The 93,211-nt window shown below is 69.2% G+C and carries 104 protein-coding genes (1 of these 104 running past the window's edge); 61 read left to right on the top strand and 43 right to left on the bottom strand.

Going from position 1 to position 93,211, the window contains the following annotated elements; genetic code table 11:
• Positions 1 to 5 precede the first annotated feature (5 nt).
• Together mmsB and BZG35_RS09355 are read right to left on the bottom strand one after the other, a co-directional pair.
• The gene (mmsB, locus tag BZG35_RS09360) at positions 6 to 914 is read right to left on the bottom strand and encodes a 3-hydroxyisobutyrate dehydrogenase (protein WP_077355409.1); all 909 of its coding nucleotides are present in this window, start codon (positions 912 to 914) and stop codon (positions 6 to 8) included.
• A 64-nt stretch (positions 915 to 978) separates the two neighbouring features.
• The gene (locus tag BZG35_RS09355) at positions 979 to 1,743 is read right to left on the bottom strand and encodes a class I SAM-dependent methyltransferase (RefSeq protein ID WP_077355408.1); all 765 of its coding nucleotides are present in this window, start codon (positions 1,741 to 1,743) and stop codon (positions 979 to 981) included.
• A 111-nt stretch (positions 1,744 to 1,854) separates the two neighbouring features.
• On the opposite strand from BZG35_RS09355, the gene BZG35_RS09350 reads away from it, so the two are divergent.
• The gene (locus tag BZG35_RS09350) at positions 1,855 to 2,163 is read left to right on the top strand and encodes an EthD family reductase (protein ID WP_077357997.1); all 309 of its coding nucleotides are present in this window, start codon (positions 1,855 to 1,857) and stop codon (positions 2,161 to 2,163) included.
• Here the strand turns inward: BZG35_RS09350 and BZG35_RS17950 are convergent.
• From BZG35_RS17950 to BZG35_RS09325, 5 genes are all read right to left on the bottom strand, one after another.
• Entirely contained in the window at positions 2,160 to 2,936 is a 777-nt protein-coding gene (locus BZG35_RS17950; RefSeq protein ID WP_077355407.1) for a class I SAM-dependent methyltransferase, read from the bottom strand. The genes BZG35_RS09350 and BZG35_RS17950 overlap by 4 nt on opposite strands.
• A 63-nt stretch (positions 2,937 to 2,999) precedes the next feature.
• Positions 3,000 to 4,043 (bottom strand): enoyl-CoA hydratase/isomerase family protein, encoded by a 1,044-nt coding sequence (locus BZG35_RS09340; RefSeq protein ID WP_077355406.1) that lies wholly within the window; start codon positions 4,041 to 4,043, stop codon positions 3,000 to 3,002.
• A 9-nt stretch (positions 4,044 to 4,052) separates the two neighbouring features.
• Positions 4,053 to 4,466 carry a type II toxin-antitoxin system VapC family toxin gene (locus BZG35_RS09335; RefSeq protein WP_077355405.1) on the bottom strand — a complete coding sequence of 138 codons (414 nt, stop codon included), beginning with the start codon at positions 4,464 to 4,466 and terminating at the stop codon, positions 4,053 to 4,055.
• Entirely contained in the window at positions 4,447 to 4,725 is a 279-nt protein-coding gene (locus tag BZG35_RS09330) for a type II toxin-antitoxin system Phd/YefM family antitoxin (RefSeq protein ID WP_077355404.1), read from the bottom strand. Before BZG35_RS09330 ends, BZG35_RS09335 begins: the two co-directional genes overlap by 20 nt.
• Positions 4,726 to 4,806: 81 nt before the next feature.
• Positions 4,807 to 5,946, bottom strand: a complete 1,140-nt coding sequence (locus BZG35_RS09325; protein WP_077355403.1) for an acyl-CoA dehydrogenase family protein — start codon at positions 5,944 to 5,946, stop codon at positions 4,807 to 4,809.
• 130 nt (positions 5,947 to 6,076) lie between these two features.
• Between BZG35_RS09325 and hemB the strand changes: the two genes are divergently transcribed.
• The 4 genes from hemB to BZG35_RS09305 all read left to right on the top strand — a co-directional run bounded on the left by hemB (position 6,077) and on the right by BZG35_RS09305 (position 8,268).
• The gene (gene hemB, locus BZG35_RS09320; RefSeq protein ID WP_077355402.1) at positions 6,077 to 7,081 is read left to right on the top strand and encodes a porphobilinogen synthase; all 1,005 of its coding nucleotides are present in this window, start codon (positions 6,077 to 6,079) and stop codon (positions 7,079 to 7,081) included.
• Complete coding sequence (locus BZG35_RS18385; protein ID WP_371454777.1) at positions 7,081 to 7,323, top strand: DUF4160 domain-containing protein; 243 nt, start codon at positions 7,081 to 7,083, stop codon at positions 7,321 to 7,323. Before hemB ends, BZG35_RS18385 begins: the two co-directional genes overlap by 1 nt.
• The gene (locus BZG35_RS09310) at positions 7,301 to 7,570 is read left to right on the top strand and encodes a DUF2442 domain-containing protein (RefSeq protein WP_077355401.1); all 270 of its coding nucleotides are present in this window, start codon (positions 7,301 to 7,303) and stop codon (positions 7,568 to 7,570) included. The genes BZG35_RS18385 and BZG35_RS09310 overlap by 23 nt, the downstream gene beginning before the upstream one ends.
• Before the next feature lie 86 nt (positions 7,571 to 7,656).
• Positions 7,657 to 8,268, top strand: coding sequence for a peptidylprolyl isomerase (locus BZG35_RS09305; protein ID WP_077355400.1), 612 nt, complete (start codon positions 7,657 to 7,659; stop codon positions 8,266 to 8,268).
• On the opposite strand, the gene BZG35_RS09300 is transcribed toward BZG35_RS09305, so the two are convergent.
• Both BZG35_RS09300 and BZG35_RS09295 read right to left on the bottom strand, forming a co-directional pair.
• A complete protein-coding gene (locus tag BZG35_RS09300; RefSeq protein WP_077355399.1) occupies positions 8,265 to 9,122 on the bottom strand; it encodes an NAD(P)-dependent oxidoreductase in 858 nt (285 codons plus the stop codon). The genes BZG35_RS09305 and BZG35_RS09300 overlap by 4 nt on opposite strands.
• A complete protein-coding gene (locus BZG35_RS09295) occupies positions 9,119 to 9,625 on the bottom strand; it encodes a flavin reductase family protein (protein WP_077355398.1) in 507 nt (168 codons plus the stop codon). Before BZG35_RS09295 ends, BZG35_RS09300 begins: the two co-directional genes overlap by 4 nt.
• 96 nt (positions 9,626 to 9,721) lie before the next feature.
• On the opposite strand from BZG35_RS09295, the gene BZG35_RS09290 reads away from it, so the two are divergent.
• The 14 genes from BZG35_RS09290 (at position 9,722) to BZG35_RS09230 (ending at position 19,347) form a co-directional block, all read left to right on the top strand.
• Positions 9,722 to 10,060, top strand: a complete 339-nt coding sequence (locus tag BZG35_RS09290; protein WP_077355397.1) for an MmcQ/YjbR family DNA-binding protein — start codon at positions 9,722 to 9,724, stop codon at positions 10,058 to 10,060.
• Complete coding sequence (locus BZG35_RS09285; protein WP_077355396.1) at positions 10,057 to 10,461, top strand: hypothetical protein; 405 nt, start codon at positions 10,057 to 10,059, stop codon at positions 10,459 to 10,461. Before BZG35_RS09290 ends, BZG35_RS09285 begins: the two co-directional genes overlap by 4 nt.
• Positions 10,462 to 10,551: 90 nt before the next feature.
• A complete protein-coding gene (locus BZG35_RS09280; RefSeq protein WP_077355395.1) occupies positions 10,552 to 11,385 on the top strand; it encodes an aldo/keto reductase in 834 nt (277 codons plus the stop codon).
• Positions 11,386 to 11,425: 40 nt separating this feature from the next.
• The gene (locus BZG35_RS09275; RefSeq protein WP_077355394.1) at positions 11,426 to 11,674 is read left to right on the top strand and encodes a helix-turn-helix domain-containing protein; all 249 of its coding nucleotides are present in this window, start codon (positions 11,426 to 11,428) and stop codon (positions 11,672 to 11,674) included.
• Between the two features lie 9 nt (positions 11,675 to 11,683).
• Positions 11,684 to 12,352, top strand: a complete 669-nt coding sequence (locus tag BZG35_RS09270) for a Pr6Pr family membrane protein (protein WP_150125995.1) — start codon at positions 11,684 to 11,686, stop codon at positions 12,350 to 12,352.
• Between the two features lie 8 nt (positions 12,353 to 12,360).
• On the top strand, positions 12,361 to 13,887 hold the full coding sequence (locus BZG35_RS09265; RefSeq protein WP_077355392.1) for a UbiD family decarboxylase: 1,527 nt from the start codon (positions 12,361 to 12,363) through the stop codon (positions 13,885 to 13,887).
• A 48-nt stretch (positions 13,888 to 13,935) separates the two neighbouring features.
• Positions 13,936 to 14,082: a hypothetical protein gene (locus tag BZG35_RS17945; RefSeq protein WP_171981925.1), complete on the top strand. Its 147-nt coding sequence runs from the start codon at positions 13,936 to 13,938 to the stop codon at positions 14,080 to 14,082.
• Positions 14,083 to 14,144: 62 nt separating this feature from the next.
• Positions 14,145 to 15,968, top strand: coding sequence for a M14 family metallopeptidase (locus BZG35_RS09260; protein ID WP_077355391.1), 1,824 nt, complete (start codon positions 14,145 to 14,147; stop codon positions 15,966 to 15,968).
• Positions 15,969 to 15,970: 2 nt separating this feature from the next.
• Complete coding sequence (locus tag BZG35_RS09255; protein WP_077355390.1) at positions 15,971 to 16,378, top strand: MAPEG family protein; 408 nt, start codon at positions 15,971 to 15,973, stop codon at positions 16,376 to 16,378.
• Between the two features lie 54 nt (positions 16,379 to 16,432).
• Positions 16,433 to 17,779, top strand: a complete 1,347-nt coding sequence (locus BZG35_RS09250; protein ID WP_077355389.1) for a TldD/PmbA family protein — start codon at positions 16,433 to 16,435, stop codon at positions 17,777 to 17,779.
• Complete coding sequence (locus BZG35_RS09245) at positions 17,776 to 18,570, top strand: 3'(2'),5'-bisphosphate nucleotidase CysQ (RefSeq protein ID WP_077355388.1); 795 nt, start codon at positions 17,776 to 17,778, stop codon at positions 18,568 to 18,570. The genes BZG35_RS09250 and BZG35_RS09245 overlap by 4 nt, the downstream gene beginning before the upstream one ends.
• A 30-nt stretch (positions 18,571 to 18,600) precedes the next feature.
• Positions 18,601 to 18,855: a DUF4170 domain-containing protein gene (locus BZG35_RS09240; protein WP_077355387.1), complete on the top strand. Its 255-nt coding sequence runs from the start codon at positions 18,601 to 18,603 to the stop codon at positions 18,853 to 18,855.
• Positions 18,856 to 18,904: 49 nt separating this feature from the next.
• Positions 18,905 to 19,135 carry a hypothetical protein gene (locus BZG35_RS09235; RefSeq protein WP_077355386.1) on the top strand — a complete coding sequence of 77 codons (231 nt, stop codon included), beginning with the start codon at positions 18,905 to 18,907 and terminating at the stop codon, positions 19,133 to 19,135.
• Positions 19,132 to 19,347, top strand: coding sequence for a hypothetical protein (locus BZG35_RS09230; RefSeq protein ID WP_077355385.1), 216 nt, complete (start codon positions 19,132 to 19,134; stop codon positions 19,345 to 19,347). The genes BZG35_RS09235 and BZG35_RS09230 overlap by 4 nt, the downstream gene beginning before the upstream one ends.
• Before the next feature lie 3 nt (positions 19,348 to 19,350).
• Here BZG35_RS09230 and BZG35_RS09225 read toward each other — a convergent pair whose 3' ends face one another.
• Positions 19,351 to 20,016: a beta-lactamase hydrolase domain-containing protein gene (locus tag BZG35_RS09225; protein ID WP_077355384.1), complete on the bottom strand. Its 666-nt coding sequence runs from the start codon at positions 20,014 to 20,016 to the stop codon at positions 19,351 to 19,353.
• Positions 20,017 to 20,138: 122 nt separating this feature from the next.
• Here BZG35_RS09225 and BZG35_RS09220 point away from each other — a divergent pair, with 122 nt between their 5' ends.
• From BZG35_RS09220 to BZG35_RS09195, 5 genes are all read left to right on the top strand, one after another.
• Entirely contained in the window at positions 20,139 to 21,962 is a 1,824-nt protein-coding gene (locus tag BZG35_RS09220) for an ABC transporter ATP-binding protein (protein ID WP_077357993.1), read from the top strand.
• Position 21,963: 1 nt separating this feature from the next.
• Positions 21,964 to 22,650 carry a lysophospholipid acyltransferase family protein gene (locus BZG35_RS09215; protein ID WP_077355383.1) on the top strand — a complete coding sequence of 229 codons (687 nt, stop codon included), beginning with the start codon at positions 21,964 to 21,966 and terminating at the stop codon, positions 22,648 to 22,650.
• On the top strand, positions 22,647 to 23,930 hold the full coding sequence (locus BZG35_RS09210) for a 3-deoxy-D-manno-octulosonic acid transferase (RefSeq protein ID WP_150125993.1): 1,284 nt from the start codon (positions 22,647 to 22,649) through the stop codon (positions 23,928 to 23,930). The genes BZG35_RS09215 and BZG35_RS09210 overlap by 4 nt, the downstream gene beginning before the upstream one ends.
• The gene (gene lpxK, locus BZG35_RS09205) at positions 23,927 to 24,934 is read left to right on the top strand and encodes a tetraacyldisaccharide 4'-kinase (protein WP_077355382.1); all 1,008 of its coding nucleotides are present in this window, start codon (positions 23,927 to 23,929) and stop codon (positions 24,932 to 24,934) included. The genes BZG35_RS09210 and lpxK overlap by 4 nt, the downstream gene beginning before the upstream one ends.
• A gap of 340 nt (positions 24,935 to 25,274) precedes the next feature.
• Positions 25,275 to 25,949, top strand: coding sequence for a murein L,D-transpeptidase catalytic domain-containing protein (locus BZG35_RS09195; RefSeq protein ID WP_077355380.1), 675 nt, complete (start codon positions 25,275 to 25,277; stop codon positions 25,947 to 25,949).
• A gap of 3 nt (positions 25,950 to 25,952) precedes the next feature.
• Here the strand turns inward: BZG35_RS09195 and purD are convergent, their stop codons facing one another.
• Positions 25,953 to 27,230 carry a phosphoribosylamine--glycine ligase gene (gene purD / locus BZG35_RS09190; protein ID WP_077355379.1) on the bottom strand — a complete coding sequence of 426 codons (1,278 nt, stop codon included), beginning with the start codon at positions 27,228 to 27,230 and terminating at the stop codon, positions 25,953 to 25,955.
• Positions 27,231 to 27,277: 47 nt separating this feature from the next.
• The gene (locus tag BZG35_RS17940; RefSeq protein ID WP_171981924.1) at positions 27,278 to 27,418 is read right to left on the bottom strand and encodes a hypothetical protein; all 141 of its coding nucleotides are present in this window, start codon (positions 27,416 to 27,418) and stop codon (positions 27,278 to 27,280) included.
• A gap of 76 nt (positions 27,419 to 27,494) precedes the next feature.
• On the opposite strand from BZG35_RS17940, the gene xseA reads away from it, so the two are divergent.
• From xseA to BZG35_RS09170, 4 genes are all read left to right on the top strand, one after another.
• Positions 27,495 to 29,084 (top strand): exodeoxyribonuclease VII large subunit, encoded by a 1,590-nt coding sequence (gene xseA / locus BZG35_RS09185; RefSeq protein WP_077355378.1) that lies wholly within the window; start codon positions 27,495 to 27,497, stop codon positions 29,082 to 29,084.
• Positions 29,085 to 29,176: 92 nt separating this feature from the next.
• Positions 29,177 to 29,581, top strand: a complete 405-nt coding sequence (locus BZG35_RS09180; protein ID WP_077355377.1) for an RcnB family protein — start codon at positions 29,177 to 29,179, stop codon at positions 29,579 to 29,581.
• Between the two features lie 107 nt (positions 29,582 to 29,688).
• A complete protein-coding gene (locus BZG35_RS09175) occupies positions 29,689 to 29,871 on the top strand; it encodes a hypothetical protein (RefSeq protein WP_150125992.1) in 183 nt (60 codons plus the stop codon).
• Positions 29,868 to 30,092 carry a hypothetical protein gene (locus BZG35_RS09170; RefSeq protein WP_077355375.1) on the top strand — a complete coding sequence of 75 codons (225 nt, stop codon included), beginning with the start codon at positions 29,868 to 29,870 and terminating at the stop codon, positions 30,090 to 30,092. The genes BZG35_RS09175 and BZG35_RS09170 overlap by 4 nt, the downstream gene beginning before the upstream one ends.
• Here the strand turns inward: BZG35_RS09170 and gatB are convergent.
• Positions 30,089 to 31,606: an Asp-tRNA(Asn)/Glu-tRNA(Gln) amidotransferase subunit GatB gene (gatB, locus tag BZG35_RS09165; RefSeq protein WP_077355374.1), complete on the bottom strand. Its 1,518-nt coding sequence runs from the start codon at positions 31,604 to 31,606 to the stop codon at positions 30,089 to 30,091. The two genes, BZG35_RS09170 and gatB, sit on opposite strands and share 4 nt — an antisense overlap.
• A gap of 106 nt (positions 31,607 to 31,712) precedes the next feature.
• Between gatB and BZG35_RS09160 the strand changes: the two genes are divergently transcribed.
• Positions 31,713 to 32,054 (top strand): hypothetical protein, encoded by a 342-nt coding sequence (locus BZG35_RS09160; protein WP_077355373.1) that lies wholly within the window; start codon positions 31,713 to 31,715, stop codon positions 32,052 to 32,054.
• A gap of 43 nt (positions 32,055 to 32,097) precedes the next feature.
• On the opposite strand, the gene gatA is transcribed toward BZG35_RS09160, so the two are convergent.
• From gatA to BZG35_RS09145, 3 genes are all read right to left on the bottom strand, one after another.
• Positions 32,098 to 33,576 (bottom strand): Asp-tRNA(Asn)/Glu-tRNA(Gln) amidotransferase subunit GatA, encoded by a 1,479-nt coding sequence (gatA, locus tag BZG35_RS09155; protein ID WP_077355372.1) that lies wholly within the window; start codon positions 33,574 to 33,576, stop codon positions 32,098 to 32,100.
• The gene (gene gatC, locus BZG35_RS09150; RefSeq protein ID WP_077355371.1) at positions 33,577 to 33,864 is read right to left on the bottom strand and encodes an Asp-tRNA(Asn)/Glu-tRNA(Gln) amidotransferase subunit GatC; all 288 of its coding nucleotides are present in this window, start codon (positions 33,862 to 33,864) and stop codon (positions 33,577 to 33,579) included.
• 72 nt (positions 33,865 to 33,936) lie between these two features.
• Positions 33,937 to 34,458 (bottom strand): hypothetical protein, encoded by a 522-nt coding sequence (locus BZG35_RS09145; RefSeq protein ID WP_077355370.1) that lies wholly within the window; start codon positions 34,456 to 34,458, stop codon positions 33,937 to 33,939.
• Between the two features lie 72 nt (positions 34,459 to 34,530).
• Between BZG35_RS09145 and ruvX the strand changes: the two genes are divergently transcribed.
• From ruvX to pyrC, 4 genes are all read left to right on the top strand, one after another.
• Positions 34,531 to 35,028 (top strand): Holliday junction resolvase RuvX, encoded by a 498-nt coding sequence (gene ruvX / locus BZG35_RS09140; protein ID WP_077355369.1) that lies wholly within the window; start codon positions 34,531 to 34,533, stop codon positions 35,026 to 35,028.
• A gap of 106 nt (positions 35,029 to 35,134) precedes the next feature.
• On the top strand, positions 35,135 to 36,058 hold the full coding sequence (locus tag BZG35_RS09135) for an AEC family transporter (RefSeq protein WP_077355368.1): 924 nt from the start codon (positions 35,135 to 35,137) through the stop codon (positions 36,056 to 36,058).
• A 23-nt stretch (positions 36,059 to 36,081) separates the two neighbouring features.
• On the top strand, positions 36,082 to 37,062 hold the full coding sequence (locus BZG35_RS09130; protein WP_077355367.1) for an aspartate carbamoyltransferase catalytic subunit: 981 nt from the start codon (positions 36,082 to 36,084) through the stop codon (positions 37,060 to 37,062).
• Positions 37,059 to 38,336: a dihydroorotase gene (gene pyrC, locus BZG35_RS09125; RefSeq protein ID WP_077355366.1), complete on the top strand. Its 1,278-nt coding sequence runs from the start codon at positions 37,059 to 37,061 to the stop codon at positions 38,334 to 38,336. The genes BZG35_RS09130 and pyrC overlap by 4 nt, the downstream gene beginning before the upstream one ends.
• Before the next feature lie 220 nt (positions 38,337 to 38,556).
• Here the strand turns inward: pyrC and BZG35_RS09120 are convergent, their stop codons facing one another.
• Positions 38,557 to 39,477, bottom strand: a complete 921-nt coding sequence (locus tag BZG35_RS09120) for a glycerophosphodiester phosphodiesterase family protein (RefSeq protein ID WP_077355365.1) — start codon at positions 39,475 to 39,477, stop codon at positions 38,557 to 38,559.
• Positions 39,478 to 39,608: 131 nt separating this feature from the next.
• On the opposite strand from BZG35_RS09120, the gene plsY reads away from it, so the two are divergent.
• Both plsY and dprA read left to right on the top strand, forming a co-directional pair.
• On the top strand, positions 39,609 to 40,247 hold the full coding sequence (plsY, locus tag BZG35_RS09115; protein ID WP_077355364.1) for a glycerol-3-phosphate 1-O-acyltransferase PlsY: 639 nt from the start codon (positions 39,609 to 39,611) through the stop codon (positions 40,245 to 40,247).
• Positions 40,244 to 41,326 carry a DNA-processing protein DprA gene (dprA, locus tag BZG35_RS09110; RefSeq protein ID WP_077355363.1) on the top strand — a complete coding sequence of 361 codons (1,083 nt, stop codon included), beginning with the start codon at positions 40,244 to 40,246 and terminating at the stop codon, positions 41,324 to 41,326. The genes plsY and dprA overlap by 4 nt, the downstream gene beginning before the upstream one ends.
• On the opposite strand, the gene BZG35_RS17935 is transcribed toward dprA, so the two are convergent.
• Positions 41,323 to 41,463, bottom strand: a complete 141-nt coding sequence (locus tag BZG35_RS17935; RefSeq protein WP_171981923.1) for a hypothetical protein — start codon at positions 41,461 to 41,463, stop codon at positions 41,323 to 41,325. The genes dprA and BZG35_RS17935 overlap by 4 nt on opposite strands.
• Before the next feature lie 198 nt (positions 41,464 to 41,661).
• Here BZG35_RS17935 and topA point away from each other — a divergent pair, with 198 nt between their 5' ends.
• On the top strand, positions 41,662 to 44,295 hold the full coding sequence (gene topA, locus BZG35_RS09100; protein ID WP_077355361.1) for a type I DNA topoisomerase: 2,634 nt from the start codon (positions 41,662 to 41,664) through the stop codon (positions 44,293 to 44,295).
• A gap of 76 nt (positions 44,296 to 44,371) precedes the next feature.
• Here the strand turns inward: topA and BZG35_RS09095 are convergent, their stop codons facing one another.
• Entirely contained in the window at positions 44,372 to 45,262 is an 891-nt protein-coding gene (locus BZG35_RS09095) for a LysR substrate-binding domain-containing protein (RefSeq protein ID WP_077355360.1), read from the bottom strand.
• 153 nt (positions 45,263 to 45,415) lie between these two features.
• Between BZG35_RS09095 and BZG35_RS09090 the strand changes: the two genes are divergently transcribed.
• The 5 genes from BZG35_RS09090 to BZG35_RS09070 all read left to right on the top strand — a co-directional run bounded on the left by BZG35_RS09090 (position 45,416) and on the right by BZG35_RS09070 (position 51,469).
• A complete protein-coding gene (locus BZG35_RS09090; RefSeq protein ID WP_171981922.1) occupies positions 45,416 to 47,884 on the top strand; it encodes a TonB-dependent receptor domain-containing protein in 2,469 nt (822 codons plus the stop codon).
• 72 nt (positions 47,885 to 47,956) lie between these two features.
• Positions 47,957 to 49,114 carry a TIGR03364 family FAD-dependent oxidoreductase gene (locus BZG35_RS09085; protein ID WP_253189133.1) on the top strand — a complete coding sequence of 386 codons (1,158 nt, stop codon included), beginning with the start codon at positions 47,957 to 47,959 and terminating at the stop codon, positions 49,112 to 49,114.
• Complete coding sequence (phnX, locus tag BZG35_RS09080) at positions 49,111 to 49,926, top strand: phosphonoacetaldehyde hydrolase (protein ID WP_077355358.1); 816 nt, start codon at positions 49,111 to 49,113, stop codon at positions 49,924 to 49,926. The genes BZG35_RS09085 and phnX overlap by 4 nt, the downstream gene beginning before the upstream one ends.
• Before the next feature lie 140 nt (positions 49,927 to 50,066).
• Entirely contained in the window at positions 50,067 to 51,152 is a 1,086-nt protein-coding gene (locus tag BZG35_RS09075; protein WP_077355357.1) for a PA0069 family radical SAM protein, read from the top strand.
• 122 nt (positions 51,153 to 51,274) lie between these two features.
• Complete coding sequence (locus BZG35_RS09070; protein ID WP_077355356.1) at positions 51,275 to 51,469, top strand: hypothetical protein; 195 nt, start codon at positions 51,275 to 51,277, stop codon at positions 51,467 to 51,469.
• 42 nt (positions 51,470 to 51,511) lie between these two features.
• Here the strand turns inward: BZG35_RS09070 and BZG35_RS09065 are convergent, their stop codons facing one another.
• Positions 51,512 to 52,429 carry a DMT family transporter gene (locus BZG35_RS09065; protein ID WP_253189132.1) on the bottom strand — a complete coding sequence of 306 codons (918 nt, stop codon included), beginning with the start codon at positions 52,427 to 52,429 and terminating at the stop codon, positions 51,512 to 51,514.
• A gap of 100 nt (positions 52,430 to 52,529) precedes the next feature.
• Positions 52,530 to 53,291 (bottom strand): Coq4 family protein, encoded by a 762-nt coding sequence (locus BZG35_RS09060; protein ID WP_077355355.1) that lies wholly within the window; start codon positions 53,289 to 53,291, stop codon positions 52,530 to 52,532.
• Positions 53,292 to 53,396: 105 nt separating this feature from the next.
• On the opposite strand from BZG35_RS09060, the gene BZG35_RS09055 reads away from it, so the two are divergent.
• Genes BZG35_RS09055 through BZG35_RS09040 form a run of 4 tightly spaced genes read left to right on the top strand, consistent with a single transcriptional unit; the run spans position 53,397 to position 55,945 of the window.
• Positions 53,397 to 54,470, top strand: coding sequence for a type III polyketide synthase (locus BZG35_RS09055; protein ID WP_216351837.1), 1,074 nt, complete (start codon positions 53,397 to 53,399; stop codon positions 54,468 to 54,470).
• Positions 54,467 to 54,964 (top strand): isoprenylcysteine carboxyl methyltransferase family protein, encoded by a 498-nt coding sequence (locus tag BZG35_RS09050; protein ID WP_077355354.1) that lies wholly within the window; start codon positions 54,467 to 54,469, stop codon positions 54,962 to 54,964. The genes BZG35_RS09055 and BZG35_RS09050 overlap by 4 nt, the downstream gene beginning before the upstream one ends.
• Positions 54,964 to 55,188 carry a ribbon-helix-helix domain-containing protein gene (locus BZG35_RS09045; RefSeq protein ID WP_077355353.1) on the top strand — a complete coding sequence of 75 codons (225 nt, stop codon included), beginning with the start codon at positions 54,964 to 54,966 and terminating at the stop codon, positions 55,186 to 55,188. Before BZG35_RS09050 ends, BZG35_RS09045 begins: the two co-directional genes overlap by 1 nt.
• A 40-nt stretch (positions 55,189 to 55,228) precedes the next feature.
• The gene (locus BZG35_RS09040; RefSeq protein ID WP_077355352.1) at positions 55,229 to 55,945 is read left to right on the top strand and encodes an SIMPL domain-containing protein; all 717 of its coding nucleotides are present in this window, start codon (positions 55,229 to 55,231) and stop codon (positions 55,943 to 55,945) included.
• A 38-nt stretch (positions 55,946 to 55,983) separates the two neighbouring features.
• Here BZG35_RS09040 and BZG35_RS18215 read toward each other — a convergent pair whose 3' ends face one another.
• The gene (locus BZG35_RS18215; RefSeq protein WP_253189131.1) at positions 55,984 to 56,280 is read right to left on the bottom strand and encodes a hypothetical protein; all 297 of its coding nucleotides are present in this window, start codon (positions 56,278 to 56,280) and stop codon (positions 55,984 to 55,986) included.
• Positions 56,281 to 56,472 carry a hypothetical protein gene (locus BZG35_RS09030; protein WP_077355351.1) on the bottom strand — a complete coding sequence of 64 codons (192 nt, stop codon included), beginning with the start codon at positions 56,470 to 56,472 and terminating at the stop codon, positions 56,281 to 56,283.
• A 126-nt stretch (positions 56,473 to 56,598) separates the two neighbouring features.
• On the opposite strand from BZG35_RS09030, the gene BZG35_RS09025 reads away from it, so the two are divergent.
• From BZG35_RS09025 to BZG35_RS09000, 6 genes are all read left to right on the top strand, one after another.
• Complete coding sequence (locus tag BZG35_RS09025) at positions 56,599 to 58,956, top strand: UvrD-helicase domain-containing protein (RefSeq protein WP_150125991.1); 2,358 nt, start codon at positions 56,599 to 56,601, stop codon at positions 58,954 to 58,956.
• A gap of 31 nt (positions 58,957 to 58,987) precedes the next feature.
• Positions 58,988 to 59,242, top strand: coding sequence for a hypothetical protein (locus BZG35_RS09020; protein ID WP_077355349.1), 255 nt, complete (start codon positions 58,988 to 58,990; stop codon positions 59,240 to 59,242).
• On the top strand, positions 59,239 to 59,523 hold the full coding sequence (locus BZG35_RS09015) for a type II toxin-antitoxin system RelE/ParE family toxin (protein ID WP_077355348.1): 285 nt from the start codon (positions 59,239 to 59,241) through the stop codon (positions 59,521 to 59,523). Before BZG35_RS09020 ends, BZG35_RS09015 begins: the two co-directional genes overlap by 4 nt.
• 94 nt (positions 59,524 to 59,617) lie before the next feature.
• The gene (locus BZG35_RS09010; protein WP_077355347.1) at positions 59,618 to 60,958 is read left to right on the top strand and encodes a cellulase family glycosylhydrolase; all 1,341 of its coding nucleotides are present in this window, start codon (positions 59,618 to 59,620) and stop codon (positions 60,956 to 60,958) included.
• A gap of 45 nt (positions 60,959 to 61,003) precedes the next feature.
• The gene (locus tag BZG35_RS09005; RefSeq protein WP_253189130.1) at positions 61,004 to 62,353 is read left to right on the top strand and encodes an O-antigen ligase; all 1,350 of its coding nucleotides are present in this window, start codon (positions 61,004 to 61,006) and stop codon (positions 62,351 to 62,353) included.
• Positions 62,319 to 64,388, top strand: coding sequence for a DNA topoisomerase IV subunit B (locus tag BZG35_RS09000; protein WP_077355346.1), 2,070 nt, complete (start codon positions 62,319 to 62,321; stop codon positions 64,386 to 64,388). Before BZG35_RS09005 ends, BZG35_RS09000 begins: the two co-directional genes overlap by 35 nt.
• Here the strand turns inward: BZG35_RS09000 and BZG35_RS08995 are convergent.
• The gene (locus tag BZG35_RS08995; protein WP_253189129.1) at positions 64,385 to 64,732 is read right to left on the bottom strand and encodes a hypothetical protein; all 348 of its coding nucleotides are present in this window, start codon (positions 64,730 to 64,732) and stop codon (positions 64,385 to 64,387) included. The genes BZG35_RS09000 and BZG35_RS08995 overlap by 4 nt on opposite strands.
• Before the next feature lie 272 nt (positions 64,733 to 65,004).
• Between BZG35_RS08995 and BZG35_RS08990 the strand changes: the two genes are divergently transcribed.
• A complete protein-coding gene (locus BZG35_RS08990; protein ID WP_077355344.1) occupies positions 65,005 to 66,606 on the top strand; it encodes a DEAD/DEAH box helicase in 1,602 nt (533 codons plus the stop codon).
• 98 nt (positions 66,607 to 66,704) lie between these two features.
• Positions 66,705 to 67,772, top strand: coding sequence for a GGDEF domain-containing protein (locus BZG35_RS08985; protein ID WP_077355343.1), 1,068 nt, complete (start codon positions 66,705 to 66,707; stop codon positions 67,770 to 67,772).
• Between the two features lie 128 nt (positions 67,773 to 67,900).
• Here the strand turns inward: BZG35_RS08985 and BZG35_RS08980 are convergent, their stop codons facing one another.
• A complete protein-coding gene (locus BZG35_RS08980) occupies positions 67,901 to 71,122 on the bottom strand; it encodes an EAL domain-containing protein (RefSeq protein ID WP_077355342.1) in 3,222 nt (1,073 codons plus the stop codon).
• Positions 71,123 to 71,398: 276 nt separating this feature from the next.
• On the opposite strand from BZG35_RS08980, the gene BZG35_RS08975 reads away from it, so the two are divergent.
• From BZG35_RS08975 to BZG35_RS08965, 3 genes are read left to right on the top strand one after another with little or no spacing between them, the layout of a single operon-like run.
• Positions 71,399 to 71,845: a PleD family two-component system response regulator gene (locus tag BZG35_RS08975; RefSeq protein ID WP_077355341.1), complete on the top strand. Its 447-nt coding sequence runs from the start codon at positions 71,399 to 71,401 to the stop codon at positions 71,843 to 71,845.
• Positions 71,846 to 71,856: 11 nt separating this feature from the next.
• A complete protein-coding gene (locus BZG35_RS08970) occupies positions 71,857 to 73,083 on the top strand; it encodes a TadE/TadG family type IV pilus assembly protein (RefSeq protein ID WP_171981921.1) in 1,227 nt (408 codons plus the stop codon).
• Positions 73,084 to 73,099: 16 nt separating this feature from the next.
• Entirely contained in the window at positions 73,100 to 73,507 is a 408-nt protein-coding gene (locus BZG35_RS08965; protein WP_150125989.1) for a hypothetical protein, read from the top strand.
• Here the strand turns inward: BZG35_RS08965 and BZG35_RS08960 are convergent.
• From BZG35_RS08960 to BZG35_RS08905, 13 genes are all read right to left on the bottom strand, one after another.
• Positions 73,504 to 74,307 (bottom strand): MetQ/NlpA family ABC transporter substrate-binding protein, encoded by an 804-nt coding sequence (locus BZG35_RS08960; RefSeq protein WP_077355338.1) that lies wholly within the window; start codon positions 74,305 to 74,307, stop codon positions 73,504 to 73,506. The genes BZG35_RS08965 and BZG35_RS08960 overlap by 4 nt on opposite strands.
• A gap of 24 nt (positions 74,308 to 74,331) precedes the next feature.
• Positions 74,332 to 74,994 (bottom strand): methionine ABC transporter permease, encoded by a 663-nt coding sequence (locus BZG35_RS08955; RefSeq protein ID WP_077355337.1) that lies wholly within the window; start codon positions 74,992 to 74,994, stop codon positions 74,332 to 74,334.
• A complete protein-coding gene (locus tag BZG35_RS08950) occupies positions 74,994 to 75,989 on the bottom strand; it encodes a methionine ABC transporter ATP-binding protein (protein ID WP_077355336.1) in 996 nt (331 codons plus the stop codon). The genes BZG35_RS08955 and BZG35_RS08950 overlap by 1 nt, the downstream gene beginning before the upstream one ends.
• Positions 75,990 to 76,388, bottom strand: coding sequence for an iron-sulfur cluster assembly accessory protein (locus tag BZG35_RS08945; protein ID WP_077355335.1), 399 nt, complete (start codon positions 76,386 to 76,388; stop codon positions 75,990 to 75,992). It lies immediately after the preceding gene.
• Positions 76,388 to 76,792, bottom strand: a complete 405-nt coding sequence (locus BZG35_RS08940) for an SUF system Fe-S cluster assembly protein (protein WP_371454840.1) — start codon at positions 76,790 to 76,792, stop codon at positions 76,388 to 76,390. Before BZG35_RS08940 ends, BZG35_RS08945 begins: the two co-directional genes overlap by 1 nt.
• A 5-nt stretch (positions 76,793 to 76,797) precedes the next feature.
• The gene (locus tag BZG35_RS08935; RefSeq protein ID WP_077355333.1) at positions 76,798 to 78,039 is read right to left on the bottom strand and encodes an aminotransferase class V-fold PLP-dependent enzyme; all 1,242 of its coding nucleotides are present in this window, start codon (positions 78,037 to 78,039) and stop codon (positions 76,798 to 76,800) included.
• Positions 78,018 to 79,031, bottom strand: a complete 1,014-nt coding sequence (sufD, locus tag BZG35_RS08930; protein WP_077355332.1) for a Fe-S cluster assembly protein SufD — start codon at positions 79,029 to 79,031, stop codon at positions 78,018 to 78,020. Before sufD ends, BZG35_RS08935 begins: the two co-directional genes overlap by 22 nt.
• Positions 79,028 to 79,777 (bottom strand): Fe-S cluster assembly ATPase SufC, encoded by a 750-nt coding sequence (sufC, locus tag BZG35_RS08925; protein WP_077355331.1) that lies wholly within the window; start codon positions 79,775 to 79,777, stop codon positions 79,028 to 79,030. The genes sufD and sufC overlap by 4 nt, the downstream gene beginning before the upstream one ends.
• 5 nt (positions 79,778 to 79,782) lie before the next feature.
• Positions 79,783 to 80,085, bottom strand: coding sequence for a type II toxin-antitoxin system RelE/ParE family toxin (locus BZG35_RS17630; RefSeq protein ID WP_171981920.1), 303 nt, complete (start codon positions 80,083 to 80,085; stop codon positions 79,783 to 79,785).
• Positions 80,082 to 80,552: a hypothetical protein gene (locus BZG35_RS08920; protein ID WP_077355330.1), complete on the bottom strand. Its 471-nt coding sequence runs from the start codon at positions 80,550 to 80,552 to the stop codon at positions 80,082 to 80,084. The genes BZG35_RS17630 and BZG35_RS08920 overlap by 4 nt, the downstream gene beginning before the upstream one ends.
• Before the next feature lie 76 nt (positions 80,553 to 80,628).
• The gene (gene sufB, locus BZG35_RS08915; protein ID WP_077355329.1) at positions 80,629 to 82,095 is read right to left on the bottom strand and encodes a Fe-S cluster assembly protein SufB; all 1,467 of its coding nucleotides are present in this window, start codon (positions 82,093 to 82,095) and stop codon (positions 80,629 to 80,631) included.
• Between the two features lie 3 nt (positions 82,096 to 82,098).
• On the bottom strand, positions 82,099 to 83,238 hold the full coding sequence (locus BZG35_RS08910) for a cysteine desulfurase family protein (protein WP_077355328.1): 1,140 nt from the start codon (positions 83,236 to 83,238) through the stop codon (positions 82,099 to 82,101).
• On the bottom strand, positions 83,235 to 83,714 hold the full coding sequence (locus BZG35_RS08905) for an Rrf2 family transcriptional regulator (protein WP_077355327.1): 480 nt from the start codon (positions 83,712 to 83,714) through the stop codon (positions 83,235 to 83,237). The genes BZG35_RS08910 and BZG35_RS08905 overlap by 4 nt, the downstream gene beginning before the upstream one ends.
• Positions 83,715 to 83,872: 158 nt before the next feature.
• Here BZG35_RS08905 and BZG35_RS08900 point away from each other — a divergent pair, with 158 nt between their 5' ends.
• Positions 83,873 to 84,523: an alpha/beta hydrolase gene (locus BZG35_RS08900; RefSeq protein WP_077355326.1), complete on the top strand. Its 651-nt coding sequence runs from the start codon at positions 83,873 to 83,875 to the stop codon at positions 84,521 to 84,523.
• 37 nt (positions 84,524 to 84,560) lie between these two features.
• Here the strand turns inward: BZG35_RS08900 and BZG35_RS08895 are convergent, their stop codons facing one another.
• The 3 genes from BZG35_RS08895 to BZG35_RS08885 all read right to left on the bottom strand — a co-directional run bounded on the left by BZG35_RS08895 (position 84,561) and on the right by BZG35_RS08885 (position 87,432).
• Positions 84,561 to 85,553: a TerC family protein gene (locus BZG35_RS08895; protein WP_150125987.1), complete on the bottom strand. Its 993-nt coding sequence runs from the start codon at positions 85,551 to 85,553 to the stop codon at positions 84,561 to 84,563.
• A 173-nt stretch (positions 85,554 to 85,726) separates the two neighbouring features.
• Positions 85,727 to 86,926, bottom strand: coding sequence for an exo-beta-N-acetylmuramidase NamZ domain-containing protein (locus BZG35_RS08890; protein WP_077355325.1), 1,200 nt, complete (start codon positions 86,924 to 86,926; stop codon positions 85,727 to 85,729).
• Entirely contained in the window at positions 86,923 to 87,432 is a 510-nt protein-coding gene (locus BZG35_RS08885) for a DOMON-like domain-containing protein (RefSeq protein WP_253189128.1), read from the bottom strand. The genes BZG35_RS08890 and BZG35_RS08885 overlap by 4 nt, the downstream gene beginning before the upstream one ends.
• Before the next feature lie 77 nt (positions 87,433 to 87,509).
• Here BZG35_RS08885 and tyrS point away from each other — a divergent pair, with 77 nt between their 5' ends.
• From tyrS to BZG35_RS08865, 4 genes are all read left to right on the top strand, one after another.
• A complete protein-coding gene (gene tyrS / locus BZG35_RS08880) occupies positions 87,510 to 88,766 on the top strand; it encodes a tyrosine--tRNA ligase (protein ID WP_077355324.1) in 1,257 nt (418 codons plus the stop codon).
• A gap of 14 nt (positions 88,767 to 88,780) precedes the next feature.
• Positions 88,781 to 89,242, top strand: coding sequence for a peroxiredoxin (locus BZG35_RS08875; RefSeq protein WP_077355323.1), 462 nt, complete (start codon positions 88,781 to 88,783; stop codon positions 89,240 to 89,242).
• A gap of 176 nt (positions 89,243 to 89,418) precedes the next feature.
• Positions 89,419 to 90,564: a peptidoglycan DD-metalloendopeptidase family protein gene (locus tag BZG35_RS08870; RefSeq protein ID WP_077355322.1), complete on the top strand. Its 1,146-nt coding sequence runs from the start codon at positions 89,419 to 89,421 to the stop codon at positions 90,562 to 90,564.
• 40 nt (positions 90,565 to 90,604) lie between these two features.
• Complete coding sequence (locus tag BZG35_RS08865) at positions 90,605 to 91,135, top strand: polymer-forming cytoskeletal protein (protein ID WP_150125986.1); 531 nt, start codon at positions 90,605 to 90,607, stop codon at positions 91,133 to 91,135.
• Between the two features lie 40 nt (positions 91,136 to 91,175).
• On the opposite strand, the gene prfB is transcribed toward BZG35_RS08865, so the two are convergent.
• A protein-coding gene (gene prfB / locus BZG35_RS08860; protein WP_150125985.1) for a peptide chain release factor 2 occupies positions 91,176 to 92,298 on the bottom strand; the annotation gives its coding sequence in 2 pieces (ribosomal slippage) (positions 91,176 to 92,228 and positions 92,230 to 92,298; 1,122 coding nt in all).
• A 96-nt stretch (positions 92,299 to 92,394) separates the two neighbouring features.
• On the bottom strand, positions 92,395 to 93,211 hold the final stretch of the coding sequence (locus BZG35_RS08855; RefSeq protein ID WP_253189342.1) for a penicillin-binding protein 1A. The gene runs 1,583 nt beyond the window's last position; the window shows 817 of its 2,400 coding nt (coding positions 1,584-2,400); its start codon lies off the right edge, out of view — the gene reads right to left on this strand; the stop codon is at positions 92,395 to 92,397.

The raw sequence follows: 93,211 nt of genomic DNA, 5'->3' as shown, positions 1-93,211 counted from the left end.
TCGCATCAAGTCTTCGGCAGATCATCGAGCTTGCCGCGCAGCATCTGCAGGATCCCGGAGAAGTCCCGAGCGCCATAGCCCAGCCGATCGAACAGTTGGAACAGGGCCTCGGACTGGGCCCCCAGCGGCGTCGAAGCCCCGGCCTTGGCCGCCGCGTCCTGGGCCAGCTTCAGGTCCTTCAGCATCATGGCCGTCGCGAACCCACCCTCGTAGTTGCGGTTCGACGGCGCGGTCGGAACGGGGCCGGGCCAGGGATAGTAGGTCGTCACCGACCAGCTCTGGCCCGACGACTTGGCGACGATGTCGAACATCTTCACCGGGTCCAGCCCTAGCTTCTCCGCCAGGGCGATCGCCTCGCAGGTCCCCAGCATGGTGATTCCCAGGATCATGTTGTTGCAGATCTTGGCCGCCTGCCCGGCCCCGTGGTCGCCGGCGCGGAAGGTGGCGCGGCTCATGGGTTCCAGCGCCCCCTCAATGCTCGGGAAGTCCGCGTCGTCGCAGCCGACCATGAAGGCCAGGGTCCCCGCCTCCGCCGCCATGGTGCCGCCCGAAACCGGGGCGTCGGCGAAGGCATAGCCCCCCTCGCGCGCCAGCCCGGCCACGGCGCGGGCCGTGTCCACATCGATGGTCGAACAGTCCAGCAGCAGGGCCGAGGACGGGGCCACGCCGATGATCTGCTCGGAATAGACCTTCAGCACATGCGGACCGGCGGGCAGCATGGTGATGACGACCTCGGCGTCGCGCACCGCCTCGGCGACCGAGGCCACCGGCGTGCAGCCCGCCGCCCCGGCCCGCTCCAGCGCCCCGGCAGACAGGTCGAAGGCCGCCACCGCGTGGCCGGCCTTCGCCTGGTTGGCGGCCATAGCGCCGCCCATGTTTCCCAGCCCGATGAAGGCGACCTTGGTGGCGGCCATGACGTCTCTCCCGAAAGCGATTTTTCTTTCGGGTTAGACCCTCGCCCCGGCCCCCGCCAGACCGTCAGGCCGGTTTTCTGAACCGCAGCATGAACTGGTCGGTCTGGCCCCGGATCGCGGGATCGAGCACGTTGGCGGTGTGGGGATCGGCCGGATTGGCCAGGATGGCGCTCTCCGCCTCCAGCACGAAGCCCGCCGCCTCGACCTCGCGCTTGACGTCGGCCACGTCGATTCGGTGCAGGCTGTCTGCCGCCTCCAGCCCGGCCCCCGGCAGGGCCGCGTGGTCGACGATGACATAGAGGCCGCCCGGCTTCAGCGCCGCGAACACCGCCGCATTGACCTTGGACGCCGTATCGGTCGCGAAGGGCTTGAGGTGCAGGTCGTGATAGTTCTGGGCGGTGAAGACCAGGTCCAGGCCCTGCGGGAACGCCGGCGCGCCGATCGGCGAGCGGAGGCCCTCGACGGTGTCCATGGCGTCCGCCGCCGCGATCGCCTCGCCGTAGCTGGCCTGGAAGCCGATGAACTCGGCCGGCTGCCAGGCGACCACCCGGCCCGTTTCGCCCACGGCGCTGGCGAACACCCGGGTGAAATAGCCGCCGCCGATGATCATGTCGCCGACGGTCTGGCCGGGCTCCACCTCGGCGAAGGCCAGGACCTCGGCGGTCTTGCGGGCGGCGTCGCGGGCCCGATCCGTCTCGGGCCGGTCGGGGTCGGTCAGGACGGCGGCATAGGCGGCCGCGTCCTGCGGCGGGGGGGCCATGGCCCCGGTCGAGATCAGAAGGGCGGCCGAGACGGCCCCGGTCAGCAGAAAGGCGAGCGATCGACGCATCGAAACCTCCTTGAACGCCGGGATGGCGCGACCATCTTTTAGCTTGGCCGGACGTGCCTGTCAGGATGACAGGCACACGAAGCCGCGATCAGCTCTGTGAAGGAGGCCCTCTTGGCCCAACTCGTCGTCACCTACGGGACCCCGACCGACCCCGCCGCCTTCGACGCCCACTACCGCGACGTCCACGTGCCGTTGGCGCGCGAGATCCAGGGTCTGCGCCGGTTCGAGCTCAGCGACGGGCCGGTCAACACGCCCGAAGGCCCGTCCGGCGTCCACAGCATCGCCATCCTCACCTTCGACAGCCTGGCCGATCTCCACGCCGCCCTGGCCAGCCCCGAGGGTCAGGCCGCCGCCGCCGACGTGGGGAATTTCGCCACCGGCGGAGCCTCGATGCAGATGTACGAGACGCGCGAGGCCTAGTTTGGCTTTCTAAAGCGATAGACGAACTGGTCGGACCGGCCCCGGATCGCCTCGTCGAACACCGACAGGCTGTGGTCGTCCTCGGGGTTGCGGACGACCCTGGTCTCGCCGTCGAAGACGAACCCGGCCGCCTCGACCTGGGCGCGCAGGGCCGAGCCCTCGATCCGGTGCAGCGTGCCGACGACCGCGGTGCCCGCGCCCGGGGCCGCCTGGTGGTCCAGGATCACATAGATGCCGCCCGGCTTCAGGGCCGCGAACACCGCCGCGTTCATCTTCGCCACGTCGACGCCGAAGCGCGGGATGACGAAGTCGTGGTATTCCTGGCCCATGAAGACCACGTCCAGCGGCTCGGGAAAGGTTAGGTCCTCCAGGGCACCGGTGACCCGCGTCACGTTCGGATAGTCCGTCGCCAGGGTGTCGGCGAAGGCGTTCTCGCGCGCCGCCGTTTGGTTCGGCACGACCGCATAGACCCGGCCCTCCGGCCCCACGGCGCGGGCGAACAGGCGGCTGAAATAGCCCTCCTCCGGCCGCACGTCGGCGATCCGCTCGCCGCCCTGGATCTCGGCGAAGGCCAGCATCTCGGCGGGTTTGCGCAGCGGATCGCGCTCGACCTCCGAGGCCGGTCGAAGCGGGTCGGCGATGGCCAGGGCGTAGTCCTGCACGACCGCCGAGGCGCGTTCGTCAGGATCGGTGACGGCGACCTGGCTAGCGCAGCCCGAGGCCACCCCCAACAGGACCAGGGCGGAGACGGCGAACAGGGTCGATTTCAGCATCGGAGGATCCTCGAACAGCGGTGGCCTACTTACGCGCGACGCCGCGGCGGGATGCAAGCCGGATCAGGCGAGCGGCGTCCAGTCCTCGCCGTCCGGGAGAGGCGCGAACAGGGCCTCGACCGCCGCGTCGTCGACCGTGTCCAGGGTGGCCGGGGACCAGCGCGGGGCATTGTCCTTGTCGACGATCACGGCCCGGACCCCCTCCTGAAAGTCGTGACCGCCGATGATCCGCCCGCCCAGCCGGTATTCCATCGCCAGGGCCTCGGCGAAGTCGCTCATCGCCCGGCCCAGACGCATCTGCCGCAGGGTGACCTTCAGAGAGGTCGGCGACTTGGTCTTCAGGACCGCCTGCTGCGCCAGGGCCCAGTCCGACCCGTCGGCCGCAAGGGCGGCGACGATGGCCTCGACTGTGTCATGGGCGAACAGCCGGTCGATGGCCTCGCGGTGGGGCTCCAGCGGCGCGGGTCCTGCGTCTGTGGCGTGACCCGCCACGGCCTCGGGGCCGTCCGACAGCAGAGCCGCCTTGAGCGCCTCGACTTCCGCCGATGAGACGAAATGCGAATGGATGCCCAGAGCCACCGTATCCGCCGCCTTCAGCCGCGCCCCGGTCAGCGCCAGCCACGTTCCGCTCTCACCCGGCAGGCGCGGCAGGAACCAGCTGCCGCCGACATCGGGGAACAGGCCGATCCCCGTCTCCGGCATCGCATAGGTCGTCCGCTCGGTCGCGATCCGCACCTTGGCCGGTTCGGAGATCCCGACTCCGCCCCCCATAACGATCCCGTCCACGATCGCCGTAACCGGCTTGGGCCAGGTGAACAGCAGATGGTTCAGCCGGTACTCAGTCTGAAAGAAGGCCCGTGCCTCGGCCCCATCGGTGGCTCCGCTCTCGGCGATCATGCGGATGTCGCCCCCGGCGCAGAACCCGCGCTCGCCCGCGTGGTCGATCAGCACCGACCGGACCGCGTCGTCATCGCGCCAGTCCAGAAGCGCCGCCGTCATGAGCTCGCACATTCCCAGGTTCAGTGCGTGCAGGGCCTTGGGCCGGTTCAGGGTGATGCGGCCGACGCCGTTTTCGACGCGGGTCATGACTTCAGGTTCGGAACTCATGGCGCTCGCTTAGTCGCGAAGATCGAACACGTCCACGCCGGCGGCGTGCGCGCGCTCCAACAGCTGCCCGTCACGCGAAGCCAGGGCTGCACCACGCTCCAGACATAGGAAAAGATAGGCCGCGTCGAAAAGGCTCAAGCCCTCCCTCGCCGCGAAGTCCACCAGCCCCAGAACTGACTCGCTATTCCGCGGAGCCGTGACATGGATATCCAGGGCATCGAGATCCTGAAGATAGTTTGCCGCGGCTTGCGCGTTACGCCTCGCGTTGCGGGCCAGCAGATTGCCGATTTCCCACGCGAAGATGTCCGGGGCGATCAGCCGGCGCGGCTGATCATCGACAAGAAAACGGTCCGCCGCCGACGTTCGCTGCATCGGCAAGAGCCAGCTCGCGGCGGCCGATGCGTCAATTGTGACGATCTTCATTTCGCGCGATCCGCTTCAAGACATCCCAGCTCAGCGGTTCCCAGTCGGAGAGTACAGGTCGGGCGTCACGCCTTGCCAGGATGTCCCGAACGACCTCGGCGCGATCACGTGAGGCTGTCTTGGGCGATCGGTCGATGGGTACGATCTTCGCGGCGGCTCGGCCATGGCGCGTCAGAACCACGGCTTCTCCGGTGCGTTCGACATCGGCGACCAGTCCGGACAGCCCCGTCTTGGCCTCCAGGATACCCACTTCGCGCATTTCGAACTCCTGACCATTATGGTCAGAATAGCAGCTTTTGTGATGTCGATCCAGCGGCCGACCCTCGGCCAGCGGGATCCTTCACTGCCGCATCATCTCCCGCGCGGTGATGACGCGCATGATCTCGTTCGTGCCCTCCAGGATCCGGTGCACCCGCAGATCCCGCACGATCCGCTCCAGCGGATAGTCCTTCAGATAGCCGTAGCCGCCGTGCAGTTGCAGCGCCTCGTCGGCGATGTCGAAACAGGCGTCGGTCGCCATCCGCTTGGCCATGGCGCACCATTTGGTGGCCTCGGGATGGCGGGTGTCCAGCGCCCAGGCCCCGCGCAGGACCATGAGCCGGGCCGCCTCCAAGGCGGTCGCCATGTCGGCCAGTTTGAACTGGGTGTTCTGGAACTCGGCCAGGGCCTTGCCGAACTGTTTGCGGCTGGCGACGTAGGCCTGGGCGGTCTCCAGCGCCAGCCGCGCGCCGCCGATCGAACAGGCCGCGATGTTCAGCCGCCCGCCGTCCAGCCCCATCATCGCATACCGAAACCCGTCGCCCTCCATGCCCAGCAGGTTCGCGGCCGGCACGCGGCAGTCGTCGAACTGGACGATGGCGGTGGGCTGGCTGTTCCAGCCCATCTTCTTCTCCTGCGCCCCGAAGCTGAGGCCCGGCGTGTCCTTCTCGACCACAAAGGCCGAAATCCCCTTGGGGCCAGCCTCGCCGGTTCGCGCCATGACGACATAGACGTCCGACGTCCCCGCCCCCGAGATGAAGGCCTTGGAGCCGTTCAGCACCCAGGCGTCGCCGTCGCGCGTCGCCGAGGTCCTCATGGCCGCCGCGTCCGACCCCGAGCCGGGCTCGGTCAGGCAGTAGGAGGCGATCAGTTCCATCGTCGCCAGGCGCGGCACGTATCGCGCGCGCAGGTCGTCGGACCCGAACCGGTCGATCATCCAGGTCGCCATGTTGTGGATCGAGATGAAGGCCGCCGTCGACACGTCGCCGCGCGACAGCTCCTCGAAGATCACCGCCGCCTCGACGCGCCCCAAGGCCATGCCGCCGTGCTCTTCGCCGGTGTAGATGGCGGCGAAGCCCGTCTCGGCGGCCCGGCGCATGACGTCGACCGGGAAGTGCTTGGTCTCGTCCCACTCGGCGCTGTGCGGGGCCAGTTCCACGTCCGCGAAGGCGCGGGCCGCGTCCTGGATGGCACGCTGGTCGTCGGTGAGGGCGAAATCCATGGGGGCTCCCGTTATGGCTTTTTCCGAGGTTCTAGCGGCGGGTCACCCCGGCGTCATCCAAAGCCTGCGGTCGGCGTCGCCGCATGCGCGGACGGATGACGCAAGCGAGGCGGTGCGATAAGCACCCTGCATGACCCTGCCCTTCTCCCCCGCCCCCTATCCTCTCGCCCGCCCGCGCCGGCTGCGCAGCCAGCCGTGGATCCGCCGCCTGGTGGCCGAGACCACCCTGACGCCGTCCGACCTGGTCTGGCCGCTGATCGTCCATGACGGGGCGGATGATCGCGTGCCGGTCGCCTCCATGCCCGGCGTCTTCCGCCTGTCGCCCAGGGCCGCCGCCGCCGCCGCCGTCGAGGCGCGCGACCTGGGCATCCCGATGGTGGCCCTGTTTCCGAACGTGGACGGCGCGATTAAGGACGCGATCGGCACCGGGGCGACCGACCCGGACGGCCTGATCCCCGACTGTATCCGCGCCATCAAGGACGCCGCGCCCGAGATCGGCGTCATGACCGACGTGGCGCTGGACTGCTACACCGACCACGGCCACGACGGGGTCATGGAGGACGGGCGGATCGTCAACGACGCCAGCCTGGAACGCCTGGCCGAACAGGCCTTCATCCACGCCCACGCCGGGGCAGACGTGGTGGCCCCCTCCGACATGATGGACGGCCGGGTCCAGGCCATCCGCGAGGCGCTGGAGGCCAACGGCTTCCACGACACCCTGATCCTGTCCTACGCCGCCAAATTCGCCTCGGCCTTCTATGGCCCCTACCGCGACGCGGTCGGCTCGGCGAAACAGCTGACCGGCGACAAGAAGACCTATCAGATGGACTACGCCAACTCCAACGAGGCCCTGAAAGAGGTGGCCATGGACATCGCCGAGGGGGCCGACATGGTCATGGTCAAGCCCGGCATGCCCTATCTCGACATCGTCCAGCGCGTGTCCGAGACCTTCAAACTGCCGACCTTCGCCTACCAGGTCAGCGGCGAATACGCGATGATGCAGGCCTCGATCGCCAACGGCTGGCTGGACCAGGACCGCGCCATCCTGGAGACCCTGCACGGGTTCAAGCGCGCCGGCTGCGCCGGAGTGCTCAGCTATTTCGCGCCCCAGGCGGCGAGGCTGCTGGGGGACTGATGATGCCGACGTTGCTGAGGAGTGGGCCTTATCGCCTCTATTTCTACAGCAGCGAGCCGAACGAGCCGCCCCATGTGCATATCGACAGGGATGATCGGTCGGCCAAGGTATGGCTGCACGACGTCTCCGTCGCTTCCAACATCGGATTTTCGGCCCGGGAGTTGAACGTGATACAAAGCTTGGTGCGGGAGCATCGGGCGATGCTCCGGAAAGGTTGGCATGACTTCTTTGGCACACAGTGAAACCGCCGACGCCCGCGTCAAGTCGGTGTCGATCGATCATGAGCGACTGGTTGTCGAACTGCGCGACGGGCGCGCCATCGCCGCGCCGATCGTCTGGTACCCGCGCCTCAGCAAGGCCACGCCGGAACAGCGGGCCAACTGGGAGATCTCCGGGGCGGGATACGGCATCCACTGGCCGGACGTGGATGAAGACCTGAGCACCGAGGGTCTGCTGCGAGGGGCACCGGCTCCGGGCTGGAACCGCTGAGACACTGAGACACCGGGTGGGAGCGGGATGCCTGAGGACCGACCAGTCGCTTGTGTCCCCCCAGCGACCGCCCTAGCCTGCTGTCCATGCTGAGACGCACCCTCCTCGCCCTCGCCGCTGTCCTCCTCTGGCCCGTCCTCGCGGCGGCCCAGGACACGCCCGCTGCCCCCCTGCCCCGCGTCCTGCTGGAGACCTCCGCCGGCCGCATTGTCATCGAGGTCGAGACCGAAAAGGCCCCGATCACCGCCGCCAACTTCCTGCGCTATGTGGACGAGCATAGGCTGGACGGCACGACCTTATACCGCGCCATGCAGGCCGGACCCGGCCAGGGCCTGGTCCAGGGCGGCGTCAACAACGACCCCGACCGCGTCCTGCCCCCGATCGCCCACGAGCCCACGACGGTCACCGGCCTCAGCCATGTCGACGGCGCGGTTTCCATGGCTCGCTACGCGCCGGGCACGGCCACGGGCGACTTCTTCGTCTCGGTTGGGCCGACCCCGTCCTATGACGCCGGCCGCCCCTTTTCGGTCGATGCCGACGGCTTTGCCGTGTTCGGCCGGGTGGTGGAAGGCATGGACATCGTGCGGGACATCCTGACCGCTCCCACCTCTCCGACCGAAGGCGACGGATTCATGCGGGGCCAGATGCTGGACCCGAAGATCGTGATCACGACGGCCTTGAGAGTGGCTGCCCCCTAGGGCCCCTGCAGCCGCGCGGCCAGGCTGGAGGTGTCCCAGCGGTTTCCGCCCAAGGCCTGAACCTCGGCATAGAACTGGTCGACCAGGGCCGTCAGGGCCAGACGCGCCCCGTTGTCGCGCGCCTCGTCCAGCACCAGCCCCAGGTCCTTGCGCATCCAGTCGACGGCGAAGCCGAATTCGAACTGGCCCGCCGCCGCCGTCTTCCAGCGGTTGTCCATCTGCCAGGACTGGGCCGCGCCCTTGGAGATGGCGTCATACGCCGCGTCGGTATCCAGCCCCGCCATCTGGGCGAAATGGACCGCCTCGGCCAGGCCCTGGACCACGCCGGCGATGGCGATCTGGTTGACCATCTTGGTCAGCTGGCCGGACCCCGGGGGCCCCATGTGCTGGATCGCCTTGGCATAGGCCATGACCGCCGGCCGCGCCGTGTCCAGCGCCGCCGCCTCGCCGCCCGCCATGACGCTCAGCTGGCCGTTCTCGGCCCCCGCCTGTCCGCCCGACACCGGGGCATCGACGAAGGCCAGGTCGTGGGCAACGCACAGCGCCGCCATCTCGCGCGCGATCCGGGCCGAGGTGGTCGTGTGGTCGACCACGACCGCGCCCTTCGGCAGGGCCTCGACCGCCTCGGTCACGACCTGACGAACGTCGTCGTCCTTGCCGACGCACAGGATCAGCAGGTCCGCCCCCTCGCAGGCTTCGGCCACCGTCGCGGCGAACACGCCGCCGTTCGCCTCGGCCCAGGCCCGGGCCTTGTCAGGCGACCGGTTATAGCCCGCGACCCGATGACCCGCCGCCGCCAGATGCCGCGCCATCGGCCCGCCCATGACGCCCAGGCCCGCGAAGCCGATCTTCATTGGTCTCCCGCCCGACCGTACTGGCCGCGGAAATAGGTCAGGGTCGGTCCGTCCACGGCCTCGAAGCCCTCGACCTCGCCGACGATGATCATGTGATCGCCCATCTGGACCCGGTCGTAGGTGCGGCAGTCGAACCGCGCCACCGCGCCGGACAGCCGGGGCGCCGCGCTCTCGACGCGCTCGTACTCGCCGTCGGACAGCTGACCGACCCCCTTGGCGAACCGGTTCGACAGGGCCTGCGACCCCGCGTCCAGCACATGGATGGCGAACCGGTCGGCGGCCGAGAACGGCGCCCAGCGCTCGGACTTCTCGTCCAGGCACCACAGCACCAGCCGAGGCGTCAGCGAGACGGAGGTGAAGGAGTTGATCGTGATCCCCAGAGGCCCGGCCGGGGTGTCGGCGGTGACCACGCAGACGCCCGTCGCGAACGCCCCCAGGGCCCGCCGGTACGCGGCGGCGTCCGTCGGCCGGACCGGTTCATCGGGAAGGGGTTCTAGGCTCACCGCCCGGACCTAGGCGAGCCCGGCGCGCGAGGCAACCGGCGGTCTCCGACCTCCGGGTACTTTTCGTCGCAGGCCGCGGCGTGCCAGTCTGTCGCCATGACCCCGTCCGAGCTCCACGCCCTGGCCCTGAGCTTCCCGGAGACCGCGGAGGGCACCTCCCACGGCATGCCGTCCTTCAAGGCCAGCGGAAAGTTCTTCGTCCGCCTGCGGCCCGAGGACGACAGCCTGGTCGTCTATGTCGACAGCCTGGATCACCGCGACCTGCTGATGGAGGCCGAGCCCGAGACCTTCCATATCATCGACCACTACCGCGGCTATCCGATCGTCCTGGCCCGACTGGCCACCGTCGATCCGGTCTGGCTGAGGAAGACGCTGGAGGCGCGCTGGCTGACGCTGGTGCCGAAGCGGGTGTCCAAGACCTATGTGCCGCTATGACCCAGAGCGTGGCCGGCAGCTGGACGGGCATCTATTTCTACCCGGACGACCACCCCGACAATCCGGACGACCTGTATCCGCCGACCGCCTTCGTGGCCGAGCTGATCGATCGGGCGGGAGTGATCACCGGCTGGGTTGGCGAGCCGGATACGCTCGGCGGGGGTCCCGACCGGAGGGCCGAGCTCGCAGGCATGCGGACCGGCGACGCGGTGGCCTTCACCAAGACGCCCGCCGATGGCGCGAATCAGATCGAGTATGCGGGGACGCTGATCGACGAAGGCCGGCGCATTGAGGGTCTGTGGCACATTGCGGGGAACTGGTCCGGTCGGTTCCGGATGGATCGATCCGGTCCGCTCCGGCCGGCCGAAACCCTCCGCGTCGGCGAGACGTTGAAGATCTGATCCGCCGGCGAATGGATCGCACCGGCCTGGGTGGCATACCCGGCGATGGCCACCATATGCTTTGCCCCGCCTGTAGGAGCTTCCGAACCGATGTCCGATCAACTCTCCCTGACCGTCGACGGCCTGACCATTCCGCAACTGGGCTTCGGCACCTGGCAGCTGGAGCCCGAGGATGCCCGCCGCATGGTCGCCGAGGCGCTGCGGATCGGATACCGCCACATCGACACCGCCTGGATCTACAAGAACGAGGCCGCCGTCGGCGACGGCATCCGCGACTCGGGCGTGGCCCGCGAGGACATCTGGCTGACGACCAAGATCTGGACCGCCCATTTCGAACGCGACGCCCTGCTGCGCCAGGCCGAGGAATCGGCCGCCAGCCTCGGCTTCACTCCCGACCTGCTGCTGCTGCACTGGCCCAAGGCCAAGCCGGCCATGTCCGAGACCATCGCCGCCCTGAACGAGGCCAAGAATCAGAACCTGACGCGCTCGATCGGCGTGTCCAACTTCCCGTCCGGCCAGTTCCGCGAGGCCCAGCGCCTGTCGCCCGCGCGGCTGGTCACGAACCAGGTCGAATACCACCCCTATCTGTCGCTGAAGACCCTGCGCGACACGGCTGATGCGCTCGGCTCCTCGATCACGGCCTGGTCGCCCCTGGCCCAGGGCAAGATCGCCGACGACACCGTCATCGGCGATATCGCCCAGGCGCGCGGCCGGACCGCCGGCCAGGTCACCCTGCGCTGGCTCGTCCAGCAGGGCGTCATCGCCATCCCGCGCACGGCGCGGATCGAGCGGGCGGCTGAGAATTTCGCCATCTGGGACTTCGAACTGTCCGACGACGAGATGGCGCGCATCCACGCCTTGGCCCGCGCCGACGGTCGTCTGGGCGACTGGCTCGACAAGGACTTCCAGTGGGATCAGGATTGAGCCCAGACGCGCCGATCAAGGCGCGCGTGGAGAAACGCTCATGGGTTCCGTCCTTGGTTTTCCCGGCATCGATCCGAACGACGCGGCGGTCGGCGCCCGCTTGAAACGTTGGCGAGAGGAGCGGGGCGTCGATGTCGAGACCGTCGCCGCCGCCCTCAAGATCTCGCCGGAGGAGGAACGCCGCGCCGAGGCGGGGCGAGCCCATCTGACGACGCTGCAGCTGGCCGCCGCCACCCACCGCCTGCGCCTGCCCATGTGGGCTCTGGTCTCGGACAGCCGCGCCTATTGATGAGGTCGCATGACTGACGCCCGGATGCACGGCGCCGCCCGCGGCTGGCGGATCGCGTTCGCCCTGGTCGGCTGGGCCGCCCTGATCACCCAGTATGTCTTGACCCTGCAGGGCGGGACGCGGTCGGCGTTGGGCTCGACCGTGGTCTTCTTCAGCTATTTCACCATCCTGACCAACATCCTGGTCGCCCTGGCCCTGACCGCCCCGGCCCTGGCCCCCGACAGCCGGCTGGGGCGCTGGACCGCCAGCGAGGGCGTCCGCGCGGCCCTGGCCATGTACATCGCTGTGGTCGGCCTGATCTATCACGCCCTGCTGGCCTCGAGCTGGAACCCGCAGGGCCTGCTGGCCGTGGCCAACCAGGCCCTGCACACCGTCATGCCGATCGCCTTCGTGCTGGACTGGCTGATCTTCGTGCCCAAAGGCCGGCTACGCTGGATCGATCCGGTGAAGTGGCTGGCCTATCCCCTGCTCTACGGCGTCTTCACCGTCATCCACGGCCAGCTGATCGGCTGGTATCCCTACTGGTTCATCGACATCGGCGAGCTCGGCTGGGGGCCGGCCCTGATCAATTTTGGCCTGCTGCTGGTCTTCTTCCTGGTGCTGGGGCTGATCGTTGCGGCACTGGATCGCGGGCTGGCGGCGATGGTCAAGGGTGACAGGTCGCTCACGCCGTCCTAATCCGCCCCATGGCCTACAAATCCCTGCGCGACTTCATGGCCCAGCTGGAGGCCGCCGGCGAATTGGTTAGGGTCCGGGAGCCCGTCTCCACCGTGCTGGAGATGACCGAGATCCAGACCCGCCTGCTCCGCAACGGCGGCCCGGCGGTCCTGTTCGAGAAGCCGGTCATGCCCGACGGCTCGATCAGCCCGATCCCGGCCCTGGCCAATCTGTTCGGCACCGTCAAACGCGTCGCCATGGGCGTGACCCTGGACAAGAAGTCCCGCACCACCGCCGCCGAACTTAGGGAAGTGGGCGAGCTCCTGGCGTTTCTAAAGAACCCCACGCCGCCCAGGGGTCTGTCGGATGCCATGGACATGCTGCCCCTGGCCCAATCCGTCCTGGCCATGCGCCCCAAGGTGGTGAAGTCCGCCCCGGTGCAGGAGATCGTGCTCAAGGGCGACCAGATCGACCTTGGCAAGCTCCCCATCCAGACCTGCTGGCCCGGCGAGCCCGCCCCCCTGATCACCTGGGGTCTGGTGGTGACCAAGGGCCCGTCGGACGACCGCGAGGACGACTTCAACCTCGGCATCTACCGCATGCAGGTGCTGGGCAAGGACAAGGCCATCATGCGCTGGCTGGCCCACCGCGGCGGGGCCCAGCACTATGCCCGCCACAAGAAGAAGAAGACCGGCCCGCTGCCCTGTGCCGTCGTCCTGGGAGCCGACCCCGGCACCATCCTGGCTGCCGTCACCCCGGTGCCCGACACCCTCAGCGAATACCAGTTCGCCGGCCTGATGCGCGGGGCCAAGGCCGAGCTGGTGGCCTGCAAGACCGTGCCCCTGATGGTCCCCGCCCAGGCCGAGATCGTGCTGGAGGGCCACGTCCTACTGGACGAGCACGCGCCCGAAGGCCCTTACGGCGACCACACGGGCTACTACAACTCGGTCGAGACCTTCCCCGTCTTTCAGGTCAGCGCCATCACCATGCGCCGTGACCCCGTCTATCTGACCACCTTCACCGGCCGCCCGCCGGACGAGCCCAGCGTGCTGGGCGAGGCCCTGAACGAGGTCTTCATCCCCCTGCTGCGGGCCCAGTTCCCGGAGATCACCGACTTCTGGTTGCCGCCCGAGGGCTGTTCCTACCGCATCGCCGTGGTGTCGATGAAGAAGGCCTATCCGGGCCATGCCAAGCGGGTGATGCTGGGGGTGTGGAGCTATCTGCGCCAGTTCATGTACACGAAGTGGGTCATCGTCGTGGACGACGACATCGACGCCCGCGACTGGAAACAGGTCATGTGGGCCATGGCCACCAAGATGGACCCGGCCCGGGACATCACCCTGATCGAGAACACCCCGATCGACTATCTGGACTTCGCATCGCCCGAGAGCGGCCTCGGCTCCAAGATCGGCCTCGACGCCACCGACAAATGGCCGCCCGAGACGAAGCGCGAATGGGGCGAGGAGATCCGCATGGACGCAGGCGTCGTTGAGCGGGTGTCGGAGATGTGGGACCGCCTCGGATTGCCGGGTGACGGAACGCCGATATGGAAATAGCCTGACCGCCTGAGCCACGGTGGGGGCTGCGTCCTGCAGGGGCCGGACATGAATGGCGATCGGCCCGTCGTCGCCCGCTTCACCTGGTCCGACATCGGGCCGGCCAGCGCCCGATGGAGCCAGGCCTTCTCCTATGACGATGGCGCGACGTGGGAGACCAACTGGGTCATGGTTTTCTCCAGGGTCGAGGCATGACTCCGGATCGCCGTCGCCCGACGGACTTGCCTCCTGGGGATGGACAGCGGATGAGAAGGCCCATGCGATCCGCCCTCCTCCTCTCCGCCCTCGCGGCCCTGTGTTCGAGCCCCGCCATGTCCCAGTCCGCCCCCAATACCGCCCCCTGGGACCAGCCCTTCCTGCCGCCCGCCCTGGCATGGGACGGCGCTAGCCGCGCCCTGCTGGCGGAGGCCTCCAACCCCTGGATCACCGATTTCGAGCGCGACCCGGCGCATGACTTCAGCCCCGACTACGCCGCCACCCGCGCCTGGTTCGACCGGCTCGACGCCGCCTCCGACCTGATCCGGATCGAGCCGTTCGGCGTCTCGCCCGAGGGCCGTCCGATCTATGCCGTGATCGCCAGCCGCGACGGCGCGACCCTCGACCCGGCCAAGCCCGTCCTGCTGGCCCAGGCCGGCATCCACCCCGGCGAGATCGACGGCAAGGACGCGGGCATGATGCTGCTGCGCGACATCGCCTTCGGCTCGAAGGGGGAGCTGATCGACCAGGCCAACCTCGTACTGATCCCCATCCTGTCGGTCGACGGCCACGAGCGCGCCGGCCCCTACAGCCGGCCCAACCAGCGCGGTCCCCGAATCCAGGGCTGGCGCAACACCGGCACCAACCAGAACCTGAACCGCGACTTCCTCAAGCTGGACCAGCCCGAGATGCGGGCCCTGCGGACCTTCATCAATACGTTGAAGCCCGACCTCTATCTCGACATCCACGTCACCGACGGGATGGACTACCAGTACGACGTCACCTTCGGCTTCAACGGCGAGTTCGACAGCTACAGCCGCTCCCCGGCCTCGTCCGCCTGGCTGGACGACGTGTTCAAGCCCGCCCTCAACGACGCGCTTGAGGCGCAGGGCCATATCCCCGGTCCTCTGGTCTTCGGCATCGACGACCAGAACCCCCGCGCCGGTCTGAACGACGGCGGCCTGGGCGAGCGGTTCTCGAACGGCTGGGGCAGCGCCGCCCACGTGCCGACCGTGCTGATCGAGAACCACAGCCTGAAACCCTACGAACAACGGGTGCTGGGCACCTATGTCTTCATGGAGGCCTCGCTGCGGCTGCTGGCCGATCAGGTGGGGCCCCTGCGCGCCGCCATCACCGCCGACCAGGCCCTGCGCCCCGCCGAGATCCCCGCCAATTTCGAGGCCGACCCCGTCCCGCACCAGACGCGCGCCTTCAAGGGCGTGCTGTACGAAACCTATGACAGCCCCGCCTCCGGCCGTCAGGAGATCCGCTGGCTGGGCCGGCCGGATCCCGAGGTCTGGCAACTGCCCTACTACGGCTCGCGCCCCTCGCTCAGCCTGCGCCGCCCCGCCGCCTACTGGGTCCCCGCCTATCGGACCGAGCTGATCGAGCGGCTGCGCCTGCATGGCCTGACGATGGAAACCCTGGACGCGCCCCGGACGGTGCCCGTCGATCTGCTGCGCCTCAACGACCCGACCCTGGCCCCTCGCGCCAACGAGGGTCACGTCCAGGCCAGCGTCACCGACGTCACGCCGATGAGCCGCGACTGGACCTTCGCCCCCGGCTCCGTCCGCATCCCGACCGACCAGCCGCTGGGCGACATCGCCGTACTGCTGTTGGAGCCGCAGTCGTCCGAGAGCTTCTACGCCTGGGGCCTCTTCCCGGAGATCCTCAGCCGCGTCGAATACATCGAGGGCTACGCCATCGCGCCGCTGGCCGAGGCCATGATGGCCGCCGATCCCGAACTCAAGACCGCGTTCGAGGCGAAGCTCGTCGCCGACCCGGCCTTCGCCGCCAACGGCGACGCGAGATTGTCGTGGTTCTACGAGCGAACTCCGTTCTATGATGACCGCTACCGGCTGTATCCGGTCGCGCGCGAGAACTGACGATGGACATGACCCCGGCCCAGGCTGCCGCCCTCTGGAGCGGGCTGCTGATCCTGCTGATGGTGGTGCTGGCGATCCGGGTCGTCGGCGCGCGACGGGCCAACCGGATCGTGATCGGGGACGGGGGCAATGCGCAGCTGATTCTGGCCACCCGGGTCTTCGGCAACGCCGCCGAATACATCCCGGCCGGCATCGGGGCCCTGGCGATCCTGACCCTGCTCGGCATGCCGGCCTGGCCCCTTCACGCCGTCGGTGGCACCCTGTTTCTGGGTCGTCTGATCCATGCCGCAGGCCTCTCGGAAAAAAAGGCGACCCTCGCACGCGTCGTGGGCATGGCCCTGACCTTCACCGCCCTGATCGCGGCGGCGGGCATGCTGATCGTCCACGCCTTCGTGGGCGGTTCGCACTGAGGCGTCGCTGCCGCCCACCGTTGCGGCAGGGCCTCCGGTCCGCCATATCGGGCCATGCCTGACAGCCTGACGTCCCCCGACATCCTCCATGATCTGGTCGCCGCCGCCCTGCGCGCCGGGGCCGACGCCGCCGAGGCGGTGACCGCCGAACGCGCCTCCCTCTCCGTGGGGGTTCGCAACGGCCGGCTGGAGGACGTCGAGCGCGAGGAAAGCCGCGATCTCGGTCTGCGGGTCTTCGTCGGCCGTCGCCAGGCCTCGGTCTCGGCCTCGGACCTGTCCCCCGCCACGCGGGCCCGCCTGGTCGAACGCGCCGTGGCCATGGCCCGGCTCGCGCCCGAGGACCCCTATGCCGGCCTGATCCCCGCCGAGCGGCAGGCCCGGGGACCCTACCCCGATCTCCAGCTGGAGGACCCGTCCGAACGGTCCGCCGCCGCGCTGGAACAGGTCGCGGTGGAGGCCGAGGCGGCGGCCCTGGCCGTCCCGGGCGTCGCGCGCTCCGAGGGAGGGCATGCCTCCACAGCCTCCAGCCGCTGGCGTCTGGTCACCTCCGAAGGGTTCGACGGCGCCTATGGCGCGACCGGCTTCGGCCTCGGCGCGGGGGTCATCGCCGAGCGGGACGGGGCCATGGAGCGGGGCGGCGAGAGCCGGTCCACCCGCTGGCTGGCCGACCTGCCCGACGCCGCCAGCATCGGCGCCGAGGCCGGTCGCCGCGCCGTCGAACGCCTGTCGCCGCGCAAGATCGCCTCGACCACGGCGGCCGTGATCTTCGACCGCCGCGTGGCGGGTCAGGTCATCTCTCCGCTCCTCGGGGCCATTTCCGGCCCGTCGATCGCCCGGGGCACCTCCTTCCTCAAGGACCGGATGGGCGATCGGGTGCTGCCGCGCGGCGTCAGCCTGGTCGAGGACCCGTTTCGCGTCCGGGGTCTGGGGTCCGCGCCTTTCGACGACGAGGGTTCGCCGGTTCAGGCCCGCAACCTGGTCGATGACGGCGTCCTGACGACCTGGTTGCTGAACGGCTCGGCCGCCGCCCAGCTCGGTCTGCAGAGCACCGGCCACGCCTCGCGCGGCCTCGCCGGCCCGCCCGGCGTCTCGACCCACAACCTGCACCTGACGCCCGGCGACCTCGACCGCGACGGCCTGATGCGTCAGGCCGGCACCGGCCTGATCATCACCTCCATGTTCGGCCCGTCGCTGAACGCGAATACGGGCGACTGGTCGGCGGGCGTCTCGGGCCTGTGGTTCGAGAACGGCGAGATCGCCTGGCCGGTCAGCGAGATCACCGTGGCCGGCAAGCTGACCGACCTGTGGGCCCGGATGGTCCCCGGCGCCGACCTCGAGTTCCGCGGCAGTTTCAACAGCCCGTCGATCCTGATCGACGGCGTCGCCATCGCGGGCAAATGACCGATCTCGGCTCGGACCTGCACCTGATCCGCGCCGCCGCCCTGCGCGCCGGGGCCCTGGCCGAGGCCGAGCGCGAGCGGGGTCTGCGCATCGATCACAAGGTGGGCGGTTCGCCCGTCACCAGCGCCGATTTGGCCGTGGACGCCATGCTGAAGGCCGAACTGCTGGGCGCTCGGCCCGACTATGGCTGGCTGTCGGAAGAAACCGCCGACACCTCCGATCGCCTGACGAAGTCTCGCCTGTTCGTCGTCGATCCGATCGACGGGACCCGGGCCTTCATGAAAGGCCAGCCCTGGTGGTGCGTGCCCATCGCGGTCGTCGAGGACGGCGTCCCGATCGCGGCGGTGATCCACGTCCCGTCCCTGAACGACACCTTTGAAGCGACCCTGGGCGGCGGGGCCCGTCTGAACGGCCGGCCGATCGTCGCCTCGGACGCCGATTCGCTGGACGATGCGGCGGTCCTGGCCGACGCCCGTCTGATGGAAGGGCCCCTCTGGCCCGAGCCCTGGCCGCCGATGCGCTATGAGAAGCGCAACGCCCTGGCCTACCGCATGGCCCTGGTCGCGTCGGGGGCCTTCGACGCGGCCATCGCCCTGACGCCGAAATGGGACTGGGACGTCTGCGCCGGGGCCCTGATCGCCACCGAGGCCGGGGCCCGGGTCAGCGATCACCACGGCCGCGCCTGGCGGTTCAACCGTCCCGACCCGCGCCAGTCCAGCCTGGTCTGCTCCGCGCCGGCCCTGCACCCGTTGATCCTGCGCCGCACAGCGCCTATCCCGCTGGCGACCTGATCTTCTCGCCGTATCCGGAAAACGCCCGACATGACCCCGACCCCCAACGCCGCCGATCCCCAGCTGCTGCACCTCGTCATCGGCGGCGAGCTCCGCCATCTGGACGCCCCGGTGTTCCGGGACCTGTCCAAGGTCGAGTTCGTCGGGGCCTTTCCGAACTACGCCGAGGCCAAGGCCGCTTGGAAGGCCCGGGCCCAGGCCACGGTCGACAACGCCCACATGCGCTATTTCATCCTGCACGCGCACCGGATGATCGATCCGCGCGGCGAGCCCACGGCCGGCTGATCCGCGCCACATTCCGTCTTCAGACTGAGCCGACCGAACGGAGCCTGCCATGACCCCGACCCTGATCGTCCTCGGCCTGCTGATCTTCGGCGTCGCCATCGTCGTCTTCGCCACGCGACAGCGCGGACCGGGCGCGGCTTCGACGCCGGTGGCGCCCGAGACCGGTTGGGATGCGCCCCTGACACCGGCCGATGCCCCGGCCGTCGAGGCACTGGCCACCGGATCCGAGCCGGAAGGCAGCGCAACCGACCCTGCCCCGGCCAGGGAGGCCCGTCCATGACACTGTTCGGAACGTCCCTGGACGGGACCCAGATCGCCAGCATCGTCGCGCTTCTGGCCACCCTGGCGCTCTGGCTGATCGTGCTGGGTCGGGAACGGGGCCATGCCCGCTGGCTCAAGTGGCGGGACTCGCAGCGAAGGGCGCGGCATGAGGCCCAGCAGGAGACGCAATCCCCGCCGCAGGACCGGCCCCGCACGGGCCCGTGGGGCTGAGCCCTACTCCCGCCTGAGCAGACGCTCCGTCAGCAGCGTGCCCCACCAGGACGCGCGGAAGCGTTCCCGCATCGCCTTGGGGTCATAGGCGTCGGACTCGACCCATTCCATGAAGCCGACGCCCGTTGGTTCGACCGCGTCGATATAGGTCTCGAGGAAATGGTCCAGCACGCCGGTCAGGCCCTCACGGCTGTGCAGATAGCGTTTGGACAGCTCGCTGCGCGCGACCGAGATCGGCTCGCCCAGATGGAAATGGCGATAGAAGACCGCCATCAACCCTGCGCGGTCCGCCCCCGACTTGCAGTGGATCAGGGCGGGATACTCGATCGAGGCGAACAGGTCCCGCGCCCGGCGCACCCGGTCCTTGCCCGGCGGATCGCGCGAATCCAGCGGCGCGTCGATCAGCGTCAGCCCCAGCCGCGCGCAGGCCGCCTTCTCGAGCCAGTAATAGCCCTCGTCCCGTTCGCCGCGCAGGTTGATGACGGTCCTGATCCCGCGCCGGGCCCAGCCTTCCAGCTGACGGGGCGAGGGCTGATTCGTCCGCACCAGATCCGGTCCGATCCAGTGGGCATTGGAAAAGGCCAGACGCAGGAAGGCATGATCCTTCCAGAAATAGTCCCGTTCGGCGGCCCGGCGCCCGGTCTCGGTGCTCACATCAAATCGCGACATGGCGCAGACATAGGGGGACCGACCGCCGACGTCACCCGCGCAGGGCCAGGGCCGGCTCGACAGGCGGCGCAGACTGATCCCTTGACTCGCGGGGCCGACCGTCCGACCTCCGCCTTATGACCATGCCCGCCCCGACCGCGCCTCAGGAGGACGCCGCCTCGCGCCCCCTGATGCGGCGCATCTGGCGGGACTACCTGTCGCATCGCAAGCTCCCGCTGGTCCTGTCCCTGGTCTGCGCCGCCGTCGCCGGCCTCAGCGCGGCCACGGTGCTGCAACTGCTGCAGCCCGCGATCGACGGCATGTTCCTCAACCGGCCGGTCACCGTCGCCGGCCTGTTCGTCGTGCCGGCGCAGCAGGCGCTGGTCGTCATCCCGGCCGTGATCGTCGGTGTCGGCCTGGTGTGGACGGGGGCGGCCCTGGGTCAGGCCGCCCTGGTCAACCGGATCGGCCACGGCATCGTCGGCAGCATCCAGGTCCGGCTGTTCGGGTCGATGATCCGCGCCGACCTCGCCCGGCTGCGCAGCCAGCACTCCGGGGCCTTCGTCTCCAGCGTCCTGTTCGACGCCAATCTGGTGCGCGAGGCCTTCACCAACGGGGTCGTCAACTACACCCAGTACGGCCTGACCCTGATCGCGGTGCTGCTCTACATGGCCTGGCTGGACTGGCGGCTGACGCTGATCGTGCTCCTGGGGGCGCCGCTGATCGCCCTGGTCCTGCGCCGGTTCGGCAAGCGGATGCGCAAGGCCACAACCGGGGCCATGGTCGAGACCGAGAACCTGTCCACCACGCTGCTCGAGAACCTGGACGGAGTCCGCCTGATCAAGATCGAGAACCGCGAGGCCGCCGAGGAAGCCCGGGTCAGCGAGGTCGTGGGTCGGCGCCAGCGCCATGTGATCAAGTCGGCCGACAGCCGCGCCTTCGCCGGGCCGATCTCGAACCTGTTCGCCATGATCATCGTCGCGGCCGTCATGGCCTATGCGGGCTGGCAGGCCCGGCAGGGGCAGATGACCATCGGGGCCTTCGCCGCCTATGTCGCCCTGCTGATGAACGCCGGCCAGTCCCTGCGCCAGGTCACCAATCTGCAGACCGTGATGGCCGAAGGGATGACGGCCGCCCGTCGCCTGTTCGCCGCCCTCGACATCGATCCTGAGATCCGCGAGGCCGCTGCGCCAAAGGCCCTTCCCCCCGGACCGGCGACGATCGTCTTCGATCGCGTGTCCTTCAACTACGGCCCCGCCGCCCCGACCATCGCGGACGTATCGTTCGCCGTCGCCCCCGGCGAGACCGTCGCCCTCGTCGGCCCCTCGGGCGGCGGCAAGTCGACCCTGCTCAGCCTCATGCCCCGGTTCTACGACGTCACGGACGGGGCCATCACGATCAACGGCACCGACCTGCGGGCCCTCAGCCTGTCGGACCTGCGGGCCCGGATCGCCCTGGTGACCCAGGAACCCTTCCTGTTCGACGACACGATCGCCGCCAACATCGCCTATGCCCGACCCGGCGCGACGGCGGACCAGATCGCCGAGGCCGCCGGCGCCGCCGCCGCCCACGACTTCATCACCGCCCTGCCGCAGGGCTACGACACCCGCGCCGGCGAGGCCGGCATGCGGCTGAGCGGCGGCCAGCGCCAGCGCATCGCCATCGCCCGCGCCTTCCTGAAGGACGCCCCCATCCTCCTGCTCGACGAGGCCACCTCGGCCCTCGACACCGAGAGCGAGGCCCTGGTCCAGGCGGCGCTGGAGCGGTTGATGGTCGGGCGCGCCACCCTGATGATCGCCCACCGCCTGTCGACCGTCCGGCGCGCCGACCGCATCCTGGTGCTGGAGGCCGGGCGCATCGTCGAGCGCGGCGCGCACGACGCCCTGGTGCGCCAGGGCGGCCTCTACAGCCGCCTGGCCCGGCAACAGTCGCTGGACGACACCCCGCCCGTGGCCACGGTCGCGTGACGTGAGGCCCCTTCGCAATCCGATCGTGCAGACGATCCTGTCCTCGGTGCTCGCCGCATGGATGCGCTTCTGCTTCGCCACCCTGCGCTGGACCTATGAGGGCCGCGAGCATGCCGAGGGCGTGTGGGCGGCCGGCGGCGGGGTGCTCTGCACCTTCTGGCATTCCCGCATAGGCCTCAGCCCCTCCTGCTGGCCGCTCGACCGGGCCCAGCCGGCCAAGGCCCTGATCTCGCTCAGCCCCGACGGGCAGTTCATCGCCAGGGCCGTCGCCCTTCAGGGCTTCCCCGCCGTCCGGGGCTCGTCCGCCAACAAGGACAAGGCCGACGCCGCCAAGGGCGGATCCCAGGCCCTGCGGGACGGGCTGAAGCAGCTGAAGATCGGGGCCCTGGCCGTGACCCCCGACGGCCCGCGCGGCCCGGTCCGCCTCATGGCCGAGGGTCTGCCGCTGATGGCCCGGATGTCGGGGGCCCCGGTCCTGTTCATCGGCATGAGCTGTCATCCGGCCATCCGTCTGAACAGCTGGGACCGCGCGCTTCTGCCCCTGCCGTTCGGCCGGGGGGCCATCGTCTACGACATCGCCCACTATCCCACGGGCGCCGCTTTGGCCGAGGTCACGCCGGGCTGGACAGAGCGGCTGACCGCCGTCGAGGCGCGGGCCGACGCGATCACCGGACTGCCCCGCCTGTGAGCCCCGCCCTGATGGCCTACCGGCTGCTGACCCGGATGCTGGAGCCCCTGACCCCGCGCCTGCTCGATGCGCGCGTCAAACAGGGCAAGGAGGACCCCGTGCGGGTCGACGAGCGGCTCGGCGTCGCCGGCCGGCCGCGCCCGCACGGCGACCTGGTCTGGCTGCACGGCGTCAGCGTCGGCGAGACCCTGTCCCTGCTGTCCCTGATCGAGCGGTTCCGCCGCGATCGCCCGGACCTGACCGTCCTGGTCACCTCGGCCACCGTCACCTCCGCCGAACTTCTGGCCCGCCGCCTGCCGCCCGGCGTCCTCCACCAGTTCGCCCCCGTGGACGGCCCGCGCGCCGTCGCCGCCTTCCTCGATCACTGGCGGCCCAGCCTGGGCCTCTTCGTCGAGAGCGACCTGTGGCCGAACCTGGTTCTGGCGGCCGAAGCCCGGTCGATTCCCCTGGCCCTGGTCAGCGCCCGCATCACCGCGAAGACCGCCGACGGCTGGGCCCGGGTGCCGGCCGCCGCCCGCGCGGTCCTGTCCGCCTTCGCCCTGGTCATGCCCCAGGACGACGTCTCCGCCGCCCGGCTTCAGGCGCTCGGGGCCCGGGTCGACGGCCCCGTCAATCTGAAGCTGTCCGGCGCCGTCCTTCCGCACGACCCCGCGGCCTTCACCGGCCTCAGCGCCGCCATCGGCGACCGGCCCGTGGTGGTCGCCGCCTCGACCCACGAGGGCGAGGAGGCCGCCCTCGTCCGCGCGCTGGACGGGCTGGCGGACCGCCTGTGCCTGATCCTGGTCCCGCGCCACCCGGAGCGGGGCGCGCCGATCGCCGCCGAGCTGACCCGTGCCGGCCACCGGTTCGCCCTGCGCTCGCGGGGCGGCGACCTGACCCAGGCCACGGACATCTACGTGGCCGACACCCTGGGCGAGCTCGGCCTGTTCCTCAGGCTGGCCGATGTGGTCATCATGGGGGGCTCGTTCGGATCGATTCTGCACCGGCCGACGCTGGGCGGGCACAATCCGCTGGAGCCCGCGCGCCTGGGCAAGCCGGTGTTCGCCGGACCCGACGCCTCGAACTGGCAGAAGGTCACCGCCGACCTGGTGGCGGCCGACGCGCTCATGGTCGTCCGCCGGATGGAGGATCTTCCGGCGGTCGTCGCCCCCCTGCTGAGCGATCTCGCCGCCGCGCGGGCCATGGGCGAGCGGGCCCGGCGTGCCGCCGCCGACGCGGGGGCCGGCCTGGACCGGCTGTGGGACACGCTCCAGCCCCTGCTGCCGCCCGTGCGCCGATGAAACTCTCGACCCCCCGCTGGTGGTACGAACGCCATGGCCGCCACGGCCGCGTCGTCCGCACCCTGCTGAAACCCCTGGCCTGGATCTGGTCCGCCGCCACCGCCCGAAGGATCGCCCGCGCGACGCCGGTCGACGTCGGCGTGCCGGTCCTCTCGATCGGCAACCTGACCGTCGGGGGCTCCGGCAAGACCCCGGTCGCGCGCGAGGTCCTGCGCCTGCTGCGGGCGCAGGGCATCGCGGCACACGGTCTGTCGCGCGGCTATGGCGGCCGGTCGGACGGGCCCCTTCGGGTGGATCCGACGCTTCACACGGCCGACGAGGTCGGCGACGAACCCCTGATGCTGGCGGGGGACGCAGCGGTCTGGATCGCGCGGGACCGGGTCGCCGGGGCGCGGGCGGCGGTGGCCGACGGCGCGGCGGCGCTGGTGCTGGACGACGCGCACCAGAACCCGTCCCTGCTCAAGACCCTCAGCCTCCTCGTCGTCGATGGCGAGACCCGCGGCGCGGAATGGCCGTTCGGGGACGGTTCGGTCTTTCCGTCCGGCCCCATGCGCGAACCCCTGGCGGCGGGACTGGCCCGCGCCGATGCGGTCGTTGTCCTGCTGCCGGCCGATGCGCCCGAGGCGGATGCCGAGCTGCTGGCGCTGTTCGCCCCCCTGCCGACCTTCATCGCCCGACTGGAGCCCGCCGGCCCGCCCCCGCATGGGCCGCAGGTCGGCTTCGCCGGCATCGCCAAGCCGTGGAAGGTCGAGCGCGCGCTCGAGGCCGCCGGCTGCGACCTCGTCGATTTCGCCCCCTTCCCTGATCACGCCGCCTACCGCCCTGGCGACCTGGCCTTCCTCGCCGACCGCGCCGCCCTGTTCGACGCCGGCCTGGTCACGACCGAGAAGGACTGGGCCCGCCTGCCGCCCGACTGGCGCACCCGCATCGTCGCCTGGCCGGTCGTGGCCCGGTTCGAGGACGAGCCGGGGTTCGCGGCCCGGCTGGCCCAGGCGGTCCGGTAGACGCATCCGTTGCGGCTGATCGCGGCCCGCCCTCCCGCTGATCACGAGAGTTTTATCGCAACGCACAACGCCGTTGTCCGGCTGCGCCGGAAGCCGCCCGCCTGAACGACTCCGGTCTCTGCGCCCCGGCGCAAAGCCTGTGAGGCGGGCCCCTGCTGCGCCTGCGAAGCGCAGGCCGCGGGCCGCCGGGCGACGGCGGTCGTGGCGACGGACTTCATAAACGCCTCTCTGATAGGACCCTTGACCATGGCACGCCGTCGCTGCGGCCAACCGTCGGGTTGAACCCGGGGTCCACTCTGTGAAACAACCCGTCACTTCGGGAACCTTGGAAGGGCGTCGCATGCGGCTATCGAGACGAGGCTTGATCCTGGGCGGCTCGGCCATGCTCGCCGGTTGTGCCTCCGCCCCCTCGACGGTCATCCCGCTGGTCCTCGCCCAGGCACCGACCGCCTCTCCTCCCGCACCGCTGCCTCAGATCACGCCGCCCCCGCTCGACCCCCAGAACCTCGTCCGGACCGCCCTGATGGCAAGAGCCATGGCGGCGCTCGACGTCCACCACGGCCGCATCCCCCTGCGCGACCGCATGTATCTGGTCGATTTCCAGAAATTCTCGGGCGAGGAACGCTTCTACGAGGTCGACCTGATCGGCGGCCGGGTGTCGGCGTTCCGCACCTGCCACGGCCGGGGCTCGGACCCCGAGCATTCCGGCTATGCCCGGACCTTCTCCAACGAGATGGACAGCCACATGTCATCGATCGGCGCCTTCGCCACGGCCGGCGCCAGCTGGGGCGCGCAACAGGGCCCCAACGTCCTGCTGGACGGGCTGGAATATACCAACAACCTGGCCCGCGAACGCGCCATCATCATCCACGGCGCGGACTATGCGGACCCCGACTATCTCGCGCGAGAGGGCAAGCTGGGGCGCAGCTACGGCTGTTTCTCGACCGCCCACACCGACCTGCCGATGCTGCGCGAGCGCATGGGCACCGGCCGGCTGCTCTTCGCCGCCGCCTGAGCCCTAGACCCGGTCCAGCGCCCGCCAGCCGATGTCGGTCCGGTTGAACCCGCCCGGCCAGTCGATCCGACGCACCGCCGCATAGGCCCGCTCCCGCGCCTCGACGATGTCCTCGCCCTCGGCGCAGACACTCAGCACGCGCCCACCCGACGCCACCAGGGTGCCGTCCTCGCGCCGCCGCGTGCCCGCATGGAAGACCTGCACGTGCGGCCCGAAATCCTGCTCGGCCCCGCGGATGATCGAGCCCTCGATCGGACTGTCCGGATAGCCCTTGGCCGCCATCACCACGCAGATCACCGTCGTCGGCTTGAAGGCGGGCTCCGGCAGGCGCGAAACGTCCCCCTGGGCGCAGGCCAGCAGATAGGGGACCAGATCCCCGGCCATCCGCATCATCAGCACCTGGCATTCCGGATCGCCGAAGCGGGCGTTGAACTCGACGACCCTGGGCCCCGCCTCGGTCGCCATCAGCCCCGCGTAGAGCACGCCGCGATAGGGGGTGCCCTCTTGCGCCATCGCCGTCAGCGTCGGCCGCACGATCCGGTCGTTGGCCGCGGTCACCAGGGCCTCATCGAAGACCGGCGCGGGCGAATAGGCGCCCATGCCGCCCGTGTTGGGGCCCATATCGCCGTCGAAGGCCCGCTTGTGGTCCTGGGCCCCGCCGAACAGGACCGCCCTCTGGCCGTCGCACAGGGCGAACAGCGAGCCTTCCTCGCCGTCCATGAACTCCTCGATCACGACCCGGGCCCCGGCGGCCCCGAAACGCCCGCCCAGCATCCGGTCGATCTCGGCCTCGCCGTCGGGACGGTCCGGGCTGATGGCCACGCCCTTGCCTGCCGCCAGGCCGTCGGCCTTGATCACATAGGGGGGCTGGAAGACCTTCAGCGCGGACTTGGCGTCGGCGGCGCGCTCATAGACGCCGTAATGGGCGGTCGGGATGTCGTGGCGGGCCATGAAGGCCTTGGAAAAGGCCTTCGACGTTTCCAGCTGGGCGGCCTTGGCCGTCGGTCCGAAACACGGAATGCCTGTTGCGATCAACCGGTCGGCCAGACCGGCCTCGAGCGCCACCTCCGGTCCCACCACGACCAGGCCGACGCGCAGCTCGCGCGCCAGGCGGGTCAGGCCCTCGGCGTCATCGGCCCTGTAGTCGGGCAGGCAGGTCGCGACCTTGGCCATGCCCGGATTGCCGGGCGCGCAGTACAGGCGATCGACCAGGGGAGACTGGCTGATTTTCCAGGCCAGGGCGTGCTCGCGCCCCCCCGATCCGACAAGCAGGATATCCATGCCCGCGCAATGACCGCGCCGCGCCGCCCGGTCAAGGGCGGCCGGGCTCACAGGATGGCAGAAGCCACATAGACCACGGCGCCCAGCAGGGCGATGGCCATGACGATCAGCCAGATCGACACCGAGGGGGCGTTGCTGCGGCGGGACAGCTCGGCGTCGGCCGGGTCGTCGGATTCGCGGGGGGGCATGCGATCGTTCATGCCCGCAGTCTATAATCCGAATGCGGCGGTTTGCGCACCCGTCCCGGGCGACTAGACTGGCCCCATGACCGACGACTACGTTTTCGCAGGTGCCGCCGAGGCCGAGCCGGCCCCGCCGCGGGACAACAATCCGCCCCTGTCGATCTCGGAACTGTCGTTCGCCCTCAAGCGCACGCTGGAGGATCGCTTCGGCCACGTCCGGCTGCGGGGCGAGATCTCCAAGGTCAATCGCCACGCCTCGGGTCACATCTATCTGACGCTGAAGGACGACAAGTCCGCCATCGACGGCGTGGTGTGGAAGGGCTCGGTGCGGGGCCTGGGGGTCCAGCCGGAGGCGGGGCTCGAGGTCATCGTCACGGGCAAAATCACCTCCTATCCGGCGCGGTCCAGCTACCAGATCGTGATCGAATCGATGGAGGCGGCCGGGGCCGGGGCCCTGCTGGCCCAGCTGGAGCGGCTGAAGGTCCGGCTGTCGGGCGAGGGCCTCTTCGACCCCGCCCGCAAACGGCCGATCCCGACCTTCCCCGCCACCATCGGCGTGATCACCAGCCCGACCGGGGCGGTGATTCGCGACATCCTGCACCGGATCGCCGAACGCTGGCCCTGCCGGGTGATCGTCTGGCCCGTGGTGGTCCAGGGCGACGCCGCCTGCGGCCAGGTCGGGGCCGCCATCCGCGGCTTCGATGCCCTGAGGCCCGGCGGCCCGATTCCGCGCCCCGACCTGCTGATCGTGGCTCGGGGCGGCGGCTCGGTCGAGGACCTGTGGTGCTTCAACGACGAGGGCCTGGCCCGCACGGTGGCGGCGGCCTCGATCCCGATCATCTCGGCTGTGGGGCATGAGACCGACACGACCCTGATCGACTTCGTCTCCGACCGCCGGGCCCCGACACCCACGGGCGCGGCCGAGATGGCCACGCCGGTGCTGGCCGACCTCCGGGCCGCCGTCGGCGATCTGGACCGGCGTCTGGACCGGGCGGGCGCCCGGCTGCTGGAGGATCGCCGCATCCGGCTGCGCGCCGTCGCCCGGGGCCTTCCCGCGCGCCCGGAGGAACTCGTCGCCGTGGCCCAGCAGCGGCTGGACCACGCCACCAGCCGGCTGGCTTCGGGTCTGGGGCGCAATGTCGACGTGCATCACCGACGGTTGGTCGGCCTCGACGGTCGGTTTTCGCCCCGCCTTCTGGATCGGGCGGTCGAACAGAGAGCGGCGCGGCTGGAGGGGCTGGCCGGCCGGCTCGTGGCGGGTCTGACCTCCAACGCCGCGGTCCACGAACGCCGCCTGCTCCGGGCCGGCGGGCGGCTGACCCCGGCCCCGCTTCGGCACCGGCTCGAGCAGCGCTCGGACCGGCTGCAGGGGACCGTCGCCCGGCTCGAACGCCTGCGCACCCAGGCCCTGTCGCGGCCGACCGACCGGTTGGCGGCCCTGGCCCGCGCCCTTGCCACGCTGGACCCGAAACGGCCCAAGCCCGGCTTCGCCCGCGTCGATGACGAATCGGGACGGATGGTGGCCTCGGCGGCCGCCCTGTCGTCCGGCCAGATGGTCAGCCTGACCTTCGCCGACGGCACCCGGGCCGCGACCATCGACGGCACCGCTGCGGGACCCAAGCCCTCAGGCAAAACGAAGCCGACGAAGGTGGATCAGGGCAGCCTGTTCTGACGCCGGCTTCCTAAACGCCCCATTCAGGTCGGGTTCATCGCCGGCCTGCCAGCCTGTCCTCACAGGTCGGGCCTAGCATTGGAGCAGTTACAGTGAAGAAGATCCTCGTCATCGGTGCGGTGACCCTGGCGACGCTGGCGGCACCCGTGGCCGCGTCCGCCCAGTCCTGGCGCGGCGGCGACCGCGACCGCGACGGCCGCTATGAGCGCTGGGAGCGTCGTTCCGATCACAATCGGTACGACGGCGGCCGCTACACCAACCGCGAACGCTACAACGACTACCGCCGCGGCCAGCGCGATCAATACCGCGATCACCGGCGCTATTATCGCGGGGCGACCCTGCCGTATGAGTACCGGTCGAACTGGTACATCCGCGATTATAACCGCTACGGCTACGGCCACCCGCCGCGCGGCTACGGCTATTACCGGACCGATACCGGCGACGTCGTCCTTGCGGCCCTGGCCACCGGTGTGATCGTCTCGCTCCTCAGCCGCTAGACCTCGTCCACCGTCTGCATGAGCCCGCCCGGAGCGATCCGGGCGGGCTTTTTGCGGGAACCGCTCCGGCCTTCCAACCCTTGATGAGGGGCAAGAAGGAGACCGTCATGACCGATACGAATCCCATTTCGAACGAACCGACCTCGCCGACCGAAGACACGGGCCACGGCGCGTCGCGTCCCGACAAGACCAATGCCCCGCAGCCGGCTCAGTCTCCCTCCAAGCCCGCCACCGGCGGCGAGGGTGCCGCGGGAGCCGGGGGCTCGGACGGCTTCGGGACCGGGTCGTGAGCGAGCGGCTGTTCCGGGTCACGCTGGAGGGTCCTGAGGGGACCCGTGACGTGATTGTCCCCTCCCCCACCGAGGTGCAGGCCGCTGACGCGGCCGCGATCGAGGCGCGGGAGGGCGAGGCCATCGCCGGCATCCAGGAGGTCGACGCCGATGAGAACACGGCCGAAACCCCGCCCCCGCCGACCCAGGCGGAGGAGACGCCCCAGCCCGGGGGCCTCTAGAGCCCCAACCGTGCCTTCAGGATGGCGTTGACGGCGGCGGGGTTGGCCTTGCCCCCCGTCGCCTTCATCACCTGGCCGACGAACCAGCCGATGGCCTGCGGCTTCTCGGCGACCGAGGCGGCCTTGTCCGGATTGGCGGCGATGATCTCGTCGACGGCCTTTTCGATGGCCCCGGTGTCGTTGACCTGCACCAGGCCCCGGGCCTCGACGACCTGACGCGGCGAGCCCTCGCCGGACCAGACGTGGTCGAACACCTCCTTGGCGATCTTGGAGGAGATCACCCCCTCCTCGATCAGGGCCACCAGCTCGGCCACATGGGCCGCCGGCAGCGGGCTCTCGGAGAAGTCCTTGCCGTCGGCCGACAGCCGGGCCGACAGCTCGTTGGTCACCCAGTTGGCCACCAGCTTGGCGTCGCGGCCCTTAGCGGCCTCCTCGAAATAGTCGGCCTTGGCCTGGTCCGAGATCAGCACCACGGCGTCGTACTGCGACAGGCCGTAGTCGGCCATCAGCCGGCGACGCTTGTCGTCCGGCAGCTCCGGAAGGCTGGCCTTGATGCCGTCGATCCAGGCCTGCTCCAGTTCCAGCGGCAGAAGATCCGGGTCCGGGAAGTAGCGGTAATCGTTCGCCTCTTCCTTCGACCGCATCGACCGGGTCTCGCCGGCCGTGGGGTCGTACAGCCGCGTCTCCTGATCGATCTTGCCGCCGTCCTCCAGGATCTCGATCTGGCGCCGGGCCTCGTAGTTGATGGCCTGGGAAATGAAGCGGAACGAGTTCACGTTCTTGATCTCGCAGCGCGTCCCCAGGTGGCTGAAATCGCCGGTAGCCTTGAACTTTTCGTACTGGCCGACGCGGCAGACCGAGACGTTGACGTCAGCCCGCAGGTTGCCCTTCTCCATGTCGCCGTCGCAGGTGCCGAGATAGATCAGGATGGTGCGGATCTTCTTGACGTAGGCGACGGCCTGTTCCGGCGAGCGGATGTCGGGCCGCGAGACGATTTCCATCAGGGCCGTGCCGGCGCGATTCAGGTCGACATAGCTCTCGGTCGGCGACAGGTCGTGGATCAGCTTGCCCGCGTCCTGCTCCAGATGCAGCCGCTCGATGCCGACGTTGAAGAAGGAGCCGTCCTCGGCCTCGACCTCGACCACGCCCTCCCCGACGATCGGGAAATACAGCTGGCTGATCTGATAGCCCTGCGGCAGGTCGGGATAGAAATAGTTCTTCCGGTCGAACTGGCTGCGGCGATTGATCTGGGCGTTGAGGCCCAGGCCGGTGCGGACCGCCTGTTCCACGCAGTGTCTGTTGAGGGTCGGCAGCATGCCGGGGAAGCCGGCGTCGATCAGCGACACCTGCTCGTTCGGCCCCGCGCCGAAGCCCACGGCGGCACCGGAGAACAGCTTGGCCTTGGACGCGACCTGGGCGTGGATCTCCAGCCCCATGACGATCTCCCACGGCCCGGTGCGGCCCTGGATGATGGTGGCGGTATCAGGCGTGGCGGTGGCGAGTGCGTCGGTCATGAAGCCTGATTAGCGCCCTGCGGCCGGATGCGAAAGTTGCTGTCGTGACCGCGTCACGATTCTGGGCCCATCCTGCGGCGCGATTTTCATTCCGAGGAACCCTGACATGCTCAAGACCGTCCTGTTCGCCGCCGCCCTGGTCGGCAGTGCCGCCCCCGCCCTGGCCCAGACCGCCCCGGTCCCTGCCCCGCCCCATGCCCCGGCGCATGCCGACATGGCCACCCATGCCGCCACCCCGACCATCGAGGCCCCGATCAAGGACCTGCTGGCCCACGAAGCCACGGCGGCCGTGCTCGAGAAACACCTGCCCGGCCTGTCCAAGCACCCGATGCTCGAGCAGTTCCAGGACATGACCCTGGGTCAGGTCGCCCCCCTGTCGGGCGGCGCCGTCACCCCGGCGATTATCGAGGCCATCGACACCGACCTGAAGGCCCTGCCGGCTGCGTGATATACGCTCTCCCTCCCCCTGCGGGGGAGGGAGAGCTCTCAGCCTACCACCAGCGCTCGGCCCGGCCGACGCCGCCCGCCGCCTTTTCGAGGGCCGCGCCGACTTGAAACACGGTGGCTTCATCCAGCGCCTTGCCGATCACCTGCAGTCCCAAAGGCAGGCCGTTGGCGTCGAGGCCGGCCGGCACCGAGATGCCCGGCAGGCCGGCGAGGTTCGCCGTTACCGTGAAGACGTCGTTCAGATACATGGTTACCGGGTCGATCTGCTTGTCGCCCAGGGCGAAGGCGGACGACGGCGTGGACGGCGTCAGGATCGCGTCGACCTGGCCCCAGACCTTGTCGAAATCCTCGGCGATGCGGCGACGGACCTTCAGCGCCCGGACGTAATAGGCGTCGTAGAAACCCGCCGACAGCACATAGGCCCCGATCACCAGGCGGCGTTTGACCTCGGCTCCGAAGCCCTCGGCCCGGCTGGTCTCGTAGAGATCCGTCAGCGACGTGGCTTTATCGGCGCGATGGCCGAAGCGCATGCCGTCGTAGCGGGCCAGGTTGGACGAGGCCTCGGCCGGGGCGACGATATAGTAGGTCGGCAGGGCGTATTTGGTGTGCGGCAGGCTGACGTGGACGATCTCGCAGCCCGCGTCCTTCAGCCATTCGATGCCCTGGGCCCAGATCTTCGAGACCTCTTCCGGCATGCCGTCGACGACGTATTCGGCCGGAACCCCGATGCGCAGCCCCTTGACCGACTGTCCGACGGACTGGGTCCAGTCGGGCGTCGGGACGTCGAGGCTGGTCGAATCCTTGACGTCGAAACTGCACATGGAGCGCAGCATCAAGGCCGCGTCCTCGACCGTCCTGGTGATCGGCCCGGCCTGGTCCAGCGAGCTGGCGAAGGCCACCATGCCGAACCGGCTGGCGCGGCCATAGGTGGGCTTGATGCCGACCGTCCCGGTGAAGGCGGCGGGCTGGCGGATCGACCCGCCGGTGTCCGAGGCCGTGGCGGCCAGGCAAAGATCGGCGGCAACCGCCGAGGCCGACCCGCCAGAGCTGCCGCCCGGCGTCAGCTCGGCGTTCGATCCCTTTGATTTCCATGGATTGACTACCGGCCCGAAGGCCGAGGTCTCGTTCGACGAGCCCATGGCGAACTCGTCCATGTTCAGCTTGCCCAGCATCACAGCCCCGTCACGCCACAGGTTGGCGGTGACGGTGGATTCATAGGGCGGGACGAAGCCACGCAGCATGTTGGAGCCCGCGGTGGTCTGCACCCCCTCGGTGCAGAACAGGTCCTTGATGCCCAGGGGAGCCCCTTCCAGCGCCCCGCCCTCGCCCGCGGCGATGCGGGTGTCGGACGCCTTGGCCATGTCGAGCGCCTTGTCGGCGGTGATTTCGACATAGGCGTTCAGCGTCGGGTTGGCGGCCTCGATGTTGGTCAGGAAGGCCTGCGTCAGCTCCTGCGAGCTGAACGTCTTCGCCTTCAGGCCGTCGACGGCCGCCTTGAGCGTGAGGTTCGTCAGGTCGGACATCTATTCCACCACCTTGGGCACGACGTAGAAGCCGTCGGCGGACTGGGGCGCGTTCGACAGCACGGCCTCGACCCGGTCGCCGTCGGTGACGACGTCGTCGCGCAGCCGCAGGGCCTGGGCCACGTTGGACGTCATCGGCTCCACGCCCTCGACATCGACCTCATTGAGCTGGTCGATCCAGGCCATGATGGTATTCAGCTCGCCCGCCAGGGGCTCCAGCCGGTCGTCGGGGGTCTTGATCCGGGCGAGGTGGGCGACCTTGCGCACCGTCGCGGCGTCGATGGCCATGCGGCCCTCCAGTCATAGGCGTTCAAGCGGGCGGGATTAGCGGCCCCCTCCGCCCCGCACAAGCATTCCTGTCTAAGCCCCGGGCGTGACGGTGACGGCCGCGGGCGGGGCACCCTCGGCGCCGGGGGTCCAGGCGACGATCACCTTGCGATGCCGGCTGCCGATCGTGCCCGTGGCAACGTCCAGCAGGCTGTCCTGCAGATCCAGCTCGACCCGCCCCGGCGACGCGGACAGGACGGTGTAGTCGAGGACGTCGCCGATCCGGAAGATCGTCCAGCCCTCGTCCGGCGAGACGAAGAAGGCCAGGTAGGTCTGGAGCCCGTTCATGGCCGGATCGCCGCCGGCCGTTCCGAACAGCTTGGCGTCATCATACGTCAGCCGGTCCACGCGCACCACGCGGGCCGACGCCTGCAGGCTGTCGTCCGCGGGCGCGGGCGCGAGCGTTTGCGTGACGCCGGACGCCGCCAGGGCTGCGACCTTGGCCCGTGCCGGCGTCTCGGCTTCGGGGCTCGGCGTCGCCTCGGAAACCGCATCGCAGGCGGTCAGCAGAATCGCGAAGGCCGATACGGACGCCAGCCTCAATCGGTTCGACATGGATTCATCCTTCGCGATCGATCCGGCACCCTCGCCTTTGACAGGCTGCGAGGCAACGCCTACCGCCCGGGCGTGCCCGTCCTGAACCTGATCGACCTGCCCGCCGCCTGCCCGCCCGACACGGCGTGGATGGGTCTGGATCTGGGCGAGACCACCATCGGCGTGGCCACCTCCGACACCTCGCGCATGATCGCCAGCCCGCTGGAGCTGATCCGCAAATCGAAATTCACGGCCGAGGCCGCAGCCCTGTTCAAGCTGATGGACCACCGCAAGGTCTCGGCCCTGATCATCGGCCTGCCGGTCAACATGGACGGCACCGAGGGGCCGCGGGCCCAGTCGTGCCGCGCCTTCGCGCGCAACCTCGAGCGGTTCCGCCCCGTCAACGTCGCCTTCTGGGACGAGCGGCTGTCGACCAGCGCGGTCGAGCGGTTCCTGATCGATGAGCTGGACCTCAGCCGCAAGCGGCGCGCAGGGGTGGTGGACCGCACGGCCGCCGCCTGGATCCTGCAGGGGGCGCTGGATAGAGTGCGCAACCTGCCTCTCCCTCCCCTTCATGGGGAGGGAGGGTGACGCGCAGCGGCATCCGGGTGGGGCCGTTTGAAGCGTGCGCACGAACGACACGGCCCCACCCTCGCTCGCCGAGGCTCGCGGTCCCTCCCCATAAAGGGGAGGGAAAATGACGGCCCTGCTCGCCGGGATCGTTCCGGTCTTCATCCTGATTGCCATCGGCTATGGCCTGCGCAAGTCCGACTTCCTGCCGGACGCGACCTGGCGGCCGATCGAGAAGCTGTCGATCAACCTGCTGTATCCGGGCTTCCTGATCCCGGCGATCTGGGGCGCCGACCTGTCGGGCGGCAGCGTCGGGGCGGCCGGCGGGTCAGCGGTGACGGCGGTGCTGATCGTCGGCGCCCTGACCCTGGCGGCCAAGCCGTTCCTTCGTATCGACGGGCCAGCCTTCAGCAGCGTGTTCCAGGGCACGATCCGCTGGAACAGTTTCGTCTTCCTGCCGGTGATCCAGTCGGCCTTCGGGGCCGAGGGCCTGGCCCTGGCGGCGGTGATGATCGCCTGCATCATCCCCGTCACGAATATCGCCTGCGTCGCCGTCCTGGCCCGCTGGGGGACCGACCAGCGCGGGGTGCGGCCCCTGGCCCTGACCCGGGCCATGCTGGCCAATCCGATCTTAGTGGCCTGTCTGACGGGCCTCACGCTGAACTTTTTGAAAGTGCCGCCGATCCCGGGCATTTCCGACACCTTGCGGCTGCTCGGCGGGGCCGCCCTGCCGCTGGGGCTGATCGTCGCCGGGGCGGGGCTGAGCTTCGCCGAGGTGGCGCGCAGCCGATGGACGGTCGCGGGCGTCACCGCCGTCAAGCTGGGGGTCATGCCGCCGCTGATGTGGGGCCTGTGCATCCTCTACGGCGGCGACGAGCTGGCCCAGGGCACGGCCCTGCTGTGCGGCGCGGCCCCGGGCGCGGCGGCGGCCTATCTGCTGGCGCGGCAGATGGGCGGGGATGCGCCGCTGATGGCCGGGATCGTCGCCGCCACGACCGTGGGCAGCGCCCTGGGCATCCCCCTGCTGCTGGCCCTGTTCCATCTGGCGTGAGTCGCGGCTATAGCCCGGCTTCCATGACCCACAGCAACCTTGCCGCCGACCTGATCGCCGACCGGCGGGTGCCGTTTCCAAAACCGCATTTCCTGGCCGCGGCGGATCTGAACCCGCCCTTCGTCCTGGCCCTGCTCGACCTGGCCGACGCCTTCGTCGACCTGAACCGCTCCTCGACCAAGGCGCTGGACCTGCTGGGCGGGCGCACGGTGATGAACCTGTTCTTCGAGAACTCGACCCGCACCAGTTCCTCGTTCGAGATCGCGGCCAAGCGGCTGGGGGCCGATGTGGTGACCATGCCGGTCCAGACGTCTTCGGTGAAGAAGGGCGAGACCCTGATCGACACCGCCGTGACCCTGAACGCCATGCGGCCCGACATCCTGGTGGTCCGTCACGGGGCCTCGGGCGCGGCGGCCCTGCTGTCGCAGAAGGTCGGCTGCGCGGTGGTCAATGCGGGCGACGGACGGCACGAGCATCCGACCCAGGCCCTGCTCGATCTGCTGAGCCTGCGCCGCGCCTTCGGGGACGTCGGCGGGCTGACGGTCGCCATCTGCGGCGACATCGCCCACAGCCGGGTGGCGCGCTCGAACGTGGCCCTGCTGTCGATGATGGGCGCGCGCGTCCGGCTGATCGGCCCGCCGACCCTGGTGCCCGGCGACGCCGACCGCTGGGGCTGCGAGGTCTTCCATGACATGCGCGAGGGGCTGAAAGGCTGCGACGTCGTCATGATGCTGCGGCTGCAGCTGGAGCGGATGGACGGAGCCCTGGTCCCGTCGACGCGCGAGTATTTCCGCTTCTGGGGCCTGGACCGGGAGAAGCTGGCCTGGGCCAATGCGGGGGCCAAGGTGATGCATCCGGGGCCGATGAACCGGGGGGTCGAGATCGATTCGGACGTCGCCGACGACCTGAGCGTCTCCCTGATCCAGGATCAGGTCGAGATGGGCGTGGCCGCGCGCATGGCCGTGCTGGCCTCGCTGTCGGCCCGGCTGGAGACGGGGGCATGACCACCTTGGCCATCGTCAACGCCCGCCTTCTGGACCCCGCCACCGACTACGACGGCCCCGGCTCGGTCCTGATCGAGGACGGGGTCATCACCCGCGTCGAACACGGGGCCGCCGCCCTGATGGCGACCCGGGTCATCGACGCCGGGGGCCTGTGCCTGTCGCCCGGCCTGATCGACATCCGCGTCCGCACCGGCGAGCCGGGGGCCGAGCCCAAGGAGACGCTGAAGTCGGCCAGCCTGTCGGCCGCGGCCGGGGGCGTCACCACCATCGTGATCCAGCCCGACACCGATCCCGCCGTCGACGACCCGGCCATGGTCGACTTCATCCAGCGCCGGGGCGCGGCCCTGAACCTGGTCCATGTCCGCGTCGCCGGGGCCGCGACCCGCAGCCGCGACGGCCAGCGCATGGCCGAGATCGGCCTGATGCACGAGGCGGGGGCGCTGTATTTCACCGACGGCGACCATGTCATCGCCGACAGCCGGGTGCTGTCGCGGATCATGGCCTATGCCTCGGCCTTCAACGCCCTGATCGCCTGCCGCCCGGCCGATCCCTGGCTCTCGGAGGGGGCCGTGGCCACGTCCGGAGAGCTGGCCACCCGGCTGGGGCTGTCCGGCGCGCCCGCCATCGCCGAACGCATCCAGCTGGAGCGCGACCTCGCCCTGGTCGAACAGACGGGTGCCCGGTTCCTGGTCGACCAGATCTCGACCGAGGCGGCGCTGGAGGTGCTGGCGCGGGCCCGGGGCCGGGGGCTGGAGGTGGCCGCCAGCGTCTCGATCAACCACCTGTGCTTCAATGAGATCGACATCGGCGACTACCGGACCTTCTACCGGCTTGACCCGCCGCTGCGGCCAGAAAGCGATCGCCGGGCCCTGATCGAGGCCGTGCGCGACGGTCTGATCGAGGCCATCACCTCGGCCCACACCCCCGCCCCCGCCGAGGACAAGCGCCGCCCCTTCGCCGAGGCCGCGCCCGGCGCGGTCGGGCTCGAGACCCTGCTGCCGGCCGCCCTGAGCCTGCACCACGAGGAGGGTCTGGACCTGCTCGACGTCCTGCGCCCCCTGACCCACGGCCCGGCGACCCTGCTGGGCCTCGAAGCTGGCGTGATTTCGGCTGGGGCCCCGGCAGACCTGATCCTGTTCGATCCCGGCGCGCCGGTGGTGATCGATGCGGCGGCGCTGCGATCCAAGTCCAAGAACTCGCCGTTCGACGGGCGAAGGCTTCAGGGCCGAGTAGAGATGACCGTTGTCGGCGGACGGACGGTCCATACGTCTTGACCCTCTCCCAGAGGGAGAGGGCTTGAGCGTCCAAGAGCGCAGCGATTGGCAACGCGAAAGGGTGAGGGGTTGGGGTTTCACCGGCTGAGACTCTGATCGGCCTGCGCCATGCACCCAGGATCGTGCCGCTCCGGCGGTAGCGTAACCCCTCACCCTTTCGCGCAAGGACGTCATCTGCGCTGACGTGCGCTCAAGCCCTCTCCCTCCGGGAGAGGGAACACTACCTTGGACACCTCTGCGCCGCCACCAGCTCCACCCCCAGCACGCCCTTGACCGCCAGCGGCGTGTCGGTGGCGATCACGACCGCCCCCTGTTCGAACAGGGCGCGGTATTCGCTGACGTCGCCGTCGGCCGCATAGACGCGGTCCAGAGCGCGCGGGGAGCCGCCCAGGGTGCCGAACTGAACCTCGACGCCCCGGTCCCCCAGCGCTCGCCAAAGAGCGGGCCGGGCCTCGCGGGTCCCGGTCCAGGCCAGGATCTGCGGCGCATTCAGGCCGTCCAGCCCGGCGACGTCGTCCAGACCGGCCGAGATCATCATCTCCGGGGCCATGGCGGCCACGGCGCGGGCGGCCTCGGCCGAATAGGTGATCAGGATGACGCGATCCGCCGCGCGCGCCCGCCGGACCTCGTCCACCACCCGGCGGGCCAGGGCCACTGTCGCGGCCTCGCTGGAGGGCTTCAGGTCGAGGCTGGCGATGGCCCCGACGCGGCCGGCGGCGGCCAGGGCCTCGGCCAGGGTCGGCGGGGCGGCGTCGCTCACGGTGCCGTCCGGGGCGCGCAGGTCCGCGGCCTGAATCTGGGCCAGGGTGTTGTCGGCGACCAGACCTCGCCCCGTCGTGGTCCGGTCCAGGCTGTCGTCATGCATCAGCACCAGCACCCCGTCGCGCGTCAGGGCGGCGTCGATCTCGACGATCGCCCCCGGAATGGCGCGGCCGGTCGCCTCGATGGCCTGGATCGAGTTTTCCGGCTGGTCCTCGCCCGACTGGGCGCGGTGGGCCGAAATGGCGATGCCGCCGGTCTCGCGCACGCAGTCGAAATAGGCCGCCAGTCGGGGCGTCGACCCGGCCGTGACCGGTGGACCTCCGGCGCACCCCGCCACGGTCGAGGCCAGGAGCAGGGTCGCGAGCGAAAGACGGGTCATGGTCCCACCGGAAAGGTCACTGTGGCCGTCCTCATAGCGGCGGGACCGCTGGCCGGTAACCCCTCCCGACCCTTGCTCCGAACGCGGCCGCGACGCATTGTCAGGCCGCACGTCAAGCGGGAGCGAATCGGTTGCAGGATCTGGTCGGCCCAGCGGTGTTCACGCTCGGTCTCGTCGCCGTGGGCGGCTATCTGCTGGGGTCCATCCCGTTCGGCGTCCTGATCACCCGCGCGGCCGGGACCGGCGACGTGCGCCAGATAGGATCGGGAAATATCGGCGCGACCAACGTGCTGCGCACCGGCCGCAAGGACCTGGCCCTGGCCACGCTTCTGCTGGACGCGGGCAAGGGCGCGGTCGCCCTGCTGCTGGCGCGACATTTCCTCGGCTCCGAGGCGGCCGGGGCCCTCGCCGGCGGCGCGGCCTTCCTGGGGCATCTGTTTCCCGTCTGGCTGGGCTTCAAGGGCGGCAAGGGCGTGGCCACCTTCTTCGGCCTGATGCTGGCCGCCGCCTGGCCCCTGGGCCTGATGGCGGGAGCCACCTGGCTGATCGTGGCCTTCGGCCTGCGCTATTCGTCCCTGGCCGCCCTGATCGCCGCCGCCGCGACGCCCCTGTACGCCCTGCTGAGCCTGCCGATCCTGGGTCTGCCCGCGCCGCAGCCGATCGTCGTCCTGGCCATCGTCACGGCGATCCTGATCTACATCCGTCACCACGAGAACATCGGCCGCCTGCTGAAGGGGGCCGAGCCCCGCATCGGGGCCGCCAAGACGTGAGCCTGCCCGAGACCGAGCGGCTGGCCCGCCTGCGTCTCGCCCGTGCCGACCGGGTCGGCCCCGTCTCGTTCCGACAGCTGCTGGACCGGTTCGGTTCGGCCGTCCGCGCCCTGGAGGCCCTGCCCGACCTAGTCCGCAAGGGGGGCGGCCACGGCTACGCCCTGCCCGATCCGGACCGGATCGACGCTGAGTTGGCCGCAGGAGACCGCGCCGGCGCGCGCCTGCTGGTGCTGGGCGACCCGGACTTTTCACCCCCGCTGACCGCCCTGGACCCGCCCCCGCCCCTGCTGTGGACGCGCGGCGACGTCACCCTGCTGTCGCGCGAGGCCGTGGCCGTGGTCGGGGCCCGGATCGCCTCCGCCGGGGGGCAGCGCATCGCCCGCGGCCTGGCCCAGCAGCTGGGCCAGGCGGGCTACGTCGTGGTCTCGGGCCTCGCGCGCGGCATCGATGCGGCGGCCCATGCCGGATCGATGCCGACCGGCACCGTCGCCGTGCTGGGCGGCGGCGTGGACGACGTCTATCCGGCCGACAACGCCGCCCTCTACGACCAGATCGTCGACCGGGGCTGCGTCGTCTCCGAAAGCCCCATGGGGGCCCGGGCCCAGGCGCGCGACTTTCCCCGCCGCAACCGCATCATCTCCGGCCTGTCGCGCGGGGTCATCGTGGTCGAGGCCGAGCTGCGGTCCGGCTCCCTGATCACCGCCCGGCTGGCGGGCGAACAGGGCCGCGACGTCTTCGCCGTGCCCGGCTCGCCGCTGGACCCGCGGTCGAAAGGCCCCAACGAACTGCTGCGTCAGGGGGCCATCCTGTGCGAGGGCCTCGACGACGTCCGCCGCGCCTTCGAGACCCTGCGCACCCTGCGCGAACCGGCGGCCGACAGCCCCTTCACCGGGGCGGACGACGACGTCGACCCCATCTTCCTCGACCGCGTCGCGGGCCTGCTGTCGCCGACCCCGACCCCGCGCGACGAGATCGCCCGCGCCCTGGACGCGCCGATCGGCCGGGTCGCCGCCGCCCTGCTGGAGCTCAGCCTGGCAGGCCGCGCCACCCTGCTGCCCGGGGGCTCGGCCTCGACCTAGCGTTTGCGCGCCGGTCCGTTCATCCCGTGATCCGCCAGATCGGCGGCGCAGTCCAGCAGACGCCCCAGGACCTCGTCGTCCTCGACGCGGGCCATCTGGGCCAGTTGCCGGGCCATCGCGCCTATATATTCGCGCATGGGCAGGTCCGCCTGCACCGACCCCGCCGTTTCGACCGCCTGCAATCCCATCGCGTCCTCCCCCGCTGATGACAGCATAGAATACAACCCTGGGTAAGTTATCAACCTTAACGCGATACGGGCGTCCCGGATCAGGCTGATTGACACGGGGCCCGCACCCAACCACGTTCTGCGCCCCTCCTCCCAGACTGAGCCGCAATGAACCTCGTCATCGTCGAGAGCCCCGCCAAGGCCAAGACCATCAACAAATACCTCGGCTCCGGCTTCGAGGTGCTCGCCTCCTACGGGCATATCCGCGACCTTCCGTCGAAGGACGGCTCGGTCAAGCCGGACGAGGATTTCGCCATGGAGTGGGAGGTCGACGCCCGCGCCTCGACCCGCATGACCGAGATCGCCGCCGCCGCCAAACGCGCCGACCGCGTCATCCTGGCCACCGACCCCGACCGCGAGGGGGAGGCCATCAGCTGGCACGTGCTGGAGGTCCTGAACAAGAAGAAGGCCATCAAGGACACGCCCGTAGAGCGCGTGACCTTCAACGCCATCACCAAGTCGGCCGTGCTGGAGGCCATGGCCAATCCGCGCCAGATCGACATGGAGCTGGTCGAGGCCTATCTGGCCCGCCGCGCACTCGACTATCTGGTCGGCTTCACCCTGTCGCCCGTGCTGTGGCGCAAGCTGCCCGGAGCCCGCTCGGCCGGCCGGGTGCAGTCGGTGGCCCTGCGCATCGTCGTCGACCGCGAACTGGAGATCGAACGCTTCAAGCCCCAGGAATACTGGTCGATCGAGGCCGACCTGGCCGCCGACAGCCCGCCCTTCACCACCCGACTGGTCAAGCACGCCGGCAAGCGCGTCCAGCGGCTGGACATCAAGGACGAAGCCACCGCCCACGCCGCCCGCGACGCCATCCAGGCCGGCGACTTCACCATCCGCTCGATCGAGAAGAAGCCGGTCCGACGCTTCCCCTCGCCGCCCTTCACCACCTCCACGCTTCAGCAGGAGGCGTCGCGCAAGCTCGGCTTCGACGCCCAGCGCACCATGCGCGCGGCCCAGAAACTGTACGAGGGCGTCGACGAGACCGGCGGTCTGATCACCTATATGCGGACCGACGGCGTCCAGACCACGCCCGAGGGCATCGCCCAGGCGCGCGAGGTCATCGGCGAGACCTTCGGCCCGGCCTTCGTCCCGGCGGAAGCGCGTTATTACAAGACCAAGGCCAAGAACGCCCAGGAGGCGCACGAGGCGATCCGGCCGACCAACATCACCCGCCGCCCCGACAGCCTGCGTCTCGAGAGCGACCTCCAGCGGCTGTATGAGCTGATCTGGAAGCGGATGGTCGCCTCCCAGATGGAGGCCGCGCGGCTGGACCGCACCACGGTCGAGGTCGAGACCCCCGACGGCCAGACCGGCCTGCGCGCCACCGGCCAGGTGGTCACTTTCGACGGCTTCCTGGCCGTCTACGAGGAGGGCCGCGACGAGAAGCAGAAGGGGGCCGAGTCCGAGGAGGACGACGACTCCACCCGCCTCCCGACGCTGAAAGAGGGTGCCCGGGCCAAGGTCGAGGCCATCCGCACCGACCAGCATTTCACCGAGCCCCCGCCCCGCTTCTCCGAGGCCACCCTGGTCAAGAAGCTGGAGGAGCTCGGCATCGGCCGCCCCTCGACCTATGCCTCCATCCTGACGACCCTGCGCGACCGCGAATACGTCCGCATGGACAAGAACCGCTTCATCCCCGAGGACAACGGCCGCCTGGTCACCGCCTTCCTGGAGCAGTTCTTCGGCCAGTGGGTCCAGTACGACTTCACCGCCGCCCTGGAGAACCAGCTGGACGAGGTTTCGGCCGGGGACATGGACTGGAAGGCGCTGCTGCGCGAGTTCTGGTCCAAGCTGAAGCCCGCGACGGCCGCCGTGCTGGAACGCCAGGGGGTGATCGATGAACTCGATACCGCCATCGGGCCCTTCCTGTTCCCCGACAAGGCCGACGGCTCCGACGCCCGCCTGTGCCCGCTGTGCAAGTCCGGCCGGCTGCATCTGAAGGCCAGCTTCAAGATGAAGTCGTCCTTCATCGGTTGCTCCAACTATCCGGAATGCCGCTACACGCGCGGCTTCGGCGCGGGCGAGAACGCGGGCGACGAGGCCGGCGGCGACCGCGATCTCGGCATCGACGAGGCCACCGGCCTGCCCGTATCGCTGAAGATCGGCCGCTTCGGTCCCTATGTGGAGACCGCGGTCCCCGGCGAGGAGAAGCCCAAACGCTCGTCCCTGCCCAAGGGCTGGAGTCCCGCCACCCTCACGCTGGAACAGGCGGTCCGCCTGCTGGCCCTGCCGCGTCCGGTCGGCGATCACCCGGAGGACGGCAAGCCGATCACCGCAGGTCTCGGCCGCTACGGCCCCTTCATCCTGCACGCCGGCACCTATGCCAATGTCGCGGACATCGACGAGGTGTTCGACATCGGCCTGAACCGCGCCGTGGTCCTGCTGGCCGAGAAGCGCGCGGGCAAGTTGGCCGGTCGCGGGGCGGCCGTCGCGCCGCTGAAGGACCTGGGGGCCCACCCCGAGAGCGGCGAGCCGGTCCACGTCATGGCCGGCCGCTTCGGGCCCTACGTCAAGTCCGGCAAGATCAACGCCACCCTGCCCAAGGGCTCCGCGCCCGAGGACATGACGATGGAGATCGCCGTGCCCCTGCTGGCCGCGCGCGCCCTGGTCGCCCCCAAGGCCAAGAAAGCCCCGGCGAAGAAGGCCGCGCCCGCCAAGAAGGCTTCGGCCGCCAAGGCGCCGGCCGCCAAGAAGCCCGCGGCGAAGAAGCCCGCGGCCAAGAAGGCCGCGAAGGCCTGACCGTTTCCCAGGCGGGAGGCCGGCTGGCCCGATCCTTCCGCCGCTCCGGGCGCGGGCATCCGAAAACAGCCCCGCGTCACAGGGGGATGGGGCTCTCCGCCTGCAGGCTCGCGGCCGTATCGAACACGCCTTTGGCCAGGGGTGAGCGGCGCTGGTCGGCCAGGCACATCACATAGCCGGTCTGGATCGGCACCGCGCAGTCCAGGGGCCTGTAGGCGATCCGGGGGTCGGGCGGACATTCGGCCGAATAGAACAGGCTGATGCCGACGCCCATGGCGATGGCTTCGCGGATGGTCTCGCGCGTGTGCAGCTCGATAGTCTCGAGCGGTTCGATGCCCGCCCGCGACAGCAGGTCCAGGGTGGTTTCGCGCGTCCGCGACGGGGCCTCGCGCAACAGCAGGGTCTCCTGGCCGAGCAGGCTCACGTTTGCGGTCGCCGCGGCGGCGACGGGGTGATCGCGGGCCACGCCCAGCACCAGCCGGTCGCGATAGAGGGCCTCGTACGACAGTGACCCATCGATCGGCGGGTCGCAGGCGATGATGGCGTCGACCTCCCCGGCCTTGAGCCAGGCCACCACCTCGCTGGCATTGCCGATCCGCACCTGGATCTTGGCCCCGGGCCGTCGGGCCGGATAGGCGGCGACGAAGCGCGCGGCATAGGTCGGGCTGTCCGAGCCCAGACGAAGCCCGAGGCCGCCCGGCGCGAGCGACTGGGCGAGGAAGGCGTCGATCTCGCCACTGACCGAAAAGAGTTTCTGGGTCAGGGCGAACAGGGACTGACCCGCGCCGGTCAGGACCAGCGGCGGCTTGCGGCCGTGGAACAGCGGCACCTGATGGCGCTGCTCCAGCGCGCGGAGCTGTTCGGAGATCGTGGGCTGGGACACGGCCAGGCGGCGCGCGGCGCGGACGATGCTGCCCTCGCCCGCGACGGCGTGAAAGGCCCGCAGATGCTGCATGTTCGTGGCCATGCCTGGCTTCTATGGCGTCACGGTGAAACGCCCGTGACACCTCGGCCCGCCCGGGGGGGACCCTCGAAACAACCGATTGGCGGGGCATGGCCGGCCCGGGCGATAGAGCCCCGCTGCGACCGGGGGGATCCGGCGCTCACAGGGGAACTCACCATGTCCGTCACCAACAAGCACGCGCTGCTGGTCAGCGTGGGACTTCTGGCGCTCGCCAGCGCCGCGCCCGTCTTCGCCCAGACCGCATCCGGATCGGCCGAGCCGACCCAGGTCGACGAGATCGTCGTCACCGGCCAGGCCGTCGCCCGGGGCAACAACGTCGTCGGTCACGATCGGATCGACGCCCTGCCCGCCGCCCAGAACATCGTGGACGCCATCAAACTGGTGCCCGGCGTGTCGATCCGCGGCTCGGACGCGCTGAACAACGACCCCTGGACCTATGCGATCAACATCCGCGGCTTCGAGGTCAACCAGCGCAGTTCCAAGATCGGCCAGACCCTGGACGGCGTGCCGCTGTTCAACGCCTCCTACTATCTCGGCGGCTCGCCGGCGCAGAAATATGTGATCACCGAGAGCGTCGACCGGATCGTGGTCAGCCAGGGCACGGCCGACGTCGGATCGCCGGCGGCGAACGCCCTAGGCGGCACGCTCGCCTATGTCACCCGCGAACCGAGCGCGGAGGCCGGCGGCCTGATCCGGGCGACCCTCGGCGACTTCGATACGCGCCGGTATTTCGCGCGCTATGATTTCGGCACCCTGTTCGGCAACACCCGCCTTTATGTGGCCGGCTCGCAGCTAGACGCCAAGCTGTGGCCCCACGGCGGCGCGACCCCCGCAGGCATCGAACAGGTCTCGCTGGAAGCCAAGTCGGTCACCCAGTTCGATGGACTGACGGTGACCGGCTTCGTCAACTACAACGACAGCGACGACGACCCCATCATCGAGTCCTCGCGCGCCAGCCTGGACACGCGCGGCCTGGGCGTCGACGGCTCCTCGGCGGTCTTCAATCCGCTCAGCGCGGCGGCCAACGAGAACTGGGCCGACGACTGGGCGGCCATCCGCGAGAACGCCTTCGCCTATCTGAAGTTCGACTGGCGGCTGAACGACGTCATCAGCCTGGACGTCACCCCCTATGTCCAGACCAATGAGGGCGTCGGCGAGTTCCTGCCGCCGGGCCTGCAGCCGCGCATCGTCACGGTCGGCGGCCAGCGCCGTCAGGTGGTGTTCGGCAACGCCGCCTCGCGCGCCCGGACGGCCACCTTCCAGAACAGCGTTGGCAATGCGGTGTTCAACTACACGGGCGGCGTGGCCGACAGCTACATCGCCCTGGACGGCACCACGGTGACCTCGGCCGACTGCTACACCGCCGACGGCGCGGTCCGCCTGACCAACGGCCAACCGACCTGCGCCCAAGGCCAGTCCTATCGCAACAGCACCTATGACCACACCCGGTCGGGCGTGGTGGCCAACGCCCGGCTCGATCTGGGCGCGCACCAGGTCCGGGCCGGCGTCTGGTACGAAAACCTGAACCGCGATTTCGGCCGCCAATGGCTGCGCTATCAGGACATCCGCACTGGGCCGGTCATCGTCGAGAACGCGGTGTACCGCCAGGATTTCGAACAGACCTTCGAGACCGATCTGTACAAGTTCTACGTCGCCGACGACTGGTCGGTGACGCAAGACCTAACCATCAGCGTGGGCCTGCAGCATTTCCTGATCGACATCTCGGGCCAGACCCGGGACGAGACCCGCTATGCCGCCGACGGCGGGTTCAACGGCTTCCTGACCTCGAGCGTCAGCAGCGACAGCGACCAGATCCTGCCGTCCGTCGGGGCCGTCTATGACGTCACCGAAGACTTTCAGGTGTTCGGCGGCTATTCCCGCAACTCCGGGGCCATCGGGGACTGGGCCCTGGAAAAGACCGGCACCGACTTCGCCCGGCTGGAACCGGAAGTGAGCGAGAACCTCGAGCTCGGCGCCCGCTACAGCGCGCCGCGGCTGGCCGCCGCCGCCACCCTGTTCCGCACCGAGAACGACAAGGCGATCGTCTTCCTGGACGAAACCTTCGCCTCCAACACGGGGGGCATCAACTACAACGTCGGCACCGGGGGCACCTATGTGAACGCTCCTGGCGGAATCCAGACGACGGGTGTGGAAGCCAGCGCCCAGGTTCGCGTGACCGACGCCCTCAGTGCCTATGCCGCCCTGACGGTGCTCGACAGCCAGTACAGCGCCACCTTCAATGCCGCCAACTACGGCGGCAGCCGGCGCACCCAGGTCACCGAAGGCAACACGGTGCCCGGCACCCCGGACCTGCTGCTGGCCGGATCCCTGACCTATGAGACGGGACCGTTCACCGGCAGCCTGACCGCCCGCTACGTCGGTGAGTCCGAAGGCGACGCCCAGAACCGTCCGGAACTGGTCGTGCCGTCCTACACACTGCTGGACCTGTCGGCCGCCTATCGCCTGCCGCTCGGCGACGACGACGCCCGCTACATCGAGGCCCAGGTCGCGGTGAACAACGTGACCGACGAACGCTACATCGGCGGCATCCTCGACGAGTTCAATCAGCGCTATACGCCGGGCGCGCCCCGGACGGTCTATTTCACCGTCTCAGCCGCCTTCTGATCGACGGGTCCGCCCCTTCCGGGCCATGGTGGAAGGGGCGGACCCGTTTCGCCTTCTGGATATCCTGAACCCTTGCAACACTCCGCGCTTCCGATCTCCCGTTTCGACCTGGCCGTAGTGGGGGCCGGCATCCTGGGTCTGGCCCACGCCCTGGCCGCCGCGAAGGCGGGCAAGTCCGTGGTCGTGATCGACCGCGACGCCCAGGCCGTCGGCGCCTCCATCCGCAATTTCGGCTTTGTGACCATCACCGGGCAACGCCGGGGCGACACCTGGCGGCGCGCCCGACGCAGCCGTGACGTCTGGGTCGACGTCGCGGCCCAGGCCGGCATCCCGATCGAACAGCGCGGACTGATCATGCTGGCCCGCCGCCCGGAATCGCGCGCCGTGCTGGAGGCCTTCATGCAGACGGAGATGGCGGCCGACTGCGCCCTGTATTCGGCCGCCGAGGCTCGACGGCTTTGGCCCGCGCTGTCGGCCGCGCCCCTGACCGGGGCCCTGTGGAGCCCGCATGAGGTCCGGGTCGAGTCCCGCACCGCCGTCCCGCGTCTGGCGGCCTGGCTGGCCGAGGCCTGGGGCGTTCGCTTCGTGCGCTCCGCCGCCGTCCAGGCCATCGCCGTCCCGCGCATCCAGACCTCGCGCGGCGTGATCCTGGCCGACGCCTGCGTGGTCTGCCCCGGCGATGATCTGATCAGCCTGTATCCCGAGACCATCGCCGCCCGGGGCGTGACCCTGTGCAAGCTCCAGATGCTGCGTCTGGCCGATCCCGGCATCGCCCTGCCCGCGCCCCTGATGTCCGACCTGGGGCTGACCCGCTACCGCGGCTACGCCGATCTGCCGAAGGCTTCGGCCCTGGGTGCCTGCCTGTCCGCCGAACAGCCCTCTCATCTGGAAAACGGCATCCATCTGATCGTCGTGCAGAGCGCGGACGGGTCGCTGGTCGTCGGCGACAGCCACCACTATGACCAGACGCCGGGTCCGTTCGCCGACCAGGCCGTCGACGACCTGATCCTGGACGAGTTCCGCGCCGCCACCGGCCTTGAAGCCCCTCCGGTCCTCGAACGATGGACCGGGGTCTATGCCTCGGCCGCCGAGGACATGTTCCGGGCCACCCCCGAGCCCGACGTTCGCCTGGTGATGGTGACCAGCGGCACCGGGGCCTCCACCGCCTTCGCCATCGGCGAGGAAACCATCGCCGACCTGTTCGGCCCCTCTCAGGACGTCGCCGCATGACCTCTTCAATCAAGGCCGTGATCTTCGACTGGGCCGGCACCATGATCGATTTTGGATCGGTCGCCCCGGTCCTGGCGATGCGGCAGGCCTTCGCGGCCGAGGGTGTCGCGGTGACCGACGCCGAGATCCGCGCGCACATGGGGCGGGCCAAGCGGGATCACGTGGCCCAGATCCTGGGGGATGCGCGGGTCCAGGCGGCCTGGACGACGAGCCAGGGCGCGGCGTCGACCGACGCGGACATCGATCGCCTTCATGACGCGCTGGAGCCGCTGATGTTCGCTGCCGCCGCGTCCTGCGCGGATCTGATCGACGGCGCGGCGGACCTGGCGCACGACCTCCGCGCCCGCGGCGTCAAGATCGGCTCCACCACCGGCTACACCCGGACCATGATGCAGGCGATCCTGCCGCGCGCGGCCGACCAGGGCTATGCGCTCGACGCCGTCGTCTGCGCCGGCGAGACGCTCGAAGGGCGTCCTTCGCCCTTGATGGTCTGGAAGGCCCTGGTGGAGATGGGCGTCTGGCCGGCCCGCGCCTGTGTCAAGGTCGACGACGCCGAGGTCGGCATGGGCGAGGGGCGCGAGGCGGGGTGCTGGACCGTCGGGATCGCCGCGTCGGGCAACGGCGTCGGTCTGACCCCGACCGATCTGGCGGCCCTGGCGCCGGCGGAGCGGAGCTCGCGCGTGGCCCGGGCGCAAGAGTCGCTTCTGGCGGCGGGCGCGCACGCGGTGGTCGAGACGGTGGCGGATCTGCCCGCGGTGCTGGCCGAGATCGAACGGCGGATCGCGGCCGGCGAGACCCCGACCCGCCTCTGAGCCCACGCGGCGCGGGCCTGGTTTTGCGGCGGTCCCACGCTTGGCCGGACGATCGACAACGCGGTGACCCAGCCGCGCCGAGGCTTCAGCCCGCATCTGTTCTTGTTATGTTCCAGATTTGCCGCTAAGCGTCGGGAACGATGACACAGGTTTCGCTCCCTCAAGGCGCGCGCGGGCGCGGCGCGCGATCCAACCGGTCGGGCCGCTACGAAGCGGTCGAAAAAGTCGCATTCGATGACGGCTGGACGGATGCGGAGGGCCCCGCCCCCACGCAGGTCCCGACGACGGTGACCCCCCTCCGCTCCCGCACCATCATCAGCAAGAACCAGAGCCCGGACATCGGCTTTGAACGCTCCATCAACCCCTACAATGGTTGCTCCCATGGCTGCATCTACTGTTATGCCCGCCCGTCCCATGCCTGGATGGGCCTATCCCCGGGCCTGGATTTCGAGACCCGGATCTTCTCCAAGCCCGACGCCGCGCGTCTGCTGGAACAGGAGCTCAGCGCCCGGAAATACGTCTGCAAACGCATCCACATCGGGGGGAACACGGACCCCTACCAACCCGATGAGCGCGAACTGAAGATCACGCGCGGGGTGCTGGAGGTGGCGGCCCGGTTCAACCAGCCGGTCAGCGTCATCACCAAGTCCAACCTGATCACCCGCGATCTCGACATCCTGGGGCCGATGGGGCGCGACCGGCTGGCGACGGCCTTCATCTCGATCACCACCCTGGACCGCAATCTGGCCCGCGCGATGGAGCCGCGGGCCGCGACGCCCGCCCGGCGGCTGGAGGCCATCAGCCGGTTGGCGGAGGCCGGCGTCCCGGTTGGCGTGGGTTTCTCCCCGGTCATTCCCGGGCTGAACGACCATGAGCTGGAATCCGTCCTCGACGCGGCCGCCAAGGCCGGGGCCGTGACCGCCATGTACGTCACCCTGCGCCTGCCGCTGGAGATCAAGGACCTGTTCCGCGAATGGCTGGACGAGGCGCGACCGGACCGCGCGGCCCGCGTCATGTCGCTGGTTCGACAGACGCGCGGCGGCAAGGACTACGACGCTGACTGGGCACAGCGGATGAAGGGCACAGGTCCCGTGGCCGACCTGATCGCCGCCCGGTTCAAGGCGGCGGTCAAGCGCTATGGGCTGGACGGCCCGCGCCACGACCTCGACACGACGCGGTTCGCCGTGCCGACGGGGTCAAGACGCCAGATGGACCTGTTCAAGTAGGTCGCAGATGGTCGGGGTCGCGCCACCGGATGCCCATCGCGGCCCAGGGCGCGACGGCGCGGAACGGCCGCCTCCGAAATCTGTTAGGATGGCTCCTACGCTTAGCCTTCAATGAGAACACGATGAACGACGCCGACCGCATTCAGGCGCTGCTGGACCTGGTCGATCCCGACCGCCCGCCGACCGAGGGTCGTGGCCGCGAGCTGACGGTGCTGGGTCTGGCCGCGCCGACGCCCAAGGGGGGCTACCGCCCCACGACGGCGGGCTGGAGCCTTCTGGGGGAGAAGGGTCGGGCGTTTCGACTCAACACCGAATAGGGCCGTCGAACCCACACGTCGGTCCAGCGCAACGATGACGCGCTAGGCGCTGGGGCGGGCGCGGCTCAGCAGCGCCTGTCCGCCCAGCACCAGCGCCAGTCCGGCCGCCGCCGACCAGCCGAACCGGGCGTCCTCGAACAGCACCGACACCAGCATGGCGATCGGTGGCGTCAGGGCCGAGATATAGCTGGCCAGGGCATAGCCCCGCGCCTTGGCCACCGCGAAATAGGTCACGAAGGCTACGACCGACCCCAGCACCGACAGATAGACCAGGGAGATCAGATATCCGGGGCTGGGATCGATCGAGAACCGGACCCCCGTCGCCAGGCCGTAGATCACCAGCATCCCCGTGCCATAGGCCATGGCCCAGCCCGTTTGGGGCAGGATCGCGGTGCCTTCCTGCTGGCCCCGCCAGGAGAAATAGTTGCCCACGGCGGAACTGGTCACGGCCAGCATCGCCAGGCCGATCCCCGTCAGGGCGCGCTGATCGAGGCCGGACGCCAGGGCCTCCCCGCCCGACAGGACCGCGACCCCGACGATGCCGAGCCCGGCCCCCATCCAGGCCGCGCTCGAGGCCTTCTGGCCGACCACCAGGCGGAACAGCACCAGGTTCAGGAAGGCCAGGCCTGCGAACACCACCGCCACGATGGCCGAGGTCACATGGCCCTCGGCGGCGTAGGTGAAGGAATAGCTGACGGCGAAGACGAAGGCCCCCTGCCCCACGGCGGCCAGCTGCTGGGCCCGGGTCAGGCTCAAAGACCGGCCGGACACGGCGCAGCCGACGATCAGCACCAGGGCGGCCAGGCCGAAGCGCCAGACCAGCGAGGCCACCGGATCGACCGTTCCCAGCTGCCAGGTGATGGCATACCAGGTCGTGCCCCAGATCACCGCGCAGAGCACCACCCCGGCGATGGCCAGGACGTCGGCGGACGGACGGCGCAGGGTGTCGGACAGGCTCACGGCGCACTCATGGTTGAAAGAGCATAGTCGTTCGGCTTGCCGCCGGGGATCGCCCGAGGCAACCCGCGATCTTCACGCGCGAGCGCAAGCCTGGCTTATGTCAGCCCCGCAGCGCCACGGCCCGGCGGACGGGCTCGGGGATGGCGGCATAGACGGTGGCCGGGCGGATCCCCAGTCGCTCGCGCGCCGCCTGCAGATCCTCGGCGAACAGCGCCTCGTAATCGAGTCCCGGCAGCCACCGCGCGGCCCGCCCGTTGCGCCAGGCCTGCAGCACCGCCCGGCGCGCCGGGATCGAAGGGTTCTCGCGCTGGACCTCGCGCGCCGCGCCATAGCCGATGAAGGCGAACCCCAGGTTCTGTGTCTGGCCGTAGGAGAAGGACACCACGCAGGCCTCGCCCAGGGCATCGGTGTCGTAGCCGGTCAGCACATGCCAGATGTCGTGGACGTCCCGGAGCCGGCGCGAATACCAGACGATCGGATGGGGCGCGTCGATGAAGGGGACCACCTCGCGCTCGACCGCGGCCAAACCGTCGGCGGTAAACCCCATCCGTTCGCGAAAGCCGCGATAGGCGGCCCCCACGGTGCCTTGGGGGAAACGCCCCAGCCACACCGGATCGTCCAGCTTGTGCGCCAGTTCGTCGCGCAGGAAGGCCTGGCGACCCCCCTCCATGGTCCGCAGCATCCGGCCGTAGCCGCGCGCCTGGGACCGGCCGGACAGGGCCTTCATGATCTCGAACACCTGGGCGGTGTCCTCCTTGTCGCGGATCAGTTTGCGAAAGGCCCGGATCGCGGCGAGCGGCTGGATCCGCTGCGGCTTCAGCGACTGGAACTCTTCGGGGTAGGCAACCGTATCCAAGGTCATCGAGGCATCCCTTTCTATGGACGCCAATGTAGCGCAGCCTGCGACCGTCGCGAACCCCGGCCCGTATCTGAACGGACCCGCCGCGCCGGTGCGGCCGAAACCGAGTTGCCCTTGCCCGACCTGTACCGCGTGCCGACGCCCCGCCTGACCGCCCTGACCACCGCCTGGCCCCCTCACATCCTTCGACAGGAAGACGTCGCCGCCAACGGGGCGGAAATGTTCGCCACCACCCACGGCGGCTTCAAGCGGCTGGAGCCGATCTATCGCAACGCCCTGATCGAGACGCGTCACTCCTGCGTGCCCATCGAATGGTATCTGCAGCCGCACAGCTTCGCCGAGCGCAACCGGTTGTTCCTCGACAACGCCGTCGCCCTGATGGCCGAGAGCGCCCAGACGGCCCTGGACGCGGCGGGCCTCGGCGCCGACCAGATCGACACCATCGTCACCGTCTGTTCCACCGGTATCGCCACCCCGTCGCTGGACGCGCGGCTGATGCAGGTCATGCCCTTTCGCCCCGACGTTAGGCGCGTCCCCCTGTTCGGCCTGGGCTGCGCGGGCGGCGTCATGGGACTGGCGCGCGCGGCCGAGATGGCCAAAGCCTATCCCGACAGCCGGGTGCTGCTGCTGGTGGTCGAGCTGTGCGCCCTGACCTTCCGCTACCAGGATCGCTCCAAGTCCAACCTGGTCGCCACCGCCCTGTTCGGCGACGGGGCGGCGGCGGCGATCGTCTCCTGCCGCGATGACGCCACTGGACCGGTGCTGGGGGCCAGCCACGAGCACACCTGGCCCGACAGTCTCGACGTCATGGGCTGGGACGTCGAGAACGACGGGCTGAAGGTCGTCTTCAGCCGGGATATCCCCACCCTGGTCCAGAACGACTTCCGGCCGATCGCCGAGGCCTTTCTCGGCCGCAACGGTCTGACCGCCGGCGACGTCGGCGGTTTCGTCTGCCACCCTGGCGGGGCCAAGGTGATCGACGCCCTGGAGGGCGTCTTCGCCGTTTCGCCCGGCGAGATGCGCCACACCCGCGATGTGCTGCGCGACCACGGCAACATGAGCTCGGCCACGGTCCTGTTCGTGCTCAAGGCGGCGCTGGACGGCGCCGAACCGGGGCCCTGGCTGCTCACGACGCTGGGCCCCGGCTTCACCACGGCCCTGATGCTGGTTCACCCGGAATGATGGGGTTCCTGATCGTCCTGGGCCTCGTCGTCGCCCAGCGGCTGGGCGAGCTGTGGCTGGCCGACCGCAATACGAAGCGTCTGATGGCCGAGGGGGCGGTGGAGATCGGGGCGGGTCACTATCCGCTGTTCGTGATCCTGCACACGGCTTGGCTGTCGGTCCTCGCCGTCATCACGCCCTGGACCGCCGTGCCGAACCCGTGGCTGCTGGCGGCCTATGTCGGGCTGCAGTTCGTCCGGGTCTGGGTCATCGCCACCCTCGGCCGGTACTGGACCACGCGGATCATCACCCTGCCCGGCGCGCCCCTGGTGCGGTCGGGCCCGTTCCGGTTCGTGCGTCACCCCAACTACTGGGTCGCCTCGCTGGAGATCGCGCTGCTGCCCCTGATGTTCGGCCAGGTCTGGATCGCGGTTGTCTTCAGCCTGCTGAACGCGGCATTGGTGGCCTACCGGATCCGCATCGAGGAGGCGGCGCTGGCGGAACGGAGATCCTGATGCTGAAAAAGAGGTCCGTCACGCTCGCGGGCCACGCCACCTCGGTCGCCCTGGAGCCCGAGTTCTGGGCCGTGCTGGACCGTATCGCCGAGGCGCGGGGTCTCAGCCACGCCGGCCTGCTGGTCTGGGTCGACCAGACGCGCGGTCGCCGGCCGCTGGCCTCCGCCTGCCGCCTGCTGGCCCTCGAACACGCGGCCGCAGAATCCATCGTTCGCCAAGCGTGACCATACGAGGCATGGTGAGATCCTGACCAAGGATATCACCATGCAGATCGATCGCAGCCTGTTACCGCCCGCCATCTTCGGCGGCCTGATCGCCATCGGCTTGATCGGCGCGGGCCTGGCTATCGGCGGCGGCGTGATCAACGCCCAGGTCGGCAATCGCCAGGTCAACGTGCGCGGCGTCGCCGAAAAGAACGTGGTCGCCGACCTCGCCGTCCTGACCCTGCGCTTCACCACCTCCGGCGACGATCTGGATACGCTCAAGGCGAAGATCGACGGCGATCTGGTCAAGGTTCGCGGCTTCCTGGCGGCCCAGGGCTATCCGGAGGCCGCGATCACCGTGGGGCGTCTGGAGGTGACGGACCTGAAGGCCCAGGCCTATCAGCCCCAGCCCGACCTGCCGAAATACAGCGTCGGCCAGGGCGTGACCGTGCGGACGAACGACGTCGGCCGGGTGGCCCGGACCGACCGCGCGCTGGATCAACTCGTGCGTCAGGACGTGCTGCTGGACTTCACCGCCCCGACCTATGTCTTCACGCGGCTGAACGAGGTCCGTCCGGCCATGATCGCGGAGGCCACCGCCTCGGCGCGGAGCGGCGCCGAGCAATTCGCTCAGGATTCGGGCGCGCCGCTGGGCCCCATCCGTCAGGCGACCCAGGGCTCCTTCGAGATCCTTGCGCGGGAGGATATCGACAGCGAGCCGACCTCGCTGAACAAGCGGGTCAGGGTGGTCGCCACCGTCACCTACCAGCTGAAATAGAGCGAAAACGCCCGCCGGGATCGCCGGCGGGCGTCTGATTAGTTCGCGGGTGCCGGGCTCGGCAGGGTCGGCGGTTCGATGTTGGGAAGCTGGGGTGCCTCCATCTTGGGCAGGTTCACATCGATGTCGACGTCGGTATCGGCGGCCTCCTGGACGGGGTTGTTCCCGCTCAGCAGCACATAGGCGATGATGGCGACCACGATCACCAGTCCGCCGATCAGGAACGGGATGAACCCACCCCCGCCGCTGCGGCGCTCGGGCTGGACGTTGACGTTGGTCTGCGGTTGGCGATCGACGACGACGACCCGTTCGGGCGGAAGATTGGGATCGGTCATCTAGTTGCTCCCCGGAACAGCGGGCGCGTCCACCGACGGAAGGTTGACGTCGACGTTCACGTCCTTGGTCTCGGGCGTCATGCCGCCGCGCGCGAACACGAAATAGGCCACGATCGCCAGCACCACGACGATACCGCCGACGATGAAGGCCAGGCCGGCATTGCCGCCGCCGCTGCTTGAATTTTCTGTCATTTAGTCAGTCCCTCTCCAATCCACCCCTGGACCGCACAAACGACGGTGACGCTTGCCGGTTCCAGCGCCGATGAACTCCGGGCCTGACTTTGGCCTCTGTGCTCATTATGTTCCGGGTCACGCCGAATCCCGAGACCCCATATTTTGACCGACGCCGCTGTTCCCGTTCCCCGCATCTCCGATCTCGCCCGCTCGCGGGGGCCCGGCGGTGTCGCGCATGAGGCCCCGGACTATCTGTCGGGCCTGAACGCCGAGCAGCGTGAGGCCGTGGAGGCGACCGAGGGGCCGGTCCTGGTCCTGGCCGGGGCCGGCACGGGCAAGACCCGGGTGCTGACCACCCGCCTCGCCCACATCCTGGCGACCGGGCGGGCCAAGCCGTGGGAACTGCTGGTCGTCACCTTCACCAACAAGGCCGCGCGCGAGATGCGCGAGCGGATCACCCACCTGATCGGCCCCTCGGCCGAAGGTCTGCGCTGGCTTGGCACCTTCCACAGCGTCGCCGCCCAGATCCTGCGTCGCCACCCGGAACTGGTCGGGCTGAAGTCCAGCTTCACCATCCTGGACACCGACGACCAGGAGCGGCTGCTGAAACAGCTGCTGGAGGCCGCCAATATCGACACCAAGCGCTGGACGCCGCGGTCGCTGTCCGGCCTGATCGACCACTGGAAGAACCGCGGCTGGACGCCCGAGAAGCTGCCGCCGGGCGAGGATTTCGCCAACGGCAAGGGCCAGAGCCTCTACGCCGCCTATCAGTCCCGCTTGGCCACGCTGAACGCCTGCGACTTCGGCGACCTGCTGCTGCACAACCTGACGATCCTGTCGAAACACGCGGACATCGCCGAGGAGTATCGCAAGCGGTTCCGCTACATCCTGGTCGACGAATATCAGGACACCAACGTCGCCCAGTATCTGTGGCTGCGGCTGCTGACGGCCTCGACCGGCAATGTCTGCTGCGTCGGTGACGACGATCAATCGATCTACGGCTGGCGCGGCGCCGAGGTCGACAACATCCTGCGCTTCGAGAAGGACTTTCCCGGGGCCAAGATCGTCAAGCTGGAGCGCAACTACCGCTCGACCAGCCATATCCTCGGGGCCGCTTCGGGCCTGATCGCCGCCAACCGCGACCGCCTCGGCAAGACCCTGTGGACCGAGGACCAGACGGGCGACAAGGTCCGGGTGCGCGGGGTCTGGGACGGCGAGGCCGAGAGCCGACTGATCGCCGACGAGATCGAGACCGCCAAGCGCGACGGCATGAAATACAAGGACATGGCGGTCCTGGTTCGCGCGTCGTTCCAGATGCGCGCGTTCGAGGAGCGGTTCGTCCTCCTGGCCATCCCCTACACCGTGATCGGCGGTCCCCGCTTCTTCGAACGCGCCGAGATCCGCGACGCCCACGCCTATCTGCGCCTGATCCAGTCCGAGGACGACGACCTGGCCTTCGAGCGGATCGTCAACGTGCCCAAGCGCGGCATCGGCGACACCAGCGTGCAGAAGATCCTGCAGATCGCGCGCCACGACGGCGTCTCGGCCATGACCGCCGTGCGCGACCTGATCACCTCGGACGAGCTCCAGGCCCGCACCCGCACGGCCCTGTCGACCTTCGTCCGCGATCTCGACCGCTGGCGCGCCCTGGCGTCCGACACACGCCACTGGCTGCTGACCGAGACCGTGCTGGAGGAAAGCGGCTATGTCGACATGCACAAGGCCGACCGCGCGACCGGCCCGGCCCGCCTCGACAACCTGAAGGAACTGACCCAGGCGATGCAGTCGTTCGAGACGCTGGGGGCCTATCTCGAACACGTCTCCCTGGTCATGGACCTCGATCGCGGCCCGTCGTCGGACGCGGTCCAGATCATGACCCTGCACGGAGCCAAGGGGCTGGAGTTCCCGCTGGTCTTTCTGCCCGGCTGGGAGGAAGGCGTCTTCCCCAGCCAGCGCAGCATCGACGAGAAGGGCGAGAAGGGCCTCGAGGAGGAACGCCGCCTGGCCTATGTCGGCGTCACCCGCGCCAAACAGGACGCGCGGATCTCGTTCGCCGCCAACCGCCTGGTCTACGGCCGCTGGACCAGCCAGCTGCCCAGCCGCTTCGTCGACGAACTGCCCATCGCCCACGTCGAGGCCGAGAGCGACACCGGCTACTACGGCGCCTCCGGCGGCATGAAGGAGGCCAAGTCCCGCTGGGACGACGCCCCGTCCTTCGGGGCCGGCTACACCTCCCCCGGCTGGCAGCGCGCCCAGGCCGTCACCGCCTCCCGCGCCCCGGCGGGCCGCCCCGCCCGCAAGGCCCTGATCGAGGGCGAAGGCCGCCTGATCGCCACCGCCGACCCCAAGTCCGGCTCCGGCTTCGTCAAGGGCGACCGCGTCTTCCACCAGAAATTCGGTTACGGCAGCGTGCGCGTGATCGAGGGAAACAAGCTGACCGTGGCGTTCGAGAAGGCCGGCGAGAAGAAGGTCATCGATACCTTCGTGGAGAAGGCGGCGTGACGCTTTCGCGCGATTTTGCTAAGCTAGGGACATGGCCGACGGCGCTTTGACCATCACCATTCCTCACGACGACGCCGCAAGGCTCGCCGAGCGTGCCGAGGCGCTTGGCGTCACGCCCGAGGCCTTGGCGCTGCAGATGTTCAGCCGGCTGGTTGATGACGGTGCGGATCTTGAGCGCCCTGCAACCGCATCCGGGGATTTCGACGGTCCCTATATCGAACTCGAAGACGCGCTGACGGAATTCAGCGCGGAACTCGAACGTCGTCTCGCCGCCCGCGCTGAATGAGGGTCATCCTCAGCCGGCGAGCGAACCTTGACCTGCTTGGTCATCTCGACTGGCTGTCACGACGGTCCCCTGCTGCGGCTCGGCGAACCGCAGGTGACATCGCCGCGGCCCTGCGGCTTCTCACACAGTTTCCTCACGCTGGCAGCGCTTCGAGCATGGAAGAACGGGAGTGGATCATCCGCTCGGGCCAAGACGGGTACGTGGCGGTCTATCGCGTCGAAGCCAACCGGATCGTCATCGGCCGACTCTTCCACTCCAAACAGGACCGCACGGCCGGTTAATGGGTCAGGCGTGCCGACCCGCCCTTCAGCACGGACTTTATTGTCCGACCTAACCGGGTGAAGCTCCCTGACGCGCGCCTACCGGAGCCCCGCCATGCCACCCCGCCCCCTGACCCGCCGCAGCGCCCTCGCCCTGTCCACAGCCGCCGCCCTGTCCCCGGCCCTGCCCGCCGTGGCGCGCGCGCCGCGCCCCGGCTTCGTCGCCCGCGACGGCATGGCCCTGACGCTGGACGGACGGCCCTATCGGTTCGCCGGCATGAACGCCTGGTACCTCGCGTGGCTGGGGGCCGATGCGGACTTCGGCGATCGCGACCGGCTGGGGCGCGAGTTGGACCGGTTGCAGGCCGACGGCATCACCAATCTTCGCTTGGCCGCCTCGGCCGAGCATTCGCCGCTTCGGAATTCGGTCCGCCCCGCCTTCCGCGACGCCTCCAGCGACTGGAACGAGACCCTGCTGATCGGCCTCGACCAGGCCATGGCCGAGATCGGCCGGCGGGGCATGAAGGCGGTGCTGTACCTGACTAATTTCTGGGAGTGGTCGGGCGGAATGATGACCTATCTGTCCTGGGTCAACGGCGGCCGCTATCTGGACATGAACGACCCGGCCCATCCCTGGCCGGCCTTCCCCGACTTCATCGCCGACTTCTACCGCAGCCCGGAGGCGGTGGGCCTGTATCACGCCTGGGTCCGGGCCATGGTCACGCGCGTCAATACCGTGACCGGCATCGCCTATGCCGACGACCCCACCCTGATGGCCTGGCAGCTGGCCAATGAGCCGCGCCCGGCGGGGGGCGAGGCGGCGGCCCTGGCGGTCCTGCCGGACTTCACGGCCTGGGTGAACGGCACGGCGCGGCTGATCAAGACGCTGGACCCCAACCATCTGGTCTCCACCGGGGCCGAGGGGCTGAAGGGCGCGGTCGAACGGCCCGACCTCGTGCTGGACACCCACCGCTCGCCCGACATCGACTACCTGACCGCCCACATCTGGCCCGGCAACTGGAGCTGGCTCAACCTGGACGACATGGCCGGCACCGACGCCTCGGCCCGGGCCCAGACCGCCGACTACATCGCCCGACACGTCGGCTTCGCCCGCGAGCTGAACAAGCCGCTGGTGATCGAGGAGTTCGGCTATCCGCGCGACGGCAACCGCTATGACCCCGCCGCGCCGACCACCCTGCGCGATCGCTTCTATGGCGAGGTCCAGGCCGCGGTCCTCGCCGACGCCCGCGCCGGCGGGCCGTTGGTCGGGTCCAATATCTGGGCCTGGAACGGCGAGGGTCGCGCCCGAAATCCAGACTTCCGCGCCCGCGCCGGCGAGTCCGCCTGGGTCGGCGATCCCCCGCACGAGCCCCAGGGCTGGTACGGGGTCTTCGACAGCGATCGCTCGACCCGCGACCTGATCCGCGCCCATGCCGCCGCCCTTGCGGCGGTCTGAGCCGCCCCACACCCTTCCTTAACGGCGTCTTGCCACCCTCCCCCGGTGCGCGCCTCCTCCGCCCTGATCGAACCGGCAGACCCCGCCCCGCCTCTGTGGGAGCAGGCGGCGGCGATGTTTGTGGTCATCATGCTGACCCAGGCCCTGGTCGGCCCGGTGTTCGCCCCGACCCAGGAGGAGACGCCGATCCTGCGCCTGGTCTGGCTGCCGGTCTATGCGGTCATCGCCGTCCTGATCGCCCTGCGCCCCGGGGCCATGGTGCGCGCCTGGCCGGCCTGGCTGATCCTGGGCCTGCTGGTGCTGCACGCCTTCGCCTCCAGATGGTGGTCGATCGATCCGGGCGTGACCGAGCGACGGGTCATCGCCATGGCCCTGTCCAGCGCCTTCGCCATTTACCTGGGGGCGGTCTTCAGCGGCCGTCATCTGCCCCGGCTGCTGATGCTGGCGGCCCTGTTCATGGGCCTGGGCAGTCTGATCATGATCCTCGTCAATCCGACCATCGGCATCCACCAGGCCGACAACGCCGGCCTGTGGCGGGGCCTGTGGTACGAGAAGAACCAGATGGGGCTGGTGATGTCGGCCGGTGCCGTGGCGGCGGCCGCCTGTCTGGCCTCGGGCGATCCCCGCCGCCGGTTGCCCGTTCTGACCCTGGCGGTCACCACCCTGCTGGTGCTGGCGACCCAGTCCAAGACCTCCCTGCTGTGCCTGATCGTCGGCGTCGGGGCCATCGCGGCCTTGTGGGCCATGCGTCGGGGTGGAGCGGCCTTCGCCATCATCGCCGTGTGGCTGGGCGTCGTCCTGACCGCCGCGGCCGGTTACGTCTTCATCACTGATCCCGCCGCCGTCCTCACGGCCTTGGGCAAGGACCCGTCCCTGACCGGACGCACCGACATCTGGGCCGCGCTGATGCGCGAGGTGGCCGAGCGGCCCTGGACCGGCTTCGGCTATGCCGCCTTCTGGGAGCGCGGCTCGGTTCCGGCGGCCTTCATCCGCGCCGAGACCCAGTGGCCGGTTCCCTCGGCCCACAACGGCTGGATCGACCTGCTCATCCAGCTGGGCTGGCCGGGCGCGATCCTCGTCGGCCTGACCGTGGCGCTCGCCGCCCTCGCGACCCTGTTCCGCATCCCTGGCACCGGCGCGCGCGAGGGCTACTGGGGCGTCGGCTATCTGGCGGTCTTCCTGCTGCTGAGCCTGTCCGAGAGCGTCCTGCTCAGCCACGCCAACCTGCCCTGGACCCTGCTTCTGGCCATCCTCGCGCGGGGCGTCTCGGCCTCGTCTCTGCCTAGCCGCGTCCCCAGCCTTGCCTGGACGGCCCGAGGAGCCTACCAGACGGCTCCCCGAATCGGCCCACACTCAAGCCATGCCCGCCTCCGCCAGCCCGTCCCTGTTCGATGACATCCCCGAGGCCCCCAAGCCGGCGGCCCCCACCCCCGCGCATGCCGCGACGCTGACCCCGGCCGCTGCGCCGACCCCAACGACCGCGACGCCACCCCCCGCCCCCGGCAGCTATTCCGCCTCCTCGATCGAGGTGCTGGAGGGGCTGGAGCCGGTCCGCAAACGCCCGGGCATGTACATCGGCGGCACCGACGAACGGGCCCTGCACCACCTGTTCGCCGAGGTGCTGGACAACGCCATGGACGAGGCCGTGGCCCGCCATGCCAAGCTGATCACCGTCGATCTGGACGCCGAGGGCTTCCTGTCGGTGCGCGACGATGGCCGCGGCATCCCGGTCGATCCCCACCCCAAACACCCCGGCAAGTCGGCGCTGGAGGTGGTCATGACCGTGCTCCACTCGGGCGGCAAATTCTCGGGCAAGGCCTATGAGACCTCGGGCGGTCTGCACGGCGTCGGCGTCTCGGTCGTCAATGCCCTGTCCGACGTGCTGGACGTCACCGTCTGGCGCGATGGCCATGAGTGGAAACAGTCCTTCAGCCGCGGCATCCCCCAGGGCTCGATCGTCCAGGTCCAGCCCTCGAAGAAGCGCGGCACCCTGATCCGCTTCCATCCGGACGCCGAGATCTTCGGCGTCGGCGCGGCCTTCAAGCCGGCGCGTCTCTTCCGCATGGCCCGGTCCAAGGCCTATCTGTTCCGCGGCGTCGAGATCAAATGGACCTGCGCCGCCGACCGCATCACCGACTCCACGCCGGAGACGGCCACCTTCCACTTCCCCAACGGCCTGGCCGACGCCATCGCCGAACGCATCGGCGAGGTGGAGACCGTCACCCCGACCTTCTCCGGCCGGGTCGAGCGCAAGGGCGAGGCCGGGGCGGTCGAATGGGCCGTGACCTGGTCGCCGATCGGCTTCGGCGAGGCCGACGGCTTCGTCCAGTCCTACTGCAACACCGTGTCGACGCCCGACGGCGGCACGCACGAGGCGGGCTTCCGCGCCGCCCTGGTCAAGGGGCTGAAGGCCTATGGGGATCTGACGCACGAGAAGCGCGCGGTCCAGATCACGGCCGAGGACGTCATCGCCAACGCCGGGGCCATGATCAGCGTCTTCGTCCGCAATCCCGAGTTCCAGGGCCAGACCAAGGACCGGCTGTCGTCGCCCGACGCCCAGCGCCTGGTCGAGGCCCTGCTGCGCGACCCGCTGGACCACTGGCTGACCGAGAACCCCAAACAGGCCAACGTCCTGCTGGGCTTCATCATCGAACGCGCCGAGGACCGCCTGCGCCGCCGCAAGAACAAGGAGGTCCAGCGCGCCCAGGCCACCCGCAAGCTGCGCCTGCCCGGCAAGCTCAGTGACTGCAGCCGCCAGTCGGCCAACGGCACCGAACTGTTCATCGTCGAGGGCGACTCGGCCGGCGGCTCGGCCAAACAGGCGCGTGACCGCACCACCCAGGCCATCCTGCCCCTGCGCGGCAAGATCCTGAACGTCGCCAATGCCACGGCCGACAAGCTCCGCGCCAATATCGAACTCAGCGACCTGACCCTGGCGCTGGGCGTCACGACCGGGCCGCGTTTCGACATCGAGGCGCTGCGTTACGAGCGGGTCGTGATCATGACCGACGCCGACGTCGACGGCGCCCACATCGCCGCCCTGCTGATCACCTTCTTCTACCGCTCCATGCCCGAGGTGATCCGCCAGGGTCGCCTGTTCATGGCCCTGCCGCCGCTCTACCGCCTGTCCGCCGGGCCCCTGTCGGAGTATGCCCGCGACGAGGCCCACCGCGAGGAGCTGATGGCCACGGTGTTCAAGGGCAAGAAGGTCGAGCTGGGCCGGTTCAAGGGCCTGGGCGAGATGATGGCCTCCCAGCTCAAGGAGACCACCATGGACCCGAAGAAGCGCACCTTGGCCCGCGTCACCCTGCCGGAGTCGGAGGACGACATCGAGGACCTGGTCGAACGGCTGATGGGCAAGAAGGCCGACGCCCGCTTCCGCTTCATCCAGGACAATGCCCAGTTCGCGGTGGCCGATCTGGACGTCTAGCGCCCCGGTGCCAGCTCGTTCTGCACGCGCCGCCCCAGCGGGTCGCGCGCGGTCCAGGTCTGGCCCACCCGCGCCTCGACGACCGGCGAGCAGTAGCGCGAGATCATCATGAAGGCCGGGCGGATGCCGTTCAGACAGACCTTCTGCCCCTCGATCCGCCACGACGCCGACAGCCGCCGCCCGTCCGAGAAATGCGCCGCATAGGAGCCGTCGCGGTTGAACCAGTGCCGGACCCAGCCGCCGTCCGGATAACGGGACACCAGGGTGTTCTCGAACATGTCGGCGATCTCGGCCGAGGCCGTCGCCGGCACCGCCAGCAGACCGGCCATCAGCAACGCGATCATGTTTGCCTTCACCGTCGCCCTCCCTGCCTGTTCGCCGAACGCCAAGTCTTACCGATAGTTCACGCTCTGCCAAGCGTGACCATGGGTCGGTGAATCCTTGACTTTACGGCACAGGCTTCTATATGCGGCCCACGTTCGGGACAGGACTGGCGAATCGCGCCGCCCGCTCGCCCACGGCAAGGGCGGTTCCGCGACATCCCCGCTGCCCAGCGAAACGGGTGGCTCCCTCGTCCCACCGGTGCGCGATCGCACCGGGCTCCGTCCAAGGATATATGACCGAATTCTCCCAGCTGGGCCTTTCGCCCACGACCCTGCAAGCCGTCGCCGACACCGGCTATACGACCGCCACGCCGATCCAGGCCCAGGCCATTCCCGTGGCCCTCGCCGGCCGCGACGTGCTCGGCATCGCCCAGACCGGCACCGGCAAGACCGCCGCCTTCACCCTGCCCCTCGTCGAACTGCTGTCCAAGGGACGCGCCCGGGCCCGCATGCCCCGCGCCCTCGTCCTGGCCCCCACCCGCGAACTGGCCGACCAGGTGGCCATGTCGTTCGAGAAATACGCCAAGGGCACCAAGCTGAGCTGGGTGCTTCTGATCGGCGGTGTCTCCATGGGCGAGCAGGTCGCCGCTCTGAACAAGGGCGTCGACGTCCTGATCGCCACCCCCGGCCGGCTGCTGGACCTGTTCGAGCGCGGCAAGATGATGCTGAACGGCGTCGAGCTGATGGTGGTCGACGAGGCCGACCGCATGCTGGACATGGGCTTCATCCCCGATATCGAGCGCATCTTCAAACTGACCCCGCCCAAGCGTCAGACCCTGTTCTTCTCGGCCACCATGCCGCCCGAGATCACGCGCCTGACCAGCCAGTTCCTCAAGGATCCGACCCGCATCGAGGCCTCGCGCCCGGCCATGACGGCCGAGACCATCACCCAGTATCTGGTCCGCATCCCGTCCAACGATCCCAAGGCCAAGCGCGCCGCGCTGCGTGCCCTGATGGAACGCGCCGACGTCCGCAACGGCATCGTCTTCTGCAATCGCAAGTCCGAGGTCGATGTCGTCGCCAAGTCGCTGAAACAGCACGGCTTCGATGCGGCCCCGATCCACGGTGACCTCGACCAGTCGCTGCGCACCAAGACGCTGGCCGACTTCCGCTCGGGCGCGCTGAAGATCCTGGTGGCTTCCGACGTCGCCGCGCGGGGCCTCGACATTCCGGACGTCAGCCACGTGTTCAACTACGACGTCTCGCACCACGCCGACGACTATGTGCACCGCATCGGTCGGACCGGCCGCGCCGGCAAGCTGGGCCAGGCCTTCATGATCGTCACCCCGTCCGACGACAAGTCGCTGGATAAGGTCATGAAGCTCATCAAGATGAGCCCCGAGGAACTGGTCCTCGACATCGACTGGTCGAATCTGGGCGGTGCCGCCCCGCGTCGCAGCGAGGCGCGACCCGAGGCCCGGCCCGAGGCTCGCCCTGCGCGAGCCAGAGGCCGTTCGGCAAGCCCCGCGGCCGCCTCCGCCGCGGAGCAGCCTGCCGAGGCGGTCGCGGCTCCGGTCTCTGCCGTGGCTGCGGCCGATGAGGCCCCGGCGCGCCGCACGCGCAGCCGCCGTTCCACCAAGGCCGTGACGACGACGGCGAGCGACACCCCGGCCATCGTTCCCGCCCCCCCGCCAGCCCCTGCGGCGGCACCGTCACCGGTGATCGCCGAACCTGCGGTCGAATCGCGACCGACCGCCGCCGAGCCGCGCCTGCGTCAGGCCGATCGGCGTCCCGGCGGACGCGCGGACCACGATCCCGCGCCCGCGCGCGAAGGGGTCGGTTTCGGCGGCGACGTCCCCGCCTTCCTGCGCCGATCGGTCTCTCTCAAGGGTTGATTCTGCAGGACGGAATCGCCTTTTTTCGGGCCGTTAAACCGGTGTTACGGTTCGGTCGCTAACGTCCCCCTGGTCCGAAGAATGCGGTGCGGGAAGTCATGTCGAAACAGGTTCAGACCACGTTGCGCGGCCCCGAGGCCTTCGTGCTGGTCCGACGCGCGGTCGACGAGATGGAACGCCTCGGCGTCTGGCCGACGCCGCTGAATTTCGAACTGTGGCTCCACTGGCTGGGCGACCCCGAAGGTCCGCTGGGTCAGGAGATGACCCGACTGCTCGGCGACGGCAGTCCCTTCACGGAAGAGACCGCCGAGATGCTGGCGGCCGAGTATCTGCCGCGCGGCCGGCTGTCCGAAGAGATCCGCGACGCCGGTGCCGTGCTGAACCGCGAACTGTCGACCGTGTCCGAGGCCATCGCCCAGGCCCAGCGGTCGCAGGCCGCCTATGGCGAGACCCTCGCCGGGGCCTCGGCCCATTTCGAGCAATCCACCGAACAGTCGGCCGAGCCCAAGGCGCTGCTCGGCGTCGTCACCACCCTCAGCAAGGCCACCACCCAGGTCCGGGCCGAGAACGCCACGCTCGAGAAACGTCTGGCCACCTCGACCAAGGAGGTCGCCCGGCTGCGCGAACACCTGGAGCAGGTGCGCCGCGACGCCATGACCGACGCCCTCACCAACCTCGGCAACCGCAAGGCCTTCGACGAGGAACTGCTGCGGGCCTGCGACGAGGCCGAGAAGAAGCGTCGCCCGATGAGCCTGGCCGTGCTCGACATCGACCACTTCAAACGCTTCAACGACACCTGGGGCCACCAGACCGGCGACCAGGTGCTGCGCTACGTCGCCAGCGTCATCGGCCGGGTCTCCAAGGCTCCGCGCGTCGCCGCCCGCTACGGCGGCGAAGAGTTCGCCATCATCTTCCCGTCGGAGAGCGCCTCGCTGGTCGAGGTGGCCCTGAACCAGATCCGGGAGGAGATCGGCAGCCGCGCCCTGCGCCGTCGGTCGACCAACGATGAACTGGGAGCCGTGACCATCTCGGCCGGCCTGGCCCAGCGCCGACCGGGCGAGTCCGGATCCTCCCTGCTCGATCGCGCCGACGAGGCCCTGTATGCCTCCAAGCGGACCGGACGGAACAAGGTCACCAACGCCGAGCGCCTCGAAATCGCGGCCTGACCGCAGCGACCGGGCAGAAACGCCTTCGCGTCTGCCCGGTCGGCGAACCTCGAGTCCTGTGAGGCTGGCGGCGACCTCGCAGCGGGCGTCCGTGGTGATCCGCCGCTAGAACCCGGACAGCGACCGCGTCACGCGGCCTTCTGATGTATGCGCTGCAGCGCCTCGATGTCCATCGGCCGATGGAAGTGGAACCCCTGCATGTAGTGGACGCCGGCGACGCGCAGGAAGTCGGCCTGACGAACCGTCTCGATGCCTTCGCACACCACCTTCATGCCGAGCGCGCGCCCGACCCCGATGACGGCATGGATGATCGCCGCCGACGCGGTGTCGTCGCTGCAGCGATCGACGAAGCTGCGGTCGATCTTCAGGGTGGTGAACTTCAGCTCGCGCAGGGCGTGCAGGCTGGTGAACCCGGCCCCGAAATCGTCCAGGGCGACACCGAAGCCGTGACCGCGCAGGGCGTCGATGGTGCGGCCGGCCGCCGCGACGTCCAGCATCGCGGTCTCCGTGACCTCGATCTCGAGCCGGCTGGCGGGATAGTCGGCCTTGGCCACGGCCGCGAGAAGGCGATCGACGAAATCGGCCTTGCGAAACTCGGAGGCCGAGGCGTTGACCGACACGATGAGGTCGCCGTCCTTCATCTCGGCCAGCGCCGTCGCCAGGACGAAATCGGTCAGCACCTCGATGCCCGATGCCGCCTCCAAAGCCGGAATGAAGATGTCCGGCCCGATGCGGCCCTCGATCGGATCGGTCCAGCGGACCAGGGCCTCGACCTTGCCGGCCGGGGCACCCAGCCGATCCACCAAAGGCTGATAGACCAGATTGAGATGACCGGCGGCGATGGCGGCCCTGACGCGCTCGACGATGGTCATCGGCGGCGCGGACGGTTCCGCCGGGGCCAGGTCTTCCGCCATGCGCGAGATCGTCCGGTTCACCAACTCGCCCAGGGACAACAGGGCGGTCGGTGAAGGGCGCTCGCCCGCCCTAGCGGCCGTTTCCAGAGCGGACGCCGCCCGCGCGACGGCGGCGGCCCCCAGGCTCAGGCTCATGGACTTGAGGGCGTGCGCGGCGCGGGCCAGCGCGTCCAGATCCGCGTCCTGGATCGCCTGGACCGCCTCGCTCAGTCGCAGGGGCGCGTTCTCGGCATACAGGGCTTGAACGCGTTCGACGAAGGCCCGCCTGCCGTCGGCGACCATGGCCAGGAGATCGCCCCGGATGACGGGATCGAACAGGTCGTCGTCCTGCGGCCCCGTCACAGCCCGCGCCTCGACCACCGCACCGCGCGCACCGATGCGGGCGAAGGCCCCGCAATGACGGTCGAGGGCTCGCACCAGATCCGCGATCACGAAGGGCTTGTGGATGACGCCATCCATGCCGCACGCGCGCCAGGCGTCGGCGCCGGAGCCGACGACATGGGCGGTCAGGGCGATGACGGTGGCGCGCGGTCGTCCGGTCTCGGCCTCCTCGGCGCGGATCTGGCGCGTGGCGTCGAACCCGTCGAGCCCCGGCATGGACCCGTCCATCAGCACCAGGTCGAAAGCCTTGAGCCTCAGGGCCGCGACGGCCTCCAGTCCATCCGCCGCCATCTCGACATCGACACCCAGCCGCGCCAGGGCCTCGCCGGCGACCTCGCGGTTGACCTCGGAGTCGTCGACGACCAGAACGCGCGCGCCGGGAAAGGTGGTGCCCTCCGCCGCGGTCGCCACGGCATGGGCGAGGTGCGGCTGTCGGCCTTCGGCCATCTGGCCAAGGACCGCGACAAGGTCCGCGCGTCTCAGAGGCGCCACGACAGCACAGCTGTCCGGTCGGCCGGCCAGGACCATCGTCGCCTCCGCTTCGTCGCGGCATAGAACGACATGCGGTCCGCCCCCCTCTTCAGCCGGACCGACGATGGACCCGCGTCCTGTCTCCGCCACCGACAGGCCGAAGGCCTCCAGATAGGCGCGGACCGATCGGAGGGTCTGGGGCCCCAGCCCCGCCAGACGCACGCTCCAGGGTTCGGGGAACATGGGGGCCTCGCGCTCGTCGGCGACGCGCGTCAAGGGCGCGTCGAAGGCGAAGACCGACCCCACCCCCACCACGGATGAAAGTTGCCAGACCCCGCCCATGGACCGGACGAGCCGATCGCAGATGGCCAGGCCGAGGCCGGTGCCGCCGTATCGGCGGCTGGTGCTCTGGTCCGCCTGGGAGAAGGCGTCGAACAGACGCGGAAGCGTGTCCTCCGGTATGCCGGGGCCCGTGTCCTCAATCGCGATCCGCACGCCGCCGTCGCGCGCATGGATGGCGATCAGAACGCCTCCGTGCTCGGTGAACTTGATAGCGTTGTTGACCAGATTGCCGATGACCTGCCGCAACCGCACCGGATCGGCCAGGACGGCTCCGATCGCGGGGTCGACGAAGACCGCCAGGTCCAGCCCCTTCGAGGCGGCCTTTTCCGAGAACAGGCTGGCGACGTCCTCCGCCACCTCCGTGAGGTCCACCTCCACGGTCTCCAGCTCCATCTTGCCGGCCTCGACCTTGGAGAAGTCGAGGATGTCGTTGATGATGCTGAGCAGGGAATGACCCGACTTGGCGATGACGCTGGCATAGCGTTGCTGCCGCGCCGGGAGGTCGGAGCCGGCCAGCATCTCGCTGAGCGCGAGAATGCCGTTCAGCGGTGTGCGGATCTCGTGGCTCATGACCGCCAGGAAGTCGGACTTGGCCGCATTGGCCTGGTCAGCGGCGTCGCGCGCGACCACCAGGTCAGCGGTGCGGGTCTCGACCTCGGCCTCCAGTCCCTCGACGTGCGCCGAGATACGGGCGTCCCGCTCGCGGATGCCAGCCAGCAGGGCGTCGAACCCCTCGACCAGATCGGCGACCTCGCCTTCGGCCTGGATCGGCGCGGGGGCGGTGTAGTCGTGGGTCTCGTGAACCTGTCGGACCAGAGACGCCAGCTGGACGACCGGCTGACTGATCCGGCGCGCCATCCGGGTCGCCACCAGCAGGCCGGCGAAAACGGCGACCACGGCCCCCACCAGCGAGGTGAGCACCGTGGCGAGGACGCGCGAACGCAGTTCGGGCGTGCGGCTGAACAGGGTGATGGATCCTACGGCGCGGCCTTCGGCCAGGACCGGCGCGCTGACCTGGATGGAGCCCGTCGTCAGGGCCGACCAGAGGGACATGCGGCCGTCGCCCGAAATGGCGGCATCCCGCAGCAACCGCGCCCCGCCGCCGGTCTCCGCCAGCAGCCCCGCCGATGATTCAAGCCGGGCATAGCTGATGTCCGGCATCTGGCTGACCGAGCGGATCGCGGTGAAGGCCGCCGCCCGGTCCCCCTGCGCCACGGCCTGGGCCGCCAGCGACCCGATCACGCGAGCCGTCTGTGTCAGACGCTGGGTTTCCAGTGAAGCTTGACGGTTAAGCTCGACCCAGGTGGAGAATAGCGATGTTACGACAAATGAAGCGAACAGGGACGTGAGGACCAGCGTCGCAAGCTTCCACGCAATGCCACGTCTAGTCTTGAGTCTGCCATCGTACATATTGCTAAGCTTCTCGTTTATAGCTCCACTATACCCAAAGTTAATGACCTGACCCTTAAGGCTTGGGTACTGATCGGAATTGCGGCCGGAACGCGCCGGAGTGTGAGTATGTCGAGTTTCTTCTACGTCCTGGACGAACCGGCCCGGCTCCTGTTCGTCGACGATGACCCCATCCTGCGCGAGTTCGCTCAGGTGAACCTGGCGACGGAGACCGCGCGGGTGGATGTGGCCGAGGACGGCTTGGGCGCCCTGGAAGCGCTCGCCCGCGACTCCTACGACCTGCTGCTCGTCGACCTGGAGATGCCTCGGCTGGACGGCTACGGCCTGCTGGAACGGTTGCGCAGCGATCCGGCGACCGCCCACCTGCCGGTGATCGTGGAGACCGGCCGCGAGGACGTCGAGGCGATTGACCGGGCCTACCGCGCCGGGGCCACCGCTTTCGTGACGAAGCCCCTGAACTGGCGGCTCCTGTCCTATCAGATCAAATTCACCCTGCGGGCCGCTCGCGCCGAGGCCGACCTTCGTCTGCAGTTCACCGGGCCGCGGGCCGCATGATTGTGCGAGGGTTGACCGCGCTGGCCCGCAGGCTGTCGCGCGACGAGCGGGGGCAGGTCGCCCTGATCTTTGCCCTGGCGCTTCCGGCAATGGCTTTGCTGGTGGCCGGCAGCGTGGACCTGATGCACGTCAACGCCGCGCGCGAACGGATCCAGGACATCGCCGATTCCGCCGCCCTGGCGGGGGCCACCGAACTCAGCCTGGCGATCAGCGACGACGCCGCCGTCTCCCGGGCCCATGCCTTTGTGGACGGCCATGTCGCGGACTGGGATCGCGCACCGACCGTCACCAGCGACATCGGCGTCATCACCCGTCAGGGCCAGCGAATCCTTCAGGTGCGCCTGGACGCCCATTCCCCATCCTTCTTCCACAACCTGCTTCCGCCCGGCGGTTGGAAATACAACGCCCTGTCCCAGGCGGTATCGGTCGGCGTCATGCCGCTGTGCGTCCTGATCACCGGAACCACCAAGGACAAGGTCCTGAACGTCAAGGACGCGGGTCAGCTTCAGGCTCCCGCCTGCCTCATCCATTCGAACCGCGACATCCTCGTCGAGGGCGGTCGCATCGCGGCCGCGGCGGTTCAGGCCGTCACCTCCGCCCGAGGCATGATCAGTCCGGTGGCGGGGACAGGCGCAGCGCGGATGGACGATCCTTTCGCATCCCTCCCCCTGAATCAGGCGCGTAACTGCCTCAATGGGTCAAGGCCGGTCGACAAGAAGACCGGTCCGCACGCGCTGCCGCCGGGCGTCTATTGCGGTGGCATCAAGATACACGGCGACGCCGTCTTGACCCTCAGTAAGGGCGAATACTGGTTCTTGGGCGGTCATCTCGAGATCACTGAGAATGCCAAGCTGGTCGGCAACGACGTCGTCCTGTTCTTCGACAAGGACTCCAAGTTCGAATTCAAGGACCGCGCCCGGGTCGATCTGGATGGACGGAAGACCGGCCCCTACGCCGGCATGGTCATGATCGCGATGCGTAACAATACCCAGGATTTCATCATCACCAGCGACAATGTCGATCGCCTGCTCGGCGTCATCTACGTCCCCGAGGCGACCATGATCGTCGAGGGCAAGGAGGATGTCGCCCGCGACAGCGCCTGGACAGTCATCGTCGCCCGGATGCTGCAGCTCAAGGGCTCGCCGTCTCTGATCATCAACGCCAACTACGCCGCCAGCGACGTGCCCGTCCCCAATGGGGTCGGACCACGCGCAGGTGGCGCGCAGCTGGTCCAATAGGGTGGGAGCCCAGTCCGTGTCCTTGCAAACAGAGACTGTCCAACAGACGACCCCGATCCTGGACGCGCCCGAGGATCGGCGCGCCAGTCCCCGACGTCGGGGACGGGAGCGGCGCAAGGGGGGGCGTATCAACCGCCAGGCCCCGCGCCGCTCGATCCTGCAGGCGGCGGGGCTCAGCGCGATCAGTGCCTCGAGCGGCGTGGCCGCCAGCATCTTCCTGGCGGGTGAACTGGTGCTGGACGCCACGCCCTGGCTGCCCCTCGGCCTGGCCTTGACCGTGCTCGGTTTCGCCGTGCTGGCCTATATGATCGGCTGTATCGAGCAGCGGCTGATCGAGATCCGGCTGGAACTTATGATGGTCAACGGCGGGGCCCGTCAGGCCGATCGTCGAACGGACGACCGGCGCGCCTCAGCCGACGGCTAGGCGGCTGGAACGACCGCGCCGTCGTATTTCCGGGCGATGAAGTCCTTGACCGCCTGGCTGCGCAGCGCCCGGGCCAGGGCCTGGACGCGGGGGTCGTTCTGGTTGTCGGGACGCGCCACCAGATAGTTGACATAGGGGCTGTCGCCGCCCTCCAGCGCCAGGGCGTCGGTCTTCGGCTTCAGGCCGGCGTCCAGCGCGTAGTTGGTGTTGATGACGGCCAGATCGACCTGGTCCAGCACCCGCGGCAGGGTCGCCGCCTCGATCTCGCGGAAGCGCAGCGCCTTGGGATTGCCCGTCACGTCCCGCACCGTCTGCAGCGGATTGGCCGGGTCGCGCAGGGTGATCAGCCCAGCCGACTGCAGCAGCAGCAGGGATCGCCCGGTGTTCGACGCGTCGTTGGGCAGGGCCACGTCCGCCCCGTTCGGCACGTCGGCGAGCGCGCGGTGCTTGCGCGAATAGGCCCCGAGCGGCTCGACATGGACCCCGGCGACGGTGATCAGGGTCGCGCCACGCGCGACGTTGAACTCGTCCAGATAGGGCTTGGTCTGGAAATAGTTGGCGTCGATCCGCTGCTCGGCCAGCTGGGTGTTGGGCTGAACGTAGTCGTTGAACACCTTGATTTCGATCGGGAAGCCTTCGGCCGCCAAGGCGGGCTTGAGGAACTCCAGGATCTCCGCGTGCGGCACCGCCGTCGCGCCCACGATCAGAGGCGCGGCCCCATCGGCGGCCGTCTCCGCCGGTTGCCCGCAGGCGGTCAGCATCAGGGCGGCGGCGGCCAGGATCAGTGAGCGTCGAAGCATGGGAGGGTCCGTCTCAGGAGAAGGTCAGCGGTGCGAGACCCTAGCGACCAGACGGTCGCCGATCATCTGCAGAATTTGTACCAGCAGCAGCAGCAGAACTACGGTCACCACCATCACATCGGTCTGGAACCGTTGATAGCCGAAGCGGATGGCCAGGTCGCCCAGGCCCCCGGCCCCGACCACGCCCGCCATGGCGGTGTAGCTGACCAGGGCGATGGCCGTGACCGTGGCTCCCGCGATGATGCCGGGCATGGCCTCGGGCAGCAGGGCGCGGGTCACGATCTGGAAGGTCGAGCCGCCCATGGCCTGTGTCGCCTCGACCACCCCCTTGTCGACCTCGCGCAACGCCGTCTCGACCAGGCGCGCATAGAAGGGCGCGGCCCCGACGACCAGCGGCGGAATGGCCCCGGCCACGCCCAGCGAGGTTCCCACCAGGATCACCGTCACCGGCAGCATCACGATCAGCAGGATGATGAAGGGCACGGACCGCAGGATGTTGACCACCAGCGACAGCACGCCGTTCAGCACCGGATTGGCGGCCAGCCGGCCCTTGCCGGACAGGTACAGCAGCACCCCCAGGGGAATGCCGAACACCACGGTCAGGGCCATCGACCCCAGCAGCATCAGCATCGTGTCGCGCGTCGCCCGCCCGATCTCCGGCCAGTCAATGTTGACGAAGAACTCCATCACAGCGTCTCCACCACGACGCCGCGCGCGGACAGCTGGGCCACCGCGGCCTCGGCGTCGCCGCCGGTGAAGGCGACCACCATCTGGCCATAGGGTTCGCCCCGGATGCGGCTGATCCGCCCCGACAGGATCGAATAGTCCACGCCGGCCGACCGGGCCACGCGGCTCAGCTCCGGCTCATAGGTGGAGGCACCCCGGAAGGTCAGCTTGGCCAGGTGCCCGCCCGCGGGCACCACCGAGGCGTCGAAGGTCTCGCCGCCCTCGCCTTCGGCCAGCATGGCCCGGGTCACCGGCGATTGCGGATGCAGGAAGACATCGGCCGTGGCCCCCTCCTCCACCAGCCGCCCGTCCTTCAGCACCGCCACCCGATCGCAGACGCGGCGCACCACCTCCATCTGATGGGTGATCAGGACGATGGTCAGGCCCAGGTCGCGGTTCAGCCCGTCCAGCAGGCTCAGGATCTCGTCGGTGGTCTCGGGGTCCAGGGCGCTGGTGGCCTCATCGCACAGCAGGACCTCGGGGCCGCAGGCCAGGGCCCGGGCGATGCCGACCCTCTGCTTCTGGCCGCCCGACAGCTGCGCCGGATGCTTGCTCGCATGCTCGGCCAGACCCAGCTGGTCCAGCAGTTCGGCCGTCCGCCGCGTGATCTCCGCCTCCGGCCGGCCCTCCAGCCGCAGCGGAAAGGCGACGTTCTGGGCGATGGTCTTGGCGTTCAGCAGGTTGAAATGCTGGAAGATCATGCCGATCCGCCGGCGCGCGGCGCGCAGCTCGGCGGGCTTCAGCGCCGTGATCTCCTGATCGCCGACGAAGACCTTGCCCGCGTCCGGAGTCTCCAGCCGGTTGATGGTGCGGATCAGCGTCGACTTGCCCGCGCCCGAGCGCCCGACCACGCCGAACACCTGACCGCGCGCGACGGTCAGATCGACGGCGTCGAGCGCCACGCGTTCGCCCGCGGCGCTCCGATAGCGCTTGGTGACCCCTTCCAGCCGGATCATTCAGTCGGCCTCGCGGGCTTTCGCGGGGATGATGGTGACGCTCTCGCCACAGCCGCAGGCGTCGGTCTGGTTCGGATTGCGGAACACGAACTTGGACGACAGTTTCGACGTCTCGTAATCGACCTCGGACCCGATCAGGAACAGGATCGCCTTGGGGTCGATCAGGATGGTGACGCCCTTGTCCTCGACCACCTCGTCCAACGGCGCGATCGCCTCGGCATAGGCGAAGGTGTACTCCTGGCCCGCGCAGCCGCCGTTCTTCACCCCGACGCGCAGGGCGACGTAGGGCTTTTCCGCATTGGCCATGATCTCGCGCACCCGCTCGGCGGCGGCGTCCGTCAGGGTCACGGCCTTGGGGCGCGGACGGCGGGGACGGGCTGTGGTCTGGAGATCGGTCATCAGAACATGTTCAAGGCCATCTTGGCCTCGTCGCTCATCTTGGAGGGATCCCACGGCGGGTCGAACACCAGGTTGGCGCGGGCCGACTTGATGCCCGGCACGGTCATCACCGCATCCTCGATCCAGCCCGGCATCTCGCCGGCCACCGGACAGCCGGGCGCGGTCAGGGTCATGTCGATCAGCACGTCCTTGTCGTCCGAAAGATCGACCTTGTAGATCAGACCCAGTTCATAGACGTCGACCGGGATTTCCGGGTCGAACACGGTCTTCAGCGCCGCGATCAGGTCCTCGGTCAGCTTGTCCAGCTCGGCCTGCGGCAGGGCGGCCGTCTCCGGCTCCGCCCAGGTCTCGGCGAAGGTCGCGCTGTTGCTGATCGTGGCGTCGTCGCCGGCTGGGTTGACCATCTCGCTCATACAAAGAACTCCCGCGCCCTGATCAGCGCGTCCACAAAGGCATCGGCATCCTCGGTGGTGTTATATAGGGCGAAGCTGGCCCGCGCGCTCGAACTGATGCCAAATCGCTTCGACAAAGGCTCGGCGCAGTGCAGCCCGGCCCGCACGGCGACGCCGTACCGGTCCAGGATCTGGGCCACGTCGTGGGCATGGGCTCCTTCAACCGTAAAGGTCAGGATCGCCCCCTTGCCAGGGGCCTCGCCGATGATCCGCAGCCAGTCGTGGCCGGCCAGACGCTCGACGACATGATCGTACAGCGCCCGCTCATGCGCCGCGACCGCCTCACGGTCGAAGCGCATGAACCACTCCAGCGCCGCGCCCAGGCCGATGGCCTCCAGGATCGGCGGCGTGCCCGCCTCGAACCGATGCGGGATGTCGGCATAGGTCACCGCATCCTCGGTCACCGTGGCGATCATCTCGCCCCCGCCCTGATACGGCGGCAGGGCCTCAAGGGCCGCCCGCTTGCCATACAGGCCGCCGATGCCGGTCGGGCCATACAGCTTGTGGCCGGTGAAGACGTAGAAGTCGCAGTCCAGCGCCTGGACATCGGGGCTGCAGTGGACCGCCCCCTGACAGCCGTCGACCAGCAGCAGCGCCCCGGCCGCATGGGCCAGGTCGGCCACGGCCTTCACGTCGTTCACCGTGCCCAGAACGTTCGACATATGGGTCACGGCAACCAGCCTGGTCCTCGGTCCGATCAGCCCGGCGAGTGCCGCCATGTCCAGCGAGCCGTCATCCGCCACCTGGGCCCATCTCAGCACGATGCCCAGCCGGTCGCGCAGCATCGACCAGGGCACGATGTTGGCGTGGTGCTCCATCTGGGTCGTGACGATCTCGTCGCCGGGCTTCAGGCTCTGCGCCAGCCCCGCCGCCACCAGGTTGAAGGCCTCGGTCCCGCCCTTGGTCCAGACGATCTGGTCGGGGCTCTCGGCGTTCAGGAAGCGGGCCACGGTCTCGCGCGCCGCTTCGAAGGCCTCGGTCGTCTCATTGGCCAGGGTGTGGAGACCACGGTGGACGTTGGCGTAGGAGCCCTCCATCGCGCCCGTGATCGCGTCGATCACCGCCCGCGGCTTCTGCGCCGAGGCGGCCGAGTCCAGATAGGCCAGCGGCTTGCCGTTCACCGTCCGCGACAGGATCGGGAACTGGGCCCGGGCGGCATCGGGGTCGAAGCGAGTGATCAGAGCCGTGCCGTCAGCCATGACCGGACCTCCTCTCTCGCGCCCTCATGGACGATGCGATCGACGACCTCGAACAGGAAGGCCTGGGTCAGGAGCGCGCGCGCCTCGTCCGCCGGCAGGCCGCGCGCCTGCAGGTAGAACAGGGCGTCCTCGTCCAGATTGCCGACGGTGTTGCCATGCGCGCACTGCACGTCGTCGGCATAGATCTCCAGCTCGGGCTTGGCGTCCACCTCGGCCCGCTCGCCCAGGATCAGGGCGTGGTGACCCATACGGGCGTCGGTGCCGTCGGCTCCCCGCTCAACGACGATCTTGCCTTGGAACACGCCGCGCGCCGTGTCGCGCACCACGCCCTTGGTCAGCTGGGAGGTGACGCCGTTCAGCCCGCCGTGTCGGACCACGCTGGTCAGGTCGGCATGGCGCTCGCCGGACAGGGCATAGAGGCCGTCCAGGGTGATCTCCGTCCCCTCGCCGCCGTGGGCCAGATGGGTCTCCTGCCGTTGCAGCCGCGCGCCACTGGTGATGGCGGTGTGGCGGTACACCGCGCCCGGGGCCGTCTTCACATTGGTCACCGCCACCGAGATGGCGTCCGCCGGCTCGTCGACCAGCACCACTCGTGTCACCTCCGCCCCGGCCGGAATGTCCAGTTCGAGCCGATAGTTGGCGACATAGGCTGCGCCCGCGCCTTCATGGCTTTCCAGCAGCGTCAGGCGCGCGCCCGGCCGGACCGCGATCCGAACCGCCGCGCTGTGCCCCGTGCCGGTCGCGTCCGAGACGAACCGCAGCCGCAGCGTCTGCTCGCCCGAGGCCACGAAGGCGTCGGCCCCGACCGCCCGGCCATTGGCGAAGGCCAGCTCCTCGCCACCCAAGGCCGCGAACGGCCCACCCGGGGCGATCGTGACGGGCGGCGACGGCGGCGGCGTCTCGCGCAGCACCCGGGCCAGGTCGGTGTATTTCCACGCTTCGACCCGCCGCGACGGGAAGGTGGACGGGTCGCGCAGGTCCAGCGCCGTCATGCAGCCTGCGGCAGGTATTTGTCGTACCCTTCCGCCTCCAGCTGGTGCGCCAGTTCCGGCCCGCCCGAGGCCACGATCCGGCCCGCGGCCAGCACATGCACCCGGTCGGGTTTGATATAGTCCAGCAGCCGCTGGTAGTGGGTGATCACCAGCATGGCCCGGTCGCGGCGGCGCAGGGCGTTGACCCCCTCGGACACGATGCGCAGGGCGTCGATGTCGAGGCCGGAATCGGTCTCGTCGAGGATCAGCAGCGACGGCTCCAGCAGGGCCATCTGCAGGATCTCCATCCGCTTCTTCTCGCCGCCGGAAAAGCCGACATTCAGCGGCCGCTTCAGCATCTCGAAATCCATCTTCAGCGCCGCCGACGCCGCCCGGACCAGCTTCAGGAAGGCGGGGGCCGAGACCTCCTCCTCGCCCCGCGCCCGCTTCTGCGCGTTCAGCGCCGTGCGCACGAAGGTCAGGGCCGGGACGCCCGGGATCTCGATCGGATACTGGAACGACAGGAACACGCCCTTCGCCGCCCGCGCGGCGGGGTCGAGATCGAGCAGGTCCTGCCCGTTCCAAGACAACGCGCCTTCGGTCGCCTCATAGCCGGGCCGTCCCGACATGGCATAGCCCAGCGTCGACTTGCCGGCCCCGTTCGGCCCCATGATGGCGTGCACCTCGCCCGCCGGAACGTCGAGCGTCAGCCCTTTGAGGATCGGCTTGTCGCCGATGGTGACGTGGAGATTGGAGATGGAGAGCATAGGTTTCATTCAAATGGAGGAGGCAAGGCGTTGAGGTCCTGACGCATATCGTAAAAGGCAACGACCGAGATGCGGTCCGGCAAAATCTTGAAGACGATGATCTTCTTCCAGCGTCGCAGGGAAAATTCCCGAAAGCCGGCCCAACGCACTGATGGCCGTCCCGGCGTCATCACATAGGTTAGCTGCCGACTGACCGACCTAATCTCGAGGCTCGCGCGTTTGGAAGCCTGCGGATTTTGGTCGTTCAGATAGTCGAGATACAGCTCGGCGGAGCGCCGGGCGGCCGCAGTCCATCTGACTGCTCTCACCCGTATCTGGTCTGCCAGTGGGCAAACACCTCCTCCTGATTAATCTCGTTGCCGCTTTCCATGTCGGCGATCCCGGCGGCCATCAAAGCCTTGGCGTCCTCTTCGACAACGAACATATCGACGGCATAGTTCGACAGCTCGGCGTAGGCCTTGATGGCCGCCTCGATGATCTGCCGCCCGGTCTGATCCGGGTACCGCTCCTTCAGCTTGTCGAAGACTTCCTCATTGCTAAAGGTCTCACCGCGCTCGATCTGGGCTAGGCTTTCCTCGATCTGCGCAACCTGTTCAGGCGTGAACGGCTCTGCCGTCATCGAGTCCTGCTGGCTCAACTCCCATTCCGTGAAGCCGACCATCAGGTCGGACAGTGATATGCCGCGTTCGTTCGCTGCGGTCCTGAACCGCTGCGCAAGGTTGTGATCGACCTCGATCGTCAGGTGCTCGGTCTGTGGCTGGGGCAATGCGCTCATAGCGATCTCCTCGGATCAGCATACCATACCTGACCCCTGCCTGCTCCGTTTGGCCCCGCGAAGGCGTGCCCCTTGCTCACCCCACACTCCCCTCGAGCGAGATCGCCACCAGCTTCTGGGCCTCGACGGCGAACTCCATCGGCAGCTTCTGCATCACGTCGCGGACGAAGCCGTTGACCAGCAGGGCCACCGCCTCCTCCTGCGACAGGCCGCGCTGCTGGGCATAGAACAACTGGTCGTCGCTCAACCGCGTGGTCGTCGCCTCGTGCTCCAGCTGGGCCGAGCCGTTGCGGGCCTCGATATAGGGCACGGTGTGGGAGCCGCAGTCGACGCCGATCAGCAGACTGTCGCACTGGGTGAAGTTGCGCACGCCCGTCGCCTTCGGGTGCACCGAGACCAGGCCGCGATAGGTCGAGTCCGACTTGCCCGCCGACACCGCCTTGGCGATGATCCGGCTCTTCGAGTTCTTGCCCAGGTGAATCATCTTGGTGCCGGTGTCGGCCTGCTGATGTCCGTTGGTGATGGCGATCGAATAGAACTCGCCCGAGCTCTCCTCGCCACGCAGGACGCAGGACGGGTATTTCCAGGTCACGGCCGAGCCGGTCTCGACCTGGGTCCAGCTGACCTTCGACCGATCACCCCGGCAGTCGGCGCGCTTGGTGACGAAGTTGTAGATGCCGCCCTTGCCCTCGGCGTCGCCTGGGTACCAGTTCTGGACCGTCGAATATTTGATCTCGGCGTCGTCCAGCGCGACCAGTTCGACCACCGCCGCATGCAGCTGGTTCTCGTCGCGCATCGGGGCCGTGCAGCCTTCGAGGTAGCTGACGTAGCTGCCCTTGTCGGCGATGATCAGGGTGCGTTCGAACTGTCCGGTTTGGCTGGCGTTGATGCGGAAATAGGTCGACAGCTCCATCGGGCAGCGCACGCCCGGCGGGATGTAGACGAACGACCCGTCCGAAAAGACCGCGCTGTTCAGGGCCGCGAAATAGTTGTCCGAAACCGGCACGACCGACCCCAGATACTGCCGCACCAGATCCGGATATTCGCGCAAGGCCTCGGAAATGGGCATGAAAATGACGCCGACCTTGGCCAGCTCGGCCTTGAAGGTCGTGACCACGCTGACGCTGTCGAACACCGCGTCCACGGCGTAGCGGGGTGCGCCCTCGACGCCGGCCAGCACCGCCTGCTCGCCCAGCGGGATGCCCAGCTTGGCGTAGATGGCCAGGATCTCCGGATCGACCTCGTCCAGCGACTTGGGCCCATCCTTCTTCTTCGGAGCGGCGTAGTAGAACAGCGACTGATAATCGACCGGCTCGTATTTCACCGAGGCCCAGGTCGGCTCTTCCATGGCGAGCCAGCGCTCATAGGCGGCCAGACGCCATTCCAGCATCCACTCCGGCTCGCCCTTCTTCTCGGAAATGAAGCGGACGATGTCGGCGCTCAGACCGCGCGGGGCGTATTCGGTCTCGATGTCCGAGGTGAAGCCGTGCTCGTACTTCTCCAGCGCGGCGACGGCGTCGATGGTTTCCTGAACGGCGGCCATGGCTTAGGCGGTTTCCTTAAGGCGCGCGGACTGGCGCGCGCGATGCTTTACATATGAGGACGCCCAGGCCGCGGCGAAGCGCGACCAATCGTCTTGCGTCGTCCCCCAGCCACCCGAGGCGCGCAGCCCCCCGGTGGCCAGATCCATCCGGCCGGTCGCCAGAATGGCGCGCGACGGCTTGGTCTTGCCCGAACTGCAGGCCGACCCGCCCGAGACCATGACCCCGGCCAGGTCCAGGCTGATCAGCTGGGTCGGGCTGTCCCAGTCGGCCACGGCGATGAAGGACGTATTGGGCAGACGTTCGGCCCCCTGCCCCATCACCGTCGCCCCGGCGGCCGTCAGCACGACCTCGGCCGCGTCGCGCCACGGCTCATGCGCCGACGCCAGCGTCAGGTCGCGCGCGGCACAGTCGGCCGCCACGCCGAAGCCATGGATGCCGGGGACGTTCTCGGTCCCGGCCCGCATGCCGCGCTCCTGCCCGGCCCCGCGGATGATCTGCACCGCCGAGCGGCCTTCGCCGAGCACGAGGGCCCCCACCCCCTGCGGCCCGCCCAGCTTGTGTGCCGACAGGGTCAGACTATCGGCCTTCAAGGCGGCCATGGAGACCGGGATCTTGCCCGCCGACTGGATGGCGTCGACATGCAGCCAGCCGCCGGCCGCGCGCACCAGGGCGGCGGCCTCGCGGATCGGCTGGATCACGCCGCTCTCATTGTTGGCGTGGTGGATGGCCACCACGGCCTTGCCTGGCTGCCGCAGCAGTTCCGACAGCTTGCCAAGCTCGATCACCCCCCGCGCATCGACCGGCAGGACCTTGACGGACTTGCCCGAGGCCATCGCCGCCTCGGCCACGCAGGGGTGTTCAGTGGCGCAGACGATCAGCCGCTCGAACCCGGCCGCCAGGGCGCTGGCCAGGGCCTGGGCGTTGGCCTCCGTCCCGCCGGACGAGAAGACCACCGAGGCGCTGTCGGCCCCGACCAGATCGGCCACCCGCGCCCGCGCCGTCTCGACCCGCGCCCGTGCCCGCCGCCCGGCCGCGTGCACGGCCGAGGGATTGCCGTTGTCGGCCAGAGCCTCAGCCATTGCCGCCTGCACCTCGGGTCGCACCAGGGCGGAGGCGTTGTAGTCCAGATAGATCCCGCTCATGCCGCCACCCCGATGCCGGCCCGGGTGTCCGGCCCGCCGCGCCGACCGGTCCGGTTCAGGATCACGTCCTCCAGCGACACGCTGGCCAGATAGCGATGGATCTCGTCGCCCAGATCCTCCCACAGATTGTGGGTGATGCATTTCTCGCCGGCCAGCATGCAGCCCCGCGGCGTGCCGTGCGCCTCGCACCGGGTGGCGCGGATCGGCTCGTCGACGGCCAGGACGATTTCCGACACCACGGTCTCGCCGGCGGACTTGGCCAGCCGATAGCCGCCGCCCGGCCCCCGCACGCTGCGCACCAGCCCGCCCTTGCGCAGACGCGCGAACAGCTGTTCCAGGTAACTCAATGAAATCTCTTGCCGCGTGGCGATCTCGGCCAGGGACACGGCGCGGCCGGACGCGCCTTCGCCCTGGCTGTTGCGGGCCAGATCGGCCATCGCCATCACGGCGTATCGTCCCTTGGTCGACAGTCGCATCGTCGTCCTCAAAAATCGCGGGCTTTTGCGGGGTCCTGTGCTATGACCCGCCGCTTCGCGAAGCGGCCGAACGCAGGAGTGGACTTAGAAAGTCCTACCCCAGCGGTCAAGTATTAGGGGCCGTGGCGTAATGACAGTTGAACGGATTCCAGAGCCCCATGCCTGAAGTCATCCTGCCCGGCGCCTCCGGCCGCATCGAAGGCCGCTATTCGCCCGGCAAACGGGCCAATGCCCCGATCGCCCTGATCCTGCATCCCCACCCCAAGGCGGGCGGGCATATGAACAACCCGGTCGCGGTCACCCTGCACCAGCTGTTCCAGCAGCGCGGATTCGCCACCCTGCGCTACAACTCGCGCGGCGTCGGCAAATCTCAGGGCGAGTTCGACAGCGGCATCGGCGAGCTGGCCGACGCGGCCACGGCCCTGGACTGGCTGCAGTCCAACAACCCCGCCGCCACCCAGACCTGGGTCGCCGGCTATCAGTTCGGGGCCTATATCGGCATGCAGCTGCTGATGCGCCGGCCCGAGACGGACGGCTTCATCTCGGTCTCGCCCCCGTCCAACATGTACGACTTCAGCTTCCTGGCCCCCTGCCCGGCCTCGGGCCTGTTCCTGCACGGCACCGCCGACACCGTGGTCCCGCCGGTCGAGGTCGAGCGCGTGGTCAACAAGCTGCGCACCCAGAAGGGCATCGTCATCGACTATGAGCTGGAAGAAGGCGCCAGCCACTTCTGGCAGGACCATATCGACGCCGTCGACCGCCGCGTCGGCCTGTATCTGGACAAGCGCCTGGAAGCCGAACCGGCCTGAACGGACCCGGCCTGATCGGCCGGGCCCGCACCCCCGACTAGGACAGGGTCGGATCGCCGCCGTTTGACCGGGTCTTCCACAGCGACCACAGCACGCCGGTCGACAGGATCACGGCCGTGATCGCGAGCGACCATTCCGCCGGGAACTTCTCCCAGCCCAGAAGGTCGGCCACGAAGATCTTGCCGCCGATGAAGACCAGCAGCACCGCCAGCGCCTGTTTCAGATAGGCGAAGCGGTGGATGACGGCCGCGAGGGCGAAATACAGCGCCCGCAGGCCCAGGATCGCGAAGATGTTCGAGGTGTAGACGATGTACGGGTCCGTCGTGATGGCGAAGATCGCCGGCACCGAGTCGACCGCGAAGATCACGTCGGCGATCTCGATCATCACCAGCGCCAGGAACATCGGCGTGGCCCACAGGACCATTCGGCCTTTGGAGTCGGGCTGGCGCACGAAGAATTTCTGACCGTGCAGCGTGTCGGTGATGCGCAGATGACCACGCATCCACCGCACCAGCGGGTTCGCCCCCACGTCGGCGTGACCTTCGCCGGCCAGGAACATCTTGATGCCGGTGAAGACCAGGAAGGCGGCGAAGATATAGAGGACCCAGCCGTACTGGCTGACCAGGGCCGCGCCCGCGCCGATCATGAGGGCCCGCAGGACGATGACGCCCAGGATGCCCCAGAACAGCACCCGGTGCTGAAGCGCGCGCGGGATGGCGAAATAGCCGAAGATCATGGCGATGACAAAGACGTTGTCCATCGCCAGCGACTTCTCGATCGCAAAGCCGGTCAGATACTCGAGGCCGGACTGGCCGCCCAGCTCCCACCAGACCCACGCGCCGAACAGCAGCGCGATGGCGATATACATGCCCGAAAGAAGCAGGCTCTCTCGCACGCCGATCTCGTGCTGGTCTCGATGCAGGACGCCCAGGTCCAGCGCGAGCAGCGCGACGACCACGCCCATGAAGGCCAGCCACATCCAGGCCGGCTTGCCCAGCCAGTCGGCCAGAAAGACAGTCATAAGGTCCATTGGACTCCCCATGTTCAGGGAGCGACCACGGCGCGCATCAGGGATCGACCGAAGGGCCGTCGCGCACCGAGCTCGCTCGATGCGGTCCGACATCACGTCTGCCATCAGACGTCAGAGGGGCCCGGTCCGCTGACGGGACAACTAATCGATCGCCGGTTTTCGATCAAGACCGATTAGTAGAGCAGGAACGGCCGCCGCGCTTCGATCCAGGCCACCTCGTCCGGGCCCGCCATAGCGTCCAGATGGTCCGCCGTCGCGGAGGCATCATCGACCCATTCGCGCAGCCCGGGCCCGCCGTTGATCACGTCGATCGGCAGCTTGCCGAAGGCGTACTCATAGGGAAAATCCCGCCACAGGTCGTAGTCGGGATACAGCCGCCGGATCGCCTTGAAGCCGAGCGCCTGCACCCGCCAGGGCCGGAATGCCCCATGCACATAGGCCGGGCCCTCGACATGGATCTGGACGCCCGAACACAGCCGACCGACATGTTTGTGGAAGGTCGGCTCGAACCACATGTCCCGCAGGACGCAGCCGCCCAGCCACTGCGGGGCCAGGGTCCGCATCTCGGCGATCACGGCGCGGGCGTCGATGTCGGGGGCCCCGAACAGCTCCAGCGGCCGGGTTGTGCCCCGCCCCTCCGACAGGGTGGCCCCCTCGACCATCACCGTGCCGGGATAGGCCCGCGCCATCGACAGGTTCGGCGCATTGGGACTGGGGTTGATCCAGGCCCGCTCCCCCAGCGGCCAGCCGAACCCCGGCCCGGCCTCCGGGTCGTAGCCCTGCATCGCGATGACCCGATAGGCCACATCCAGTTTGAAATGATCGAGGAACCAGTGGCCCAGCTCGCCCAGGGTCATGCCGTGCCGCATCGGCATCGGCCCGGCCCCAACGAAGCTCTCCCACCCCGGCAACAGGGTGGTGCCCTCGACCGGCCGCCCCGCGGGGTTGGGTCGGTCCAGCACCCAGACCTCTTTCCCGTGTTCCGCCGCCGCCTCCAGCACATACAGCAGGGTCGTGATGAAGGTGTAGATGCGGCAGCCCAGGTCCTGCAGGTCAACCAGGATCACGTCGAAGGTCTGCATCGCCTCGGCCGTCGGCCGCCGCACTTCGCCGTACAGGCTGAACACCGGGAAGCCGTGCACCGGATCGGTCTCGTCCGGGCTCTCCATCATATTGTCCTGCAGGTCGCCCTTCATCCCGTGCTGGGGGCCGAAGGCGGCGCTGATGGTCACCCCCGCCGCGATCAGGGCGTCGATCGAATGGGTCAGGTCGGCGGTGACAGAGGCCGGGTGGGCCAGCAGGGCCACGCGCCGTCCCTTGAGCACCGCCAGCAGATCGGGCTCGGACAGCAGGCGATCGATACCGAACGTCATGGCAGGTCCAGAATGAAGGAATCGGGATGATGGAAGTCCGGCTTATCGGACGGATGGGCCAGCGCCCAGTAGGAGATGCTGCCGCCGACTGCCTCGATGACCGCCGAGAGGCCCAGTCGCGTCGCGCCGTTTGGCAGCTCGATTCGCGTCTCCAGCGCCAGCCTATCCCACGCCAAATCCAGTAGGCCGGGCGTCGCGACCTCGAGGGCATTCCGCATACCCTGGCGTGGGGAGTCGAAGCGATAGGTTGCCCACTGGCCCGATGGCGACGCGTTGTATTCGACATAGCCGTCATCGGCCTGCACAAAAGCCTCGAAACAGGTGTGACGCCACAGGTCATCAGCGCGCCCCGACGCGGCAGGCCCCGGCCAGACCACCTCGGGCATTTGCCCTTCCGCGATGAAGCGCAGCCACAGGGACAGGCCGTCGCGCTCAAGCTGCACGGTCAGAGCATCGATCGGGCTCTCCGGCGACGCCGAATGCGGCTTCAGTCGGACTTCCAGCATCGTCGGACGGTCAGTTCGCTCTGGCATCCTGCCGTGCTACACGCCCCCTCCTTCCTCCGCCAAGCCCCGCCGAGCCCATGACCGACGCCGCCTTCCAGTCCGACTTCCTCCAGACCATGCAGGCGCGCGGCTATATCCATCAGATCACCCATCCGGTCGAACTGGACGCGGCGGCCCAGGCCGGCGTGGTCACGGGTTACATCGGGTTCGACGTCACGGCCCCCAGCCTGCATGTCGGCCACCTGATCCAGATCATGCTGCTGCGTCGGCTGCAGCAGGCGGGGCACAGGCCGATCGTCATCATGGGCGGCGGCACGACCAAGGTCGGCGACCCGACCGGCAAGGACGCCTCGCGCCCCCACCTGACCGACGCGACGATCGCCGCCAACATGGCCTCGATCAAGGGCACGTTCGAACGCTTCCTGACCTTCGGCGACGGACCGTCGGACGCGATCATGATCGACAACGACACCTGGCTGTCGACCTATGGCTACATCCAGTTCCTGCGCGACTACGGCACCCATTTCACCGTCAACCGCATGCTGGCCTTCGACTCGGTCAAGCAGCGGCTGGAACGCGAACAGCCGATGACCTTCCTCGAGTTCAACTACATGCTGATGCAGTCGGTGGACTTCCTGGAACTGAACCGTCGCCACAACTGCCTGCTGCAGATGGGCGGATCGGACCAGTGGGGCAATATCGTCTCCGGCGTCGACCTGGTCCGCCGGGTGGATCAGAAGCCCGCCTTCGGCCTGACCACCCCCCTGCTGACCACGGCCTCGGGGGCCAAGATGGGCAAGACGGTCGGCGGCGCGGTCTGGCTGAACGCCGACGCCCTGTCGCCCTACGACTACTGGCAGTACTGGCGGAATACGGAGGACGGCGACGTCGCCCGCTTCATGCGCCTGTTCACCGACCTGCCGCTGGACCAGATCGCGGCCTTCGAGGCGCTGGAGGGGGCCGAGATCAACGAGGCCAAGAAGGCCCTGGCCGACGCCACGACCACCATTCTGCACGGGGCCGAGGCCGCAGCCGCCGCCCGCGCCGCCGCGGAGGGGGCGTTCGAACGGGGCACGCTCTCCAGCGACCTGCCGACCATCGACCTGCCGTCCGCCGAGGTGATCGGGGCCATGCTGGCCGCCGTCGCCACGCGGGCGGGCCTGACCGCCTCCAACGGCGAGGCCCGGCGTCTGGCCCAGGGCGGGGGCCTGCGACTGAATGACGAGGCGATCGCCGACGGCGCGCGTCTTATCGAGGCTGCGGACGTCAATGCGGACGGCGTCCTGAAGCTGGCCGCGGGCAAGAAGAAATTCATGCTCGTTCGCCCCGTCTGACCGGAGATCCATCCATGACCGACATCACCGAAGGCTCGAAGGCCCCGGCGCTTGACCTCCCCGCCGGTGGGAGTGGCCGCGCCACCCTGGCCGGCCCCACGGTGCTGTATTTCTATCCCAAGGCCGACACGCCGGGCTGCACCAGTGAGGCCAGGGATTTCTCGGACCATGCCGAGGCCTTCGCGGCGGCGGGCGTGACCGTCATCGGCGTGTCCAAGGACCCGGTGAAGAAGCTGGAGCGGTTCAAGGCCAAGTACGATCTCAAGGTCATTCTCGCCTCGGATGAGGCGGCGGACGCCTGCGAAACCTGGGGCGTCTGGGTCGAGAAGAGCATGTACGGCAAGACCTATATGGGCATCCAGCGCGCCACCTTCCTGATCGACGCGGACGGCATCGTCCGCAACGTCTGGCCCAAGGTGTCCGTCAAGGGCCATGCCGAGGCCGTCCTCGCCGCCACGAACGGGCTCACCGGCTGACGCTTCAGGCGCAGACGAAAGGCGGCGGCGGTTAAATCTCCTGCTGCGCGAATCTTGGCCGGGATAGATTCGTTCACGGAGCATCGACCCGCCAACGTAGTTAACATTTCGTGAACGCTATTGCGGCAGAGCAACAGTTGAAGGATAGTCGGCTCCGTACATGGGGGCGTGTTACGATGGCGGAAGATAAGGGAGCGGTCAGGCTCTCCTGGATCGAACTCTGGTTTCCGGAACGCCACATCTACCTCCGCACCCAGAGCGAGACGCGCGGCTATGTTCTGACCAGCGGTCGGCAGATCCTTCTGACTCTGTGCGGCGTCATCCTGGCCGGCTGGACCCTGGTGGCGTCCGGGGGTTTCATTTTCGACCTGGTGACCCGAAGCCGCGCCGATGCCGAGGTGGTCCGCGCCCGCGCCGCGTCCGAACGGCTCAACGCAGACCTCCAGGCGCGATTGGAGACCGCCGTGGTGCGGATGTCGGCCACGACCGGCGGACTGGATGAGATGGCCGGCTTGGTCGAACGCCGCCACGCCGCCCTGACCCAGGTGATGAGCCTGTTTCGCGGCGTGGACGGCGCCGAGACCGTCCTGGTCCCGGCGACGCCGCCGGCCGCGGGCCAGGCCGCCCCGGTTCAGCGCATCGTGGCCGTCAGGATGGACCAGGAGCGGCTCATCGAGCGCGCGGGCGACTTTGCCCAGACCCGGGCCGAGCGGCTTCGCCTGGCCTTCCGCCTGGCGGGCCTGAACCCCGCCGTCTATGGGGCACGCGGCTCGGCCCTGGGCGGGCCGCTGATCGAGGCTCGGGATCCCAAGGCCCTGGCCACCATCCTGGACGTCGACGAGCCTTTCGCCGTCCGTATCCGCCATGCCGCCGACAACCTGACCGAAATGCGTCGTCTGGCCGACGCGGCCGAAGGCCTGCCGTTCGATCGCCCGACCCAGGCCCGCACCACCTCCGGTTTCGGCGTGCGGTTCGATCCCTTCAACGGTCGACCGGCCGTCCATCAGGGTCAGGACTTCGCCGCGCCTCTGAACAGCCCCATCCACGCGACGGCTCCGGGCGTCGTTTCGTACGCTGGCGTACGTTCAGGGTATGGCAATACCATTGAGATAGACCACGGGCACGGTTTCAAGACTCGTTTCGCTCACCTTAACACCCTGGCGGTCCAGCCGGGTCAGCGCGTCGCGCTGGGCCAGCGGATCGGTGCCATGGGCACGACCGGTCGCTCCACCGGCGTTCACCTGCACTATGAGGTGTGGATGGATGGCCGACCCCAGAACCCAGCACGCTTCTTCCGAGCAGGAGACCAAATTGTTCAATAAGCCCAAAGCGCCGGCGACGCCCGACCGTCCGAGCAACGCGATGCCCATCCCCCCGCTGCCTGACCTGCCGTCGCCGGGCATGAACCGTTCGGTCGCCCCGTCGGCCGCACCCTCCCCGATCGCCTCGTCGCGCGGCCTGTCGACCCTGTCGTCGGATCTGCAGTTCGAGGGCCATGTGACCGGCGCCGGCGACCTGCAGGTCGATGGCGCGGTCAAGGGCGACGTCCGCGTCGGCCGTCTGATCGTCGGCGAGACTGGCGCCATCGAGGGCAATGTGACCGCAGACTATCTGGAGGTCCGCGGCCGTATCGTCGGCGGCGTGACCGGCAAGCAGGTCAAGCTGGTCTCGACAGCCTATGTCGACGGCGACATCACCGCCGAACAACTGTCGATCGATATCGGGGCCTATTTCCAGGGTCGCGTGCTGCAGAGCCGCCGCGACACCCCCGCCCCGGTGGCTCCCGCCCCCCGGCCGACGCCGGTTGCGGTCGCGACGCCGCCGGTCGCCGCTCCGACGCCGGTCGCCGCCACAGCGCCCGCACCTCAGGTCATCGATCTGAAGCCGGCCTGACCGCTCATCCTCTCCCTTTCCTGAGAGAGGGAGAGGAGGATCAATCCACCGTCGAGCCGCGCGTCTCGCCGACCCGGGCGGCGAGGGCCGCCCCCATGAAGGCGTCCAGATCGCCGTCCAGCACCCCCTGGGTGTCCGAGGTCTCGACCTCGGTCCTCAGGTCCTTGACCATCTGATAGGGCTGGAGGACGTAGCTGCGGATCTGGTGACCCCAGCCGATGTCGGTCTTGGCGTCCGCCAGGGCCTGGGCCGCCGCCTCGCGCTTCTGCAGCTCCAGCTCATACAGTCGGCCCCGCAGCATCTTCCAGGCCTGTTCCCGGTTCTGGTGCTGCGAGCGCCCGGCCTGGCAGGCCACGACGGTGTTGGTCGGGATGTGCGTCAGGCGCACGGCCGAGTCCGTCTTGTTGATGTGCTGACCGCCCGACCCGGACGCCCGGTAGGTATCGGTGCGCACGTCGGCCGGATTGATGTCGATCTCGATCGTGTCGTCCACCACCGGCGAGACCCCCACCGAGGCGAACGAGGTGTGCCGCTTGGCCGCCGCGTCATAGGGGCTGATCCGCACCAGCCGGTGCACCCCCGACTCCGACTTCAGCCAGCCATAGGCGTTCGGACCGCTGACCAGGATGGTCGCCGACTTGATGCCCGCCTGATCGCCGTCTTCCGACGCCTCGATCTCGACCTCATAGCCATGGGCCTTGGCCCAGCGGGAATACATCCGCAGCAGCATGCCGGCCCAGTCGCAGCTCTCGGTGCCGCCGGCGCCGGAGTTGACCTCCAGATAGGCGTCGTTGCCGTCCGCCTCGCCCGACAGCAGGGCCTCCAGCTCGGCCCGGGCCGCGCGGTCCTTGATGGCTTTCAGCGTCGCGCGCGCCTCTTCCAGCGTCGCGGCGTCGCCCTCCTCATCGGCCATGTCGGCCAGCATGACGCCGTCCTCCAGACCGGACTCCATCTCCAGGACGGTGTCGATCTGGGTCTTCAGTCGCGAGCGTTCGCGGCTGACGGCCTGGGCGGCGTCGGGGTCGTTCCACAGCGTCGGGTCCTCGACCCGCGCGTTCAGCTCATCGAGCTTTCGATTGGCGACATCCCAGTCAAAGACGCCTCCTGAGCAGAGCGACGCTCTGCTCGATGTCGGCCTTCATGGCCTCGACATCCGGTCTCATCGCGCACTCCTGCGATCCAAAGGTGAGGCGCGGACATAGAGGGTCGGGGAGCGGGGGTCGAGGGCCAATCGCACGGCCCGATCGTCCGGGCCCGCCCTAGTACAACCCGCTCAGGTCCTCGGCCGGCTCCGCGCGTTGCGGGGGTGGTGGCGCCGTTGGCTGAGCGTTCAGGCCCGGCGCGGGCCCGGCGTCGGCTTCGGCCTCCCGACGGATCACGTCGTTGTAGTTCTGGGGTCCGACCGGAGCGGCGACGTCGCGGACCTGCCGCTCCTCCTCGCGGCGCCGCTCGGTACCGGGCCGGAAGGCTTCCTCGATACCGTTCACGTCGCGGAAGACCGCATTGGGCGGGCGCACGAAGGGCCGAGCCGGACGCACCTTCAGCGCGTCCTGCATGAAATCGATGAACACCGGCACGGCGGCCGATGCCCCGGCCTCGCCGGACCCCAGCGAGCGGTTGTCGTCGAAGCCGATGAAGACCCCAACGACGATATCGGTGGTGAACCCGACGAACCAGGCCGAGCGATACTCGTTGGTCGTACCGGTCTTGCCGCCGACCCAGCGGCCCAGACTGGCGGCGCTCGCCGCCGTCCCGCGCTGTACGACGCCTTCCAGCATCGAGCTGATCTGATAGGCGGTGATCGGATCGATGACCTGGGTTCCGCGCGGTTCGAGGAAGGGCGAGGCCTGGCCCGAGAAGGCACGCCCGCAGTCGCGGCAACGACGCGGATCGGCCCGGAAGATGGTCTCCCCGTCCCGGTCCTGCACATATTCGATCAGATAGGGATTGACCCTCCGCCCACCGTTCACGAAGGCCGCATAAGCGGCCGTCAGATTGTAGGGTGTGACCTCCCCCGCCCCCAGCGACACCGACAGATTGGGCTGCAGGTTGCTGGCCACGCCCATCCGTGCGGCC

This window comes from Brevundimonas sp. LM2 (assembly GCF_002002865.1).
Lineage (GTDB): Bacteria > Pseudomonadota > Alphaproteobacteria > Caulobacterales > Caulobacteraceae > Brevundimonas.
This window is presented reverse-complemented; position numbering and strand designations above follow the sequence as displayed.

Coding starts and splice junctions, on each gene's coding strand:
- BZG35_RS18215 (WP_253189131.1), bottom strand. CDS start 56,280: ATGACCGATCCCAATCTTCCGCCCGAACGGGTCGTCGTCGTCGATCGC.
- BZG35_RS08940 (WP_371454840.1), bottom strand. CDS start 76,792: ATGGTCAACCCAGCCGGCGACGACGCCACGATCAGCAACAGCGCGACC.
- BZG35_RS09090 (WP_171981922.1), top strand. CDS start 45,416: ATGTCCGTCACCAACAAGCACGCGCTGCTGGTCAGCGTGGGACTTCTG.
- BZG35_RS09135 (WP_077355368.1), top strand. CDS start 35,135: ATGACGGCCCTGCTCGCCGGGATCGTTCCGGTCTTCATCCTGATTGCC.
- BZG35_RS09060 (WP_077355355.1), bottom strand. CDS start 53,291: ATGACCTTGGATACGGTTGCCTACCCCGAAGAGTTCCAGTCGCTGAAG.
- topA (WP_077355361.1), top strand. CDS start 41,662: ATGAACCTCGTCATCGTCGAGAGCCCCGCCAAGGCCAAGACCATCAAC.
- BZG35_RS09145 (WP_077355370.1), bottom strand. CDS start 34,458: ATGTCGAACCGATTGAGGCTGGCGTCCGTATCGGCCTTCGCGATTCTG.
- BZG35_RS09030 (WP_077355351.1), bottom strand. CDS start 56,472: ATGACAGAAAATTCAAGCAGCGGCGGCGGCAATGCCGGCCTGGCCTTC.
- BZG35_RS09275 (WP_077355394.1), top strand. CDS start 11,426: ATGGGTTCCGTCCTTGGTTTTCCCGGCATCGATCCGAACGACGCGGCG.
- pyrC (WP_077355366.1), top strand. CDS start 37,059: ATGACCACCTTGGCCATCGTCAACGCCCGCCTTCTGGACCCCGCCACC.
- BZG35_RS09290 (WP_077355397.1), top strand. CDS start 9,722: ATGACCCCGTCCGAGCTCCACGCCCTGGCCCTGAGCTTCCCGGAGACC.
- BZG35_RS09040 (WP_077355352.1), top strand. CDS start 55,229: ATGCAGATCGATCGCAGCCTGTTACCGCCCGCCATCTTCGGCGGCCTG.
- BZG35_RS09045 (WP_077355353.1), top strand. CDS start 54,964: ATGCTGAAAAAGAGGTCCGTCACGCTCGCGGGCCACGCCACCTCGGTC.
- BZG35_RS08960 (WP_077355338.1), bottom strand. CDS start 74,307: ATGCTTCGACGCTCACTGATCCTGGCCGCCGCCGCCCTGATGCTGACC.
- sufB (WP_077355329.1), bottom strand. CDS start 82,095: ATGGCCGCCGTTCAGGAAACCATCGACGCCGTCGCCGCGCTGGAGAAG.
- BZG35_RS09325 (WP_077355403.1), bottom strand. CDS start 5,946: ATGGATTTCGCCCTCACCGACGACCAGCGTGCCATCCAGGACGCGGCC.
- BZG35_RS08945 (WP_077355335.1), bottom strand. CDS start 76,388: ATGACCGATCTCCAGACCACAGCCCGTCCCCGCCGTCCGCGCCCCAAG.
- hemB (WP_077355402.1), top strand. CDS start 6,077: ATGACCCTGCCCTTCTCCCCCGCCCCCTATCCTCTCGCCCGCCCGCGC.
- BZG35_RS09195 (WP_077355380.1), top strand. CDS start 25,275: ATGCGGCTATCGAGACGAGGCTTGATCCTGGGCGGCTCGGCCATGCTC.
- BZG35_RS17950 (WP_077355407.1), bottom strand. CDS start 2,936: ATGCTGAAATCGACCCTGTTCGCCGTCTCCGCCCTGGTCCTGTTGGGG.
- BZG35_RS08985 (WP_077355343.1), top strand. CDS start 66,705: ATGTCGAAACAGGTTCAGACCACGTTGCGCGGCCCCGAGGCCTTCGTG.
- BZG35_RS09070 (WP_077355356.1), top strand. CDS start 51,275: ATGAACGACGCCGACCGCATTCAGGCGCTGCTGGACCTGGTCGATCCC.
- BZG35_RS09280 (WP_077355395.1), top strand. CDS start 10,552: ATGTCCGATCAACTCTCCCTGACCGTCGACGGCCTGACCATTCCGCAA.
- lpxK (WP_077355382.1), top strand. CDS start 23,927: ATGAAACTCTCGACCCCCCGCTGGTGGTACGAACGCCATGGCCGCCAC.
- BZG35_RS09235 (WP_077355386.1), top strand. CDS start 18,905: ATGACCCCGACCCTGATCGTCCTCGGCCTGCTGATCTTCGGCGTCGCC.
- BZG35_RS09240 (WP_077355387.1), top strand. CDS start 18,601: ATGACCCCGACCCCCAACGCCGCCGATCCCCAGCTGCTGCACCTCGTC.
- BZG35_RS08885 (WP_253189128.1), bottom strand. CDS start 87,432: ATGCTGGAAGTCCGACTGAAGCCGCATTCGGCGTCGCCGGAGAGCCCG.
- BZG35_RS08935 (WP_077355333.1), bottom strand. CDS start 78,039: ATGGCTGACGGCACGGCTCTGATCACTCGCTTCGACCCCGATGCCGCC.
- mmsB (WP_077355409.1), bottom strand. CDS start 914: ATGGCCGCCACCAAGGTCGCCTTCATCGGGCTGGGAAACATGGGCGGC.
- BZG35_RS18385 (WP_371454777.1), top strand. CDS start 7,081: ATGATGCCGACGTTGCTGAGGAGTGGGCCTTATCGCCTCTATTTCTAC.
- BZG35_RS17945 (WP_171981925.1), top strand. CDS start 13,936: ATGAATGGCGATCGGCCCGTCGTCGCCCGCTTCACCTGGTCCGACATC.
- BZG35_RS09255 (WP_077355390.1), top strand. CDS start 15,971: ATGGACATGACCCCGGCCCAGGCTGCCGCCCTCTGGAGCGGGCTGCTG.
- BZG35_RS09020 (WP_077355349.1), top strand. CDS start 58,988: ATGGCCGACGGCGCTTTGACCATCACCATTCCTCACGACGACGCCGCA.
- BZG35_RS09160 (WP_077355373.1), top strand. CDS start 31,713: ATGCTCAAGACCGTCCTGTTCGCCGCCGCCCTGGTCGGCAGTGCCGCC.
- BZG35_RS08975 (WP_077355341.1), top strand. CDS start 71,399: ATGTCGAGTTTCTTCTACGTCCTGGACGAACCGGCCCGGCTCCTGTTC.
- BZG35_RS09000 (WP_077355346.1), top strand. CDS start 62,319: ATGCCCGCCTCCGCCAGCCCGTCCCTGTTCGATGACATCCCCGAGGCC.
- gatC (WP_077355371.1), bottom strand. CDS start 33,864: ATGGCCATCGACGCCGCGACGGTGCGCAAGGTCGCCCACCTCGCCCGG.
- BZG35_RS09260 (WP_077355391.1), top strand. CDS start 14,145: ATGCGATCCGCCCTCCTCCTCTCCGCCCTCGCGGCCCTGTGTTCGAGC.
- sufD (WP_077355332.1), bottom strand. CDS start 79,031: ATGACGGCGCTGGACCTGCGCGACCCGTCCACCTTCCCGTCGCGGCGG.
- BZG35_RS09300 (WP_077355399.1), bottom strand. CDS start 9,122: ATGAAGATCGGCTTCGCGGGCCTGGGCGTCATGGGCGGGCCGATGGCG.
- xseA (WP_077355378.1), top strand. CDS start 27,495: ATGACCGACGACTACGTTTTCGCAGGTGCCGCCGAGGCCGAGCCGGCC.
- gatB (WP_077355374.1), bottom strand. CDS start 31,606: ATGACCGACGCACTCGCCACCGCCACGCCTGATACCGCCACCATCATC.
- phnX (WP_077355358.1), top strand. CDS start 49,111: ATGACCTCTTCAATCAAGGCCGTGATCTTCGACTGGGCCGGCACCATG.
- BZG35_RS08865 (WP_150125986.1), top strand. CDS start 90,605: ATGCCCATCCCCCCGCTGCCTGACCTGCCGTCGCCGGGCATGAACCGT.
- BZG35_RS09220 (WP_077357993.1), top strand. CDS start 20,139: ATGCCCGCCCCGACCGCGCCTCAGGAGGACGCCGCCTCGCGCCCCCTG.
- BZG35_RS09335 (WP_077355405.1), bottom strand. CDS start 4,466: ATGAAGATCGTCACAATTGACGCATCGGCCGCCGCGAGCTGGCTCTTG.
- BZG35_RS09175 (WP_150125992.1), top strand. CDS start 29,689: ATGACCGATACGAATCCCATTTCGAACGAACCGACCTCGCCGACCGAA.
- BZG35_RS09340 (WP_077355406.1), bottom strand. CDS start 4,043: ATGAGTTCCGAACCTGAAGTCATGACCCGCGTCGAAAACGGCGTCGGC.
- BZG35_RS09245 (WP_077355388.1), top strand. CDS start 17,776: ATGACCGATCTCGGCTCGGACCTGCACCTGATCCGCGCCGCCGCCCTG.
- gatA (WP_077355372.1), bottom strand. CDS start 33,576: ATGTCCGACCTGACGAACCTCACGCTCAAGGCGGCCGTCGACGGCCTG.
- BZG35_RS09015 (WP_077355348.1), top strand. CDS start 59,239: ATGAGGGTCATCCTCAGCCGGCGAGCGAACCTTGACCTGCTTGGTCAT.
- BZG35_RS09130 (WP_077355367.1), top strand. CDS start 36,082: ATGACCCACAGCAACCTTGCCGCCGACCTGATCGCCGACCGGCGGGTG.
- BZG35_RS08995 (WP_253189129.1), bottom strand. CDS start 64,732: ATGATCGCGTTGCTGATGGCCGGTCTGCTGGCGGTGCCGGCGACGGCC.
- BZG35_RS08890 (WP_077355325.1), bottom strand. CDS start 86,926: ATGACGTTCGGTATCGATCGCCTGCTGTCCGAGCCCGATCTGCTGGCG.
- sufC (WP_077355331.1), bottom strand. CDS start 79,777: ATGCTCTCCATCTCCAATCTCCACGTCACCATCGGCGACAAGCCGATC.
- BZG35_RS09270 (WP_150125995.1), top strand. CDS start 11,684: ATGACTGACGCCCGGATGCACGGCGCCGCCCGCGGCTGGCGGATCGCG.
- tyrS (WP_077355324.1), top strand. CDS start 87,510: ATGACCGACGCCGCCTTCCAGTCCGACTTCCTCCAGACCATGCAGGCG.
- BZG35_RS17940 (WP_171981924.1), bottom strand. CDS start 27,418: ATGCCCCCCCGCGAATCCGACGACCCGGCCGACGCCGAGCTGTCCCGC.
- BZG35_RS09305 (WP_077355400.1), top strand. CDS start 7,657: ATGCTGAGACGCACCCTCCTCGCCCTCGCCGCTGTCCTCCTCTGGCCC.
- BZG35_RS08920 (WP_077355330.1), bottom strand. CDS start 80,552: ATGAGCGCATTGCCCCAGCCACAGACCGAGCACCTGACGATCGAGGTC.
- purD (WP_077355379.1), bottom strand. CDS start 27,230: ATGGATATCCTGCTTGTCGGATCGGGGGGGCGCGAGCACGCCCTGGCC.
- BZG35_RS09310 (WP_077355401.1), top strand. CDS start 7,301: ATGACTTCTTTGGCACACAGTGAAACCGCCGACGCCCGCGTCAAGTCG.
- BZG35_RS09285 (WP_077355396.1), top strand. CDS start 10,057: ATGACCCAGAGCGTGGCCGGCAGCTGGACGGGCATCTATTTCTACCCG.
- BZG35_RS09230 (WP_077355385.1), top strand. CDS start 19,132: ATGACACTGTTCGGAACGTCCCTGGACGGGACCCAGATCGCCAGCATC.
- BZG35_RS08905 (WP_077355327.1), bottom strand. CDS start 83,714: ATGCGACTGTCGACCAAGGGACGATACGCCGTGATGGCGATGGCCGAT.
- BZG35_RS09075 (WP_077355357.1), top strand. CDS start 50,067: ATGACACAGGTTTCGCTCCCTCAAGGCGCGCGCGGGCGCGGCGCGCGA.
- BZG35_RS17935 (WP_171981923.1), bottom strand. CDS start 41,463: ATGCGCGAATATATAGGCGCGATGGCCCGGCAACTGGCCCAGATGGCC.
- BZG35_RS08900 (WP_077355326.1), top strand. CDS start 83,873: ATGCCTGAAGTCATCCTGCCCGGCGCCTCCGGCCGCATCGAAGGCCGC.
- BZG35_RS09120 (WP_077355365.1), bottom strand. CDS start 39,477: ATGACCCGTCTTTCGCTCGCGACCCTGCTCCTGGCCTCGACCGTGGCG.
- BZG35_RS08875 (WP_077355323.1), top strand. CDS start 88,781: ATGACCGACATCACCGAAGGCTCGAAGGCCCCGGCGCTTGACCTCCCC.
- BZG35_RS09355 (WP_077355408.1), bottom strand. CDS start 1,743: ATGCGTCGATCGCTCGCCTTTCTGCTGACCGGGGCCGTCTCGGCCGCC.
- BZG35_RS09265 (WP_077355392.1), top strand. CDS start 12,361: ATGGCCTACAAATCCCTGCGCGACTTCATGGCCCAGCTGGAGGCCGCC.
- BZG35_RS08990 (WP_077355344.1), top strand. CDS start 65,005: ATGACCGAATTCTCCCAGCTGGGCCTTTCGCCCACGACCCTGCAAGCC.
- BZG35_RS08910 (WP_077355328.1), bottom strand. CDS start 83,238: ATGAGCGGGATCTATCTGGACTACAACGCCTCCGCCCTGGTGCGACCC.
- BZG35_RS09095 (WP_077355360.1), bottom strand. CDS start 45,262: ATGGCCACGAACATGCAGCATCTGCGGGCCTTTCACGCCGTCGCGGGC.
- BZG35_RS09330 (WP_077355404.1), bottom strand. CDS start 4,725: ATGCGCGAAGTGGGTATCCTGGAGGCCAAGACGGGGCTGTCCGGACTG.
- BZG35_RS09050 (WP_077355354.1), top strand. CDS start 54,467: ATGATGGGGTTCCTGATCGTCCTGGGCCTCGTCGTCGCCCAGCGGCTG.
- BZG35_RS09010 (WP_077355347.1), top strand. CDS start 59,618: ATGCCACCCCGCCCCCTGACCCGCCGCAGCGCCCTCGCCCTGTCCACA.
- BZG35_RS08870 (WP_077355322.1), top strand. CDS start 89,419: ATGGCGGAAGATAAGGGAGCGGTCAGGCTCTCCTGGATCGAACTCTGG.
- BZG35_RS08955 (WP_077355337.1), bottom strand. CDS start 74,994: ATGGAGTTCTTCGTCAACATTGACTGGCCGGAGATCGGGCGGGCGACG.
- BZG35_RS09225 (WP_077355384.1), bottom strand. CDS start 20,016: ATGTCGCGATTTGATGTGAGCACCGAGACCGGGCGCCGGGCCGCCGAA.
- BZG35_RS08895 (WP_150125987.1), bottom strand. CDS start 85,553: ATGGACCTTATGACTGTCTTTCTGGCCGACTGGCTGGGCAAGCCGGCC.
- BZG35_RS08950 (WP_077355336.1), bottom strand. CDS start 75,989: ATGATCCGGCTGGAAGGGGTCACCAAGCGCTATCGGAGCGCCGCGGGC.
- BZG35_RS09250 (WP_077355389.1), top strand. CDS start 16,433: ATGCCTGACAGCCTGACGTCCCCCGACATCCTCCATGATCTGGTCGCC.